At 72.4% G+C, this 109,808-nt stretch carries 113 protein-coding genes (1 of these 113 cut by a window edge); 58 read left to right on the forward strand and 55 right to left on the reverse strand.

Features of this window, described 5'->3' with window-relative positions; translation table 11 throughout:
* Together ACFQQL_RS01095 and ACFQQL_RS01100 are read right to left on the reverse strand one after the other, a co-directional pair.
* On the reverse strand, positions 1-1,070 hold the 5' portion of the coding sequence (locus tag ACFQQL_RS01095) for a PQQ-dependent sugar dehydrogenase (RefSeq protein WP_382390385.1). The gene continues 118 nt to the left of window position 1, outside the view; only the first 1,070 of its 1,188 coding nucleotides appear in the window; the start codon lies at positions 1,068-1,070; its stop codon lies off the left edge, out of view.
* Between the two features lie 3 nt (positions 1,071-1,073).
* On the reverse strand, positions 1,074-2,717 hold the full coding sequence (locus ACFQQL_RS01100) for an alpha-amylase family protein (protein WP_382390387.1): 1,644 nt from the start codon (positions 2,715-2,717) through the stop codon (positions 1,074-1,076).
* A gap of 169 nt (positions 2,718-2,886) precedes the next feature.
* Between ACFQQL_RS01100 and ACFQQL_RS01105 the strand changes: the two genes are divergently transcribed.
* From ACFQQL_RS01105 to ACFQQL_RS01125, 5 genes are all read left to right on the forward strand, one after another.
* Positions 2,887-3,876 (forward strand): glycosyltransferase family 9 protein, encoded by a 990-nt coding sequence (locus tag ACFQQL_RS01105; protein WP_382390389.1) that lies wholly within the window; start codon positions 2,887-2,889, stop codon positions 3,874-3,876.
* A gap of 51 nt (positions 3,877-3,927) precedes the next feature.
* Positions 3,928-4,086, forward strand: coding sequence for a hypothetical protein (locus tag ACFQQL_RS01110; protein ID WP_382390391.1), 159 nt, complete (start codon positions 3,928-3,930; stop codon positions 4,084-4,086).
* A gap of 4 nt (positions 4,087-4,090) precedes the next feature.
* Complete coding sequence (locus ACFQQL_RS01115; protein WP_382390393.1) at positions 4,091-5,338, forward strand: zinc-dependent alcohol dehydrogenase; 1,248 nt, start codon at positions 4,091-4,093, stop codon at positions 5,336-5,338.
* The gene (locus tag ACFQQL_RS01120) at positions 5,335-6,942 is read left to right on the forward strand and encodes an NAD-dependent epimerase/dehydratase family protein (RefSeq protein WP_382390395.1); all 1,608 of its coding nucleotides are present in this window, start codon (positions 5,335-5,337) and stop codon (positions 6,940-6,942) included. The genes ACFQQL_RS01115 and ACFQQL_RS01120 overlap by 4 nt, the downstream gene beginning before the upstream one ends.
* Positions 6,943-7,053: 111 nt before the next feature.
* Entirely contained in the window at positions 7,054-8,223 is a 1,170-nt protein-coding gene (locus ACFQQL_RS01125; protein WP_382390397.1) for a carboxylate-amine ligase, read from the forward strand.
* A 10-nt stretch (positions 8,224-8,233) separates the two neighbouring features.
* On the opposite strand, the gene ACFQQL_RS01130 is transcribed toward ACFQQL_RS01125, so the two are convergent.
* Positions 8,234-8,701, reverse strand: coding sequence for a helix-turn-helix domain-containing protein (locus tag ACFQQL_RS01130; RefSeq protein ID WP_382393743.1), 468 nt, complete (start codon positions 8,699-8,701; stop codon positions 8,234-8,236).
* Here ACFQQL_RS01130 and ACFQQL_RS01135 point away from each other — a divergent pair.
* A complete protein-coding gene (locus tag ACFQQL_RS01135) occupies positions 8,700-9,848 on the forward strand; it encodes a glycosyltransferase (protein WP_382390399.1) in 1,149 nt (382 codons plus the stop codon). The two genes, ACFQQL_RS01130 and ACFQQL_RS01135, sit on opposite strands and share 2 nt — an antisense overlap.
* Here the strand turns inward: ACFQQL_RS01135 and ACFQQL_RS01140 are convergent.
* Together ACFQQL_RS01140 and ACFQQL_RS01145 are read right to left on the reverse strand one after the other, a co-directional pair.
* Positions 9,833-10,600 (reverse strand): SDR family NAD(P)-dependent oxidoreductase, encoded by a 768-nt coding sequence (locus ACFQQL_RS01140; RefSeq protein WP_382390401.1) that lies wholly within the window; start codon positions 10,598-10,600, stop codon positions 9,833-9,835. The genes ACFQQL_RS01135 and ACFQQL_RS01140 overlap by 16 nt on opposite strands.
* Positions 10,601-10,643: 43 nt before the next feature.
* A complete protein-coding gene (locus ACFQQL_RS01145; RefSeq protein WP_382390403.1) occupies positions 10,644-12,065 on the reverse strand; it encodes an alpha-L-fucosidase in 1,422 nt (473 codons plus the stop codon).
* A gap of 81 nt (positions 12,066-12,146) precedes the next feature.
* On the opposite strand from ACFQQL_RS01145, the gene ACFQQL_RS01150 reads away from it, so the two are divergent.
* The 6 genes from ACFQQL_RS01150 to ACFQQL_RS01175 all read left to right on the forward strand — a co-directional run bounded on the left by ACFQQL_RS01150 (position 12,147) and on the right by ACFQQL_RS01175 (position 16,017).
* Positions 12,147-13,709, forward strand: a complete 1,563-nt coding sequence (locus tag ACFQQL_RS01150) for a patatin-like phospholipase family protein (protein WP_382390405.1) — start codon at positions 12,147-12,149, stop codon at positions 13,707-13,709.
* Between the two features lie 494 nt (positions 13,710-14,203).
* Positions 14,204-14,341: a hypothetical protein gene (locus ACFQQL_RS01155; protein WP_382390407.1), complete on the forward strand. Its 138-nt coding sequence runs from the start codon at positions 14,204-14,206 to the stop codon at positions 14,339-14,341.
* Between the two features lie 15 nt (positions 14,342-14,356).
* On the forward strand, positions 14,357-14,857 hold the full coding sequence (locus ACFQQL_RS01160) for a hypothetical protein (RefSeq protein WP_382390409.1): 501 nt from the start codon (positions 14,357-14,359) through the stop codon (positions 14,855-14,857).
* 52 nt (positions 14,858-14,909) lie between these two features.
* On the forward strand, positions 14,910-15,050 hold the full coding sequence (locus ACFQQL_RS01165; RefSeq protein ID WP_382390411.1) for a hypothetical protein: 141 nt from the start codon (positions 14,910-14,912) through the stop codon (positions 15,048-15,050).
* Positions 15,050-15,196: a hypothetical protein gene (locus ACFQQL_RS01170; protein WP_382390413.1), complete on the forward strand. Its 147-nt coding sequence runs from the start codon at positions 15,050-15,052 to the stop codon at positions 15,194-15,196. The genes ACFQQL_RS01165 and ACFQQL_RS01170 overlap by 1 nt, the downstream gene beginning before the upstream one ends.
* A complete protein-coding gene (locus ACFQQL_RS01175) occupies positions 15,196-16,017 on the forward strand; it encodes a DUF4097 family beta strand repeat-containing protein (RefSeq protein WP_382390415.1) in 822 nt (273 codons plus the stop codon). The genes ACFQQL_RS01170 and ACFQQL_RS01175 overlap by 1 nt, the downstream gene beginning before the upstream one ends.
* A gap of 4 nt (positions 16,018-16,021) precedes the next feature.
* On the opposite strand, the gene ACFQQL_RS01180 is transcribed toward ACFQQL_RS01175, so the two are convergent.
* The gene (locus ACFQQL_RS01180; protein ID WP_382390417.1) at positions 16,022-16,657 is read right to left on the reverse strand and encodes a CYTH domain-containing protein; all 636 of its coding nucleotides are present in this window, start codon (positions 16,655-16,657) and stop codon (positions 16,022-16,024) included.
* A 35-nt stretch (positions 16,658-16,692) separates the two neighbouring features.
* On the reverse strand, positions 16,693-17,568 hold the full coding sequence (locus ACFQQL_RS01185) for an aldo/keto reductase (RefSeq protein ID WP_382390419.1): 876 nt from the start codon (positions 17,566-17,568) through the stop codon (positions 16,693-16,695).
* Between the two features lie 120 nt (positions 17,569-17,688).
* Between ACFQQL_RS01185 and ACFQQL_RS01190 the strand changes: the two genes are divergently transcribed.
* Genes ACFQQL_RS01190 through ACFQQL_RS01205 form a run of 4 tightly spaced genes read left to right on the forward strand, consistent with a single transcriptional unit; the run spans position 17,689 to position 19,479 of the window.
* Positions 17,689-18,519: an LLM class F420-dependent oxidoreductase gene (locus ACFQQL_RS01190; RefSeq protein ID WP_382390421.1), complete on the forward strand. Its 831-nt coding sequence runs from the start codon at positions 17,689-17,691 to the stop codon at positions 18,517-18,519.
* Positions 18,520-18,570: 51 nt separating this feature from the next.
* Positions 18,571-18,768, forward strand: coding sequence for a nitroreductase family protein (locus tag ACFQQL_RS01195; RefSeq protein ID WP_382390423.1), 198 nt, complete (start codon positions 18,571-18,573; stop codon positions 18,766-18,768).
* A 55-nt stretch (positions 18,769-18,823) separates the two neighbouring features.
* Complete coding sequence (locus tag ACFQQL_RS01200; RefSeq protein ID WP_382390425.1) at positions 18,824-19,075, forward strand: type II toxin-antitoxin system Phd/YefM family antitoxin; 252 nt, start codon at positions 18,824-18,826, stop codon at positions 19,073-19,075.
* Entirely contained in the window at positions 18,979-19,479 is a 501-nt protein-coding gene (locus ACFQQL_RS01205) for a type II toxin-antitoxin system VapC family toxin (protein ID WP_382390427.1), read from the forward strand. Before ACFQQL_RS01200 ends, ACFQQL_RS01205 begins: the two co-directional genes overlap by 97 nt.
* Positions 19,480-19,565: 86 nt before the next feature.
* On the opposite strand, the gene ACFQQL_RS01210 is transcribed toward ACFQQL_RS01205, so the two are convergent.
* The 5 genes from ACFQQL_RS01210 to ACFQQL_RS01230 form a co-directional block, all read right to left on the reverse strand.
* Positions 19,566-19,934 (reverse strand): DUF952 domain-containing protein, encoded by a 369-nt coding sequence (locus ACFQQL_RS01210; protein WP_382390429.1) that lies wholly within the window; start codon positions 19,932-19,934, stop codon positions 19,566-19,568.
* Between the two features lie 69 nt (positions 19,935-20,003).
* The gene (locus ACFQQL_RS01215) at positions 20,004-21,371 is read right to left on the reverse strand and encodes an ABC transporter substrate-binding protein (protein WP_382390431.1); all 1,368 of its coding nucleotides are present in this window, start codon (positions 21,369-21,371) and stop codon (positions 20,004-20,006) included.
* Positions 21,372-21,379: 8 nt separating this feature from the next.
* The gene (locus tag ACFQQL_RS01220; protein WP_382393745.1) at positions 21,380-22,321 is read right to left on the reverse strand and encodes a carbohydrate ABC transporter permease; all 942 of its coding nucleotides are present in this window, start codon (positions 22,319-22,321) and stop codon (positions 21,380-21,382) included.
* A gap of 13 nt (positions 22,322-22,334) precedes the next feature.
* A complete protein-coding gene (locus ACFQQL_RS01225) occupies positions 22,335-23,255 on the reverse strand; it encodes a carbohydrate ABC transporter permease (protein WP_382390433.1) in 921 nt (306 codons plus the stop codon).
* Positions 23,256-23,280: 25 nt separating this feature from the next.
* Entirely contained in the window at positions 23,281-25,461 is a 2,181-nt protein-coding gene (locus ACFQQL_RS01230) for an alpha-galactosidase (RefSeq protein WP_382390435.1), read from the reverse strand.
* 101 nt (positions 25,462-25,562) lie between these two features.
* Between ACFQQL_RS01230 and ACFQQL_RS01235 the strand changes: the two genes are divergently transcribed.
* Both ACFQQL_RS01235 and ACFQQL_RS01240 read left to right on the forward strand, forming a co-directional pair.
* On the forward strand, positions 25,563-26,750 hold the full coding sequence (locus ACFQQL_RS01235; protein ID WP_382390437.1) for an ROK family protein: 1,188 nt from the start codon (positions 25,563-25,565) through the stop codon (positions 26,748-26,750).
* Between the two features lie 4 nt (positions 26,751-26,754).
* Positions 26,755-29,265: a family 78 glycoside hydrolase catalytic domain gene (locus tag ACFQQL_RS01240; RefSeq protein ID WP_382390439.1), complete on the forward strand. Its 2,511-nt coding sequence runs from the start codon at positions 26,755-26,757 to the stop codon at positions 29,263-29,265.
* 43 nt (positions 29,266-29,308) lie between these two features.
* Here ACFQQL_RS01240 and ACFQQL_RS01245 read toward each other — a convergent pair whose 3' ends face one another.
* From ACFQQL_RS01245 to ACFQQL_RS01255, 3 genes are read right to left on the reverse strand one after another with little or no spacing between them, the layout of a single operon-like run.
* The gene (locus ACFQQL_RS01245; protein WP_382390441.1) at positions 29,309-30,535 is read right to left on the reverse strand and encodes an MFS transporter; all 1,227 of its coding nucleotides are present in this window, start codon (positions 30,533-30,535) and stop codon (positions 29,309-29,311) included.
* 26 nt (positions 30,536-30,561) lie between these two features.
* Positions 30,562-31,680 (reverse strand): Gfo/Idh/MocA family protein, encoded by a 1,119-nt coding sequence (locus ACFQQL_RS01250; protein ID WP_382390443.1) that lies wholly within the window; start codon positions 31,678-31,680, stop codon positions 30,562-30,564.
* Positions 31,677-32,843, reverse strand: a complete 1,167-nt coding sequence (locus tag ACFQQL_RS01255; protein ID WP_382390445.1) for a Gfo/Idh/MocA family protein — start codon at positions 32,841-32,843, stop codon at positions 31,677-31,679. The genes ACFQQL_RS01250 and ACFQQL_RS01255 overlap by 4 nt, the downstream gene beginning before the upstream one ends.
* 114 nt (positions 32,844-32,957) lie before the next feature.
* Here ACFQQL_RS01255 and ACFQQL_RS01260 point away from each other — a divergent pair, with 114 nt between their 5' ends.
* The 3 genes from ACFQQL_RS01260 to ACFQQL_RS01270 all read left to right on the forward strand — a co-directional run bounded on the left by ACFQQL_RS01260 (position 32,958) and on the right by ACFQQL_RS01270 (position 37,210).
* Positions 32,958-33,362 (forward strand): nitroreductase family deazaflavin-dependent oxidoreductase, encoded by a 405-nt coding sequence (locus ACFQQL_RS01260; protein WP_382390447.1) that lies wholly within the window; start codon positions 32,958-32,960, stop codon positions 33,360-33,362.
* Positions 33,349-35,010: an FAD-binding dehydrogenase gene (locus tag ACFQQL_RS01265; protein WP_382390449.1), complete on the forward strand. Its 1,662-nt coding sequence runs from the start codon at positions 33,349-33,351 to the stop codon at positions 35,008-35,010. The genes ACFQQL_RS01260 and ACFQQL_RS01265 overlap by 14 nt, the downstream gene beginning before the upstream one ends.
* 133 nt (positions 35,011-35,143) lie before the next feature.
* Complete coding sequence (locus ACFQQL_RS01270; protein WP_382390451.1) at positions 35,144-37,210, forward strand: 5'-nucleotidase C-terminal domain-containing protein; 2,067 nt, start codon at positions 35,144-35,146, stop codon at positions 37,208-37,210.
* 3 nt (positions 37,211-37,213) lie between these two features.
* On the opposite strand, the gene ACFQQL_RS01275 is transcribed toward ACFQQL_RS01270, so the two are convergent.
* Positions 37,214-38,212: a transglutaminase-like domain-containing protein gene (locus ACFQQL_RS01275; protein WP_382390453.1), complete on the reverse strand. Its 999-nt coding sequence runs from the start codon at positions 38,210-38,212 to the stop codon at positions 37,214-37,216.
* Between the two features lie 60 nt (positions 38,213-38,272).
* Positions 38,273-38,551: a DUF6343 family protein gene (locus ACFQQL_RS01280; RefSeq protein WP_382390455.1), complete on the reverse strand. Its 279-nt coding sequence runs from the start codon at positions 38,549-38,551 to the stop codon at positions 38,273-38,275.
* Positions 38,552-38,806: 255 nt separating this feature from the next.
* On the opposite strand from ACFQQL_RS01280, the gene ACFQQL_RS01285 reads away from it, so the two are divergent.
* Complete coding sequence (locus tag ACFQQL_RS01285) at positions 38,807-39,640, forward strand: M23 family metallopeptidase (protein WP_382390457.1); 834 nt, start codon at positions 38,807-38,809, stop codon at positions 39,638-39,640.
* Between the two features lie 16 nt (positions 39,641-39,656).
* On the opposite strand, the gene ACFQQL_RS01290 is transcribed toward ACFQQL_RS01285, so the two are convergent.
* The 4 genes from ACFQQL_RS01290 to ACFQQL_RS01305 all read right to left on the reverse strand — a co-directional run bounded on the left by ACFQQL_RS01290 (position 39,657) and on the right by ACFQQL_RS01305 (position 42,460).
* On the reverse strand, positions 39,657-40,589 hold the full coding sequence (locus ACFQQL_RS01290; RefSeq protein ID WP_382390459.1) for a metallophosphoesterase: 933 nt from the start codon (positions 40,587-40,589) through the stop codon (positions 39,657-39,659).
* 72 nt (positions 40,590-40,661) lie between these two features.
* Entirely contained in the window at positions 40,662-41,120 is a 459-nt protein-coding gene (locus ACFQQL_RS01295; protein WP_382390461.1) for a SufE family protein, read from the reverse strand.
* A complete protein-coding gene (locus ACFQQL_RS01300) occupies positions 41,117-42,016 on the reverse strand; it encodes a sulfurtransferase (RefSeq protein ID WP_382390463.1) in 900 nt (299 codons plus the stop codon). Before ACFQQL_RS01300 ends, ACFQQL_RS01295 begins: the two co-directional genes overlap by 4 nt.
* Before the next feature lie 24 nt (positions 42,017-42,040).
* On the reverse strand, positions 42,041-42,460 hold the full coding sequence (locus ACFQQL_RS01305; RefSeq protein WP_382390465.1) for a hypothetical protein: 420 nt from the start codon (positions 42,458-42,460) through the stop codon (positions 42,041-42,043).
* A gap of 193 nt (positions 42,461-42,653) precedes the next feature.
* Between ACFQQL_RS01305 and ACFQQL_RS01310 the strand changes: the two genes are divergently transcribed.
* The 3 genes from ACFQQL_RS01310 to ACFQQL_RS01320 all read left to right on the forward strand — a co-directional run bounded on the left by ACFQQL_RS01310 (position 42,654) and on the right by ACFQQL_RS01320 (position 46,040).
* Entirely contained in the window at positions 42,654-43,040 is a 387-nt protein-coding gene (locus ACFQQL_RS01310) for a TFIIB-type zinc ribbon-containing protein (RefSeq protein ID WP_382390467.1), read from the forward strand.
* Between the two features lie 126 nt (positions 43,041-43,166).
* Entirely contained in the window at positions 43,167-45,530 is a 2,364-nt protein-coding gene (locus tag ACFQQL_RS01315) for a LamG-like jellyroll fold domain-containing protein (protein WP_382390469.1), read from the forward strand.
* A 117-nt stretch (positions 45,531-45,647) separates the two neighbouring features.
* Complete coding sequence (locus tag ACFQQL_RS01320; protein ID WP_382390471.1) at positions 45,648-46,040, forward strand: hypothetical protein; 393 nt, start codon at positions 45,648-45,650, stop codon at positions 46,038-46,040.
* A gap of 10 nt (positions 46,041-46,050) precedes the next feature.
* Here the strand turns inward: ACFQQL_RS01320 and ACFQQL_RS01325 are convergent, their stop codons facing one another.
* From ACFQQL_RS01325 to ACFQQL_RS01340, 4 genes are all read right to left on the reverse strand, one after another.
* Positions 46,051-48,126, reverse strand: a complete 2,076-nt coding sequence (locus ACFQQL_RS01325; RefSeq protein ID WP_382390473.1) for a xanthine dehydrogenase family protein molybdopterin-binding subunit — start codon at positions 48,124-48,126, stop codon at positions 46,051-46,053.
* Complete coding sequence (locus ACFQQL_RS01330) at positions 48,123-49,112, reverse strand: FAD binding domain-containing protein (RefSeq protein ID WP_382390475.1); 990 nt, start codon at positions 49,110-49,112, stop codon at positions 48,123-48,125. The genes ACFQQL_RS01325 and ACFQQL_RS01330 overlap by 4 nt, the downstream gene beginning before the upstream one ends.
* Positions 49,109-49,630 carry a 2Fe-2S iron-sulfur cluster-binding protein gene (locus tag ACFQQL_RS01335; RefSeq protein WP_382390477.1) on the reverse strand — a complete coding sequence of 174 codons (522 nt, stop codon included), beginning with the start codon at positions 49,628-49,630 and terminating at the stop codon, positions 49,109-49,111. Before ACFQQL_RS01335 ends, ACFQQL_RS01330 begins: the two co-directional genes overlap by 4 nt.
* A gap of 99 nt (positions 49,631-49,729) precedes the next feature.
* The gene (locus ACFQQL_RS01340) at positions 49,730-50,104 is read right to left on the reverse strand and encodes an ArsR/SmtB family transcription factor (protein WP_382390479.1); all 375 of its coding nucleotides are present in this window, start codon (positions 50,102-50,104) and stop codon (positions 49,730-49,732) included.
* Between the two features lie 96 nt (positions 50,105-50,200).
* Here ACFQQL_RS01340 and ACFQQL_RS01345 point away from each other — a divergent pair, with 96 nt between their 5' ends.
* Together ACFQQL_RS01345 and ACFQQL_RS01350 are read left to right on the forward strand one after the other, a co-directional pair.
* A complete protein-coding gene (locus ACFQQL_RS01345; RefSeq protein ID WP_382390481.1) occupies positions 50,201-51,610 on the forward strand; it encodes an FAD-dependent oxidoreductase in 1,410 nt (469 codons plus the stop codon).
* A gap of 232 nt (positions 51,611-51,842) precedes the next feature.
* Positions 51,843-52,772, forward strand: a complete 930-nt coding sequence (locus ACFQQL_RS01350) for a C40 family peptidase (RefSeq protein WP_382390483.1) — start codon at positions 51,843-51,845, stop codon at positions 52,770-52,772.
* An 18-nt stretch (positions 52,773-52,790) separates the two neighbouring features.
* On the opposite strand, the gene ACFQQL_RS01355 is transcribed toward ACFQQL_RS01350, so the two are convergent.
* Together ACFQQL_RS01355 and ACFQQL_RS01360 are read right to left on the reverse strand one after the other, a co-directional pair.
* A complete protein-coding gene (locus tag ACFQQL_RS01355) occupies positions 52,791-54,827 on the reverse strand; it encodes a HelD family protein (RefSeq protein WP_382390485.1) in 2,037 nt (678 codons plus the stop codon).
* Positions 54,828-54,948: 121 nt separating this feature from the next.
* Positions 54,949-56,217: an MFS transporter gene (locus ACFQQL_RS01360; protein WP_382390487.1), complete on the reverse strand. Its 1,269-nt coding sequence runs from the start codon at positions 56,215-56,217 to the stop codon at positions 54,949-54,951.
* A 99-nt stretch (positions 56,218-56,316) separates the two neighbouring features.
* On the opposite strand from ACFQQL_RS01360, the gene ACFQQL_RS01365 reads away from it, so the two are divergent.
* The 3 genes from ACFQQL_RS01365 to chrA are packed head-to-tail and all read left to right on the forward strand — an operon-like array spanning position 56,317 to position 58,616.
* The gene (locus ACFQQL_RS01365) at positions 56,317-56,997 is read left to right on the forward strand and encodes an arsenate reductase/protein-tyrosine-phosphatase family protein (RefSeq protein WP_382390489.1); all 681 of its coding nucleotides are present in this window, start codon (positions 56,317-56,319) and stop codon (positions 56,995-56,997) included.
* Between the two features lie 33 nt (positions 56,998-57,030).
* Entirely contained in the window at positions 57,031-57,414 is a 384-nt protein-coding gene (locus tag ACFQQL_RS01370) for an arsenate reductase ArsC (protein WP_382393747.1), read from the forward strand.
* A complete protein-coding gene (gene chrA / locus ACFQQL_RS01375; protein ID WP_382390491.1) occupies positions 57,414-58,616 on the forward strand; it encodes a chromate efflux transporter in 1,203 nt (400 codons plus the stop codon). The genes ACFQQL_RS01370 and chrA overlap by 1 nt, the downstream gene beginning before the upstream one ends.
* Before the next feature lie 15 nt (positions 58,617-58,631).
* Here the strand turns inward: chrA and ACFQQL_RS01380 are convergent, their stop codons facing one another.
* Positions 58,632-59,231 carry a TetR/AcrR family transcriptional regulator gene (locus ACFQQL_RS01380; RefSeq protein WP_382390493.1) on the reverse strand — a complete coding sequence of 200 codons (600 nt, stop codon included), beginning with the start codon at positions 59,229-59,231 and terminating at the stop codon, positions 58,632-58,634.
* Positions 59,232-59,268: 37 nt separating this feature from the next.
* Between ACFQQL_RS01380 and ACFQQL_RS01385 the strand changes: the two genes are divergently transcribed.
* Positions 59,269-60,531 (forward strand): MFS transporter, encoded by a 1,263-nt coding sequence (locus ACFQQL_RS01385; protein ID WP_382390495.1) that lies wholly within the window; start codon positions 59,269-59,271, stop codon positions 60,529-60,531.
* A 30-nt stretch (positions 60,532-60,561) separates the two neighbouring features.
* Here ACFQQL_RS01385 and ACFQQL_RS01390 read toward each other — a convergent pair whose 3' ends face one another.
* The 8 genes from ACFQQL_RS01390 to ACFQQL_RS01425 form a co-directional block, all read right to left on the reverse strand.
* Entirely contained in the window at positions 60,562-65,490 is a 4,929-nt protein-coding gene (locus tag ACFQQL_RS01390) for an NAD-glutamate dehydrogenase (protein WP_382390497.1), read from the reverse strand.
* A 180-nt stretch (positions 65,491-65,670) separates the two neighbouring features.
* On the reverse strand, positions 65,671-66,471 hold the full coding sequence (locus tag ACFQQL_RS01395) for an SRPBCC family protein (protein WP_382390499.1): 801 nt from the start codon (positions 66,469-66,471) through the stop codon (positions 65,671-65,673).
* Between the two features lie 4 nt (positions 66,472-66,475).
* Positions 66,476-67,330, reverse strand: a complete 855-nt coding sequence (locus ACFQQL_RS01400) for an FAD binding domain-containing protein (RefSeq protein ID WP_382390501.1) — start codon at positions 67,328-67,330, stop codon at positions 66,476-66,478.
* Positions 67,327-69,822, reverse strand: a complete 2,496-nt coding sequence (locus tag ACFQQL_RS01405) for a xanthine dehydrogenase family protein molybdopterin-binding subunit (protein WP_382390503.1) — start codon at positions 69,820-69,822, stop codon at positions 67,327-67,329. The genes ACFQQL_RS01400 and ACFQQL_RS01405 overlap by 4 nt, the downstream gene beginning before the upstream one ends.
* Complete coding sequence (locus ACFQQL_RS01410) at positions 69,819-70,295, reverse strand: (2Fe-2S)-binding protein (protein ID WP_382390505.1); 477 nt, start codon at positions 70,293-70,295, stop codon at positions 69,819-69,821. Before ACFQQL_RS01410 ends, ACFQQL_RS01405 begins: the two co-directional genes overlap by 4 nt.
* Positions 70,296-70,500: 205 nt before the next feature.
* The gene (locus tag ACFQQL_RS01415) at positions 70,501-71,664 is read right to left on the reverse strand and encodes an XdhC family protein (protein ID WP_382390507.1); all 1,164 of its coding nucleotides are present in this window, start codon (positions 71,662-71,664) and stop codon (positions 70,501-70,503) included.
* A 58-nt stretch (positions 71,665-71,722) separates the two neighbouring features.
* Positions 71,723-72,823, reverse strand: coding sequence for a vWA domain-containing protein (locus ACFQQL_RS01420; RefSeq protein WP_382390509.1), 1,101 nt, complete (start codon positions 72,821-72,823; stop codon positions 71,723-71,725).
* A 6-nt stretch (positions 72,824-72,829) separates the two neighbouring features.
* On the reverse strand, positions 72,830-73,726 hold the full coding sequence (locus ACFQQL_RS01425; protein ID WP_382390511.1) for an AAA family ATPase: 897 nt from the start codon (positions 73,724-73,726) through the stop codon (positions 72,830-72,832).
* A gap of 101 nt (positions 73,727-73,827) precedes the next feature.
* Between ACFQQL_RS01425 and ACFQQL_RS01430 the strand changes: the two genes are divergently transcribed.
* Together ACFQQL_RS01430 and ACFQQL_RS01435 are read left to right on the forward strand one after the other, a co-directional pair.
* Positions 73,828-74,076 (forward strand): hypothetical protein, encoded by a 249-nt coding sequence (locus tag ACFQQL_RS01430; protein ID WP_382390513.1) that lies wholly within the window; start codon positions 73,828-73,830, stop codon positions 74,074-74,076.
* Positions 74,077-74,140: 64 nt separating this feature from the next.
* A complete protein-coding gene (locus ACFQQL_RS01435) occupies positions 74,141-74,830 on the forward strand; it encodes a hypothetical protein (RefSeq protein ID WP_382390515.1) in 690 nt (229 codons plus the stop codon).
* Positions 74,831-74,933: 103 nt separating this feature from the next.
* On the opposite strand, the gene ACFQQL_RS01440 is transcribed toward ACFQQL_RS01435, so the two are convergent.
* The 3 genes from ACFQQL_RS01440 to ACFQQL_RS01450 all read right to left on the reverse strand — a co-directional run bounded on the left by ACFQQL_RS01440 (position 74,934) and on the right by ACFQQL_RS01450 (position 78,329).
* Positions 74,934-75,821, reverse strand: a complete 888-nt coding sequence (locus ACFQQL_RS01440) for an aminoglycoside phosphotransferase family protein (protein ID WP_382390517.1) — start codon at positions 75,819-75,821, stop codon at positions 74,934-74,936.
* Positions 75,822-75,885: 64 nt separating this feature from the next.
* Complete coding sequence (locus tag ACFQQL_RS01445) at positions 75,886-77,460, reverse strand: Na+/H+ antiporter NhaC family protein (RefSeq protein WP_382390519.1); 1,575 nt, start codon at positions 77,458-77,460, stop codon at positions 75,886-75,888.
* Between the two features lie 5 nt (positions 77,461-77,465).
* On the reverse strand, positions 77,466-78,329 hold the full coding sequence (locus ACFQQL_RS01450) for a fumarylacetoacetate hydrolase family protein (protein ID WP_382390521.1): 864 nt from the start codon (positions 78,327-78,329) through the stop codon (positions 77,466-77,468).
* Between the two features lie 147 nt (positions 78,330-78,476).
* Here ACFQQL_RS01450 and ACFQQL_RS01455 point away from each other — a divergent pair, with 147 nt between their 5' ends.
* Together ACFQQL_RS01455 and ACFQQL_RS01460 are read left to right on the forward strand one after the other, a co-directional pair.
* The gene (locus ACFQQL_RS01455; protein WP_382390523.1) at positions 78,477-79,166 is read left to right on the forward strand and encodes a GntR family transcriptional regulator; all 690 of its coding nucleotides are present in this window, start codon (positions 78,477-78,479) and stop codon (positions 79,164-79,166) included.
* A gap of 156 nt (positions 79,167-79,322) precedes the next feature.
* A complete protein-coding gene (locus ACFQQL_RS01460) occupies positions 79,323-80,576 on the forward strand; it encodes an MFS transporter (RefSeq protein ID WP_465254010.1) in 1,254 nt (417 codons plus the stop codon).
* Positions 80,577-80,589: 13 nt separating this feature from the next.
* Here ACFQQL_RS01460 and ACFQQL_RS01465 read toward each other — a convergent pair whose 3' ends face one another.
* Positions 80,590-81,621 (reverse strand): GNAT family N-acetyltransferase, encoded by a 1,032-nt coding sequence (locus ACFQQL_RS01465; protein ID WP_382390527.1) that lies wholly within the window; start codon positions 81,619-81,621, stop codon positions 80,590-80,592.
* Between the two features lie 79 nt (positions 81,622-81,700).
* Here ACFQQL_RS01465 and ACFQQL_RS01470 point away from each other — a divergent pair, with 79 nt between their 5' ends.
* Positions 81,701-82,306, forward strand: coding sequence for a GrpB family protein (locus ACFQQL_RS01470; RefSeq protein ID WP_382390529.1), 606 nt, complete (start codon positions 81,701-81,703; stop codon positions 82,304-82,306).
* 102 nt (positions 82,307-82,408) lie between these two features.
* Here the strand turns inward: ACFQQL_RS01470 and ACFQQL_RS01475 are convergent, their stop codons facing one another.
* Entirely contained in the window at positions 82,409-82,882 is a 474-nt protein-coding gene (locus ACFQQL_RS01475) for a GNAT family N-acetyltransferase (RefSeq protein WP_382390531.1), read from the reverse strand.
* Between the two features lie 80 nt (positions 82,883-82,962).
* On the opposite strand from ACFQQL_RS01475, the gene ACFQQL_RS01480 reads away from it, so the two are divergent.
* Positions 82,963-83,394, forward strand: a complete 432-nt coding sequence (locus ACFQQL_RS01480; RefSeq protein ID WP_382390533.1) for a PPOX class F420-dependent oxidoreductase — start codon at positions 82,963-82,965, stop codon at positions 83,392-83,394.
* A gap of 8 nt (positions 83,395-83,402) precedes the next feature.
* On the opposite strand, the gene ACFQQL_RS01485 is transcribed toward ACFQQL_RS01480, so the two are convergent.
* On the reverse strand, positions 83,403-83,780 hold the full coding sequence (locus ACFQQL_RS01485) for a VOC family protein (protein ID WP_382390535.1): 378 nt from the start codon (positions 83,778-83,780) through the stop codon (positions 83,403-83,405).
* 145 nt (positions 83,781-83,925) lie between these two features.
* Here ACFQQL_RS01485 and ACFQQL_RS01490 point away from each other — a divergent pair, with 145 nt between their 5' ends.
* The 4 genes from ACFQQL_RS01490 (at position 83,926) to ACFQQL_RS01505 (ending at position 87,497) form a co-directional block, all read left to right on the forward strand.
* A complete protein-coding gene (locus ACFQQL_RS01490) occupies positions 83,926-84,306 on the forward strand; it encodes a helix-turn-helix domain-containing protein (protein WP_382390537.1) in 381 nt (126 codons plus the stop codon).
* 658 nt (positions 84,307-84,964) lie between these two features.
* A complete protein-coding gene (locus tag ACFQQL_RS01495) occupies positions 84,965-85,906 on the forward strand; it encodes an ABC transporter ATP-binding protein (RefSeq protein ID WP_382390539.1) in 942 nt (313 codons plus the stop codon).
* Positions 85,903-86,700: an ABC transporter permease gene (locus ACFQQL_RS01500; RefSeq protein WP_382390541.1), complete on the forward strand. Its 798-nt coding sequence runs from the start codon at positions 85,903-85,905 to the stop codon at positions 86,698-86,700. The genes ACFQQL_RS01495 and ACFQQL_RS01500 overlap by 4 nt, the downstream gene beginning before the upstream one ends.
* Before the next feature lie 47 nt (positions 86,701-86,747).
* Complete coding sequence (locus ACFQQL_RS01505; RefSeq protein WP_382390543.1) at positions 86,748-87,497, forward strand: ABC transporter permease; 750 nt, start codon at positions 86,748-86,750, stop codon at positions 87,495-87,497.
* A 61-nt stretch (positions 87,498-87,558) separates the two neighbouring features.
* On the opposite strand, the gene ACFQQL_RS01510 is transcribed toward ACFQQL_RS01505, so the two are convergent.
* The 5 genes from ACFQQL_RS01510 to ACFQQL_RS01530 form a co-directional block, all read right to left on the reverse strand.
* Positions 87,559-87,948, reverse strand: a complete 390-nt coding sequence (locus ACFQQL_RS01510) for a VOC family protein (protein ID WP_382390545.1) — start codon at positions 87,946-87,948, stop codon at positions 87,559-87,561.
* A 24-nt stretch (positions 87,949-87,972) separates the two neighbouring features.
* Entirely contained in the window at positions 87,973-88,602 is a 630-nt protein-coding gene (locus tag ACFQQL_RS01515) for a ClpP family protease (RefSeq protein WP_382390547.1), read from the reverse strand.
* Positions 88,599-89,213, reverse strand: coding sequence for a ClpP family protease (locus tag ACFQQL_RS01520; RefSeq protein WP_382390549.1), 615 nt, complete (start codon positions 89,211-89,213; stop codon positions 88,599-88,601). Before ACFQQL_RS01520 ends, ACFQQL_RS01515 begins: the two co-directional genes overlap by 4 nt.
* Positions 89,214-89,345: 132 nt before the next feature.
* Positions 89,346-90,791, reverse strand: a complete 1,446-nt coding sequence (locus ACFQQL_RS01525) for an MDR family MFS transporter (protein WP_382390551.1) — start codon at positions 90,789-90,791, stop codon at positions 89,346-89,348.
* A 10-nt stretch (positions 90,792-90,801) separates the two neighbouring features.
* Positions 90,802-91,752 (reverse strand): ribose-phosphate diphosphokinase, encoded by a 951-nt coding sequence (locus tag ACFQQL_RS01530; RefSeq protein WP_382390553.1) that lies wholly within the window; start codon positions 91,750-91,752, stop codon positions 90,802-90,804.
* Between the two features lie 111 nt (positions 91,753-91,863).
* On the opposite strand from ACFQQL_RS01530, the gene ACFQQL_RS01535 reads away from it, so the two are divergent.
* The 5 genes from ACFQQL_RS01535 to ACFQQL_RS01555 all read left to right on the forward strand — a co-directional run bounded on the left by ACFQQL_RS01535 (position 91,864) and on the right by ACFQQL_RS01555 (position 95,292).
* The gene (locus ACFQQL_RS01535) at positions 91,864-92,256 is read left to right on the forward strand and encodes a YciI family protein (RefSeq protein WP_382390555.1); all 393 of its coding nucleotides are present in this window, start codon (positions 91,864-91,866) and stop codon (positions 92,254-92,256) included.
* Positions 92,223-93,509 carry an RNA polymerase sigma factor gene (locus ACFQQL_RS01540; protein WP_465253984.1) on the forward strand — a complete coding sequence of 429 codons (1,287 nt, stop codon included), beginning with the start codon at positions 92,223-92,225 and terminating at the stop codon, positions 93,507-93,509. The genes ACFQQL_RS01535 and ACFQQL_RS01540 overlap by 34 nt, the downstream gene beginning before the upstream one ends.
* Before the next feature lie 346 nt (positions 93,510-93,855).
* Positions 93,856-94,221, forward strand: a complete 366-nt coding sequence (locus ACFQQL_RS01545) for a hypothetical protein (RefSeq protein WP_382390559.1) — start codon at positions 93,856-93,858, stop codon at positions 94,219-94,221.
* A gap of 227 nt (positions 94,222-94,448) precedes the next feature.
* Positions 94,449-94,781 (forward strand): ArsR/SmtB family transcription factor, encoded by a 333-nt coding sequence (locus ACFQQL_RS01550; protein WP_382390561.1) that lies wholly within the window; start codon positions 94,449-94,451, stop codon positions 94,779-94,781.
* Between the two features lies 1 nt (position 94,782).
* Positions 94,783-95,292, forward strand: coding sequence for an SRPBCC family protein (locus ACFQQL_RS01555; protein ID WP_382390563.1), 510 nt, complete (start codon positions 94,783-94,785; stop codon positions 95,290-95,292).
* A gap of 79 nt (positions 95,293-95,371) precedes the next feature.
* On the opposite strand, the gene ACFQQL_RS01560 is transcribed toward ACFQQL_RS01555, so the two are convergent.
* Entirely contained in the window at positions 95,372-95,827 is a 456-nt protein-coding gene (locus ACFQQL_RS01560; RefSeq protein ID WP_382390565.1) for a MarR family winged helix-turn-helix transcriptional regulator, read from the reverse strand.
* A gap of 105 nt (positions 95,828-95,932) precedes the next feature.
* On the opposite strand from ACFQQL_RS01560, the gene ACFQQL_RS01565 reads away from it, so the two are divergent.
* Positions 95,933-97,297, forward strand: coding sequence for an FAD-binding oxidoreductase (locus ACFQQL_RS01565; RefSeq protein ID WP_382390567.1), 1,365 nt, complete (start codon positions 95,933-95,935; stop codon positions 97,295-97,297).
* Positions 97,298-97,364: 67 nt separating this feature from the next.
* On the opposite strand, the gene ACFQQL_RS01570 is transcribed toward ACFQQL_RS01565, so the two are convergent.
* Positions 97,365-97,862: a hypothetical protein gene (locus ACFQQL_RS01570; protein WP_382390569.1), complete on the reverse strand. Its 498-nt coding sequence runs from the start codon at positions 97,860-97,862 to the stop codon at positions 97,365-97,367.
* Positions 97,863-98,046: 184 nt separating this feature from the next.
* On the opposite strand from ACFQQL_RS01570, the gene ACFQQL_RS01575 reads away from it, so the two are divergent.
* The 4 genes from ACFQQL_RS01575 (at position 98,047) to ACFQQL_RS01590 (ending at position 100,617) form a co-directional block, all read left to right on the forward strand.
* Positions 98,047-98,703, forward strand: a complete 657-nt coding sequence (locus ACFQQL_RS01575) for a DUF998 domain-containing protein (RefSeq protein ID WP_382390571.1) — start codon at positions 98,047-98,049, stop codon at positions 98,701-98,703.
* A gap of 29 nt (positions 98,704-98,732) precedes the next feature.
* A complete protein-coding gene (locus tag ACFQQL_RS01580; protein ID WP_382390573.1) occupies positions 98,733-99,104 on the forward strand; it encodes a YciI family protein in 372 nt (123 codons plus the stop codon).
* A gap of 18 nt (positions 99,105-99,122) precedes the next feature.
* Entirely contained in the window at positions 99,123-100,343 is a 1,221-nt protein-coding gene (locus ACFQQL_RS01585) for an RNA polymerase sigma factor (RefSeq protein WP_382390575.1), read from the forward strand.
* 76 nt (positions 100,344-100,419) lie between these two features.
* The gene (locus ACFQQL_RS01590; RefSeq protein ID WP_382390577.1) at positions 100,420-100,617 is read left to right on the forward strand and encodes a hypothetical protein; all 198 of its coding nucleotides are present in this window, start codon (positions 100,420-100,422) and stop codon (positions 100,615-100,617) included.
* An 8-nt stretch (positions 100,618-100,625) separates the two neighbouring features.
* Here the strand turns inward: ACFQQL_RS01590 and ACFQQL_RS01595 are convergent, their stop codons facing one another.
* Complete coding sequence (locus ACFQQL_RS01595) at positions 100,626-101,204, reverse strand: helix-turn-helix transcriptional regulator (protein WP_382390579.1); 579 nt, start codon at positions 101,202-101,204, stop codon at positions 100,626-100,628.
* Between the two features lie 135 nt (positions 101,205-101,339).
* Here ACFQQL_RS01595 and ACFQQL_RS01600 point away from each other — a divergent pair, with 135 nt between their 5' ends.
* The gene (locus tag ACFQQL_RS01600) at positions 101,340-101,705 is read left to right on the forward strand and encodes a hypothetical protein (RefSeq protein WP_382390581.1); all 366 of its coding nucleotides are present in this window, start codon (positions 101,340-101,342) and stop codon (positions 101,703-101,705) included.
* Here the strand turns inward: ACFQQL_RS01600 and ACFQQL_RS01605 are convergent.
* A complete protein-coding gene (locus ACFQQL_RS01605) occupies positions 101,638-102,240 on the reverse strand; it encodes a TetR/AcrR family transcriptional regulator (protein WP_382390583.1) in 603 nt (200 codons plus the stop codon). The genes ACFQQL_RS01600 and ACFQQL_RS01605 overlap by 68 nt on opposite strands.
* A gap of 41 nt (positions 102,241-102,281) precedes the next feature.
* Here ACFQQL_RS01605 and ACFQQL_RS01610 point away from each other — a divergent pair, with 41 nt between their 5' ends.
* The 4 genes from ACFQQL_RS01610 (at position 102,282) to ACFQQL_RS01625 (ending at position 105,477) form a co-directional block, all read left to right on the forward strand.
* Positions 102,282-103,322 (forward strand): FAD-dependent monooxygenase, encoded by a 1,041-nt coding sequence (locus tag ACFQQL_RS01610; protein ID WP_382390585.1) that lies wholly within the window; start codon positions 102,282-102,284, stop codon positions 103,320-103,322.
* 4 nt (positions 103,323-103,326) lie between these two features.
* Entirely contained in the window at positions 103,327-103,881 is a 555-nt protein-coding gene (locus ACFQQL_RS01615; RefSeq protein WP_382390587.1) for an NUDIX domain-containing protein, read from the forward strand.
* Between the two features lie 49 nt (positions 103,882-103,930).
* On the forward strand, positions 103,931-104,845 hold the full coding sequence (locus ACFQQL_RS01620; protein ID WP_382390589.1) for a cation diffusion facilitator family transporter: 915 nt from the start codon (positions 103,931-103,933) through the stop codon (positions 104,843-104,845).
* Positions 104,846-104,940: 95 nt separating this feature from the next.
* Positions 104,941-105,477: a dihydrofolate reductase family protein gene (locus ACFQQL_RS01625; protein ID WP_382390591.1), complete on the forward strand. Its 537-nt coding sequence runs from the start codon at positions 104,941-104,943 to the stop codon at positions 105,475-105,477.
* A gap of 16 nt (positions 105,478-105,493) precedes the next feature.
* Here ACFQQL_RS01625 and ACFQQL_RS01630 read toward each other — a convergent pair whose 3' ends face one another.
* The gene (locus tag ACFQQL_RS01630) at positions 105,494-105,796 is read right to left on the reverse strand and encodes a DUF1540 domain-containing protein (RefSeq protein WP_382393749.1); all 303 of its coding nucleotides are present in this window, start codon (positions 105,794-105,796) and stop codon (positions 105,494-105,496) included.
* 314 nt (positions 105,797-106,110) lie between these two features.
* Between ACFQQL_RS01630 and ACFQQL_RS01635 the strand changes: the two genes are divergently transcribed.
* Entirely contained in the window at positions 106,111-106,464 is a 354-nt protein-coding gene (locus ACFQQL_RS01635) for an MmcQ/YjbR family DNA-binding protein (RefSeq protein ID WP_382390593.1), read from the forward strand.
* Between the two features lie 4 nt (positions 106,465-106,468).
* Here ACFQQL_RS01635 and ACFQQL_RS01640 read toward each other — a convergent pair whose 3' ends face one another.
* A complete protein-coding gene (locus ACFQQL_RS01640; protein WP_382390595.1) occupies positions 106,469-107,338 on the reverse strand; it encodes a bifunctional helix-turn-helix transcriptional regulator/GNAT family N-acetyltransferase in 870 nt (289 codons plus the stop codon).
* Positions 107,339-107,454: 116 nt separating this feature from the next.
* On the opposite strand from ACFQQL_RS01640, the gene ACFQQL_RS01645 reads away from it, so the two are divergent.
* Positions 107,455-108,069 (forward strand): hypothetical protein, encoded by a 615-nt coding sequence (locus tag ACFQQL_RS01645; protein WP_382390597.1) that lies wholly within the window; start codon positions 107,455-107,457, stop codon positions 108,067-108,069.
* 22 nt (positions 108,070-108,091) lie between these two features.
* On the opposite strand, the gene ACFQQL_RS01650 is transcribed toward ACFQQL_RS01645, so the two are convergent.
* Together ACFQQL_RS01650 and ACFQQL_RS01655 are read right to left on the reverse strand one after the other, a co-directional pair.
* Positions 108,092-108,700 carry a maleylpyruvate isomerase family mycothiol-dependent enzyme gene (locus ACFQQL_RS01650; protein ID WP_382390599.1) on the reverse strand — a complete coding sequence of 203 codons (609 nt, stop codon included), beginning with the start codon at positions 108,698-108,700 and terminating at the stop codon, positions 108,092-108,094.
* A gap of 99 nt (positions 108,701-108,799) precedes the next feature.
* The gene (locus tag ACFQQL_RS01655) at positions 108,800-109,756 is read right to left on the reverse strand and encodes an RNA polymerase subunit sigma-70 (protein ID WP_382390601.1); all 957 of its coding nucleotides are present in this window, start codon (positions 109,754-109,756) and stop codon (positions 108,800-108,802) included.
* Positions 109,757-109,808 lie beyond the last annotated feature (52 nt).

Raw genomic sequence — 109,808 nt, forward strand, 5'->3', positions numbered from 1 at the left:
AGCCGCCCGTACTCGCCCTGCAGCAGCCGCTGCGGCTCCCCGGCCTCGGCGCCGTCCAGCGGCACCCGCCACAGCGACTCGCCGCGCAGTGCCGCGACGTACACCTCGTCCTCCGTGACCGCGATGCCGCTCGGCGAGGCGACCGCCGGCTCCCAGACGCGCAGCGGGTCGGTGAAGCCGTCGCCCTCGCCCGCCCCGAAGACCCCCTCCACCTGCGGCCAGCCGTAGTTCGCGCCCGGCTCGATGCGGTTGAGCTCGTCCCAGCGGTTCTGGCCGAGCTCGCTGGCGAGCAGCGTGCCCGCGGCCGGGCCGGACGGCACCCACCCGATCCCCTGGACGTTGCGGTGCCCCAGGCTCCACACCGGCGAGCCCGCGGTCGGGTTGCCGGGAGCCGGGTCGCCGTCCCGCTCGATCCGCAGGATCTTGCCGCCGAGCGAGTCCGGGTCCTGGGCGCGGTCGCGCTCGTCGGCGTCTCCCGTGGTGACGTAGAGGTACCCGTCGGGGCCGAACGCGAGCCGGCCGCCGTTGTGGCGCAGCTCGCTGCTCGGGATCCCCTCGAGGACGACGCCGTCGGGCACCAGCGTCTCGCTGTCGAGCCGCATCCGCAGCACCCGGTTGTCCTGGGCGGTCGTCGCGTACACGAAGACGGCCGAGGGATCCTCCGGGTCGATTGCGATCCCCAGCAGGCCCCCTTCGCCGCCGTGCTGCACGCCCGGCACCGTCCCGACGTCGGTGACCCCACCGTCGGGCGCCACCCGTAGCACGCGGGCGGTGTCGCGCTCGGTGACGAGGGCGTCGCCGTCCGGCAGGAACGCCAGGCCCCACGGCGAGGTGAGCTCCTCGGCGAGGACGCCCGGCTCGGCGAGCGTCGGGGACACCGAGGGCTCGGGCGAGGACGTTCGCTCGGGCTCCGAGGCCGGCTCGGCGTCCGGTTCCGTCGACTCGGCGGTGGACGGCGGGCCGGAGGTCGGCGAGGAGGTTTCCTCCGCCGGCCCGTCGGGGCCGCACGCGACCAGCAGGCCGAGCGTCACCGCGGCCGCAGCGTGGAGCACCGGGCGGCGCGTGACCATGCCTCAGGATCTCACCCGGAGCCAGCGGTAGCCGTGGCCCGCCACCGGGAGCCGGTCCCCGTCCGCCGCCAGCTCGCGGCTGACCTCGTCGGCGAGCACCTCCTCACCCGGCAGTGCGGCGGACAGCTCGGCCACGGCCGGTTCCGCGGACAGGTTCGCGAGCAGGACGACGCCCGGACCGCCGTCGGCCCCGTGGTGCAGCGCGAGCACCGACGAGGCGCCCACGTCCAGCGGCCGGCAGGTCCGGCCAGTCGTCTCCGGAAGGCTGCGCCGGGCCTGCACCATCGCCCGGATGCGGTGCAGCAGCGAGGCCGGGTCGCGCTCCTGGTCGGCCACGTTCCGGCGGCGGTAGTCGAAGATGCCGGCGGTGACCAGCGGCGCCGCAAGGCCGTCGACAGACTCGGAGAACCCGGCGTTGCGGCCACCGGTCCACTGCATCGGCGTGCGCACCGCGGTGCGTTCGGGCCGGCTCAGGTCCTCGCCCTGGCCGACCTCGTCGCCGTAGCGCAGCACGGGCACACCGGGCAGGCTCAGCATCACGGCGTGCGCGAGCGCCTCCCACCGGTCGTCGCCGCCGAGCATCGGCGAGAGGCGCCGCCGGATGCCGCGACCGTAGAGCTGCATCTCCGGCTCGGGGGCGAAGGCGGCGAAGACCTCCGCACGCTCGGCGTCCGTGAGCCGTTCCAGGTCCAGCTCGTCGTGGTTGCGGAGCCAGTTCGCGTACCGCGCACCCGGCGGCGGGTCGGGCTGATGCTCCAGCGCGTCGACGATCGGTCCGGCCTCGCCGCGTGCGAGTGCCAGGAAGACATGGTTGTTGATCCAGAAGTTCAGGATGAGGTTGAGCCGGTGGTTGCCCCCGAAGTAGCCGACGTACTCCTCCGGCTGCTCGTCGACCTCACCCATGAGCACGATCTCGGGGTGGCGGGACTCGACGTGGTCGCGGAGCTCGTCGAGCCACCACAGACCGTGGTCGGTCGGGTCCGCGGCGCGGGTGCGCTCGATGATCGAGGGCACGGCGTCGACGCGGAACCCGTCCACGCCGTGGTCCAGCCACAGGTCGGCGACCTCGGCGATCTCCTCCCGGACCACGTCGCGGCTCAGGTCGAGGTCGGGCTCGTGGGAGTAGAAGAGGTGCCGGTAGTACCGGCCGGCGGCCTGGTCCCACGCCCAGACGCTGTCCTCGACGCCGGGGAAGATGGGCTCGACGTCGGTCTCCTCCGGGTGGTCGGCCCACACGTAGTAGTCGCGGTAGGGCGAGCCGGGGTCGCGGCGTGCCTGTCGGAACCAGCGGTGCTGGTCGGACGTGTGCTGGACGACGAGCTCGGTCATCACGTGCAGCCCCAGCTCGTGGGCGCGTGCGACGAGCCGGTCGAGGTCCTCCATCGTCCCGAAGAGCGGGTCGACCGTGCGGTGGTCGCTGACGTCGTAGCCGCCGTCGCGGTAGGGCGTTCCGTAGAACGGCAGGATCCACACGCACGTGGCGCCGAGGTCGCGGACGTGCTCCAGGCGTGCGGTCAGGCCGCGCAGGTCCCCGTGGCCGTCGCCGTCCGAGTCGGCGAAGAGGTTCGGGTCGACCTGGTAGATCACGGCGTCGGCGAACCACGGACGCTCGGCCGTCTGCGTGCGGGAGGTCGAGGTCGAGGTCATGGGCCCAGGCCACCACGGAACGGCGGGCGCGGCATCCCGACGCGTGCGGCCACGGTCACCGGCCCGCTCGACGTGCGGGATGCCCGGATGCGCCGCACAGTTGTGCCGAGGGGCCGTCCTACCGGATGCGGCTGCCGGACCAGGGCGCGGGTGTGGGGGTGGTGGTCGAGTGAGTCGCACCCTTGCGGTCCGCCTCGAGGACGAGGCCGACGTGCTGCTCACCGGCCCCGCGCTACGGGCGCTCGCCGCCACCACCGACATCCTCGACGTGCTCGTCTCCCCGGCCGGGCTGCCGGCCGCGGAGCTGCTCCCCGCGGTCAACGAGAAGCTCACGTTCGACCCTCCGTGGCGCGGTGCCGCCCCACCTCAGGTCGACCGGGTCGCGACCGACCTCCTCATCGGCGCGCTGGCCTGCCGCGGCTATGACCGGTGCGTGATCTTCACGTCCCCTGGCCACAGCCCGCTCCCCCTGGCGCTGCTGGCCCGGATCGCGGGTATCGGCCACCTCGTCGCCACGACGACGGACGAGCCCGGCACCCTCCTCGACGTCCGCCACGAGCGCCCGCCCGAGCTGCACGAGGCCGAGGTCGCCCTCGACCTCGCCTACACCGCCGGCGGGCGCCTCCCCACGGGCGACGACGGCCGCCTCGCGGTGCGCGGACCGCTGCCCGACGTCTCCCGCCGCGTCCCGGACGGTCCCTACGTCGTGCTCCACCCCGGAGCCTCCGCGCCGTCCCGGGCGCTGACCCCGGAGCACGCGGCCGCCGTCGTCGCCGCACTGCAGGAAGGCGGCCGCACCGTCGTCGTCACCGGGCGCGAGCACGAGGCGTCGCTGACCGCGGCCGCCGCGGGCGGCGAGGCGATCGACCTCACCGGGCGCACCAGCTTCGCCCAGCTCGCCGCGGTGCTGGCGCACGCCGAGTGCGTCGTCACCGGCAGCTCGGCGCCGGCACACCTCGCGGCTGCGGTGGACACCCCGGTCGTGTGCCTCGCCTCCCCCGTGGTGCCCGCTGCGCGGTGGGCACCCTTCGGCGTGGAGACCGTGCTCCTCGGTGACTGGCAGGGCCCGGCACCGGAGCATCCGCGCCTGTCCGGCGTCGCGCCGGAGAAGGTCGCCGAGGCGGTCGCCTCACTGGTGGCCGGCCGGGCCGGTGCGTGAGGTGCCCACACACCAGATGCGGGTCGGTGGTACCGGTGCGACCGTTGGGACATGAGCCAGAACTCCGGCAGCACGCCGTCCGAGAAGCCGTACGACCCGTCGCAGGACCCGGACGCCGACCCAGAACAGCTCGAGGCCTCCGAGGCCGAGCAGCAGCCCGATCAGGCCGAGGGCGAGGACACCCCCGCCGAGACCGGGAACGAGCGGTAGCGCCGTGCGCGCCGTGACCTGGCAGGGCCGGGAGAACGTCCGGGTCGAGGACGCCGCCGACCCCGAGATCGTCGAGCCGACGGACGCCGTCGTCCGCATCACCTCGACCGCCATCTGCGGGTCCGACCTGCACCTCTACGGCATCCTCGGCCCGTTCCTCGAACCGGGCGACATCCTCGGGCACGAGCCCATGGGCATCGTCGAGGAGGTCGGCTCCGAGGTCACCCACATCAAGCCCGGCGACCGCGTGGTGATCCCGTTCAACATCGCCTGCGGGTCCTGCTGGATGTGCGAGCAGGGCCTGCAGACCCAGTGCGAGACCACCCAGGTGCGGGACTACCACAAGGGCGCGGCGCTCTTCGGCTACACGAAGCTCTACGGGCAGGTGCCCGGCGGGCAGGCCGAGTACCTCCGGGTCCCGATGGCCCACTACGGGCCGGTCCGCGTCCCGGACGACGGGGAGCCCGACGAGCGATACCTCTACCTCTCCGACGTCGTGCCCACCGCCTGGCAGGCCGTCGAGTATGCGAACGTGCCCCCGGGTGGCTCCGTCGTCGTCCTCGGGCTGGGCCCCATCGGCCAGATCTCCGCCCGGATCGCCCGGCACCGCGGCTCCCGGATCGTCATCGGCGTCGACCTCGTGCCCGAACGACTGGCGATGGCGCGCCGCCACGGCATCGACACCCTCGACCTGCACGACGCCGACGACCTTCCGGGGGCCGTACGGGGCATGACCGGCGGACGGGGCCCGGACTCGGTGATCGACGCCGTCGGCATGGAGGCCCACGGCTCACCCCTGGCACACGGCATCCAGGCAAGCACGAACTGGCTGCCGGACGCCCTGGCCCGGCCACTGTTCACCTCCGCCGGCGTGGACCGGCTGGCCGCGCTGCACATGGCCATCGACCTCGTCCGCCGCGGCGGCACCGTGTCGCTGTCCGGCGTCTACGGCGGCATGGTCGACCCGATGCCGATGATGGAGCTGTTCGACAAGCAGGTGAATCTCCGCATGGGGCAGGCCAACGTCCGCCGCTGGACCGACGACGTCCTGCCGCTCGTGGCCGCCCCGGAGGACCCGCTCGGCGTGCTCGACCTCGCGACGCACCGGATGTCCCTCGAGGACGCCCCGGAGGCGTACCGGATGTTCCAGAAGAAGGACGACGGCGCCGTCAAGGTCGTCCTCGACCCCACCCTTCCCGCCGGGCACACCGCGCGCACGACGGCGGACGCAACGCGAGGAGCACGACCGTGAGGGTCGTCGTGGTCGGGGCCAGCGGCAACATCGGCACCGCGATCCTGCAGGCCCTGACCGACGCGCCGGAGATCGACTCCGTCGTCGGGGTCGCCCGGCGCCTGCCCGTCCGGGCGGCGGCGCCGTACGACGCAGCGGAGTGGGTGAGCCTCGACGTCGGGGCCGAGACCCGGGACGACGCGGCCGAGGAGGCACTCGTCGACGGGCTCGTGCGGGCGTTCGAGGGCGCGGACTGCGTCATCCACCTGGCGTGGCTCCTCCAGCCGAACCACGACCGAGAGCTGTTGCGGAGGACCAACGTGGACGGCACCGCACGGGTGGCGGCCGCGTGCGTGCGGGCCGGCGTGGGTCACCTGGTGTGCGCCTCCTCGTGGGCCGCCTACTCGCCCGTCGCGGACACGGCCGACCTCGCGCCGCGGGACGAGTCGTGGCCGACGGGCGGCGTGCCGTCCTCCCACTACTCCGTGGACAAGGCCGCGCAGGAGCGGGTCCTCGACGAGCTGGAGGCCGAGCACCCGGACCTCGTGGTGGCCCGGATGCGTACCGCGCTGGTCTTCACCGCGAGCGCCGGCGCCTCCATCGGCCGGTACTTCCTCGGCCCGTGGGTCCCGCGCGGGATCCTGCGGCCCGGCCTCCTGCCACTGCTGCCGGTCCCTGACGGCGTGCGTGCCCAGGTGGTCCACGCACAGGACGCCGCCGCGGCGTACCTCGCCGTGGTGCGGCACCGCGCGGGCGGCGGCTTCAACGTCACCACCGACGAGGTGCTGCTGGGCCGGGACCTCGCCCGCATCCTCGACCACGGCCGCACCCTCACCGTGCCCACCCGTGCGGTGCGTCCGCTGCTGCACTACGCGTGGCGGGCACGGGTCTCGGCGGCCGACGCGGGTTGGCTCGACATGGCCACCGCCCTGCCGGTGATGGACGCCGGCCGGATCCGGCGCGAGCTGGGGTGGGAGCCGCGGTTCGACGCCGCCACGGCGGTGCGTGAGCTGCTCGGCGGGATGGTCGAGCGACAGGGCGGCGCGTCCGTGCCGCTGCGGCCGCACGACACGGGGCACGAGGGAGCGCCGGGCCGACGTCCGGGATTGCAGGGCTCCGCCTCGCTCGGCCAGGGCGACGGCCCGGTCGACCGGGAGCTGCTGGGGATCTACCTCGATGACCACCTGACCGGGGCCACCGGTGGGGTGGAACGGATCGGGCGCATGGCGCGCTCCTACGCCGACACCTCGATCGGCCCTGAGCTCACGCTGCTCGCCGCGGAGATCGCCGCCGCGCGTGACCGGCTGCGTACCGTCATCGAGGAGCTGGGGCTGCCCACCAAGCCCCACCGGCAGGCGCTCGCGTGGGCCGCCGAGCGCGCCGGACGGCTGAAGCTGAACGGGCGCCTGCTCGGCGCGTCCCCCCTCACGGTGGTGCTCGAGCTGGAGCTGATGCGCTCCGCCGTCGCCGGGCAGCTCGCGCTGTGGCAGACGATGACGGAGCTCGCCGGGGAGCTGGGGCTGCCCCGCGAGGACCTTGCCGGCATGGCCGAGCGCAGCCGCGGCTTCCAGTCACGTCTCGAGGACCTGCATGCCCGGGTGCGGGGCGGCGCCCTGCGCACCTGACCGGCGACAGTCCTGCGGGCCGACCCGAGCCGACCGACCCGACCGACCCCGTCCGAGCCGACCGAGCCGACCGATCCCCGTCCGTCCCTGCGACCGACCGAAGGAGACCGCATGCCCGAGCCCGCTTCCCCCGCCTCCCCCGCAGAACCCCGCACGGTCGGCGTCGAGGAGGAGATGCTCCTCGTCGAGCGCGAGACCGGACGCGCGATGTCCCTCCAGGGTCAGGTCCTCGCCGAAGTCACGGAGCGCACCGCGCAGGCGGTCGAGGAGGGGGCGCCGGCCGGCGACGCGATCGGCGGTCTGCTCGAGGGGGAGCTCAACGAGGAGCAGATCGAGGTGGACTCCCAGCCGCACGCGGACCTGGAGACGCTCGGCGGCGAGCTGCTGGCGTGGCGCCGCCGCGCCGACCTTGCCGCCCGCCGGCTCGGGGCTCGGGTGGCCGCGATCGGCCTCTCGCCCGTGCCGGTGGACCCGCACACGGTCGACACCGAGCGGTACCGGCGGCTGAGCGAGCAGTACGGCATCACCGCGGACGAGCAGCTCACCTGCGGCTGCCACGTCCACGTGTCCGTGGCCGACAGGGCGGAGGCGGTCGCGGTCATCGACCGGATCCGCCCGTGGCTGCCGGTGCTGCTCGCCCTCAGCGCCAACTCACCGTTCTGGCAGGGGCGGGACAGCTCCTACGCCAGCTACCGCTCGCTCGTGCAGAACCGGTGGCCCTCTGCCGGACCCACCGAGGTCTTCGGGTCGGCCGAGACCTACGACCGGCTCGTGGCGGACATGGTGGGCACCGGCGTCATCCTCGATGCGGGCATGGTCTACTTCGACGCCCGCGCCTCGCACCGGTACCCGACGGTCGAGATCCGGGTGGCGGACGTGTGCCTCGACGTGCGCGACACGATCCTGCTCGCGGCACTGTGCCGGGCGCTGGTGGACCGGGCCGGGGCGGAGGCCGCCGCCGGTTCGGAGATCCCGGACGTCCCGGTCACGATGCTGCGCCTGGCGAGCTGGCAGGCGGCGCGAGCGGGGATGTCGGGCGACCTCGTGGACCCGCTGACGATGCGCCGGGCCGCTGCCTGGGACGTCGTCGAGCGGCTGGTGGACCACGTCCGGCCGGCCCTGCGGGCGAACGGCGACGACGGCCTCGTCCAGGAGGGGCTGGAGCGGATCCGGCTGCACGGGACCGGCGCGCACCGCCAGCGCGCGGTGCACGAACGCACCGGCACGCTGGAGGACGTGGTCGCGGACGCCGTGCGGCTCACCGCGGGCATGGCGGACTGAGCCCGGGCGCCTAGGAAGGCCGCGTGCCCAGCAGGGCGGCCATCGCCGCGCGGTAGTGCGGACACCTGATGAAGTCCTCGTGGTCGCACTCGAGCACGTGGGAGATCATCGTCAGGGCCCGCTCGGCCGCCGCGATCGTGCGGCGCAGCTCCCGCTGCTGGTCCCGGAGGACATCTCGCCGCTCCTGCGGATCGGTCGTGGTGAGCATCGCGGAGATCTGTTCGAGCCCCAGCCCGGCCTCCTTGGCTCGGAGGATCGTGGCGATCCGCTCGTACTCGACCGGACCGTAGCGGCGTTGGCCCGAACGGCGCGCCGGGTCCAGCAGGCCGACCGACTCCCAGTGCCGCAGGACGTGGGTGGCCAGCCCGAACCGGGCCGCCACCTCGCCGATCGAGACGGGCTCCGGACGGCTCGCCGCGGCGGCCTCGGACGGGGCGCTTGACTTCATGTCGACATTAAGGCCGAGCATCGGCAGCATGTCCACATCGATCCTCATGGTCGTTCGCGACGGCGGAGGCACCGCACCGGTCGAGCTGACCGTCGCGTCGAAGCTGCGGAACCACGGCCACCACGTCCGGCTCTTCGGTCCGCCCGAGGTATCCCGCTACGCCGCGGACCGCGGCTTCGACCTGGCCGTGCTCGATTGGCCACCGGGACTCACCGCGACCGGTCTCATGGCGCAGATGGTGGCCGCGGCCCCGTCGTGGGTGGAGCAGATCGGCCCCGCTCTGCCCGGGACCGACCTGGTGGTCGCGGACTGCGCGGCGTTCGGGGTGCTGGTTGCCGCCCGAGCCTGCGGTGTGAGGTCCGTCAGCCTGATGCCGACCGTCTACGTCGCCGATCTGCCGATGTTCGCCTCCAACGGCCCGGCGCTGGCAGCGGTCAACCGGCTGCGGACGTCGGCAGGGCTGCGTGCGGTGGGTTCGCTGACCGACCAGCTGCTCGACGCCGACCGGCTGCTGGTGCTGACCTCGCGGGCGTTCGAGGACCCCGACGTCTCTCCGCCGGACCACGTACGGTACGTCGGCCCGCAGCTGCCGACCGGCCACGACGCCACGCCGGGCTCGGCCGACGGCCTGACGGCCGCGGTCGGCGACGACAGGTGGCCACCCGGTGACGCACCCCTGGTGCTGGTCAGCCTGAGCACCGGGGAGCAGGACCAGCACGGGACCCTCCAGCGGATCGTCGACGCGGTCTCCGCCATGCCGGTCCGCGTCCTGGTCACGACCGGCCCGGTCGAGCCCGGCGAGCTGCGCTGCCCCGCGAACGTCGTCGCGGTCCGTTTCGTGCCGCACGACCAGGTCCTCCCGTACGCCGACCTGGTCCTCACGCACGCCGGTCACGGCACGGTCATGGCCGCCGTCACTGCGGGTGTCCCGCTCATGTGCATCCCGATGGGCCGCGACCAGCCGGCGGTCGCCGCCCGGGTCACCCGGCACGGGCTCGGGGTCTCGGTCGACCCGGACGCCGACGTCGCCGCGCTCCGGCTGGCGGCCGAGCGGGTGCTCGGCGACCCGGCGTTCCGGCACGCGGCCGTCGAGATCTCCGGGGCCCTCGAACCCCCGGACCTCGTGGTGCAGGAGATCGGGGCGCTCCTGGGCGACGGGGCTCAGTGGAAGTACTGACCGCCGTTGACGTCGATGACCGCCCCGGTGACGAACCCGGCGCCGTCGGAGGCGAGCCAGCGGGCCGCGTCCGCGACGTCGGCCGGGTCGCCGGCCCGGCCCAGGGGGATGGCGCCGACGGCGCGCTGCCGGGCCTCCGGCGCGGTGAACGTCTCGTGGAACGGCGTGGCCCCGATGAACCCCGGCGCGAGGGCGTTGACCGTGATCTGCCGCGGACCGAGCTCGGCGGCGAGGCCGCGGGTGAAGCCGAACATCCCCGCCTTCGCGGTGGCGTACGCGAGCGCACCGGGCCCGCCGCCGGTGTGGCCGGCGAGCGAGGCGACGTTGATGATGCGGCCGTGGCTGCCGGTGGGCAGGTGCGGCGCCGCGTGGTGGGTGAAGAGGTACATGGTGTCGAGGTTGACCTCGAGGATGGCGCGCCACGTGGCCAGGTCGAGCGCGTCGAGCGTGGCCCGGCGGACCATGCTCCCGACGTTGTTGACCAGGATGTCGATCCCGCCGCACGTCTCGACCGTCCGGTCGACGGCGTCGCGCACCTCCGGCTCGGACGCCGCCTCGACGCGCAGGGCGAGCGGCTCGGCGCCGGAGACCTCGGCGATCCGTGCCAGCCACGACTCCTCGGGGGTATGGGTGCGGTAGGTGATCGCGACCCGCGCGCCCGCCTCGGCGAGGGCCTCCGCGATCGCGGCCCCGATGCCGACGCCGCCGCCGGTCACCAGGGCCGTCCGTCCGGTCAGTGCTGCGCTGCTCATCCACCCATCATCCACGTCGGCGATGCACGCGCGGCCGGCCGGCTCAGGATGCGGCGAGCACCGCGACCCCGGCCAGGGTCGGGGCCAGCCGGGACCGAACGATCTCGATCCGCAACGCCGTCGCCGGGACGGGCTCGAAGCGCAGGATGCGCTGGTAGCCCACGGCGCCGGTGGCGGCGAGCGGCACCCAGCCTGCGCCGTCGTCCCGGAGGACGCGCACGTCCTCGATCCGCTGCCCGGAGGTGATCTGCTCCTTGAGCACCAGGCCGTCCAGGACTCGCCGTTCGTCCCACGCGAGCTCGACCCACGGCGTCGGGTCCGCGGGGTCGGGCTGCCAGTAGCCGGTGTCGTTCGCGAGGGTCAGCTGCTCGGCGGCGGTGCCGCGAGGGTTCGAGGAGAACCTCATCCGGACGCCCGGCACCGCCGCGCCGTACAGGTCCGTGATGCGCCGGCCCAGACCCGCGAGCGCCTCCCGGTCCGGCTCGGCGATCACGCCTTCCCGGGTGGGCGGGACGTTGAGCAGCAGCGTCGCGTTGCCGCCGACCGCGCGGAGGTAGATCTCGAACAGCTCGTCGGCGTCCCGGACCCTGCCGTCCTCCTCCGGATGGTGGAACCAGCCGGGCCGGACGGAGGTGTTGACCTCCGCGGGGTACCAGGCGAGGTCGCCGGTGCGGCCGACCAGCACCTCCCGGCTGCCGAGGTCCTGGTCGTCGGAGCGCACGGTGCGTGAGAACGCGCCGTCGTCGACCTGCTGGGAGCGTTCGGCGATGCGTTCGACGTCCTGCAGCGCCCGGGGCACCACGGACCACTCGTCCGGCCGGGTGTGACCCGCCTCGTTGCCGCACCACCGCACGTCCGGGCCGCAGACGCTGATGACCGCCTCGGGCTGCAGCGCGCGGATGGTGCGGTAGTAGCGGTCCCAGTCGTAGACCTGGCGCCGGCCGTCGGGTCCCTCGCCGTTCGCGCCGTCCAGCCAGACGGAGAAAATCTCGCCGTAGCCCGTGAGCAGCTCGACGAGCTGGCCGACGTAGACGTCGTCGTAGGCGACGCCGGAGCCGTAGCTGGGGGCCGCGCGGTCCCACGGCGAGAGGTAGACGCCGAACCGCAGGCCGTGCCGCGCGCACGCCTCCGCGACGTCCCGGACGACGTCGCCGCGCCCGTCCCGCCACGGGCTCGCCGCGACGGTGTGCGTGCTGTGGCGGGAGGGCCACAGGCAGAACCCGTCGTGGTGCTTGGCGGTGAGGATCACCGCGCGCATCCCGGCCGCCCGCAGGCTCGCGGCCCACTGGTCGGCGTCCAGCCCGGCCGGGTCGAACAGGGCGGGGTCCTCCGTCCCGGTCCCCCACTCCCGGCCGGTCATCGTGTTCATGCCGAGGTGCACGAACGCGTACAGCTCGAGCTGCTGCCACGCGTACTGGCGTCTGGACGGGCGGACGTTGGCGAGGTAGTCGACGTCGAGCGGCACACCTCGATCATTCACCGTCGCGGCCGGTCTGCGCGGTAGCCGCGGCCGACCGCCCGGGGCCTGGGCGGATAGGTTGGCGCCATGCGGGCACAGGAGGTGCTGGGATCGCTGCGCAACCGCCACCGGCGGCAGACCACCGGGCTCGTCCTCAGCGGCGGCGGGGCACGGTCGGACTTCCAGATCGGTGCACTGCGCTACCTGTACGACCGGGTCGGCATCACGCCGCAGGTGATCGTCGGGACCTCTGCCGGCTCGATCCTGGCGTCGGTGCTGGCCCAGTCGGAGGACCCGGACGAGCAGCGCAGGTCCCTGGCGACCCTGGAGCGGCTCTGGGGCGAGATGCGCACGAGCTCGGACATGTTCACCCCCTACGAGTGGTTCGACCGCCTGCGCCGCCGCGGACCCGAGTGGATGGCCGTGCTGCAGAAACGGCAGCAGCGGCAGAATCCGCTGGGACGGACGTTCGCACGGGCCGCGACCACCTCGACCGCCCCGCGGGCGCAGGGCACCACCCGCCCGGCCGGTCCACGTCCGGCCGCGGGCCCGTTCGCCCCGGGCGGCCCGCTCGACCCCGCCGTGGTGCGGGACCGGCTGCGCACCATGGCCGCCAACCGTCCGTGGCCGCCCGCCCGGGAGGACCACGGGGAGACCGGCGGCACCGTGGGCGTCGTCGAGTTCCTCGCCGCGCTTCGCGAGGTGGGCCGGGCCAGGCCGGACCTGGAGCTGATCCTGCGCGGGGCCGAGCGGGAGAAGGCGATGTACCGGCCGGGCCCGCTCGTCGAGCGGCTGGTCGAACCCGAGGTGTTCGACGCGGCGCGGGTCGCGTCCTCGGGCGTGACCCTGCGGATCGCCGTCGTGGCCCTGGAGTCCGGCGAGCTGCGGTACGTCACCGAGGACGGCCACCTGGTGGACCGGGCGAACCGGCCGCTGGGCGGTGCCGCGGTGGATCTCGTGGACGCGGTCCGCGCGTCCTGCGCCATTCCGGCCGTCTTCCGGCCGGTCCCGCTCGGCGAGGAGACGTACGTCGACGGCGGCGTGCGCGAGACCCTGCCCGCGGAGATCGCCACCGACCACCTCCGGGTCGACCGCTGCTACGCCGTCGTCGCCTCACCGCCGGGTGTGCCGTACGAGGACGGCTACGCCGAGAAGGACATGCTCTCCGTGGTACTGCGTGCCACGGCGGGGATCATGGCCGACGAGGGCCTGCGGGACGAGGTCGAGAAGGCGCGCCGGGACGGCGCCGTCGTCATCGCGCCCGAGCTGAACCTCCACGACCTGCTCACCGTCGACCCGGGGCTCACGGCGATCTCGATGGACTACGGCTACCTGCGGGCCGCGGAGGCCGTCCGCGGTGCGACGACGGCGCAGGCTCAGCTCACGCGCGACGTGATCCGGCTCCGGCGGCAGATCTGGCAGCTCGAGGAGAGCCTGCTCGCCGAGCTCGCCACGCCGGCCGAGCCGGGCGCGCCGGTCAGTTCGGCGCCGTCCCAGCCCGACCTCAGCGACCTGGCGGTGCTCAAGCGACGGCTGCGCGACCTGGTCGAGCACCTCCCCGCGGACCGGCGTCCACCGGAGGCGGGTCGCTGGTGGCTCACCTTCGAACGGCACGCCTTCGACGTGGCGGTCACGCCCGGCTGGACGTGAGGCCCGGCCACGGGAAAATGCGTTGCCCGGCTCGTGCCGACTCTGGTGAGATCTCTGCCATGGCCACGATCGATGACATGACCCGCACGGTGCCCACCTGCGGTCGTGCCGCCGTGGTCGGCCGGATCCTTCCGCGCACGACTGCCGCCATCTTCTAGGCAGTCCCGGGTCCGCGCCGGCGACGGCGCCGACCCGTCAGCACCCTCACCGGACACGCGCCCACGGGCGCGCCGCCCCACTGCCCGGACGCCCTCTGGCGCGTTGCCGCGGCCCGCCCTGCCCTGACGATCCGCCGCGCCGCGTCGTCCTGCCTGACGTCGCCTCAAGGAGACCGCCATGTGCCCGACCGTCGACACCTACACACCCCGGTACCTGGGAGCCCGGTTCGACGAGGACCTCCCGGTCACCCGCATCCGGACCGGCCACCAAGGACCGGTACCGCACCACCACCACGGACGTCCCGGCCCGCGCGCCGGGACGAGGAAGGAACTCCCATGAACCAGAGCATGATCGACCTGTTCGTGGCCCGCATGCTGACCCAGTCGCTGGACGAGCTGCTCGAGGACGCCCATACCAGGCGACTCCGGAAGCAGAAGCAGCGCCAGAATGGCGTTGACGTGACGTCACTCTGATGCCACACTGACGCCATGGATCTCGGACCGTACCTGTCGTCGCTGCAGCAGGCACTCGCCGCAACCACCCAGACCTCGTCCGCCGAGGTGCAGGAGGCGGCCGACCGGCTGGCACACAGCCTCGAGGCTGCGCTGCGACTCACGCTCATGGAGCTCGCGGCGGACGTGGCCGCAGAGGTCACGGTCCAGCTGGACGGGGACGTCGTGGAGGTCCGCCTCCGGGGTGGGAGCCCCGAGGTGGTCGTCCAGCGACGTCCCCGCCCGGCGGAGGTCCCCCTGCCCCCGCCGCCACCACCACCGCTCCTGCCCGAGGACGAGGGCGGCACCGCCCGCATCTCCCTGCGGCTCCCCGAGGGCCTCAAGGGCCAGGTGGACAAGTCGGCCGCCCGGGAGGGCGTGTCGGTGAACACCTGGTTGGTGCGGACCGTCCAGCACGCGGTCTCGGAGCCGTCCGAATCCGCCGGCACGACCACCGCACCGACCGGCGGCCGCCGGCTGAGCGGCTGGGCCCGCTGACCACCACGACCGCAGCACCCGCGAACCACCACACGAGAGAAGGGACACCGCCGTGAGCGATCTCGACGCCTTTGCGGCACGTGCCATGGGGACGTCGCTCGACGCCCTGCTCATGGACGAGCGCCGTACCTCCCGCGCGCGGCGGTTCCTCCGCCGGCGCACCCACGATCTGACCGAGAGGAGGAGCCGCTGATGGACCAGTGGCTGGAGCTCCACGAGCTCCGCACCCGGGACCTCATCCGCGAGGCCGAGGCCGTGCACCGCCGGCGCACCGCGCGGACGAGCCGGACCACCCCGTTCGCACCCGTCCGCCGGCGTGCCGCGTCCGACACGATCTGATGCGGTACGAGTTCCCCGCCCGCGGACCGGTACGGATCCACGCGACGATCCGCTCGAGCGACCTCGCCGTGACGGCCGCCGACGTCGAGACCATCGAGGTCGACGTCGGCGGCCCGCACGACGACGAGGCCGCGGTCCGGGTCGACCTCACCGGGGACGTCCTGCGCCTCGAGGTGCCGTCCGGGGGCCGCCGCCTCTTCGGCGGCCGCTCCCGCCTGCACCTCGCCGTCCGGGTGCCGGAGCGCTCCGCACTGGAGGTGACCACCGGCTCCGGCGATGTCACGACCACCGGGCCGCTCGCCCAGGTCGCGGGGCGGTCGGGCTCCGGAGATCTGGACGTCGCCCGCACCGACGACCTGGAGATCACGTCCGGGTCGGGTGACATCACCGTGGCATCACTCGGCACCGCTCACGTGACCACCGGCAGCGGTGACCTCGACCTGGGTCCGGCCGCCGGACTCGTTCGGGTCCGGACCGGCTCCGGGGACGTCGTCGCCGCGGAGGCCGACGAGCTCGAGGCCGTCACGGCGTCGGGCGACATCCTCATCAAGGAGCTGCGCGGACGCGCCACCGTCAAGACCGCGTCCGGGGACGTGCACGTGCGCCGCGGGAGCGGGGGCCACCTGGACGCCGTGACCGCCTCGGGCGACGTCGTCGTCCGCGTCGTCGAGGGCACCGCCGCCCTCCTGGACTGCTCGAGCGTCTCGGGAAGCGTCAGCTCCGCCCTCGAGCCCGCCGCCGAGCCCGGGCCGGGCGAGGGGTCGATCACCGTCCGCGCCCGCACCGTCAGCGGCAACGTCACCGTCCTGCGGACGGCCTAGCCGGTCAGTGCGGCGACGAGCCCAGCTCGTTGCGGCCGAACTCCTGCAGGAACCGCGGCCCCTGCACGGCGAGCTCCTGCTCGTACTCTCGGCCCCACCCTGCGTACGGCCGCACCGCGAGCGCGTCGTTGGTGAACCGCGGGTCCGTGGTGACCTCGGTGACGCAGAAGTCGGGGATCACCAGGTCCGTGACGGGGCCGCCCCGCTCGCACTCGGCGACGATGAGCGGGGCGTTCTCGCCGAGGAACTCGTCCACCACCCACCCGTCGGTGCCGAGCCAGACGGAGTAGCGGTGCTTGACCATCCGCTCTCCCCCGAGCCGCACCATCTGCCGGCCCACCGAGACGTCGAGCTCGCGCTCCGCCTCGTAGCGGGTGCCGCTGACCTCGGGTCCCTTGACGGTCAGCGCGCAGAACGTGAAGTCGACGCCCTCGAGCAGCGACTCGACGTCGTCGCCGCGAACCGTGGCCGGCGCGGTGCCCTCCGCCTGCAGCCGGACCCGTAGCGCGTAGCCCTCGGCGGCCAGGTAGTAGCTCTGGACGATGAGCACCGGGTCCGGCTCGCTCAGCACGACGTCGGGCAGCGAGCGGACGAAGAACTTCCGCTCGAACTCGAAGTCTCCGTAGCCGGTGTCGCTCATGGCCCGACCGTACCGCCGTCGTGCCCGCGGCCAGGTCAGGTGGTGGCGAAGTCCTCCGGGAAGCCGTTGAAGCGGTCCGGGTGGAAGCCGCGGCGTCCGTCCTCGCCACGGTCGAGCGCCTCGATCGCGGTCATGTCGTCCTCGGACAGCGTGATCCCCAGCGCTCCGAGGTTCGCCGCGATGCGCGCGGGCGTCACCGACTTCGGGATGACGACGGTCCCGAGCTGCAGGTGCCACCGCAGGACCACCTGGGCCGGCGTGGCGCCGAGCCGGTCGGCGATGCCGGTGATGACCGGGTCGTCGAGGCAGTCGCCCTGGGCGATCGGGCTGTACGCCTCGGTGACGATGCCGCGCTCGGCGTGGTACACCCGCAGCTCCGGCTGCTGGAAGTACGGGTGCAGCTCGATCTGGTTGATCGAGGGCACCACCTCGGTGGCGTCGAAGAGCTGCTCGAAGTGGTGCGGCAGGAAGTTCGAGACGCCGATCGAACGGATCCGTCCGGCGCGGAAGAGCTCCTCGAAGGCGCGCCAGGTGTTGACCGTCTCGCCGCGGGCGGGGCACGGCCAGTGCATGAGGTACAGGTCGAGCACGTCCAGCCCGAGCCGGCCCATGGAGGCGTCGAAGGCGGCGAGCGTGGTCTCGTAGCCCTGGTCCGGGTTGGCGAGCTTCGTGGTCACGAAGATCTCCTCGCGCGCCAGCCCGGAGGCTGCGACCGCGGCGCCGACGCCCTCCTCGTTCCCGTACCGGGTCGCGGTGTCGATGCTGCGGTAACCGGCGCGCAGGGCCTCGGCGACCACGCGCTCGGTCTCCTCCGGCGGCACCTGGAAGACGCCGAAGCCCAGCTGCGGGATCGTCACGTCGTCGTTCAGGGCGATCGCCGGGTTGGGTCCGGCGGGGGACGTCGTGCTCATGGCGTTCCTCTCGTCGCAGTCGATCGCCATCCTGTCCTCCCGCAGGCCTGGCACAACACGGGTGTCTACCAGGCGGGACGGCAGGGAATAGCGATGCACGCCGCGGCGGTTGCCGCCGGCATGACGGTTGAACTGGGTCGATACGGAGTCTGGGCACCGCACCGGGCGCTGACGCCCGAGCTCGCGCAGGAGGTCGAGCGGCTGGGCTACGGCGCCATCTGGCTCGGCGTCTCGCCGGGCGACCTGAGCGTGGTGGACACCCTGCTGGAGGCCACCGAGCGCATCACGGTCGCGACGGGGATCGTCAACATGTGGCAGACGTCGCCGCAGGACGCGGCCGCCGCCTATCACCGCATCGAGCGCGAGCACCCGGGCCGGTTCCTGCTCGGCGTCGGCATCGGGCACCCCGAGGCGACCGCGGAGTACCGCAGCCCGTACGCGACCATGGTCGACTACCTCGATCGTCTCGACGCGGCGCAGGTGCCGCTGGACCGCTGCGTCCTCGCCGCCCTCGGGCCGAGAGCGTTGGCACTCGCGGCCGAGCGGACCGCCGGCGCGCACCCGTACCTGGTGAGCGCCGCGCACACGCGGCAGGCCCGGGAGGTCCTCGGCCCGGACGCCCTGCTGGCGCCCGAGCACAAGATCGTGCTGGACACCGACGCCGCCGCGGCCCGCGCCGCCGCGCGCCCGACCGTGGCGAACCCGTATCTGAAGCTGCGGAACTACCGCGCCAACCTGCTGCGCCTGGGCTACACCGAGGAGGACATGGCCGGCGAGGGCAGCGACCGGCTCATCGACGCCCTGGTCGCGCACGGCGACGCCGAGACGGTCGCGGCCAGCCTGACCGCCCACCTGGACGCCGGCGCAGACCACGTGTGCATCCAGGTGCTGCCGCAGGGCACCGACCCGCGGCCGACGCTACGGGCGCTCGCCGACGCGCTCTCGCTCTGACGCGACGGAGGAGAGCCGACGGAGTTCCAGGACGTCGTCCGACGCCGCCAGATGGTCCGCGCCGACACTGACGAGCCAGTGGCGTCGGAGCAGGTGGAGCGCATGCTACGCAACGCGGTCCGCGCACCCAGCGCCGGGGTCTCGCAGGGGTGGTCGCTCCTCGTGCTCGACACCCCTGAGACGATGGAGCGCCTACTGGGCGGCGACCACGCCAGCCGACAAGGCGGGCCTCGAGGACGCACCCCATGACGAGCGCGCACCCCACCCGCTACGTTTGTCATGCAGCGTGACATTTGGGGGCACCATGAAGTCCATCAGCGCTCGCGACGTCACCCGCGAGTTCTCCCGCATCCGCCACGAGGTCGAGAACGGCGAGTCCTACGAGGTCACCCACCACGGCCGTGTGGTGATGACGCTCAACCCCCCGCGTCGGAAGCGCTGGTCCACGCTCGTCGCCGCGTGGGAGGGCCTCGAGCACGACGCGACGTTCGCCGACGACATCGAGAGCGCGCGCGAGCACCTCGACAGCGAGGTCACCGACCCGCGGCAGGGCTGACACCCGCGCCACGACGGCTGCTGCTCGACACCAACGTCCTGGTCGACCTCGAACGCCGCCTCCTCACGCCGACCGACGTCTCGGGTCCTGACGACGACGTCGCCGTGCCCGCGATCGTGCTGGCCGAGTACCGGACGGGCGTCGAACGCGCGCGCACGCCCGAGCAACGGCGCCGCCGGGAACGGGTCCTCGACGCGCTCCTCCTCGCAGTCACCGTCCTCGACTTCACGGAGACCACCGCGGAGCACTACGCCACACTCGCCGCCCACACGCTCGCCACGGGAAAGAAACGTGGGCAGAACGATCTCCAGATCGCCGCGCACGCCGCCGAGACGCAGCGGCTCGTCGTCACACGCGACTTCAGCGCCAAGTTCGACGACCTTCCCGGCGTCCGACCCGCCTGAACGCAGCAGGCGTCGACAGGCAGGCACGCGCCTGGCGAGCGTCCGTCGACCGCGTCGACCGGACTCCCGGTCGCACCGGGCCAAGCTCAGATCGGCTCGCCGACCGTCAAACGACCGCGATCGACGTGCGCAGGCAGCACCTGAGCCACTGCCGAGACAGGAATCGGACCGTACACGTGCGGGTACAGGGGCGACGACGGATCGCTCGGGTCTCCGGGTTCGTCCCGCACCGGCGTGCCACCAGTCTCGAGCGCCTCCCGGTCGAGCTCCAGGACGACGAAGTCGTCAACGACGTCGGCATAGACGGCGGCGACCACGTCACCCAGTTGCTCGGGATACGAGCAGTGCACAAACCCGACGTCGACGACGGAAGCTCCCCGCGTCGAACGCTCGTAGCGTCCCGTGGCCCGCGCGGCCTCCCAGTCAGCCTTCTCCGCAAGGTGCCACATCGCCATGGGCGAGACGGTAGCGGGCCGGCCAGCCCGGGTCTGGCCCTACCCAGCCCGCCGGACCCGGGCGTCGGCTCAGTCGTTCTCGTAGAGGGCGTTGAGCTGCTCGTTGACCTCGGTCAGCGTCTCCACGTCCCGCTGCCCGATGTAGATGCCGTCCATGACCGGCAACATCGTGGCGTCGACCGTCGAGGCGTGGTCCGCCAGCGGGTACAGCGCCGTGTGGCCGGCGTCGACGAGATCCGTGAACGGCGTGACGTCGATGCCCTGCTCACCGAACGCCTCGATCGCCGCCTCGGTGCCGGCGGGACGCGCCGGGAACACGACGGCGTAAGAGCCGACGATCTCCTGGCAGGTGTCCGACCCGAGGAACGCCACCCACTCGGCTGCGAGCTCCGGGTTGTCGGTCTCGGCGTTGATCGAGTCACCGAGGCCGTTGTACATGGACACCGGGTGCCCGACGGGACCGGAGGGCAGCGGCGCGATGCCCAGGTCGACGCCCTCGAGCGCCGCGAAGGACGTGATCAGCCACGAGCCGTTGGGCACCATCGCGGCCATGCCACTGCCCACCTGCCCGACCACGTCGCTGTTGGTGCCGACGACGTCGTACGGCGGCATGTACCCCTTCTCGGCCAGCCCGAAGTACCAGGCGAGCGTGTCCTGGACCTCCGGCTCGTCGAACTGGTACTCGGTGGCCCACAGGGTCTCGTCGGTGTGGTGCCAGCCGGTGGAGAAGGCGTACTGAGACCACTCGGTCTGGCCGACGTAGCTGCCGCTGCCACCGGTACCGATGCCGTAGGTGGCCACGTTCTCCGGGTCGAAACCCTCCTCGTCACCGCGCACCCCGTTCTCGTCCACGGTCAGGCGAGCGATGACGTCCTCGTAGGTGCCGCCGTCCTGTGGGTTCCAGGTGAGGTTCTGCATGTCCTCGTCGGTCAGGCCCGCCTCTTCGAGCTGGTTGCGGTCGTAGAACAGCGCCACGGTGTCGAAGTCCTTCGGCACCCCGTACCAGCCGCCGTCGGGCCCCTCCCACATCTCGGCCAGGCCCGGGTGGAACTCGTCGTGGTCGATCGACGCCGTCGCCTCGAGCGTGTTGAGGTCGAGCAGCGCCCCGCGGGTGACGTACTCCGGGTACCGCCCCACGTGGTCGGTGAAGACGTCCGGCCCGGCGCCCGCGACCAGCGCCGCGGTGAGCTTGTTCCAGTAGTCGTCGAAGTTGTACTGGCTGATCCGGACCTCGTTGCCGGTCTCCTCCTGGTAGGCGTCCGCGCAGGCCTGGTAGGCAGGGAGCTGGTTGGCGTCCCAGAGCCAGTAGTCGACCACGCCGTCGGTGGCGCCGGAGGCTCCCACGGTCGAGCAGGCGGCCAAGGTGGTGGCGGCGGCCGCGAGCCCGGTCACCGCGGCGATCTTCTTGCGCGCGTCGTTGATGCGTACGGCACTCACGGCTGACCTCACTTGATCCCGGTGAAGGCGATGGACGCGACGATCCGTCGCGCGAAGACGCTGAACAGCAGCAGCATCGGCAGTGCCGCGACGATGGTGGCCGCCATGAGGCCGACCCAGTCCGGACCGGTCTGCGGCGCCTGCGCCCGGAAGGTCCCGAGCGCCACGTTGAGCACCCGGGAGGAGTCGGTGTAGGAGACCATCAGCGGCCACATGTAGTCGTTCCACGCGTTGATGTACGTGAGGATCGAGATGGTGGCGATCGGGCCGGTGTTCATCGGCAGGATGACCGTGAAGAAGGCCCGGGCCTTGCTGACGCCGTCCAGGTAGGCCGCCTCCTCGATCTCCACCGGCACCGTCATGAAGAACTGGCGCAGGAAGAAGATCGCGAACGGCGTCATGAACATCGTCGGCAGCATGATGCCGAGCAGGGTGTCGATGAGCCCGAGCTCCTTGATGAGGAGGAAGTTCGGCAGGAACGTGAAGATCGCCGGCACCATCAGGGAGAGCAGGAAGATCGAGAAGACCAGGTTCCGGCCCCTCCAGTGCAACCGGGAGAAGGCGTAGGCCGCCATCCCGGAGAACAGCACCTGGCAGACCGTGATGCCGGTCGCCACGATCACCGAGTTGCGCAGGTAGAGCCAGAAGTTCAGCTGCGCCCCGGACCCGCCCTGCGCGATGGCCTCCTCGGTGGACTGCAGGCCGAAGACGCGCTCGAACCCGCCCCAGGAGAACCCGACCGGCAGGAAGGACGTGGGGTCGGTGTAGAGCGCGTCGTTGGAGGAGAAGGCCGTCCGCAGCATCCACACGAACGGGAAGAGCGTGATGACCGTGAACAGGATCAGCGCCGCCCATGCGACGACCCGGCCAGGGGTCGGTCGCTTCTTGGGGCGCGGTGCGGCGTCGGGGGTGACCTTGCCGCTCAGGTCCTCGGGCCGGGTCGCCTGCATCATCGCCATGTCGTCACCTCAGATCCGATTGGCCGGCGCGCGTGACCCGGTACTGGATCACGGTGACCACCAGCAGGATGACCAGGAGGGCCACGCTCAGCGCCGAGGCGTAGCCGAAGTTGAACTGCGCGAACGCGTTGTCATAGATGTACAGCTGCAGTACGCGGGTGGCGTCGACGGGCCCGCCGTTCGTGGTCACCGACACGGTGTCGAACACCTGGAACGAGCCGATGATCGACACGATGAGCACCATCCCGAGGATCGGGCGCAGCAGCGGCATCGTGATGGACCGGAACATCCGCCACTCGGACGCACCGTCGATCCGGGCGGCCTCGTACAGGTGGCCGGGGATGGTCTGCAGCCCGGCGAAGAGCAGCAGGGCCGTGTAGCCCATGTGGCGCCACACGTTGATGAGCGCGATCGTGATGATCCCCCACGACTCCGAGGTGAGGAACGGGATCCGGCCCAGGCCCAGCCACTCCAGGATCGTGGTGCCGATGCCGAGCTGGAAGTCCAGGATCCAGAGGAAGAGGATGCCGGCGACGACGTTGGAGATGAGGTACGGCGTCAGCACGACCGACCGCCAGAAGACGGACCGGGTGAGTCGCTGCAGCAGGACCGCGACGCCGAGCGCCACGACGGTCTGGATGCCGATGTTCACCACCACGTACTGCAGCGTGACCTTGATGGCGTTCCAGAACACCGGGTCGGCGAACATGCGCCGGTAGTTCTCCAACCCGACGAAGACCGGGTCGGAGAGGACGTCCCACTCCTGGAAGCTCAGCCAGACGCCCCGCACCAGGGGCACGACGTAGAAGACGATCAGCCCGATGCCGGCGGCGGCCACGAAGAGCAGCGCCGTGCGGGTGTCGTCCCGGGGTTTCTTCCGCGCCCGCTCGGCGGCGGGCGGCCGTGTCGCCGGCATCGTTGCCATCGACCTCTCCTTGTCGGTCAGGCTGTCACGCGGCGCGCACGTGCAGCAGCACCTGGTGCTCGGGGTTGAGGTGGGGGATCTGCAGGCCCGTCGTTCCGAGGGCGCGGCCGGGGAGCGTGACGCCGCTCTCCCACCACGCGACACTGCCGCCGCGGCGGGCTCGCGCATCGCCGTCGGGCAGGAGCGGTGCGACGACGTACCGGCGGTCGGGGTCCAGCCCCGGGAGGCGGACCGGCCCGGGGACCGTCAGCGGCGAGGTGCGCAGCGCGGCGACGGCGAAGATCGCCTCGGCGCCGTCCGTCCCGACGACGCCGTGCACCCAGAGCGCGTCGTCCGGGTGGTCGGCGTGCACGACCGTGCCGGTGTGCAGCAGCTCGCGGTGAGCCTTGTGCAGCTCGATCCAGCCGCGCAGCCGGTCCAGGTCCTCCGGGCTCGCCGTCGTGATGTCCCACTCGATCCCCATGTGCGAGAAGAACGAGGTCGAGGCCCGCAGGTCGAGGCCCGTCGTGCGCCGGGTCTGGTGCGAGACCGGTGAGGCCACGTGCGAGCCGACCATCTCCGGGGGCAGCAGCAGTGATGTGCCCTGCTCGATGAGCTGCCGCTCGAGCGGGTCGGTCATGTCCGAGGCCCAGACCCGCACGCACCGGGCCATCACGCCGAGGTCGATGCGGCCGCCGCCGGAGGAGCACGACTCGATCTCCAGGCCCGGCTGGGCGGCGATGAGCTCGTCCATGAGCCGGTAGGTCGCCAGCGTCTGCTCGTGCACCGCGGGCCGGCCGGTGCCCTGCGTGGCCGGCTCGATGAGGTCGCGGTTGTAGTCCCACTTGATGTAGTCGATGCGGTACTCGCGCAGGATCGCGAGCATCTGGTCCCGCACGTGGGCGTACGCCTCGGGGATGGTGAGGTTGAGGACCTGCTGCCGCCGCTGCTCGACGGGCCAGCGGTCAGGCCGCGCGGCCAGGATCCACTCCGGGTGCGCGCGGGCGAGGTCGGAGTCCGGGTTGACCATCTCCGGCTCGAACCACAGCCCGAACTGCATGCCGAGGCCGTGCACGTGGTCGATGAGCGGGGCGAGGCCGTCCGGCCACGCGTCGGGCGAGACCACCCAGTCACCGAGGCCCGAGGTGTCGTCGCGGCGGGAGCCGAACCAGCCGTCGTCCAGGACGTACCGTTCGACGCCGAGTGACGCGGCCACGTCGGCGAGGCGCTGCAGCCGGGACAGGTCGTGGTCGAAGTAGACGGCCTCCCAGACGTTGAGCTGCACCGGCCGCGGCGACGGCGGATGCTGCGGCCGGGCCCGGAGGTACCCGTGGAACCGGCCCGCCGCCTCGTCGAGGCCCTCGCCGTGCGTGAAGTAGACCCACGGTCCGGTGTACGTCTGGCCACCGTGGAGTGCGACCTCGCCGGCGAGGAGCAGCTCGCCGCCGGCGAGCAGACCGGTCCCGTGGCTGAGCCGCTCGGCGTAGACCCGGGTGTTGCCCGACCAGCCGACGTGCGCGGCGCGCACCTCGCCCTGCCGCCAGGAGAATTCGGCCCGGCCGGCCGCCATGACGAGCGCCGCGTCCAGGGCCCGGCCCTTGCGGTTCTCCCTCAGGTGGGTGCCGTGGGTGAAGGCGGACCGCTGCTGGGCCCGCTCGCGGCCCCACCGTCCGGTGAGGTCGAGCAGCTCGTCCGCCTCCGTCGGCACCGGCAGGTTGACCTCGAGGCCGTGCAGGTCGAAGACGCTGTCGCCGGTGTTGGTGACCGAGGCGCGGAGCCGCACGAGCCCCGAGACGAGCAGCTCGAGGACCAGCTCCAGGTCCAGGGCCGCGTCGGCGTCGGACGCGGCGACGGTGACCTGCTCGGCCACTGCGGGCTCCGCGGGGGTCTCGCGGCGGATGCCGTCGACGGTGAAGAGGGTGGAGAAGTCGTTGCCGCCGCGGTGGCCGGTCAGGCCGGGGGTGCCCATCCATCCCGAGGACTGCTCGGCGAGCAGCGCGAGCGGCACCTCGCCGTCGGTCCCGGCGGCGCGGGGCGGCTGCCGGAGCGCCAGCCGGAGCTGGTCGACGTCCTCGTCGGTGAGCTCGCCGAGGTCCGCACCCCAGTGCAGGACGCGTGGCAGGCGGTCGCCGGCGCAGTCGAGAAGCAGCGACGTCCCGCCACCACGCAGGTGCAGGTGGTCGGTGTCGCGGGTCGGCGTCGCGTCGGGCGTGGATGCCTGGGGCACCAAGTCCTCCTTCGTTGGCGGCGCGCTTAGTGTTGCCGCAACATCATCTAGGCGTCAACTATGGTCTGAGATACGCATGCATCGCGGCAGCAGGGGGCATCATGAGGGATTATTCGTTCGCCACGAAAAGAAAGGCGGGCACGGTGGCCGGACGCTCGTCCCCGTGGATGCCGCTCGAAGGATCGAGCCAGGCGGTCGCGCTGGAGGTGCTGCTGCACGGCCCGCTGTCCCGGTCGGAGCTGGCCCGCCGGGTGAACCTCTCGCACGCGAGCCTCTCGCGGCTCACCAAGCCGCTCCTGTCCTCCGGCCTGCTCGTCGAGGGGGCCGCGGCACCGTCACCGAACGGCCTGGGCCGGCCCAAGCAGCCGCTCGACGTCGTCGAGAACGCCCACCACTTCCTCGGCGTGAAGGTCACCGGGGACCGCGTACACGCCGCTCTGACGACGATGCGAGCACGAGTGGTCTCGCGCTACTCGGAGCCGCTGCCGGACCACGACGTCGCCACCGTCGTCGGACTGGTGCATGATCTCGTGGCCCGAGCACGCCGCGAGGTCGAGGACGTCGCAGGGCTGGGCATCAGCGTCGGCGGGCAGGTCCGTGACGGGTCCGTCGTCACGCACGCGACGTTCCTGCAGTGGCAGGACATCCCCCTGGCCGAGCACCTGGCGAAGGCCACCGGGCTGCCGGTGGTGGTGGAGAACGACGTGACGGCACTGACGGAGGCCGAGCGATGGTTCGGTGCCGGACGGCACACCGACACCTTCACCGTGGTCACCGTCGGCGCCGGCGTCGGGTACGGGCTCGTCGCGCACGGTCGGCTCGTGACGAGCGAGGACGCCGGGATCGGTCTCGTCGGCCACACGATGGTCGCGCCGGGCGGGCCACGCTGCGCGGCCGGGCACAGCGGATGCGCCGGAGCCGTCCTCAGCTCGGACGCGATCTGCGCCGCCGTCGCGACGGCGACAGGGCGATGGGTCGGGATCGAGGAGATACTGCGGCGGGCTGCCGCCGGCGAGGAGGTGCCCGGCCGCGCGGTGCGGGACGCGGCCCGAGCCCTCGGACGGCTGATCGGCACGGCCGCGTCCTTCTCCCTCTCCTCGACGGTCGTGCTCGGCGGCGAGACCGTCGGGCTGGCGCAGATCGCCCGGGACGCCGTCGACGCCGGGATCCGGGACGTGCGCCACGACGAGGCGCACCCGGTCACCCTGGAGATCCGCGGCGTCGGTTTCGAGGAGTGGGCCCGCGCGGCCGCGGTGGTGGCGGTGCAGGCGTTCGTCGCGGGAGAGTGAGCGGGTGGCGGTCCGGCTCGAGCACCTGACGGTCGAGCACGCGACCGAGCCGTGCGGGGTGGACGTCGTGCCCCGGTTCGGCTGGCACGTCCGCACGGACGAGCCGGGGGTGCGGCAGCGGTCCTGGCGCGTCGTGGTCGCCGGTCCGGGCGGCGAGGTGTGGGACAGCGGCGAGGTGCCCGACGACAGGTGCGCGGAGATCGCGTATGCCGGCCCGCCGCTGGAGGGACTGACCCGGTACCGATGGTCCGTCGTCGTGATGACGACGGACGGCGCCGCGAGCGGCGCGAGCGTCTTCGTCACCGGCGTCCTCGACGGCGACTGGCGCGGTGCGGAGTGGGTCGGCGGACCCGGCGGGCGACCGGCGCCGCTGCTGAGGCACGAGTTCGACCTGGACGTCGAGCCCGCCGAGGCGCTCCTCGTCGTGGCCGCGGGCGGCTACGCGCGCGTCGAGGTCGACGGGCGCCCGGCCGGGGCGCAGCACCTGAGCCCCGGGTTCACCGACTACGACGTGACCGTCCAGTACACCGTCGAGGACGTCACCCACCTGCTGGCACGGGGCCGCCACTCGATCGGGGCCGAGCTGGGGCGGGAGTTCTTCGGGATGCTGGGCCGGAACACGTGGGAGTGGGAGCGCGCCGCGTGGCACGACGAGCCGTGCCTGCGACTGCTCCTGCTGGTCCGCGACGCCGCCGGGCGTCGGCACGCCGTCGTCTCCGGCCCGTCGTGGCGCGCCACCGGCGGGCCGACCCGGTGGGACGACCTCTACGCCGGGGAGGACCACGACGCCCGGGCTGCTGCGGACGGCTGGTCGCTCCCGGGTTTCGACGACTCCGGGTGGTCGCCGGCGCGGCAGGTCCGTGGGCCTCGGGGCCGGCTGGTGCACCAGCGCCAGCAGCCGGTGGGCGTGGTCGAGGAGCTCGCGCCGGAACGGGTGCACGCGCTCGGACCCGGCGCCTGGACGCTGTCCTTCCCGCGCGTGGTGGCCGGCTGGGCAGCCGTCGAGGCCGATGAGGTCGCCCCCGGCCGGACGATCGAGCTGCGGTTCGGCGAGAAGCTCCGGGCGGACGGGTCCGTCGACAACGAGGACCACCAGGGTTTCCTCGACGGCCGGTTCCAGACGGACCGGGTGACGGGTGCCGGCGGGCCGCTGCGGTGGGAGCGGCGCTTCGGCTACCACGGCTTCCAGCACGTGGAGGTCCGGGCGGCGGCCCTGCCGCGGGTGACCGCGCGGGTGGCCCGGACCCTGGCGCCGCGCACCGGTGCGTTCGCGTGCGCGGACCCGCTGCTGAACCGGCTGCACGAGAACGCGGTGGCGACCCTCGAGAACAACCTGCACCACCTGCCGACCGACACCCCGATGTACGAGAAGAACGGGTGGACCGGGGACGGGCTGCTCGGCGCCGAGATGATGCTGCTGAACCTCGACGTGCACGAGCTGCTCGCGAAGTGGGCAGGCGACATCGCCGCGTCCCGCCACGGCGAGGGCGCGCCCGCGGTCATCGCGCCGTGCGGCGGGTGGACCCTGGACTGGTCACCCGCGCCGGTGTGGCACGCGGCGCTGCTGCTGGTGCCGTGGGAGGTCTATCGCCAGCGGGGCGACCGGCGGGTGCTGGAGGAGGTGTGGCCGGACGCGCGCGACTACCTCCGGTTCGAGGTGGCGCGGTGGCCCGACGAGGTCGCCGACTCCACGCTGACCGACTACCTCAGCCCCGAGACATCGGTCCGTGGCGGCAACGGGCCGGAGGACACGCGGATCGCCGCGACCGCGATGGTGGCCCGCATGTGCGAGGTGGCCGCCCGGATCGCCCGGGTCCTCGGCGACGACGATGCCGAGTGGGAGGCGGCCGCGTCCCGGTTCCGCTCGGCGTTCGTCACGGAGTTCTACGACGCCGACACGGCCGCCGTCCGCTCGACGGCGGACGAAGGGCTGGGCTACCGGCAGACCCCCGCGGTTCTCGCGCTCGCGTTCGACCTGCTGCCCGCGTCCGAGCGCCGGCGCGTGGCGGACCGGCTGGCGGCGGACGTGCGCGAGCGCGACCACCACCTGAGCACCGGCGCGCTGGGCACCAAGCACCTGCTCCCGGTGCTTACCCGGTTCGGCCATGCCGACGTCGCGTGGACGGTGGCCACCCGCACCACCTTCCCGTCCTGGGGCTTCTGGGTGGCGCAGGGCGCGACGACGATGTGGGAGCACTGGCGGCCGGAGTCACGTTCGCGCAACCACTACTTCATGGGGACGGTCGAGGACTGGCTGTACTCCGGCGTCGTCGGGCTGGAGCCGCTGTCGCCCGGGTGGCGGCGCGCTCGCGTGGCACCGGCCGTCACCGACCATCTGGCGTGGGCGTCCGGTCACGTGACGACGCCACAGGGGCGGCTGGCCGTGCACTGGCGTCACGAGGACGGGTCCCTGCGGATCGACGTCGACGTACCCGTCGGGACCGAGGCCGTCGTCGACCTCCCCGGCCTGACCCGCAGCCTCGCTCCCGGCCGCCACACCCTCTCCCGGCCGTGAGACCTCACGCTCTTGGCGGACCGGCACCTCGTGGCGACCGGCGTCAGTCGGCGCGCGCACCGCGCAACGGCGAGAACGCGATCACCGCGACCGCCGCCACGAAGACCCCGACGGCGATCCACAGGGTCTCCCGATAGCCCACCGCACCGGCCAGCACACCACCGGCCAGCGAGCCGACCACCGCCATGGTGCGGTTCGCCGAGCGCCTCGTCGCATTCACCCGTCCGAGCATGTGTCCCGGGGTGGCGGCCTGCCAGTAACCCATCTCGCTCGGCTCCTCGACGCCGAGCGAGAAGCCGTAGCAGGCCTGCGCGAGCCCGGCCAGCACGACGGCCGACACGCCGGCGTCGGGCACCACGGCGACCAACGACCAGGCCACCGGGGTCAGGACCCGGCCCAGCAGCATCGTGTTGCCCTCGCCGAGGAATCTCCCGACGCGTGTCGCCAGCAGCGCTCCGACGAATCCGCCGACCCCGGCGACCGCGAGCACCGTGCCGTAGGCGAGGCCGGAGAACCCGAGGTCCCGCAGCGCGAGGAGCGCGAAGACGGTCACCGCCATGCTGTTGCCGACGAACCACACGTGGGTCGAGACGGCGAGCGGTCCCAGGGTGGGGTGGCGGTACGTGAACCTCAGGCCCGCACCGATCTCGCGAAGCAGGTGCGGCCGGCCGGACCGGTGCGGACGTTCCTCCTCGACGTCGATCGACGCCACGCAGGCCGCCGCGACGAGCGAGGTGACGGCGTCGACCAGGATGGTGAACGGCGCGCCGATCCAGCTCACCAGGCCACCACCGATCGCCGGGCCGGTGGTCGTCGCGACCGTGCCGCTCTGCCCGATCCGCGCGTTCGCGGCCACCAGCGAGCGGCGCGGGACGATCGAGGGCAGGAACGACTGGTTCGCCGCCGCCCCGAACACCGCGTTCACCCCGACGACGAAGAGCACCACCGCGAGCACCCACAGCGTGAGGTGGCCGGTGAGCCAGAGGATCGGCACGGCCAGGAGGAGCGCTCCGCGCAGCGCGTAGGTCGCGGCGAGGACGCCCTTGCGCCGCCACCGGTCCACCAGCGCACCGGCGAGGAGCCCGACCAGGAGGTACGGCAGGAACTGCACCGCGCGGACCACGCCGGCCTGCGACTCGGACGCCTCGAAGACGTTCACCACGAGAACGTCGACGGCGACCACCGTGATGGTCGACCCGAACATGGCCGCGGCGTCGCCGCTCCAGTAGCGGGCGAAGGCGGGGATCCGCAGGACCTCGCCGTCGCTCATGGACCGAGGCTATGGGGTCGTCGGCTTCAGGTCGTCCCGCGGCCGCCGGGTGTGAGGTCGCGGGCCTCGTTCTGCGCGGTGATGGCGATCTCGATGGCCTTGAACGCGTGATCCTGGGTCATCGCGTTCTCGGTGCGCTCCAGGCAGTCGAGCACGAGCTGGCCGAAGTAGGGGTAGCCGACCTTGCCGGCGACCTCGAAGTGCGTCTCCTGCTCGCCGTTGGCCAGGAAGAGGTGTCCGGGACCGTCCTGGGTGCCGATGTTCATGTACTTGCGCTGCTCGATGAACCCTTCGGTGCCGAGGATGAACATGCGGCCGTCGCCCCAGGTCTGCAGCCCGTCCGGGGTGAACCAGTCGCACCGGAAGTACCCGGTGGCGCCGGTGTTGGTCACCAGGTTCGCGTCGCCGAAGTCGTCGAGCTCGGGGTGCTCGGGGTTGGCGTAGTTCGCGATCTGGCTCAAGGAGACCGTGGCGTCGGTGGCGCCGGTGTAGTGCAGGATCTGGTCGACGTTGTGGCTGCCGATGTCGCAGAGGATCCCGCCGTACTTCTCCTTCTGGAAGAACCACTCCGGCCGGCTGGGGGCGTTCAGGCGGTGCGGGCCGAACCCGACCACCTGCACGACCTTCCCGATGGCGCCCTGCTCGATGAGCTGGCCGGCGAACACGGCCGTCTCGACGTGGACGCGCTCGGAGTAGTACACGGCGTACTTGCGGCCGGTCCGGGCCACCGCATCCCGGGCGTCGGCGAGCTGCTCCAGGGTGGTCAGCGGCGCCTTGTCGGTGAAGTAGTCCTTGCCGGCCTCCATCGCCCGGATCCCCAGGGCGCAGCGCTCCGAGGTGACGGCCGCGCCCGCGACGAGCCGGACGTCCGGGTCCTCGAAGACCTCTGCCTCGGACCGTGCGGCACGCACGCCGGGGAACCGCTGGACGAAGGCCTCGACCTTGGCCGGGTCCGGGTCGTGGACCCACCTCAGCGTGGCGCCGGCGCCGATCAGCCCCTGGCACATGCCGTAGATGTGCCCGTGGTCCAGACCGATCGCGGCGAAGACGAACTCGCCCTCGCCCACCACCGGGTCGGGGATCGGCGCCGGTGCGTAGGTGCCGCCGTCCCCCGACGCCGTCGCGGATGCCGCCTGCTCGGTCATGAGTTCCCTTCCGTGGCGCCGGAGACGCTGATGGAGCCTGCCTGGTCGGTGACGGAGGCGGACTTGGCGAAGAACCGCGGCGCCCGCTCGGTGAGCGTGCCCGCCTGGTAGTAGGGAGAGTCGGCGGACAGCGGCAGGTCCACGGCCCGGCGCTCGATGCCGGCCTGGTAGATGGCCGTGATCAGCTCGATGGTGCGGCGTCCGTCGTGGCCGTCGATGGCGGGGCGGCGTCCGGTCTCCAGCGCGGTCAGGACGTCGTCGACCTGTCCCTGGTGCCCGGTGTGCGCGAGCGGCTCGACCCCCTGCGCGAGCGCCGTCAATCGTTCGACGAGCTCGCGGTTGCCGTCCGGTGCCGGGAAGCCGTTGGGCTGCGAGACCTCGGCCACCACGTCGCCGGCCAGACTGATGCTCGCTTCCCTGCCCTGCACGACCATCTGCTGGTTCTCACCGTGGTGGACCGCGGAGCTGGTCATCGTCGCCAAGGCGCGGTCGTAGGACAGGACCGCCACCGAGAGGTCCTCGACCTCGGCGTTCTCGTGCGCGGCGTTGGTCAGCACGGCAGTCACGGACTCCGGGGCGCCCAGCAGCCACAGCAGCAGGTCGATGTGGTGCACCGCATGGTTCAGCGTGCAGCCGCCGCCTTCCTGCTCCCAGGTGCCGCGCCACCACAGGTCGTAGTAGGGCAGCCCGCGCCACCAGGCGGAGTCGACCTGCACGTGCGAGACCGGCCCGGCGAGACCCGAGTCGACGGCGGACTTGAGCCGCGCGACGTCGTCGCGGTAGCGGTTCTGCGCCACGGAGGAGAACAGCTTCCCGGACGCCTCTTCGGCGCGCAGGATCGCGTCGCACCCGGCGAGCGAGGGCGCCATGGGCTTCTCGCACAGCACGTTCACCCCTGCCTCCAGGCAGTCCACGCTGATCTGCTCGTGCGTGCCGGGCGGGGTGCAGATGCTCACCAGGTCGAGGCCGCCGGCGGCGAGCATCTCGCCGTGCGAGGCGTACACCGCCGCGCCGTCGAGGCCGAACTCGCGCCGGACCGCCTCGGCCTTCTCCGGGACGATGTCGCACAGCGCGACCACCTCGCAGCGGTCGGCGAAGGCCTGGTAGGAGCGGACGTGGGACGGGGAGATGTTGCCGGTGCCGACGATGGCGACCCTGATCATGGTCCTCCTGCTCTCTGGTCTTCCCGAGGTCGACCCTATCGACAGCCGCGGCGTTGCCGGCCACCCGCGCGTCGGGCCCTGGTCAGGGCGGGCCCACGCTGCGAAGGTGACCGAGTGGGCGTGAAGCAGCGGTACCTCTGGCTCCTGAAGAACACCCTCAACCGCGCGACGACGCGTGCGGCCCGGTCCGGACGCGGGCCGTTCTGGCTTGTCCGGCACGTCGGGCGGAGGTCCGGGAGGACGTACGAGACGCCGCTCATCCTCGCCCGGGTGCCGGAGGGGTTCGTCGCCGAGCTCACCTACGGCCCGGAGGTGAGCTGGTACCGCAACATCGTGGCGGCCGGCCGGTGCGAGGTGATCCGCGGCGCGAACGTGTACCCGGTCGTCGCCGTCGAGGACTACCCGACGGCGGCCGGACGGGCCGCGTTCCCGCGGCCGGCCCAGGTGATGCTTCGGCTGCTCCGCCGTCACGAGTTCCGGCTGCTGCGCCTGGCAGGATCACCGCATGACCGCACATGACGCCGACGTCATCGTCGTCGGGCACGGGTTGGCCGGGCTCGTCGCCACCGCCGAGCTGGCCGATGCCGGGAAGCGGGTCATCGTCGTCGACCAGGAGGATCTGGCGAACCTCGGCGGGCAGGCATGGTGGTCCTTCGGCGGGCTCTTCCTCGTCGACTCGCCCGAGCAGCGGCGCCTCGGAGTCCGCGACTCGGTGGACCTCGCCTGGCAGGACTGGCAGGGCACGGCGGCCTTCGACCGCGAGCGCGAGGACGCACAGCCGCGCCGCTGGGCGGAGGCGTACGTCGAGTGGGCCGCCGGGGAGAAGCGCGCCTGGCTGCACTCGCTCGGCGTGCGGTTCTTCCCCGTGGTCGGCTGGGCCGAGCGGGGCGGGCACGGCGCCACCGGGCCGGGGAACTCGGTGCCGCGGTTCCACATCGTCTGGGGCACCGGCCCGGGGCTGCTGGAGCCGTTCGTCCGGCGGGTGCGCGCCGCGGTCGAGGACGGACGCGTCCGGCTCGCGATGCGCCACCGCGTCGAACGCCTCACGACGACGGACGGTGCCGTCGACGGCGTCGCCGGCTCGGTCCTCGCGCCCTCGGGGACGGCCCGCGGCGTCGCGTCCGCACGCGACGTCATCGGCGACTTCGCGCTGCGGGCAGGTGCCGTCGTCGTCGCCTCCGGCGGCATCGGCGGAAGCCACGAGCTGGTCCGCCAGTACTGGCCGGAGCGGCTGGGCAACCCGCCGGAGGAGATGCTCACCGGCGTCCCGGCGTACGTGGACGGCTCGATGCTGGGCGTCGCCGAGGCGGCCGGCGCGAGCCTGATCAACCGGGACCGGATGTGGCACTACACCGAGGGCATCGCGAACCACTCCCCCGTGTGGCCGGGCCACGGCATCCGGATCCTGCCGGGACCGTCGTCGCTCTGGCTCGATGCCGCCGGACGGCGCCTCCCCGCCCCGAACTACCCCGGCTTCGACACCCTCGGCACGCTGCGACACCTGCGCACGGAGCGGGTGAGCCACCAGAGTCATTCCTGGTTCGTGCTCACCCGGGCCATCGTGGAGAAGGAGTTCGCGCTGTCCGGCTCGGAGCAGAACCCGGACCTGACCGGGCGGGACGTCCGGCTCCTCGGTGAGCGGCTCAGGGCAGGCGCACCCGGGCCGGTGCAAACGTTCCTGGACCGCGGCGCGGACTTCGTGGTGGCCGACAACCTCGCCGAGCTCGTGGCCGGCATGAACGCCCTCGCCCCCGACGCACCGCTCGACCCGGGCCAGGTGGAGCACGAGGTGGTGGCGCGCGACCGGGAGATGGCGAACCCGTTCTCCAAGGACCCGCAGGTCACGGCTCTGCGTGGGGCCCGCAGCTACCTCGGCGACAAGCTCATCCGCGTCGCACCGCCGCACCGGCTCCTCGACCCGGCCGCCGGGCCGCTCATCGCCGTCCGGCTGCGCGTGCTCACCCGCAAGACGCTCGGCGGCCTCGAGACGGACCTCGCCGGCCGCGTGCTGCGCCCCGACGGCGCGCCGTTGCCCGGGCTCTTCGCCGCCGGGGAGGTCGCCGGGTTCGGCGGCGGCGGCATGCACGGGTATGCCTCGCTGGAGGGCACGTTCCTCGGCGGGTGCCTTTTCTCGGGCCTCCGGGCGGGACGCGGCGCCGCGCGCTGAGGGCCCCACGTGCAGCAGCGCGTTGTCCGCGCCACCTGAGCCGACCCCGAACGTTTCCGGACCTGTCACAGCTCTGACACACACCTCTTCTACAGTGCGCGTCATCGTCCGTGCCCGTTGACCCGAGGGAACCATGCGCCGTCGCCTGCTCTCCGCCCTGCTCGCTGCCGGTCTCACCGCCGCGCTCGCCCCGTCCGCGACGGCGGCCACCGCACCACCGGCAGACCCGGTGGAGCTGACGCTGCTGGCCACCACGGACACGCACGGTCACGTCTACAACTGGGACTACTTCGCCGGCGCGGAGTACGAGGGAGACGAAGCCCTCGGGCTGGCGCGGGTCTCGACCGTGGTGAACGAGGTCCGCGAGCGGGAGGGCGAGGAGTCCGTGGTCGTGGTCGACAACGGCGACGCGATCCAGGGCACGCCACTGACCTACTACTACGGCATGGGCGACGGCGCGCAGGGCGTCCTCGACGGGACGACGACCCACCCGATGGCTCAGGCGTTCAACCTCATCGGATACGACGCCCAGGCGGTCGGGAACCACGAGTACAACTACGGCCTCGAGATGCTCGAGACGTACGAGCAGGACCTGCAGATGCCGCTGCTGGCGGCGAACGTCGTGGACGTCGCCACCGGCGAGCCGTACCACGAGCCCTACACGCTCATCGACCGCGAGATCAACGGCGAGGAGGTCACCGTCGGCGTGCTGGGCCTGGTCACGCCCGGGGTGCGGATCTGGGACCGTCAGCACGTCGAGGGCGTGCTGGAGTTCCAGGACATGGTGACCGCCGCCCGGCAGTGGGTGCCCGAGGTCCAGGAGCAGGCCGACGTCGTCGTGGTCGTCGCGCACACCGGCCAGGGCACCGTCGCCGACTCCGCCTACGACCCGGCTGACCTCAACGAGGACGTCGCCGGGAACATCGCCCGCATGGTGCCTGGCATCGACGTGCTCGTCGCCGGGCACAGCCACCAGGACATGCCGGAGACGGTGGTGGAGAACGTCGAGGGTGAGCAGGTGCTCATCACCCAGCCGAGCTACTGGGCGGGCAGCGTCACCGAGACCACGCTGAGCCTGGTGGCCGACGGAGACGGCGGCTTCGACGTCGACTGGGCACAGGCGCCGCCCGCGGTGGTCAACCACTACGGCAGCGGTTCGGCGGACGACCCGGCCGTGCTGGAGGAGCTCGCGGACGAGCACGACACCACGGTCGAGTACGTCAACACGCCCGTCGCGGAGTCGGTCACGGAGCTGCGTGCGGAGACCTCCCGCTACGAGGACACGCCGATCATCGACTTCATCAACCACGTGCAGCAGACGACGGTCGAGCAGGCACTGGTCGGCACTGAGCACGAGGGCGTCCCGGTCATCTCCCAGGCGTCCCCGTTCTCCCGGACGGCCGTCTTCCCGGAGGGCGACGTCACGATCCGGGACATCGCCGGGCTGTACATCTACGAGAACACCCTCCGTGGCGTGGAGATCACCGGCGCCCAGCTGCGTGACTACCTCGAGTACTCGGCGCGGTACTTCGTCCAGACCGACGTCGGGGCCGAGTTCGATCCCGAGTCCGGCACCAACGCCGTGTACGACGACCGCCCGGAAGGCGTGCCCGACTACAACTACGACGCGATCTCGGGGCTGGAGTACGTCATCGACGTCTCCCGGCCGGTCGGGGAGCGCATCGTCGCGCTGTCCCACCCGGACGGCGGCGAGGTGGCCGACGACGACGTGTTCGTCATGGCGATCAACAACTACCGGCAGTCCGGCGGCGGGGCGTTCCCGCACGTGGCCGACGCCCCGGTGGTCTACGACGAGCTGCTGGAGATCCGCCAGCTCCTGGTCGACTGGGCGTCCGGCCGCGGCGTCATCGACCCGGCGGACTTCTTCGTCGAGAACTGGGCGCTCACGACGGAGCCCCTCGCCGAGGAGCCGACCGACGATCCGACCGAGGAGCCGACCGACGGCGCCACCGAGGAGCCGACCACGGACGATCCGACGGCGGAGCCCACCGGCGGCCCGACGGCGGACCCGACCGACGAAGCCGCCGCGGGACCCACGGACGACGCCACGGACCCGCCGCTCAGCGCCCTGCCCGAGACCGGTACGGGCTCCGTCGGCGGCGCGCTGGGGATCGCCGCCCTCGCGTTGCTCGCCGTCGGCGCGCTGATGCTGGCCGTCAAGCGGCGCGCGGGCCGCTGAGGGTCAGCGTTCCCACGCCGTCGTCCGGTCCCGCAGGTCCGTGACCCCGGCCCTGCCCGACGGCGAGAGGGTGACCACCCGCTCGCCCGGCCGCAGCCGAGGATCGGACCTGTAGCGCGCGGCCAGCTCCGCCACGGCGCCGACGTCGCCCGCGTCGGCCGCCACCAGCAGGGCGGCGAGCTCGTCCGCGAGAGCGTCGAAGGCCTCGGGCTCCATGTCGGCGCCGGGGACACCCGCGGCGACGGCGCGTGCCGTGACCTCACCGCCGGCCCAGATCAGCCGCGGCCCCCACAGGTCCCACAGCAGCAGCTCGTCGCGTTGCCGGTGGGCGAGCTCGAGCATCACGTAGTCGCGTACGAGGTCCTTGCCGATGAGCTCGGTCCCGCTGACGCCGTAGGTGGTCGGGTCGGCGTCTCCCGACCGGATGGCCCGCCACACCTCGGCGGCCGTCTCGAACGGGGCGCCCGGCCCGGTGGGCATGTCGTGGACGTCGAAGTCGAAGTCGGCCGGGTCGAGCTCCGGGTCGGACCGCACCCAGCGGCCGGAATCGGCGTCCCATCGTTCGACGACGACATGGTCGCCATGGAAGGCCGGCTCGAAGTAGCCGGCGAACCCGATCCGGGAGCGGGCGGGGATCGCGTGGGCACGGAGCACCGAGACCGCGAGCAGCGTGTGGTCGCGGCAGCACCCGGCGACCTGCCGCGGCAGGTCGCGCGGCATCTCCAGCGGTCCGGCCTGCCGCTCGGCGGCGGCGTCCAGGACGGCGGAGAGCCAGCGGCGGTCGATGTCGTGCTGCTGCTCGTCGGTCAGCGTGGGTGAGCCGGCCCGGTAGTGCACGACCGCCGAGCAGGCCGCCCGGTGCAGGCTCGCCGGGTCGGGTTCGACCGCGGCGACGGCAGCGCTGTGCGCGCCCGGGTCCGAGTAGGGCGACTGCGTGGCGTATTCGGCGAGGCCGGGTGGGCCGGCAACTGTGCCGGCTACGGTGCCGGCGGGCTTGTCCATGTCTTCATCGCACCGCACGGCGCGGCTCCGCGCAAGCAGTTTGCCGCACGCTGTCGCCGCTCAGCCGGGTTCGCCGCGGCGCTTGCGGCGGATGACCACCACGAGGTCGACCAGCGCGGTCACCGCCAGCAGCGCAGGCAGGACCACCAACGGCCACGGCGCGCCGATGCGCCAGGCCCACACCGCGAGCAGGATCCCCGCGACCAGGCCGACGTCCGCGAGGATCAGGCGGAGGCTGAGCGCGCTGCGTGCCCGCGGCGCGCCACCGATGCCCGACGTCGGGTCGTGGTGGTCCGGCAGCCCGCGGCGGTACCGCTCGCGCTCGTCCGAGCCGTCCATACGGGCACGCTAGTGAGCCGGCCGGGTGGGCGCACGGCGAGGCCGGCGCGCCGTCTCGCCGCTCTCGACGACGCCCGGCGCGGACCGCAGACCGCGTGGAATCGCCGTCGTCGCGGTCTGTGAATCCGTTCACGTCGTGGCCCACATCATGGAAATCCGCGGCTGCGCCTGCGTACTGTGCCGCGACGCTTCCTGCCCGGACCCCGCGAGCGACCCTCCCTCCTCGTGGCCGGGCTCGACCTGGAGGACAGGCCCATGGCCGGTAGCCGCGAGACGCAGGCGCCCCGACGACCGGGCGCCCCTGCGGCGACCCGTCGCGCCCTGCTCGCGAAGGCCGGGGTCCTCCTCTCCCTCGGCTTCATGACCGCCGGCACCGCGCTCATCAGCGCGGACGCCGAGGCGGAGGCGCCACGGGCCGAGGCGGAGGCGCCGCAGCCCGAGACCCGGATCCGGACGGAGCCGAGCGCGCTGGACGTCCTCGACGAGGCGGCGGCCACCGCCCGGACGCCGGAGACCCTCGCCGCCTCACCGCTGTCCAGCCGCCTCGCGGAGGTGCGCGCCGCCTCCCGGGCCAGCGCCCGGCAGGCACTGCCGGAGGAGTCGAGCGCGGGCGCCGACGGCACCGTCGCCGCCATGGTCGACGAGCCCGAGGTGATCATGCCCCTCGCCGCCGGCACGTACCGCAACACCTCCGGCTACGGCTACCGGCAGCACCCCCTCGGAGGCGGCTCCGGCATGCACACCGGCACCGACTACTCCGCGCCGATCGGCACGCCGATCCACGCCATCGCGGACGGCGTCGTCACCCACGCCGGCGAGGGCATCGAGGGCCGCTCCAGCATGCTCGTGATCATCGAGCACGAGATCGACGGCGCGCTCGTGGAGAGCTGGTACGTGCACATGTACCCCGAGGACGTCTACGTCCAGACGGGTCAGGCGGTCGACGCGGGCGACATCATCGCGGGGGTCGGCAACAACGGCTACTCCACGGGACCGCACCTGCACTTCGAGATCCACCAGAACGGCGAGACCGTCGACCCGCTCCCGTGGCTGGAGGCCATGGAGGCCGTGGACGTCGGCGAGCTCTGAGCACGTCCGGACCCTCTCAGGCCGGCTGGTCCAGGATGAGCGCCTCGACCGCGGCCTCGTCGAAGTAGAGGACCGGCTCACCGTCCTGCAGGTGGGTCACCACCTGCGGGGTCACCGTGAGGTTCGCACCCGGGCCGAGCTCGACCAGCGTCGCGGCGCTCCCGCGGACCGCACGCTCGGTGCCGTAGCGCACCAGCGTCTCGGTCCGGTTGGTCACGCCCGGCGTGACGACGACCGGGATGCCGGACAGCACGCCGGTCATCGCGTGGTGGTAGTGCCCGGCGAGCATGACCCGCACGTCCGTGCCGGTCACGGCCTCGACCAGGGCCTCGGGACGGCGCAGCCGGATCGCCTCGTGCAACCGGGTGGCCGGGTGCAGCGGCGGGTGGTGGAGCACGATCACGGTGCCGCGCGGGGCGGGCTCCGCCAGGACCTCACGCAGCCAGGCGAGCGAGGCGGGTGCGAGCTCCCCGCGCCCGGCGCCGGGCACCGAGGTGTCGAGGGTGACCACGCGCAGGCCGTCGTGGATCGAGACGCCGTCCACCGGTGCATCCGTGCGGGGGCCGTGGCGCACCTCCTCGGCGTCACCGTGGATGTCCGAGAAGCTGGCGAGGTGCCCGTCGCCCAGGACCGCACGGAAGGGAGCGCGCCGGTCGTGGTTGCCGACCGCGAAGATCGCCGGTGCGCCGACGCCGTGCGCCCAGGAGCCGATCACCGAACGCGCCAGCTCGTAGGACTCCGGGGTGCCGTCCTCGGACACGTCGCCCGAGACCACGACGACGTCCGGCGGCTCCAGCTCGGAGCAGGCTGCCAGCACCCGCTCGGTCGCGGCGAGGGTGTCGACGCCGTTGTGCCGCCCCTCGGCCAGGAAGTGGGTGTCGGACAGGTGCAGGATGCGGACGACGTCGGCCACCTCGCCGGTCGGTCCCGCCACGGTCTCGGATGTCACACCGTCGTATCTACCAGATGCGTGTGACGCCCCCGTGAACCAGCACTGCCGGAGCCACGCGGTGTGCCCGGCTCAGCCGGCGGACTTCTCCCGCACCTGCCGCTGGATCCGGCCGAGCATCCCGGCCATGCCCCGCAGCCGCAGCGGGCTGACCGCGCGGGAGAGACCCAGCTGCTCGGAGACGTCGGCGGGCACCGTCAGCACGTCCGCCGCGCTCAGCCCGTCCAGCCCTTCGTGGAGGATGCCGGCGAACCCGCGGGTGGTGGGCGCCTCCTCAGGCGCGGAGAAGAACAGGCGGACCTGGGCGTCGTCGCCGCTGCCCTCGACCTCGGCGATCACGAAGATCGGCGACTGGCACTCCGGCACCGGCTCCAGCAGCTCCGGGTGGTCGGCGTACCGCTCGGGCAGCGCCGGCAGGCTCCGGCTGAAGTCGAGCAGCATCTGCAGCCGCTCCGGCTCGGGCACCGCGTTGAAGTCCTCGACGATCGCGGCGAAGCCGTCCGGCAGGGCCGTCGTCGCGTCGGCGGTCATCGGCCGCGGACCTCCCCCGGCTCCTCCCCGACGGCGATCGGCACGCGCACCGCATTGCCCCACTCGGTCCACGAGCCGTCGTAGTTCTTGACGTCCGCGAAGCCCAGCAGGTGCTGCAGCACGAACCAGGTGTGGCTCGAGCGCTCACCGATGCGGCAGTAGGCGATGACCGGCTCGGACGGCCGCAGCCCCTGCTCCCGGAGGTAGATCGCCTCCAGCGCCTCCCGGTCCTTGAACGTGCCGTCCTCGTTCGCGGCCTTCGCCCACGGGACGGAGCGCGCACCGGGGATGTGCCCGCCGCGCAGGCTCGCCTCCTGCGGGTAGTCCGGCATGTGGGTGCGTTCGCCGGTGTACTCCTGCGGCGAGCGGACGTCGACGAGCTGGCCGCCGAGGAAGGCGAGGACCTCGTCCTTGTACGCCCGCACGTGGGTGTCGTCCCGCTCCACCACCGGGTAGTCGGCCCCCGCGGGTGCCGGCACGTCGGTGGTCATCTCCCGGCCCTCGGCCTGCCAGGCGGCCCGGCCGCCGTCGAGGAGCCGCACGTCGGGGTGCCCGAACAAGGTGAAGACCCACATCGCGTAGGCCGCCCACCAGTTGTTCTTGTCGCCGTAGATGACCACGGTGGACTCGCGCGTGATGCCCTTCGCGGACATGAGCCGCGCGAAGCCCTCACCGTCGACGTAGTCGCGGGAGACCGGGTCGTTGAGCTCGGTGTGCCAGTCCACCTTCACCGCACCCGGGATGTGTCCGGTCTCATAGAGCAGCACGTCCTCGTCGGACTCGACGACGGCGAGACCCGGCTCTCCGAGGTGCTCGGCCAGCCACATGGTGCTGACCAGCCGCTCCGGGTGGGCGTATGCGGCGAACTTGGGGTTGTCGTCCTGCGGCAGTGCCATGACGCCTCCGAGGGTCGTGGGTGGTCAGGCGCCGAGCTGGTCGGCCAGGTTCTGGACCTCGTCGGCAAGCGCCTCGAGGGTGTCGCGCGCCGGGCCGTCGACGGCGTCGGTCGCGGCGGAGAGCTGGTCCCGAGCGTCCGCCAGGGCCGTGCGGGCGCGCTGCACCTCCGCGTCCGCGGCGTCGGACGTGGCGGCCTCGCGGGCGGCCGCGATCGCGTCGGTGGCGGTGCCGATGGCGCGTTGGGCGAGCGCCCGCGCCTCGGGGGACTCACCGGAGAGCTGGTCGCGGGCGTCCTCGACGGCGGAGTTCGCCTCGTCGACGGCCTGGCCCAGCTGCTCACCCACGTCTCCGGCTGAGCAGCCGGCGAGCAGCAGGGCGGCGGACGCGGCCGCGACGGCGAACCGGCCGGCGCGGGTCGGGCGGGTGTCGTTCGTACGACGCACGGGAACCTCCTCGGGTCTCGTCATCACCATTGTGGGGCACCGGGCGGAACCGATGCGCGCAGCCGTGCGACGGGTCACATCCTGGGAGGCGGCGCGGCGGGTCCACCGGGGCGCCGCGTTACCGTTGAGGCGATCGGGCCGGAACCTCCACGCCGTACCGTGCGTTCCACCCACAGCCCACGAAGGAGCCCCGATGCAGTGCCCCAACGACCAGACCGCCCTCGTGATGTCCGAGCGCAAGGGGATCGAGGTCGACTACTGCCCCACGTGCCGAGGCGTGTGGCTCGACCGCGGCGAGCTGGACAAGATCATCGACCGCAGCCTCGACGAGTACGGGCCGGCCCAGGCACCGCCGCCGGACCCGGCCGCGCAGCAGCCGCCGCCCGCGGCACCGCGCCGGCCCGCCCCGGAACCGATGGCCCCGCCGTCGGTCTACCCGCCGGAGACCGCCTACCCGCCCCGCCGGCGCTTCGGATTCGGGTCCGCCGACTCCCCCGACGAGTACGGCTACTACGGCGACCCGCGGTACCGCCGTCGGCGCCGCAAGGAGTCGTTCCTGGGCGACCTCTTCGACTTCTGACCTCGCGGGCGTCCCGCAGAGCGGAAACCGCTCTCGTCCCGCTCTACATCGATATACCCTGTGGCGCGTCGCTGTTGTGCCACGAGACCCCTCCCTCGTTCGACGACGAATCGAAGGAGTCCGTGCATGTCCCGCGCCCGCACGATCGGGGTCTTCGCCGCCGCAGCGGTCGCGGTAGGCGGTCTGAGCGCCCCGTCCGCGACCGCCGCGCCGTCGCGCGCTGCCGCCCCGCCGGAGTTCGCCGACGCCTCGGTCCACGACCCGTCCCTGGTGACCTCTGGCGACGAGCTGTGGGTCTTCGGCTCCCACCTCGCCGCGGCACGCACCGAGGACCTCATGCGCTGGGAGCTCATGGCGGACCTGGTCACGCCGGACAACCCGCTGTTCGAGGACGTGACGACCGAGCTCGCCGAGACGTTCGAGTGGGCGGAGGCGGACACGCTGTGGGCGGCGGACGTGGCCCGGCTCGAGGACGGCCGCTACTACATGTACTACAACGCCTGCCGTGGCGACTCGCCCCGCTCGGCGATGGGCGTCGCGGTGGCCGACGACGTGGACGGCCCCTACGAGGACCTCGGGATCATCCTGCGCTCGGGCCACCGGGAGGGTGAGGGTCCGAGCGACGACGGCACCCCGTACGACGCCCGGGTGCATCCCAACGTCGTGGACCCCGACACGTTCTTCGACGCCGACGGGAACCTCTGGATGGTCTACGGCTCCTACTCGGGCGGCGTCTTCATCCTCGAGATGGACGAGGAGACCGGCCTGCCCGAGCCCGGCCAGGGCTACGGCACGCGGCTGACCGGCGGCAACCACGCCCGCATCGAAGGCCCCACCATCCAGTACGACCCCGGCACCGGCTACTACTACCTGTACCTGTCCTTCGGCGGTCTCGCCGTGGACGGCGGCTACAACATGCGCGTCGCGCGGGCGACCCATCCGGCGGGTCCGTACTACGACGCCGAGGGCAACGACATGCGCGAGGTCCGTGCCGACCCCGACGAGCCGATCTTCGACGACGCCTCCATCGAGCCGTTCGGCACCAAGCTCATGGGCAACCACCTCTTCCAGCGCGAGGTGGGCGACCCGGGAACCGGCCCGGGTGTCGGCTACGTCTCGCCGGGCCACAACACGACCTACCGGGACCCGGACACGGGCCGCACGTTCCTCATCTTCCACACCCGGTTCCCGGGTCAGGGAGACCGGCACGAGATCCGTGTGCACGAGACGTACCTCAACGACCGCGGGTGGCCCGTGGTCGCGCCGTACCGGTACGCGGGCGCGGCGCACGAGCGGATCCAGCGTCGCGACCTCGCGGGCGACTACCGCTTCATCAACCACGGGAAGGCGATCTCTGCCGACGTCACCCGCGCGCAGACCGTGACGCTGACGCAGAACGGCGCCGTCAGCGGCGCGGTGGAGGGCCGGTGGCAACGGATGGGCGACAACCGCGCCCGCCTCACCCTCGGGGACCAGACGTACGACGGGGTGTTCTCCCGGGAGTGGAACCCGACCTCCTCGAACTGGGTGGTCACCTTCAGCGTGCTCTCCGAGGCCGGCGTGTCCCTGTGGGGCAGCCAGGTCGAGCCGATGACCGACGACGCGGTGGTCCAGGCCGTCGTCGAGGACCTCACCCTCGGCGACACCGACGCCGTCGTCGCGGACCTCGACCTGCCCACCCGCGGCACCCACGACGCGAGCATCAGCTGGACCTCCAGCGCACCGGATGTCATCAGCCCGAGCGGCGAGGTCACGCGCCCGCCCGCCGGAGCGGACGACGCCGTCGTGATCCTCACCGCCGAGGTCACCAAGGGGACCGTCACGGTGCCGGTCACGTTCACCGTCACCGTGCTCGCCGAGCCCGAGCCCGGCCTGGTGGCGCACTACCCGTTCGACGGCGACCTGGCGGAGGCCGCGGAGCGGCTGAGTCCCGGCACGGTCACCGGTGAGCGGATCGACGGCGACGGGGGCGCCCTCGAGTTCGCGAGCGGCGTCCATGGCGACGCCGTGCTGCTCGACGGCACGAGCGGCGTCCGGCTCCCCGACGGGCTGATCTCCTCCGGCGCGTACTCCGTAGCCCTGTGGGTCAGGCCGGACGCGCTCACGCCATACACGACGACCTTCTTCGGGGCCCGGGACCAGAACTCGTGGGTGAGCCTGCTGCCGGTGGGGCACGACGGCGTCGGCGGGAACACCATGGTGTGGTCGGGCGTCGACCCGTACTACGACGGCGACACCGGACTGCAGCTGCCGTCCGGCGAGTGGTCGCACCTGGCGCTGACGGTCGCCGACGGCGAGGTCCGGGTGTATGTCGACGGCGAGGTGGTGCACGAGGGAACCGGCTTCCCGGACGTCTTCACGACGGCGGAGGGCACCTTCGGCCTCGGGGTGAACTGGTGGGACACGCCGTTCGAGGGCGCCGTGGACGAGCTGCAGGTGCACTCCGGCGCGCTCACGGCCGAGGAGGTCGCCGCGCTGGCGGCCCGGTGACGCTCAGGAGACGGGCGCGTCGCCGGACCGGCGCCGGTCGAGGCAGGAGACGTCACGCTCGGGAGGTGCGCGCAAATCGCCGTGACTGGGGTCCATCAGGCACGTAGCGTCGGCGCCGTGCGTGACTGGATCGAGCACCGACGAGAGGACGGCGAGCGCCTCGGGTGGATCAGGCCCGAGGGCGAGGACTTCGTCGTCATCGACCTGCTCGGCCGCGAGGACCCGACCCCTCGGGACTGGCTCGACGCGGAGGAGACCCTCGAGGAGCGCGGGCTGCGGTGGCTGGCCGAGCCGTGGGAGCTCGAGCTCCCCCCTGACGACGGGCACGACGGCGCCGTCCGTGACGTCCGCATCACCAGCGTGAGCACCGACGCCGTGACCGTCCAGACGGAGGACTACGGCGACATCAACGTCGAGGTCACGATCTACCGGCTGCCGTTCCCGGCCCCCGCCACGCTGCGGCCCCGCACGGCACGGGCCGAGCTCCCCTCCTCGCCGCAGTGGGGCTGACCGGCGGGGCTCAGGCGCCGAGCAGGCGAGCCGGCGTCACGGGCAGGTCCCGGACTCGCCTCCCGGTGGCGTGGTGGACGGCGTTGACCACCGCGGCGGCCACGCCGACGATGCCGATCTCGCCGGCGCCGCGGGACCCCATGGGGGTGGCCCGGTCGTCGACCTCGTCCAGCCAGCGCGCGTCCATGTCCTCGACGTCGGCGTTGACCGGCACGTGGTAGGTGGCGAGATCCTGGGTGACGACGTGCCCGAAGCGCGGGTCGCGCACGCTGTGCTCGTGCAGCGCCATCGACAGGCCCATGGTCATGCCGCCGAGGAACTGGGAGCGGACGGTGCGTGGGTTGACGACGCGACCGATGGAGAACACGCTGCGCATCCGGGGCACGCGGACCTGGCCCGTCTCGGGCTGGACCCACGCCTCGACGAAGTGCGCGCCGAAGGAGTGCGCGGTGTGACCCTCCAACGTGTCCCGGTCCGCCGCCGGGGCGGTGACCTCGGTGCCTGGTGCGGGGTCCGGTCCGTGCTGGTCGCGGAAGGTCCGGGCCGCGGAGACGATCGCCGCACCCCAGGAGCTCGTGCCGGAGGAGCCGCCGGCGACGCTCGCCGGCGGGAGCGCCGAGTCACCGATCTCCATGGCGATCTGCTCGACGGGCACCTCGAGGGCGTCCGCGGAGATGAGCGCGAGGGTGGTCCAGGCGCCGGTCCCGATGTCGGCCGCACCGACCCGGACGGTGTACCGGCCTTCGCCGTCGTAGCGGACCGAGGCCTTGGTGCCCGGCATGAGGTTGTGCGGGTACATCGCGCTCGCGACGCCGGTGCCGACCATCCACTCGCCGTTCCGCCGGGTGCCCGGTGCCGGGTCCCGCCCCTCCCAGCCGAACCAGTCCGCGCCCTCGCGGAGGCACTCCACGAGGCGCCTGGAGGTCCAGGCGTTGCCGGTGTCCGGGTCACGCGGCGGGTCGTTGCGCACCCGTAGCTCGACCGGGTCCACGCCGGTCGCGGCGGCCAGCTCGTCCATGGCCACCTCGAGCGCGAACATGCCGGGGGCCTCGCCCGGCGCCCGCATCCAGAAGGGCACCGGCACGTCGAGCGGCACCACCCGGTGGCTGGTGTGCCGCACGGACGCGCCGTACATCGTGCGTGACGTGCTCGCCGCCTGCTCGAGGTACTCGCCGATCCGGGCGGACGAGGAGACCGAGTCGTGCGCGACAGCGGTCAGCGTGCCGTCGGACCGGGCGGCGAGCCGCACCCGCTGCGCGGTCGCGGGCCGGTGGCCGACGAACACGAACGACTGCTGCCGCGTCACCGGGAACTTCACCGCCCGGCCAGGCAGGACCCGGGCGGCGAGGGCTGCGAGCACGTCGTGCGCGTGCGGGGCGCCCTTCGCGCCGAACCCGCCGCCCACGTAGGGCGCTATGACGCGGATCTGCTCCGGCTCGAGGCCCAGCACCGGGGCGAGGCTCTTGCGGACCACGTGCGTCCCCTGCGTCGAGCTGTGCAGGGTCAGCAGCGGACCGTCCGGGTCCCACACGGCAACGGTGGCGTGCGGCTCCATCGGGTTGTTGTGCTCCTCGGGCGTGGAGTACCGCTGGTCCACCACCACCTCGGCTGCGGCGAGGGCGGCGTCCAGGTCACCGGCGGCGGCGTCGGCGTCCTCCGGGGCGTAACGCTCGGGGTGGTCCGGGCGGAACTCGGCGTCGTGCTCCTTCTCGTCGTACTCGACGCGGACCAGCGACGCGGCCTCGCGGGCGACCTCCGGGCTGGTCGCGATCACGGCGCCGACGATCTGGTTGCGGAAGTCGACCTCGGGCGACTGCAGCACCGTGAGGTCCCGGTTCGTGGTGTCGGCGAGCCTGGGGGCGTTCCACGGGGTGAGGACCGCGAGGACCCCGTCGAGGGCCTCGGCGTCCTGCGTGTGCATGGCGGTGATGGTGCCGCGGGCCACCGTGGCGAGCACCGGGTACAGGTGCGCGGGCCGGTCCGTGGACTGCTCGTACGCGTAGCGCGCGGTGCCCGACACCTTGACCGGGCCGTCGAGCCGGGCGGTGGAGGTGCCGACCGCGCGGGCGGTGAAGGTCTCCGTCACGCGGCCCCCTCGGTCAGCTCGCGAAGCGTCGCGACCAGCGCCCCGCGGGCCATCGGCACCTTGAACTCGTTCCCGGCCACCGGCGTGGCCTGCTCGAGCTCGGCGTCGGCGGCGGCCACGAACGTCTCCTCGGTGGGCGGTGCGCCGAGCAGGATCTGCTCGGCCCGCCGGGCCCGCCACGGCTTGTGGGCGACGCCGCCGAGAGCGACCCGCGCGCCGTCGATCCGGCCGTCGCGAACCACCACCTCGGCGGCGACCGAGACGAGCGCGAACGCGAACGAGCTGCGTTCGCGGACCTTGCGGTACGTGGACCGTGCGCCCATCGGCGGTGCGGGGATGCGGACGGCGGTGATGAGCTGGTCGCGCCGCAGGACGGTGTCCTGCTCGGGGTGGTCCCCGGGCAGGCGGTGCAGGTCGGTGACGGGCACGGTGCTCTCGCCCTCCGGTCCGAGCAGCCGGACGTCCGCGTCGAGGGCGGCGAGCGCCACGGCCATGTCGGAGGGATGCACGGCGATGCAGGCCTCCGAGGCGCCGAGGATCGCGTGCTGCTGGGTGTGACCGCCGACGGCGGAGCAGCCGGTGCCGGGCTCGCGCTTGTTGCACGGGGTGGTGACGTCCTGGAAGTAGACGCACCGGGTGCGCTGGAGCAGGTTGCCGCCGGTGGTGGCGAGGTTGCGCAGCTGGGGGGAGGCGCCCGTCAGGAGCGCGCGGGACAGCATCGGGTAGCGCCGGCGGACGGTCGGGTGTGCGGCGAGGTCGGCGTTGCGGACGTTGGTGCCCACCACGAGCCCGCCGTCGTCCTGCTCCTCGACGGTGTCCAGCGGGAGGCGCGAGACGTCGACGAGCAGGTCCGGCTCGCGTACGCCCAGCTTGAGGTGGTCCACGAGGTTCGTGCCGCCGGCGAGGAAGGTGGCGCCGGGGTTCTGCGCGACGGTGGCGACGGCGGTCGCGGCGTCGGCGGCGTGCACGTGGCGCAGCGGTCTCACGGGCGCCCCTCCGACCCGGCGGCCTGCCGCACGGCCGCGACGATGTTCACGTACGCCCCGCACCGGCACAGGTTTCCGCTGAGGCGCTCGCGGATCTCGGCATCGGTGAGCTCGGGTGCGTCCGTCAGGTCCTCGGTGACGACGCTCGGCGCGCCGGCGCGGATCTCCTCGAGCATCCCGACCGCGGAGCAGATCTGGCCGGGGGTGCAGTACCCGCACTGGAAGGCGTCCGTGTCGACGAAGGCCTGCTGCATCGGGTGCAGGCCGCGCTCCGGGTCGCCCAGGCCGTGCGCGGTGACGATCTCCGCGCCGTCCTGGGCGACAGCGAGGGAGAGGCAGGTGGTGACGCGGCGACCGTCCTGCAGCACGGTGCACGAGCCGCACTGGCCGTGGTCGCAGCCCTTCTTCGGAGCGGTGACGTCGAGGTGGTCACGGAGCGCGTCCAGCAGCGTCGTGCGGTGGTCGACGGTCAGCGTGCGAGGCTCGCCGTCGACCGTCAGGGTGATCTCGGACTCCATGCGGCCCCCGTCCCGGCTCCGCCGGGCCCGGTCCGCCCGGCACGTCGTCTCACACCCTAGGGACGCTCCGCCGTCGCCGCGCGTCGAGAGCCGTGGGCGCTACCGGGCCCGGTTCGCGACCAGCACGGATCCCAGCTCCTCCAGCGCCGGGCCCACCACCGCGTAGTACGCCCAGCGGCCGCGCTTCTCGCGGGTCAGCAGACCGGCGTCCACGAGGATCTTCAGGTGGTGGGAGACGGTCGGCTGGGAGAGGTCGAGCGGCTCGGTGAGGTCGCAGACGCAGGCCTCGGCGCCCTCGTGCGCGGCGATGAGTGAGAGCAGGCGCAGCCGTGCCGGATCCGCGACGGCTTTGAACACCGCGGCCAGCCGGTCGGCCTCCGCGTCGTCGAGCGGCTTGCGGAACAGCGGGATGCAGCACGGTGACGGCGTCGCGGCCTCGCTGCCGTCGAGCACGGCGGCCGGTGTCGGTGTCATGGCACCGAGTATGGCGCATCGATTGACAATCGTCGATCAGTGGGCCACTGTGCTTGTATCGACGTTCATCGATACACCGCTCTTCCAGGAGGCCTCGTGGCACCGCACGACCACCCACTCGACCAGCTCCCCGTCATCGTCATCGGTGCAGGGCCCGTCGGGCTCGCCGCTGCCGCGCACCTGCTGGAACGCGGCCTGGAGCCGCTCGTGCTGGAGGCCGGCGACCGGGTGGGTGCCGCCGTCCGGGAATGGGCGCACATCCGGCTGTTCTCCCCGTGGCAGATCAACCTGGACCCAGCCGCACGGCGGCTGCTCGAGCCGACGGGATGGAGGGCACCCGCGCCCACCCGGCTTCCCACGGGCGGGCAGATCCTCGCCGAGTACCTCGAGCCGCTCGCCGCGACGCCGCAGCTGCGGGACCGGATCGTCACCGACGCCCGGGTGGTCGCGGTCAGCCGCGCGGGCCTGGACAAGACCCACTCCCGGGGACGGGAGGACCGCCCGTTCCTGGTGCGCACCACGGTCGACGGACGGGTGGTGGACCACCACGCCCGCGCGGTCATCGACGCCTCCGGGACCTGGACGCGCCCCAACCCGCTCGGGGTCGCGGGGCTACCTGCGACCGGCGAGGACGACCCGGCACTCGCGCCGCACCTGCTCGGACCGCTGCCGGACGTCCTCGGCTGTGACCGCGCCCGGGTCGCCGGCCGGCACGTGCTCGTCGTGGGCGCCGGGCACAGCGCCACGAACACCCTGCTGAACCTGGTCGACCTCGCGCGGACCGAGCCCGGCACCCGCATCACCTGGGCGATCCGGAGCGCCTCACCGGCCCGGACCTACGGCGGGGGCGACGCCGACGGCCTGCCGGCCCGCGGCGCCCTCGGTTCCCGGCTGCGGCAGGCCGTGGAGAACGGCGACGTCGAGCTGCTCACCTCGGTGACGGTCCACGCCCTCGAGCCGGACGACGGCGGAGGTCTCGCCGTCGTGCTGGACGGTCCCGACGGGCTGCACACCCTGGCCGTCGACACCGTGGCGGGCGCGACCGGCTTCCGACCCGATCTGGGGATGCTCCGCGAGCTCCGCCTCGACCTCGATCCCGGCGTCGAGGCACCGAGCAGGCTGGCGCCCCTCATCGATCCCGAGCACCACTCCTGCGGGACTGTGCCGGCACACGGTGCGGACGTCCTCGCCCATCCCGAGCCCGGCTTCTTCGTGGTCGGGATGAAGTCCTACGGGCGCGCGCCCACCTTCCTGCTGGCCACCGGGTACGAGCAGGTCCGCTCGATCGCGGCGCATCTCGCGGGTGACGCGGACGCGGCCCGGCAGGTGGAGCTCGAGCTGCCGGAGACGGGTGTGTGCTCGACGGCGGCACCCGACCTCGACGCCGACGGGGAGCCCGTCGTCGCCGGTTCCGACGGCGGGTGCTGCGGACCCGCAGCGCCCGAACCGGTGCGTCTCGGCATCCCGACAGGTCTGCAGCACGGCCGCTCGGGCGAACCGCTGTGACCCTTCGGCGCGATCGCGCCGATATCACGACCCACTTCCATCACGGCTGACCCGTGCCGCGCGTCTGCCACTTGTGACTCATTCGTAACATCCGTTACGGTCGACGGGCTTCCCGGGCCCTCCAGGGAAGTGCGCAGTCGGATGTCGCGCCCTGCCACCGACAGCGCTCTTCGAGGGGAGATCGGCAGGGGCGAGGACGCCTGGTGCTCCTCGTCGGCACAAGGAGAAGTCCATGCTCGTCCGACAGTCCGCACGCCCGCGTCACCGCACCGAGTCCGTCCCGGCGTACTTCCGCCTCACCTCGTCCGAGGCGGCCGTGCTGCGGCGCGGCACCCTCGCCGTCGCCACGACCGGCGTCGCGATCACGATCGCGGCGCCCACCGCCTCGGCCGACACGACGCACACCGTCGCCTCGGGCGACACCGTCTCCGAGCTCGCCTCGCAGTACGACGTGAGCACGTCCTCCATCCTCGAGGCGAACGAGCTCGACTCGTCCGCGATCATCTACGTCGGCGATCAGCTGACGATCCCGAGCGGCGAGGAGGACGGCGGCAGCTCCGGCTCCGGCGACTCCGACGCGACTCCGACCGGGTCCGGGGACTCCGGCAGCACCACCACCCACACCGTCGCCTCCGGGGACACCGTCTCGGCGCTCGCCTCCGAGTACGGCACGACGGTCGACGCGATCGTCGAGCGGAACGGCCTCGACTCCTCGGCGCTCATCTTCGTCGGGCAGCAGCTCGCGATCCCGGCCGGTTCCGGCGCTGCGCCCTCCACCGGGGGCTCTGCCCCGTCCGAGGAGCCGGCCGGCGGGGACAGCGTCGACGCCACGCGCGCCTCCGTGCTGGAGATCGCCCGCCAGCACATCGGGACGCCGTACGTCTACGGCGGCGAGTCCCCGGGCGGCTTCGACTGCTCGGGCTTCACGCAGTACGTGTACGCGCAGGTCGGCGTCGAGCTGCCGCGGACCACGGACGACCAGGCCTACGCCGGGACCGAGGTCTCGGAGAGCGAGGCCCTGCCCGGCGACCTCGTCTGGTACCCGGGGCACGTGGGCATCTACACCGGCGACGGCAACTACGTCGCCGCGTGGGACTACGAGAACCCGCTCTCGGAGCGCGAGATCTGGCACTCGGACCCGACGTTCATCCGGGTGCTCTGACCGCGGAGCCGGCGGCGCTCACGCCCTGGTCGGACTCGGCAGGTCCGCGCCGGTCATCTCGGTCGGCAGTGGCTTGGCGTGGACGACCGTCAGCCGGGACACCGCGCGGGTGAGCGCCACGTACAGGTGGCGCAGCCCGGCGCCGGGCACCTCCGCGCCGTCGGCGAAGGCGGCCACGACCTCGGCGGGCTCGACGAGCACGACGTGGTCGAACTCCAGGCCCTTCGCGAGACCCGACGGCACCAGCTCGACACGCTCGTTCGCGGGTACGACGGACCGGACGGCCCCGAGGACGCCCGCGGGGGCGATGACGCCGACGAGCCCCTCCGCCGCGAGCGCCTCCTCGACGGCGTCGGCGGCCGCCGTGACGACGTCGTCGCACCGCACGACGTCCACGGAGCCCTCCGACCGGAGGGACCGTGCGGGGGCCACAGCCACCCCCAGGTGCGGCAGCACGCGGTTCGCCACGTCGATGATCGCGCCGGGGACGCGGTAGCCGATCGTCAAGTCCGTGTGCTCCGCCTCCTCGTGACCGAGGTGGCGCATCTGGCTCCCCCAGTCCTCGGCGGCCCACGGCGTGGTGCCCTGTGCCAGGTCACCGAGGACCGTGAGCGACCCCGCGGCGCTGCGCCGCGCGATCGCGCGGCACTGCATCGGCGAGAGATCCTGCGCCTCATCGACCACGATGTGGCCGTACGTCTTGTCCGGCTCGAGGGACGTCAGGTGCCCCTGCACCTCGTCGAGCAGGAGCACATCGGCGGGTGAGGCCTTGGCCCCCGTCCTGATGCTCCGCAGCAGCTCGGACTCGTCGCCGGAGAGCACCCCGCGGCAGACCTCGCGCCGGAACGCCGCGTCCGTGGCCAGCCTGCGCAGCACCTGGTTGGCGGTCAGCCGCGGCCACGCGGCGTCGAAGAACAGCTTGACCACCGGATGACGCTTCATCGCGGTCACCCACCGGCCGTCCGCGGGCTGCCGGATGCGGGTCTCACGCTGGCGGGCCAGGCGGTCCAGGACGGCCCGCTGCAGTGACTTCCGGCCGTCCTCCCAGGTGCGGGTCCCGGCTCGGGCCCGGTCGACGGCGTGGGTGATGTCCTCGACGTCGAGTGTCCAGCGGATCCCTTCGTAGGGTGCCACGAGCGGCTCGTCGATGTGTCCGAGGTGACTCCAGACAGCCCGCTCGCAGACCTGGACCATGCGCGCGTCATGCTTGATGAGGGCGGCCTCCGGGGCATCTCGGCCGGGCGCGTCGGCGGCGCCCGTGAGGCGGTCGACCGTCACCTGCCAGACGGCCATCTCGCCGAGCGTGGGCAGGACGTCGGCGATGTACCTGAGGAAGTTCTCGTTCGGCCCCACCACGAGCATCCCGCTGCGCTCGAGCCGCTGCGTGTAGGTGTAGAGCAACCACGCGGCGCGATGGAGCCCCACCGCCGTCTTCCCGGTCCCCGGTGCTCCCTGGACGCAGACCGTGGTGTCCAGGTCGCGTCGGATCAGCTCGTCCTGCTCGGGTTGGATCGTGGCCACGATGTCCCGCATCGGTCCGGTGCGCGGCCGTTCGATCTCGGCGGCGAGGAGCTCCGAGCCGCTTTCCTCGCCGGCCGAGAGGTCCTCGTCCTCGAACCCGGTCAGCACCGAGCCCTGGAACCCGAAGCGTCGCCGCCGGGTGACCTCCAGCGGTGCATGCACCGATGCGCGGTAGAACCGCCCGGCCAGTGGCGCGCGCCAGTCCACCACGAGAGGGCGCGACCGGTCGCGCTCGTCGGCGACGTGGATCCGGCCGAGGTGGTAGTCCGATCCGGAGGTGAACCAGAGCCGGCCGAAGAACATCGGCACGTCCCGGTCGGCGAGCTGCTCGAGGCGCTCGACACCGCGTCGTGCCATCGAGTAGCCGAGGTGATGGTCCGGTCCGACGTCGCCCTTGCCGCGGTTCTTCGTTCCCTCGTTGTAGTCGGCCTCGAACATCCCGAGCCGCTGGACGGTCGCCCGGCGCATGTCGCCGAGCACGTCCCGGACGCGGTCGTGGTGACGGCTCTCGGCCTGCAGCTCGAGCTCGGACACGGCAAGGCTCCCGTGGATCGAGTGGCTTAGACGTGCACGGTGCGGGGCCCTGGTCACCCGTTCCTCGCCGGCACCGGCAAGAGCGAGAACCTACCGCGCTGCCGGTCATGTGGCCAGGCCTTTATCCGGAGCGACCGGCGGGCAGCCCGAGTCCGCGCCGCCCGGGCCGCTGTGGCGGCACGCTGGCGGCGAGCAGGACCACGGCGAGGACGGCGAGGCCGGCGAGCACGTAGTACATGGCGGTGTAGCTGCCGAGCACGTCCGCCAGGCCGGCACCGACCCAGGGGGCCAGCGCGCTGGCCGCCAGCATCGGCGCGCCGAGCACCCCCGAGATGCGGCCGTAGGCGCGCGGACCCCACCGGTCCGTGACCGCGGTCGCCTGCAGCAGCGTCGCGATCCCCCGGCCGACGCCGCTGAGCACGGAGACGGTGAGGAACCACGCGGCGTGGCCCGGCACGACGGCGAACGCGAGCGTCGTGACGGCGATGAGACCGAACACGGCGAGGGTGCGGGCACGCACGCCGGTGCCACGCGCGAGGCGGGCGTAGAAGAGACGGCCCACGACCTGTCCGACGCCGCCGATCCCGAGCGTCCACGCCGCGAGCGAGGAGGAGACGCCGCGCTCGCCGAGGAGCGGGACGATATTGATGAGCGCGGCGAACATCGCCAGCGCGCCGCAGGTCATCCCGGTCACGAGGAAGAAGAACGGGCGGCCGCGCACGATCGCGCGGGCGTAGGTCGCGTCGCCACCGTCGGCCGCGTGCTCCCGGCGCCCGTCCGACGGCCACGGACGTCGCAGCAGGACAGCGTGCAGGGGGATCGTGACCACCGCCAGCACGACCGCGAGCACGAGGTAGACCTCCCGCCACGTCATCAGACCGGCAAGCGCCTCCGTCAGCGGCGCGAAGACGGTGCTGGCCAGGCCGGCGACGAGGGTCACCGCGGTCAGCGCGGTGAGGCGCCGCGGCCCGTACCACCGGGTGAGCGCCGCGAACGCCGGCGGGTACAGCACACCGGACATGGCGATGCCGGAGAGCAGCCAGCCGAGCACGAACACCGGCAGGGTCGGCGCGGTCGCGACGAGGACGACCGAGCCGGTGGCCAGCACGGACCCGACCGTCATGAGGGCGTGCGGTCCGCGCCGGTCCAGCAGCCGACCGACCGGCACCCCGAGCAGGGCGCAGACCACCAGGGCCGCGGAGAAGGCCGCCGTGATCGACGCCGTGGTCCAGCCCGTGTCCGCGCTGATCCGCGGCGCCAGCACCGGGAAGGCGTAGTACAGCACGCCCCAGCTGCAGATCTCGGTGACGCACAGCCCCGTCAGGACCGCACCGAGCCGCGGCCGCCCGCCGCTGGGATCGTGGCCGGACGAGGTCCGTGCGCCCGTCACGGCGCGCCGCGCCGGCAGGCGGCATCGATCAGAGCCACCGAGCCAGGCTACCCGCGTGAAGCTTGACGCCTGCCCCATCCACGGCGGATGGTTATCTCAATGACTATTGAGGCATCTGTCCAGAAGCGTGCGGCCCTGCACGCGGCGCTGGCCGGCCCGGGCCGGCTCCGGGTCGTGGACGCCCTCGCCCTCGGCGACGCCTCCCCCGGCGAGCTCGCCGAGGCGCTCGGGATGACCTCGAACCTGCTCGCCCACCATCTCAAGATCCTGCAGCGCAACGGGCTCGTCAGGCGCGGCCGGTCCGAGGGCGACGGTCGCCGGTCCTACCTCCGGCTCGTGCCCGAGGTGCTCGACCTGCTCTCCGGGCCGATCGTCCGTACCGCGCCGCGGGTGCTGTTCGTCTGCACCGGCAACTCCGCCCGCTCCCAGCTCGCCGCGGCACTGTGGCGCACCGCCAGCGCCGTCCCCGCCACCTCCGCCGGTACCCGCCCGGCACCGGCCACCGCACCCGGCGCCGTCGCCGTCGCCGAGCGGCACGGGCTGGACCTGGGCCGCACGCGGCCCCGGCACGTGGCCGACGTGCACGCCCAGGGTGATCTCGTGGTGACCGTGTGCGACCGCGCGCACGAGGAGCTGGACCTGCCCATCGATGTCCACTGGTCCGTGGCCAACCCCGGCCACGACGCCACGGCGGCCGTCTTCGACGCCACCTTCACCGAGATCGAGCAGCGGGTGAACAACCTCGCGCCCCGCGTCACCCTGCCCGCCAACCGCACCTGAGGAGACCGCGTGAGCACCGACCGTCCGAGCGTCATGTTCGTCTGCGTCCACAACGCCGGCCGCTCGCAGATGGCCGCCGGCTACATGACGGCCCTCTCCGAGGGCCGCGTCGAGGTCCGTTCCGCCGGGTCGATGCCGGCCGAGCGGATCAACCCCGTCGCCGTGGAGGCCATGGCGGAGGAGGGGATCGACATCGTCGCCGAGCGGCCCAAGGTGCTGACCGCCGAGGACGTCCGCGCCTCCGACGTCGTCATCACCATGGGCTGCGGCGATGCCTGCCCCTTCTTCCCCGGCGTGCGGTACGAGGACTGGGAGCTCGAGGACCCGGCCGGGAAGGACCTGGACGTCGTCCGCCGCGTCCGTGACGAGATCCGTGGCCGGGTCGAGGCCCTGCTCGCCGAGCTGCTGCCCGCCTGATGCCGGGCACGGAACCCGGCGCCCGCGGCAGCGTGCGGGAGGTCTTCACCGCCTTCCTCGGGCTCGGCCTGACCTCCTTCGGCGGGCCCGTCGCCCACCTCGGCTACTTCCGGTCGGCGTTCGTCGAGCGGCGGCGGTGGCTCACCGAGCGGTCCTACGCCGACCTCGTGGCGCTGTGCCAGTTCCTGCCCGGGCCGGCGTCCAGCCAGGTCGGCATGGCGATCGGCCTGCACCGGGCCGGGATCGGCGGGCTGCTGGCCGCCTGGACCGCCTTCACGCTGCCGTCGGCCGTCCTGCTCGTCGCCTTCGCCCTCGGCGTGCAGGCCCTCGGCGCGGCACCGGACTCGGGCTGGCTGCAGGGCCTCAAGGCGGCCGCCGTCGCGGTCGTCGCACACGCCGTGCTCGGCATGGCGCGGTCACTCGCGCCGGACAGGGAGCGGGCCACCATCGCCGTGGCCGGCATGGCGCTCGCCCTGCTGCTGCCGTCCGCTGTCGGGCAGGTGCTCGTCATCCTCGCCGCGGGAGTCGCAGGCCTGCTCTGGCTGCGGCCGGAGCCCACCGGGCACGACGGCGACCGCCTCGCCGTCCCGGTAGGTCGCCGCACCGCCCTCGCGTGCCTGGGACTCTTCGCGGTGCTGCTCGCCGCCCTGCCCGCGCTGGCGGCCGCCACGAACGACGGCGCGGTCCGCCTGATCGACGGGTTCTACCGGGCCGGCTCGCTGGTCTTCGGCGGCGGGCACGTCGTGCTGCCGCTCCTGCGCGCCGAGACCGTCCCCACCGGGCTGGTCGCGGACCAGACCTTCCTCGCCGGCTACGGGGCGGCCCAGGCGGTGCCCGGCCCGCTGTTCACCTTCGCCGCCTATCTCGGCGCCGTCGCTCAGTCCCCGCCGAACGGGCTCGCCGGCGCCGGCATGGCCCTGGTGGCCGTGTTCCTGCCGTCGGTGCTGCTGATCCTCGGTGCGCTCCCCTTCTGGGAACGGCTCCGCCGGGCCCCGCGCGCGCAGCGCTCGCTCATGGGCGTCAACGCGGGCGTGGTCGGCCTGCTGGCCGCCGCGCTGTACGACCCGGTGTTCACCGAGGGGGTGACCTCCGCCGTCGCGCTGGCGATCGCGGCCGGCGCCTTCGTCGCGCTGTCCGCGTGGAAGGTGCCGGCGTGGGCCGTCGTCGTGGTGGCCGCGCTCGCGGGCTGGGTGGTGCTCTGACGAACGCGTCGCCGGTCAGGCCGCGGCCGCGCCCTCCACGAGCCGCACCAGGTCCGCCACGTTCCGGTCGAGCTCGGCCCGCCACCGGTCCGGGTCGGCGTCGGCCGCCGGCGACCCGCCGTCCGGGAGGACCAGGCGACCGGAGACCAGGTCCGGGTCCGTGGTCCAGAACCCGCCACTGCTCGCGGTCACCGCGAAACCGAGCAGCGCGGTGCTGAGCATGCGCTCGAGGCGTGGCAGGTCACGGGCCGGCACGCCGGCGTCGGTGAGGATCCCGTACATGGTGGTCATGACCGCGATCGCCTCGTCCGCGACGTAGGACCGGCGCAGGGCCATCGGGAAGACGCTCGGGTGCGCGACGGCCGCGTCCAGGAGCCCGTGCGCGACGGTCCGCAGGCGCTCCGGCCACGGCATCCCGTGTTCCGGCAGCGGCACACCGGCCAGCACCCGGCCGACCACCGCATCGAGCAGGGCCTGCCGGTTCGGCACGTGCCGGTAGACGGCCATCGCCGAGGTCCCGATGCGCCTGCCCAGGACGCGCATCGACAGGCCCTCGACGCCCACCTCCTCGCAGATCGCCATCGCGGCGTCGACGATCTCGTCCCGACTCGTCACGTTTACACTGTATGCGTTTACGCCGTAAACTGACCGCGTGCCATCCGCTCCCCCGGCCCGCCGGGCCCCGCTGGTGGTCCTGATCGTGGCGAACGTCGTCTCGACAGTCGGTGGCGCGATGAGCCTGGTCGCGCTGCCGTGGTTCGTCTTCGAGATCACCGGCAACACGACCATGACGGGGCTGGCGGCCACCTGCGAGTTCCTCGCCGTCGCGGCCGCCTCGCTCGTCGCCGGTGCGTTCGTCAGGCGTCTGGGTCCGCGGGCCACCCGGGTCCTGTCGGACGTCTTCGCCGGCGTCGCCGTGCTGGCGGTCCCCGTGCTGCACGCGACGACCGGGATCGACTACCCCGTCCTCCTCGTCCTCGTGGCCGTCAACGGGTTCCTGCGCACGCCCGCCGTCGCGGCCAGCTTCGTGCTCCTCGCCCGCACCGCGGACCTCGCCCGGACCACGACGGACGCCGTCAGCGGTCCCTACCTCGCCTCGCTCCACCTCGCCAACGTCATCGGCGCCCCACTGGCAGGCGCCGTCATCAGCCTGGTGGGCGCGCCCTGGGCCCTCGTCGTCGACGCGGCGACGTTCATCGCCTCGGGGCTGGCCGTCCAGGTCTTCCTCCCGTCGGTCCGTGACGAGAACCGTGACCGTGGCCCGTCCCTGCGGACCGCCACCGCATACCTGCGCGGCGACCGGCTGCTCGTGCACCTGGTGGCGGTCTCGTTCGTCCTGTCGGTCGCCCTGGCGGGGTGGGGCAGCGTCCTGGCGCCCGTGTACGGCCAGCGGGTGCTGGAGAGTCCGGGGCTGCTCGCGGTGATCCTGACCGCCAACGGCATCGGCTCGATCCTCGGGTCGAGCATCGCCGGCCTGGTGGGCCGGCGCGTGCGGCGGAGCATCCTCATGCCCGGCTCCGCGGCACTCGCGTTCGTCCCGGCGTTCGTGCTGCTGGCGCTGCGCGCCCCGGTGCCCGCCGTCGTCGCCGCCATGCTGGTGGCCGGCCTGGGCGCGGGACTGTTCTCGGCCACCTTCGTGACGATCGAGTACGAGCGGATCCCGACGGCCGAGCAGGCGCACGTGTTCGGGATGGTCGGCGGCATCGGCACCGCCGGCGTGGCGATCGGGCCGCTCCTGGCGGGCGTCGCGCTCGAGGTCGTGACCTTCCCGGCGGTGGCCGCCGCGATCGCCGTCGTCGGAGTCCTGGTCGCGGCGCACCTGACCCGGCTCACCGGGCTCAGGGAACCGGGCCTCGACCCCTCCGAGCGTGCGGGCCTCAAGTCTCGGACCGGTGCCCGGCGCCCGGCTCCGTGACCACGCGCCGTCGGCGCGGACGGCCGCCTGTCACCGCACGCCGGCACGCAGGGCGCGCAGCGCCACCGACAGCGGCGCGAGGTCCACGGCGTCCAGCCGCGAGACGCCCTCGACCGCGCCCCGCACCCGGTCGGTGAACGCCGGACGGTCGGCGCCCCAGGCCGCGAGCCGGGCGTCCGCGTCGAGCGCGTCGTCGGTCTCCTCGAGCACCGACGCGGTGAGGTCTGCGAGGACGGCGTACAGGTCGTCACGCAGCGCGGCCCGGGCCAGGGCGTCCCACCGTTCCTCGCGCGGCAGCGCCTCCAGCCGGGTGAGCAGCACGTCGACGCCGAAGTACTCCTCGGCGGCCGCGCGGACGTTCGCCACGGCGTCCAGCGGCTTCCCGCTGCGCTCGGCCAGCGCGACGACGTCGAGGACCACGTAGTGCTCGACCAGCGTGGCCGCATGCAGCGCGAGGTCCTCCGAGACGCCGGCCTCGACGAGCTCGTCGCGGCGGGCCTCGGACCCGGTGCGGGCGTCACCCCGCAGCAGGCTCGGGACCTCTGGGACGAGCGTCGCGACCGCGGGTCCGAGCCGGAGGATCTCCTCGGCCACGTCGATGCCGTCCGGGTGGCGCTGGACCAGCCACCGCACCGCACGGTCAAGCAGGCGGCGGAACTCGAGGTAGAGCTTCGCCTGGGTGTCGGTGCCGACGACGTTGTCGAACGCCTCCACCCGCCGCACGAAGTCCGCGATCCCGAAGATCTCGCGTGCGACGACGAACGCCCGCGCCACCTGGGCCGGCTCCGCGCCGGTCTCCTCCATGGCGCGGTAGACGAAGGTCGTGCCGCCACGGTTGACGACCGAGTTGGCCACCCGGGTGGCGATGATCTCCCGGCGGAGCCGGTGCGTGGTCATCGCGGCGGCGAACCGTTCCTGCAGGACCTCCGGGAAGTAGCCCTGCAGCTCGCTGGTGAACCACGGCTCGTCAGGCAGGTCCGAGGCCAGCAGCTCGTCCTTGAGGGAGAGCTTCGCGTACGCGGCGAGCACGGAGAACTCCGGCGAGGTCAGACCGCCGCCGCTCTCCGCTCGCCGCGCCAGCTCCGCGTCCCCGGGGAGGAACTCCAGGTCGCGGTCCAGGTCACCGCGCTCCTCGAGCCAGTGCATGAGGCGGTTGTGGGCGCCGAGCATCGCGTGCGTGACGGTGCGGGCGTTGCCGAGCAGCACCGACTGCTCGTAGTTCTGGCGCAGCACCCGCTCCGCCACCTCGTCGGTCAGCGAGGCGAGCAGCTCGTCCCGGTCCTGCGCCTCGAGGTCTCCGGAGGCGATGGCCGAGGCGAGCAGGATCTTGAGGTTGACCTCGTGGTCGGAGGAGTCGACGCCGGCGGAGTTGTCGATGGCGTCGGTGTTGAGATGGACACCGTGCCATGCCGCCTCGATGCGGCCGAGCTGGCTCAGGCCGAGGTTGCCGCCCTCCCCCACCACGCGGCACCGCAGGTCCGCGCCGTTCACCCGGACGGCGTCGTTGGCGCGGTCGCCGATCGCCTCGTGCGACTCGGTGGTGGCCTTGACATAGGTCCCGATGCCGCCGTTCCAGAGCAGGTCGACCGGCGCGGTCAGGATCGCCCGGATCAGCTCGGTGGGCGTGAGGCGGGTGACGTCGTCGGGGAGCCCGAGCCGGGCGCGGACCTGGTCGCTGACCGGGATGGCCTTCGCGGTGCGCGGATAGATCCCGCCGCCCTCGGAGATCAGGTCGCGGTCGTAGTCCTCCCACGTGGAGCGGGGCAGCGCGAACATGCGCCGGCGCTCGGCGAAGGAGGTGGCCGGGTCGGGATCGGGGTCCAGGAAGACGTGCCGGTGGTCGAAGGCGGCGACCAGCCGGATGTGCTCGGAGAGCAGCATGCCGTTGCCGAAGACGTCGCCTGACATGTCGCCGACGCCGACGACGGTGAAGTCCTCGGACTGGGTGTCCAGGTCCAGCTCGCGGAAGTGGCGCTTCACGGCCTCCCACGCGCCGCGCGCGGTGATGCCCATCTTCTTGTGGTCGTAGCCGGCCGAGCCGCCGGAGGCGAAGGCGTCGTCGAGCCAGAAGCCGTAGTCGCGCGCCACGGCGTTGGCGACGTCGGAGAACGCGGCGGTCCCCTTGTCCGCGGCGACCACGAGGTACGGGTCGTCGCCGTCGTGGCGCACCACCCGTGCCGGCGGCACGACGGCGCCGGACGTACCGTCCGCACCGACGTCGACCGTGTCGGTGACGTCCAGGAGGGAGGAGATGAAGAGGCGGTAGGCCTGCGTGCCCGCGGCCAGCCAGCCGTCGCGGCCCGCGGGCCCGGTCGGGTCCGGCAGCCGTTTGCCGACGAAGCCGCCCTTGGCGCCGGCCGGCACGATGACCGCGTTCTTGACGGCCTGGGCCTTGACCAGCCCGAGGATCTCGGTGCGGAAGTCCTCGCGGCGGTCGGACCAGCGCAGCCCCCCGCGGGCCACCGGACCGTACCGCAGGTGCACCCCCTCGACCTCGGGCCCGTACACCCAGATCTCCGCCCATGGGCGCGGCTCGGGAAGCATCGCCAGGCGGCGCGGGTCGAGCTTGAGCGCGACGGTCGGGCGGTGCTCGGCGTCCCTGTCCTCGTCGATCGGCCCGGGCGGCAGGAAGTACGAGGTCCGCACGGTGGCCTGGACGACGGCGACGAACGCCCGGATGATGCGGTCCTGGTCCAGCGAGGCGACATCGTCGAGCCCGGCGAGGATCTGCGCGGCGATGGCCTCCTCGGCCGCGGACCGGTCCTGGCCGGTGGCGAACGCGGCATCGGGGTCGAAGCGGGTCTCGAAGAGCTCGACGAGCAGCCGGGCGAGCGACGGGTTGTCCTGCAGCGCGGTCTCGACGTACTCGCGGGAGAACACCGAGCCGGTCTGCCGCAGATAGGCGGCCACGGCGCGGATGATGACGACCTGCCGCCAGGTGAGCCCGGCGAGCAGCACGAGCGCGTTGAAGCCGTCCGCCTCGGCGCGCCCGTCCCAGACGGCATGGAAGGCCGACTCGAGCCGCCCCCGGATCTCGTCGGGATCCCCGGCCCACGCCTCGGCGTGCGGCGCCCGCAGGCCGAAGTCGTACAGGTATACCCGCTCGCCGGCGTCGGCGGAGAGGGTGTGCGGTCGTTCGTCGACCACCTCGAGCCCGAGGCCGGAGAAGATCGGCAGCACCGTGGAGAGCGGCACCTCGCCCCGCCGGTAGAGCTTGAAGCGGCGCTCCTCGGGATCCGGCCGGCGTCCGACGACACGTCCGGGCGTGTACAGGTGCACGCGCACCTGCGAGGTCTGCCGGTCGGGCAGCGCCTCGAGCGCGAGCAGGTCCTCGACGGCCTCGGAGATCGTGAAGTCCTCCTTGTAGCCGGCCGGGAAGCCGAACCGCGTGGCCAGGGCGGCACCGGCGTCACCGAGCGTCTTGCCCGCGGCCTCGGCCAGGTCCTCCTCCCAGGTCCGTGCGGCGGCGACCACGCGCTGCTCGAGCTCGGCGAGGTCGACGTCGGGCACGGCGTGGCCGTGCGGCACCCGGACGACCACGTGGAGCTGGGCCACCGAGGACTCGGTGACCATCTCGTTGGCCTGGACGGACTCGCCGTCGAGCGCCTCGCGCAGCAGGGACTCGATACGGCGCCGCACCTGGGGCGAGTACCGGTCCCGGGCGATGTAGACCAGGCAGGAGGTGAACCGCTGGTAGTCGTCCTTGCGGAGGAACAGCCGTGTCCGCGGCCGGACCTCCAGGTGCACGACGGCGTTCGCGACCTCGGTGACATGCTCGACGTCGGCCTGGAAGAGCTCGCTGCGCGGGAACGCCTTGAGGACGGCGAGCAGGTCCTTCCCCAGATGGCTCTGGGGGCTGTACGAGGTGCGCTGGAAGACCTGGGCGACCTTGGCCGCGACGTAGGGCACCTCGGTGACGGGCGCGGAGTACGCCGTCGGGGTGAACAGGCCGAGGAATCGCCGCTCGCCGCTCACCCGGCCCTCGTCGTCGAAGGTCTTGACGCCGATGTAGTCCATGTGGCGTGACCGGTGCACGGTGGAGACCGAGTTCGCCTTGGTGACGATGAGGAGCCGCGGCTCCGCGGCCTTGCGGGCCACGGCCGGCGGCAGGGCGCTGGTGGAGGCTGCGCCGTCGTCCCGGAGGATGCCGAGGCCCGACCCGGCCACGGACTCCAGGCTCGCCTGGTCCGGCGTGGCGCCGCGCAGCAGGCGGTACTCGCGGTAGCCGAGAAAGACGAAGCGGCCGCCGACGAGCCAGTCCAGCAGCTGGTGCGCCTGGCGGATCTCGTCGGTGTCGACGCCGGAAGGCGGGTCCTGCAGGAGGAGGGCGGAGATGTCGCGGGCGCAGGCCTCCATGGTCGGCCAGTCCTCGACGGCGGCGCGGACGTCGGCCAGCACCCGGCGCAGCGCGGCCAGCAACCGGTCCAGCTCGTCCTGCGGCATGGCGTCAACCTGGACGTGGATCCACGACTCGCGTACGAGGTCACCGCGGGCATGCCCGCCCACGACGCCGGCGGTCGCTGCCCCGCGAACGATCTCGACGAGCTCGCCACTGCCGTCGCGCCGGACCGCGGGCTGGGGGTGGACGAGCAGCCGGACGGTACGGCCCTGCCGGGCGAGCTCCGCGGTCACCGAGTCGACCAGGAACGGCATGTCGTCGGTGACGACCTCCACCACGGTCCGGCCGGTGGACCAGCCGTGGTCCTGCGCGGTCGGGGTGAAGGCGTCGACGACGGCCTCGCCGGGGGCACGCACCTGTGCCGCGCTGCGGTGCGCGAGGGCGGCGCCGAGGAGGTCGGCGGGCTGCTGCGCGAGGAGGTCCTCGGTGAGGACGTCGTGGTAGTAGCCCTCGAGGAGCTCCTCGGCCTGGTCCGGCGGCGGTGCCCCGGGCAGCGACTCGGCCGTCTCGGCCGCCTTCCGGATCACCTCGGTGCGAGCGGCCTCGAGGGTGACGGACATGCTCTCAGGACACCTCCGGCGTGCGAGTGGCACGAGCGTATCTGCCGGGGACGCACTTGACACCCATCCACGTCTGCCCGGCGCGCGGCCGACACGCGGACCGCCGCCCGGTGCGGCAACGATCGCCCACCGCTGTTGGCATGCCTGCAGCGGTGGGCGACCGTTGCCGCGGTGGACCTGTCAGCCGCGACGGCCGAGGAGCCAGCCGATGAGCAGCCCGAGCAGCCCGACGGCGGCCAGCCCGCCGTACCGCTGCAGGAGCACCGGCCCGACGACGTTGCCCAGGTCGATAGCCTCGTCCCGCGGGGCGGGCGGGTGCGCTCTGGATGGCGAGGACGGCGGCCGGGGAGGCGCCGGCGGCGGCTTCGGCGGCTCGGCCGGCGGGGACGGCTGCTGAGTGTCCGCGGCCGGCTTCTGGTTGTCCGCGGCCGGCTGCGCGGCGCCGGCCGCGGCGGGCTTGGCCTCGGACGAGGGCGCATCGCTCACTGCCCCCGCGGCCGCCGCGCCGCCAGCCTCCGCCTCGCTGTCGGACGGTTCGTCACCGCTGAGCTGCTGCTCGATGCAGTCGATGAACTGGCCGAGCAGCTTGTCCGACACGTCCTGCATGACGCCCCGTCCGAACTGCGCCGGCTTGCCGGTGACCTGCAGGTCCGTGGTCACGTCGGCACGAGTGCCGTCGCCCTCGGCGGTGAGGCTCATGGTCACGGTCGCCGACGCCGTGCCGTTGCCGCGCCGGTCCTTGCCCTTGGCCTCGATCTTCGCGCGGTGAGCTGCGTCGTCGCGCTCGACGAAGGTGCCGGAGCCGGAGTACAGCATGGCGATCGGGCCGAGCTTGACCTTGACCGTTCCGGAGAACTCGGTGTCGGTGGCCTCCTTGACGGTGGCGCCCGGGAAGCAGCTGCCGACCCGGTTCAGGTCGGTCAGCAGCTCCCAGGTCTGCTCGGGCGGGGCGGGGACGGTGAAGGAGTGCGTCAGCTCCACGCGATCACGCCCCCGCCGCGCTCAGCACGGCCCGCCGGGTGAGCACCCCGGCGAGGTGACGCCGGTAGTCGGCGTCTCCGTTGAGATCCGATGGGGGCGAGGTGCCCTCCCCGGCACGGGCGCAGATGTCGGCGATCGCCTCCGCCGTCGCCGGCTGACCCGCGAGCGCCTGCTCCACGGCGGGCACGCGGAGCGGCGTCGAGCCCATGTTGGTCAGGCCGATCTTGGCCTCGGTGATGGTCCCTCCCTCGGCACGGACGACCGCGGCCACCGCCACGATCGCCCACTGGTGGGAGACGCGCACGAACTTCTCGTACGCCCCGCCCCATCCGGTGTGCTTGGGCACCTCGATGGCGGTGAGGATCTCGCCGTCCTGGACCGCGGTGGTGAACAGGTCGACGAAGAACTCGCTCGCCGGGACCCGCCGCTCGCCGCCCGGCCCGACCACGACCAGGGTGGCGTCGAGCGCGAGGGCGACGGCGCCGGTGTCGCCCGCGGGGTCGGCGTGCGCGAGCGAGCCGCCGATCGTGCCGCGGTGGCGAACCTGCTCGTCCGCGACGTCGGCCAGCGCCTTCGGCAGGACGGCCGCGTGCTCGGCGACGAGCGGGTCCTTCAACAGTTCGTAGTACGGCGTCATCGCGCCGATGCGCAGGTGGTCCCCGGTGTCGGTGACACCGGTCAGCTCGGCGAGCTTCCCGAGGTCGACGAGGATCTCCGGGGCGTTCAGGCGCATCCGGAGCACCGGCAGCAGGGACTGGCCGCCGGCCAGGACCTTGGCCTCGTCGCCGTGCTCGGCGAGCAGGCCCAGGGCCTCCTCGAGCGACGTGGGGGCCGCGTAGTCGAACGGTGCGGGGATCACAGTTGTCCTCCTTGCCCGGTCTGCGGGTCGTCCTGGTTGGGCTCGCCCGGCTCGAAGTGCGGGGCGGCGGCGGCCTCGGTCTGGGCGCGTCCACCGGCGGTGCCCGCCTGGACCGCCTTCCAGACCCGTTCGGGCGTGCACGGCATCTGGATGTCCCGGACGCCGAGGTGCCGCACGGCGTCGACGATCGCGCCGACCACCGCCGGCGTCGAGGCGATGCAGCCCGCCTCGCCCACGCCCTTGGCGCCGAGGCTGTTCGACGTCGCAGGTGAGACGGTGTTGTCGGTGACGAACGAGATGGTGTCCGCCGTCGTCGGGAGGGTGTAGTCGACGAACGAGCCGGCCACGAGCGTGCCGTTCTCGTCGTAGACCGCGTCCTCCCACAGGGCCTGTGCGATGCCCTGGACGATGCCGCCGTGCATCTGGCCCTCGACGATGAGCGGGTTCACGATCGTGCCGACGTCGTCGACGGAGACGTACTTGCGCATCCTCGTCTGCCCGGTCTCGGTGTCCACCTCCATCGCGCACAGGTGCGTGCCGTGCGGGAAGGAGAAGTTGACCGGGTCGAAGGTGGCCTCGGCGTCGAGGCTGGCCTCCATGCCGTCGGGCAGGTTGTGCGCCGCGAACACCGCGGTGGCGAGGTCGGTGAGGCCGATCGCGCTGTCGGTGCCGCGAACGGTGAACTTGCCCCCGGCGAACTCGAGGTCGTCGACGTTGGCCTCGAGCAGGTGCGCGGCCAGCGGCCTGGCCTTCTCGACGACCTTCTCCGCGGCGTTGACCAGCGCCTGACCACCGACCGTGAGGGACCGCGAGCCGTAGGTGTCGAGCCCCTTGGGTGAGACCTGCGTGTCACCGTGCAGCACCTCGACGTCGTCGAAGGGCACGCCGAGCCGGTCCGCGACGATCTGGCTCCAGGCGGTCTCGTGCCCCTGGCCGTGCGCCGAGGAGCCGGTGACGACCTCCACCTTGCCGGTGGGCAGCATGCGCACGGACGCGTGCTCCCAGCCGCCGGCGCCGTAGTTGAGCGAGCCGAGCACCCGGGAGGGGGCGAGCCCGCACATCTCGGTGAACGTGGAGATCCCGATGCCGAGCTGGACCGGGTCGCCGGCCCGGCGACGCTCCTCCTGCTCGCGGCGCAGCTCGTCGTAGCCGAAGAGCTCCTTCGCGCGGGCGGTGGCGGCCTCGTAGTTGCCCGAGTCGTACTCCAGGCCGGCCACCGTGGTGAAGGGGAACTCCTCGTGCTTGATCCAGTTCTTCTCGCGGATCTCCAGGGGGTCCACGCCCACCTCGGCGGCAAGCTCGTCCATGAGCCGCTCGATCGCGTAGGTTGCCTCCGGCCTGCCGGCGCCCCGGTAGGCGTCCGTCCAGGTCTTGTTCGTCAGCACCGTCTGGCAGTTGAACTGGTACGCCGGGAACTTGTAGATCGCGTTGAACATGAACGCGCCGAGCACCGGGACGCCGCCGCCGACCAGCGCGACGTAGGCCCCCAGGTCGGCCAGCAGCTCGACCTTGAGCCCGGTCACGGTGCCGTCGGCGTTCGCGGCGAGGGTCAGCTTCTGCCACTGGTCACGCCCGTGGTGCGCCGCGAGCAGCGACTCCGAGCGTGTCTCGGTGTACTTCACCGGCCGGCCCAGCCGGCGCGCGACGGCGAAGGCGATCATCTCCTCCGGCGTCTGCTGCAGCTTGCCGCCGAACCCGCCGCCCACGTCCGGGGCGATGACCCGGATCTTGGACTCCGGCACGCCGGTGGTGGCCGCGAGGGCGAAGCGGAGGATGTGCGGGATCTGGGTCGCGGACCAGACGGTGATCTGCTCACCGGTGGGGTCCACGACCACCGACCGGGGCTCCATGAAGGCCGGGATGAGCCGCTGCTGGCGGTACTCCCGCTCGATCACGATGCCGTCGGCACGCGCCTTGTCGATCGCCTCGTCGACGTTGCCGCCCGTCCCGGCCTCGGCGCTGTCGAACTTCCAGAAGGCGCTCCGATTGGTGCCGAGGTCCGGGTGCGCGAGCACCACGTCGTCGGCTGCTTCCTTGAGGTCGAGGGCGGCCGGCAGCTCCTCGTAGTCGACGTCGACGAGCTCGGCGGCGTCGCGGGCCTCGGCGGCGGTCCGGGCGGCGACGACGGCGACGACCTCGCCGGCGAACGCGACCCGGTCGCGGGGCATCGGCGGATGCTCCGGGGCGACCTGGTCCTCGGTGATCGCCCAGGCGTTGATGCATGCGCCCTGCGAGTCGGCCAGGTCGGCGCCGGTCAGCACGGCGACCACACCGCTGCTGCGGGTGGCCTCGTCGGTGTCGATGCCGGTGATCTTCGCGTGGGGGAAGGGGCTGCGCACCATCGCGAGGTGCAGCAGGCCGGTGAGCTGGATGTTGTCGGTCCAGCGGGTGCGGCCGGTGATCAGCCGCAGGTCCTCCTTGCGGTACCGGGCCTTCCCGACCTCGGTCTCCGGACCTGCTGTGGGTGCCGGAGCGTCATCCGTGACGGTCATGCCTTTGCTCCCTCGGTCTGCCCGGCCGCCTGCTGCACGGCCTTGACGATGTTGTGGTAGCCGGTGCAGCGGCAGAGGTTGCCCTCCATGCCCACCCGGATGTCCTCCTCGGTGAGGCCGTCGTTGTGGGCGATGAGGTCCTCGGCCTGCATGATCATGCCGGGCGTGCAGAACCCGCACTGCAGGGCGTGACACTCGTGGAACGCCTGCTGGACGGGGGTGAGCTGGCCGTCCTTGGCCAGCCCTTCGATGGTGGTGACCTCGCGCCCGTCGGCCTGTACGGCCAGGACGTTGCAGGACTTCACGCTGCGACCGTCGAGGTGGACCGTGCACGCGCCGCAGTTCGAGGTGTCGCATCCGACGACGGTCCCGGTCTTGCCGAGCGTCTCGCGGAGGTAGTGGACCAGCAGCGTCCTGGGTTCGACGTCGTCGGTGTAGCTCGTGCCGTCGACCGTCACGGTGATCCGGGTCATCGCTCCTCCTGGGGTGGACGTCGCTGTCACCTGTGATCTTTGTGCTCGAGGTCATGGTTCGGCAAGAGGAACTGACAGATCGTAACGAAAAGTTCTGGTCCGGAATCCGGTACTGGCACCCTGGCCCACCCACTGCTGCAACCGTCGCCCGACGCTGCTGGCATGCCTGCAGCACCGGGCGAGCGTTGCAGCGGTGAGCGGCGGCTCAACGCAGGTCGGCCGGCGCGGGCTCGGGGCGGTGGTGATGGATCGGGCCGGACGTCTCCGCCAACCGCTCCCCCGCGCCACCCCAGCGCAGCGCGATGATCTCCGCGGCGATGCTCACCGCCGTCTCCTCCGGCGTGCGGGCTCCCAGGTCGAGACCGATCGGGCTCGACAGCGCAGCCAGTGCCTCCTCTGCGACGCCGGCCTCGCGCAGCCGGTCCAGCCGGTCCTCGTGCGTCCGGCGGGAGCCCATGGCGCCGACGTAGGCGACCGGCGGGCCCTCGAGCGCCAGCTGCAGGACCGGGACGTCGAACTTCGGGTCGTGGGTGAGCACGCAGATGACGGTGCGCTCGTCGATCCGGCCGGCGTCGATCTCCTCGCGGAGGTACTCGTGCGGCCAACGGACCACGACCTCGTCGGCGCCGGGGAACCGTGTCTTGGTGGCGAACACCGGCCGGGCGTCGCACACCGTGACCCGGTAGTCGAGGAACGCGCCCATCCGGGCGACCGCGGCCGCGAAGTCGATCGCGCCGAAGACGAGCATCCGGGGCTTCGGCGCGTGCGAGGAGACGAATACCCGCATGCCTTCGCCGCGGCGCTCGCCGTCGGGGCCGTACTCGAGCGTCGCGGTGCGGCCGGCGGCGAGCAGCCCACGGGCGTCGTCGGCGACGGCGTCGTCCGCCCGGCTGCTGCCGAGCGTGCCCACCACCCCCTCGCCCTCGGCGTCCTCGGGCCGCACCACGAGACGGCGGCCCACGTGCTCGCGGTCGGGATGGGCGACCACGGTGGCGACGGCGACCGGGCGGCCCTCGCGGACGTCGGCGACGATGTCGCCGAGCCCCGGGAAGTCCTCGGGCGAGACCCGCTCGACGAAGACGTCGAGGATGCCGCCGCAGGTCAGCCCGACGGCGAAGGCGTCGTCGTCGGAGATGCCGTACCGCTCGAGGCGCGGGGCGCCGTCCTCCAGCACCTCCTGACCGAGCTCGTACACGGCGCCTTCCACACAGCCCCCGGAGACGGAGCCGACGGCCTGCCCGCCGGGACCCACGAGCATCGCCGCGCCGGGCTGCCGCGGCGCGGAACGGAAGGTGGCCACGACCGTTCCCATGGCCACCGGCTCGCCGCGCTCCCACCAGCCGGCGAGCTCGTCGATCACGTCGCGCATCGCGGACCTCCTCGCATCTGTGGGCGGTGACGGCGCCGTCGCCCGGTCATGGCAACCATCATGCCTCCGCAACGAGCGCCAGGAGGTCCTCGAAGGTGGCCATCGAGTGGCCGGCGACGAAGTCGTCCACGTACGGCAGCGCGACGGCGATGCCCTGCTGGAGTGGCTGGTACCCGGCCTTGCCGCGATGCGGGTTGACCCACACCACGCGATGGGCGAGCGCCCGCAGCCGCCGCATCTGCTCCCCGAGCAGCTCCGGCCCGTGCCGCTCCCAGCCGTCACTGAGCACCACGACCACCGCCCGCCGCGCCATGCCGCGTCGCCCCCATCGATCCAGGAACGCCGCGAGCGTCTCGCCGAGCCGGGTCCCGCCGGACCAGTCGGGCACGGTGGCCCCGGCCGCCAGCAGCGCCCGGTCCGGGTCCCGCAGGCGCAGCGCGCGGGTCACGTGCGTGAGCCGCGTGCCGAGGGTGAAGACCTCCGTGGTGCGCGGCGCGGCCTGGACCATGCGGTGCGCCAGGCGCAGCAGCGCGTCGCTGTAGGCGCTCATCGAGCCGGACACGTCGACGAGCACGACCACCTGGCGCGGGCGCGTGGCCCGCCTCCGGTACCGCACCGGTCCCGGTTCACCCAGCCGGCGCAGCTGTGCCCGGAGTGTGGCCCGGCCGTCGACCTCGCCGGTGTGCGCAGGGGTGCGCCGGCGGGCCGGGCGGGTGGGCGGTCTGGGCCGGAGCGTGCCGAACAGCCGTCGCAGCTCGGCGCGCTCGGCAGGGGCGAGCGCTCCGACGTCGCGGTGGCGCAGCACCTCGGTGGCGGACGCGGCGGCGCGGACGACCTCGCCCGACCCCTCCCCCGCACTCCCGTCGCCGTCGGTCAGGGCGGCCTGGACCGTGCTCGGCCGGGCCACCGACGGCTTCGACACGGCGTGCATGGGCTCGCCGCCGAACCAGCTCGTGAAGACCTGGTCGTACGGCTCGGCGTCGGCGGGTGAGGCGGTCAGGGTCCCGCGGCCGGCCCAGTAGACCCGGGCTCGGTCCTCCAGCCCGACGGCGGAGACCGCCTGCAGGAAGGCGCGCTCACGGTCCGCGGTCACCGGCAGACCGGCGGCGCGCAGGGCACGGGCGAAGCCGACCAGCGACTCCTGCGCGGACCAGGGCACCGGACCTCACCTCGCGAGCATGCGGTCCAGCACCTCACGGACCCGCTCGGTGTCCTCGCGGTACTTCACGGCGGTGCCGAGCGTGCGGGCGGCGAGCTCGGGATCCAGCTCACTGGCCTGCAGGGCGTGGAGGGCGCGTGCCCAGTCGAGGGTCTCGGAGACGCCCGGGGTCTTGACCAGCTCGCCCTCGGTCCGCAGCGCCTGCGTGAGCCGCACGACCTGCTCGGCGAGCGCGGCGTCGACGTCGGGCAGGCGGGACCGGACGATGGCGAGCTCGCGCTCCAGCCCGGGGTGGTCGATCCAGTGGTACAGACAGCGCCGCTTGAGCGCGTCGTGCAGCTCGCGCGTGCGGTTCGAGGTGAGCACCACGAAGGGTGGGTTCTCCGCGGAGAGGGTGCCGACCTCGGGGATGGTGACCTGCCAGGTGGAGAGCACCTCGAGCAGGAAGGCCTCGAACTCGTCGTCGGCACGGTCGATCTCGTCCACGAGCAGCACGCACGGGCTCTCCCGGAGGGCACGCAGCACCGGCCGGGCGAGCAGGAAACGCTCGTCGAACAGCTCGGCCTCCAGGGCGGCGGGGTCGGCGTCGCCGTGGCGGGCGGCCAGCGCCTCGACGGTGCGCAGATGCAGGATCTGCCGTGGGAAGTCCCAGTCGTACAGGGCCTGGGTGGCGTCAATGCCCTCGTAGCACTGGAGCCGGATCAGGGGGGTGCCGGCGAGCTCGGCGAGCGCCTCCGCCAGGGCCGTCTTCCCGGTTCCCGGCTCGCCCTCGAGCAGCAGCGGGCGGCGCAGCCGGTGCGCGAGCCAGGTGACGGTCGACAGTCCGGGCTCGGCCAGGTAGCCCGTGCTGGCGAGGGCCTCGGCGAGCGCGTCGGGGGAGCTGAACGCCTCACCGGATGTCATGACGGCGAGCGTACCCAGCCGCGACCGGGTCCGCGGGACGGAGGTCGCGGCGCGATAGGCGGTCTCGTACGCATGTTCGAGGCTTGGTCTACCATCCTGGCATGGCCATCGAGCAGGTGCCCCTCCGGGACCAGGCGTACAGCCTGAGCCCTGCCCAGTACGGGTCACCGGTGCACCAGCCGGACGAGCCGCTGCCGGTCACCGCCTGGATCCAGACCCGCACCGGTCACTACCAGGTCGACGGCGTCGCCGTGGCCTGGACACCGAAGGCGGCGCGCATCAGGTACGCCGACGACCACGGCCGCGAGGGCTACGCCTGGGTGTGGGCGAACGCGGTCCGGCGGCGGTGACGTGAGCCGCCGAATCGTGCCGAAGCGCCCGCAGGCGCCGAGTCTCGGTCGCTAGTCTCGGGGGGTGGAGGACTTCTGGGATTTCGCCGGCTCCTTCTGGTGGCTGGTCTTCCCGCTCGGCGCCATCGTCGGGGGCTGGATCAAGGGCGTGCAGGCATGGGACGAGCGGCGCCGACGGGACAAGATCGAGCTCTACAAGCTCAAGAACGCCGAACGCCTCGCGGCGCAGCAGGCCGAGGAGGCGCGCACCAGCGAGATCGAGCGGACCCTCGCCGACCACGAGGAGACCAACCGCCGCTGGCTGGACTACGAGCTCGACGTCGGCAAGCTCATCGACTTCCCGATCATGACGGACATGCGCGAGCAGGTCACCGTCGACTTCCATCGCGCCAAGCGTGAGGCGGACGCGCTGCGGCCGGAGGATCCGGAGGAGCTGCGGGATGCGAAGTTTCTCGCGCGATACCGGGAGGCGGTCCGGGAGTTCCAGCTGGCGTTCGACATCGCCGAGCGGGAGGCAAAGCGACGCCGCACGTCGGACTTCAGCGCCTCGGAGCGGCAGACCTTGGAGCGGGCTCGGCGGTTGCTCGCGATGGCGGAGGACGACGGCGCCGCCCATGCGGAGCGGCAGACCGCGTACCGTCGTGCGCTGCGTGAGCTCGAGGGGCTCGTCGTGCTTCCGGAGGCGGCGACCGACGCGCTCGAGCAGCGGATCGCCGGAGCGCTGGAGCGCAAGCCCGACTCCTCCGTGGGGTAGCTGGGCAGTCGTTCCGGCGTTGTCGAGAGGATCGCTCAGGTTCAACCTGAGTGATCCCCTCCGCTATCGCCCCCAGACCGGGCGGGTGCACACGACGTCCACCTCAGGTCTCGCCCGCGACCTCGGCGAGCGCCTCGCCCAGCGCGTGCCAGGTCTGCCGCACGATGCCCGGGTTGGTGTCCCAGTAGTACGGCAGCGCGATGAGCGTCTGCGCCAGCACCCAGCCGCGACCACGCAGCCGGGCGGACTCGTCGGAACCGAGCTCGGCGAGGAAGCGGTCCCGACCGGCCCCGGCGAAGAGGTTCCACGCGGGCTGGAGGTCGCACGCCGGGTCGCCCACGTTCAGCGCGCCCCAGTCGATGACGGCATCCAGCACGCCGTCGACCACGAGGAGGTTCCCGGCGAGCAGGTCGCCGTGCAGCCACACGCCCGGCCCGTGGTACGGGTCGGCGTCGAGCGAGAGCTGCCAGGCCCGCAGCGCCAGCCGGGCGTCGATCCGGTCGCCGAGCTCGGCAATGGCGCGCCGGACGCCGTCGTCCAGCTCGGCGAGGGGCGCCCCACGGGCGCGAGCGGGCCGGGGGTGCGCGTCCGCGGTGTCGACGGCGCGGAGCGCCGTCACGAACCCGGCCAGATCGACGGCGGCACACTCCCCCAGCGGCCACGTCGCCTGCTGGCCCGGGAGCCAGTCACAGACCGACCACGGGTACGGGTAGCCGGCACCGGGCCGGCCGATCGCCAGTTGCGTCGGGAGTCGCAGCGGCAGCTCCCGTGCGAGCCGCGGCAGCCAGACCCGCTCACGCTCGGCCTGCGCGGCCGCCCACTCCCGACGGGGCAGCCGCACGGCGAGCTCGGTGCCCACACGGTAGATGTCGTGGTCGGTGCCGTAGTGGTTCACCTGCTCGACCGACAGCCCGGACCACTGCGGGAACTGCTCGGCGAGCAGGGTGCGGACCAGGTCCGGGCCGGTCGCGGCGTCGTCGGTCTGCGTCACGAGGAGCGATCGTCGCAGGTCTCCGCGCCGCCGTCGCCGGCATTCCGCGGGACTGAGCCACCGGTCAGACAGGCGCCGGCCTCGCGGTCGCCCGCTCGGGTAGGCGCGGCAGCCGGGCCCGCAGGAACGCGATCGCCAGCGCCAGCGCGGCGAGAGCCGCGAGCAGCCCGACGGCGGTGCTCTGGGTGACGCCGAGGACGACGAACCCGACGAGCGAGGACGCCGAGCAGACCAGCGCGTACGGCAGCTGGGTGTTGACGTGCTCGATCACCTGGATGCCCGACCCGATCGAGGACAGGATCGTGGTGTCGGACAGCGGGGAGGTGTGGTCGCCGAAGATCGCACCCGCCAGCACCGCCCCGAACGCCGGGATGAGCATCGACAGGTCGACGTTCGCCACGATCTCCGCCGCGATCGGCAGGATCAGCCCGAAAGTCCCGAAGGTGCTGCCCATCGAGAACGCCACGAAGGACGCGAGCAGGAACAGGATCGCCGGCAGCAGGGAGAACGCGAGGTCGCCGGTGATGAAGCCCGCGACGTACTCGCCGATCCCGAGCTCGGAGATGATCTCCGCCGTCACCCACGCCAGGAAGACCACCACCACGGCCATCCACATGGACCCTGCGCCGACGAGCGCCGCGCGTCCCACGTCCCGCGCCGGCGTGCGGCGCGCGAGGAGCATCGCGCCGGCCACGATGCACGAGACCAGACCGCTCCAGAAGAGCGCCAGGATGACGTCGGTGTTGGCGAGCACCTGCATGACGGTGATCGGGCCGTCGGTCCCGGCGATCCCGATCCACGCCGCGAACACGATCGTCAGCACCACCAGGATGGCTACCGGGACCAGCAGGTCACGGGGGCGGCCGTCGTCACGCTGCTCGAGCTTGCGGCTCGCCTCGCCGGGCACCTTGCCGCGGCTGGCGTCCCACAGCTCACCGGTCTCGACGGCGCGGGTCTCGTGGCGGCGCATCGGGCCGAGGTTCAGGCCGAGGGCGGCGACCGCGACGGCGAAGAGCAGTGCCGTGATCGCGTAGAAGTTCGTCGGCACGCTCTGCAGGTAGGCCTCGTACCCGGTGAGCTCGGTGATGTCGTTGTCCGCGAAGATCCCCGACATCGTTGCCGCGATGAACGCCGCCCAGCCCGAGATCGGCACCAGGATGATGACCGGCGCGGCGGTGGAGTCGATGAGGTAGGACAGCTTGGCGCGGGAGACCCGGTGCCGGTCCGTCACCGATCGGCTGATGTTGCCACCGACGAGAGCCGAGAAGGCGTCGTCGAAGAACAGCACCACGCCGACGACCACCGGGACGAGCGTGGCTCTCGCGCGCGTGCGCACGTGGCGGCTCATCCACTCCGCGAACGCCCCCGTCCCGCCGGCCAGGTAGATGAACGCCGTGAGCACGCCGAGGAGGAACACGAAGACCGAGATGTACATCTCCTCGGCGATCGCCCCCTCGGCGATGACGAGGCCGCTCACGACCTCGCCGATCAGCCGGCCGGCGCCGAGGACGTCCCACCCGGCCGCCATGAGGGACCCGAGCACGATGCCGACGGCGAGTGCGGGGATGATCCGCTTGGTGGTGATGGCCAGGCCGATCGTCACCAGCGGAGGGAGCAGGGAGAGGATCGACGGTTCCATCGGGCTCAGCCCTCCACGAGGGTGGTGGACAGCCGGCCCAGGCCGCCGACCTCGCACTCCACGAGATCGCCCGGCCTGAGCCAGATCCTCTCGGCGGTGCCGAGGATGACGCCCTCCGGCGTGCCGGTGTAGATGAGGTCGCCCGGCTGCAACGTCATGGCCTGGGAAAGGTCAGAGACCAGGGTCGCGACGTCGAACACCATGTCGGAGGTGTTGGCGTCCTGCCGGATGGCGCCGTTGACCCAGGTCCGTAGCTCGAGCTGCTGCGGATCGGGCACCTCGTCCGCGGTGACCAGGTAGGGGCCGAGCGGCGCGAAGCCGTCGAGGATCTTGCCGTACATCCACTGGCTGGTCCGGGTCTGCAGCTCGCGCGCCGAGAGGTCGTTGCCGGTCGCGTAGCCGAAGACGTGGTCCAGCGCCTCCGACGGCGAGACCTCTCTGGCCGGGCGACCGATGACGGCGACCAGCTCGACCTCGTAGTCCACCTGCGTCGTCGCCGCCGGGATGGCGACGGCCTGCCCGTGGCCCGCGAGGCTGTTGCGGTACTTGGCGAAGTAGATCGGGTTCTCCGGTACCGGCAGACCGGCCTCGGCGGAGTGCTTCCGGTAGTTCGCGCCGACGCAGACGATCTTCTCCGGGTCCGGCACGGCCGGCGCGAGCCTCAGCCCGTCGACCGAGGTCGCCGGCGGGCCGGTCTCGAGGAGGGCGCGCACGGCGTCGAGGGCGTCCGGGCCACCCGCCGCGAGCGCCGTCGCGGAGACGGGGAGACCGTCGGCACCGCCGGCCGCGGTCAGGTCGACGATCCCTCCGTCCGTCTCGACCCCGAGGTGTGTGGTGCCGTCGCCGGCGTGGAAGGACAGGAATCTCATGGCTCACCCGCTCTGTCGTCATTGATCAGTGCCAGCCGTCAACGACGTATTATGCACAATGCATCGGATGTGCGACATGGGTACCGGCCTGGTCGGACGCGGCATGATGCAGTCGTGCGTGGTGGCCGGGCTGAGGGAGGGGGCGGCGTGTCCGAGCTGAGACTGGACGTCCTGTCCGAGAGCAGCCGGATGCCCCGCACCGCCCAGCAGCTCACGTACGAGGCCTTGCGGAACGCGATCCTGCGCGGGGACCTGCCGCCCGGGACCCGGCTGACCCAGAGCGAGGTGGCCGCCCGCCTGTCGGTGAGCACCACTCCGGTGCGCGAGGCGCTCCGGAGGCTGGCGAGCGAGGACCTGGTCCGCATCGACGCCCACCGTGGCGCGATCGTGCGCGCGGTGGACAAGGCGGAGCTGCGCGAGATCTACGAGATCCGGCTGCTGCTCGAGCCACTCGCGATGCGGAAGGCGACGCCCAACATCACCGAGGAGGCGCTCGACCGCGCGGAGGCGTACTGGGAGCGCATGAACACGGTGAGCGACCCCGGGCAGTGGGCACAGGACAACCGGGCGTTCCACGCGATCTTCGCGGAGGCGGCAGTCTCCCCGAAGCTGGTCCAGATCCTCGGCACCCTGCGGGACACCTCGGCCACCTACATCCGGTGGCTGGTGGTGGCGGACCCGGACCTGCCGGCGCGCGCAAACCGCGAGCACCGCGACCTCCTGGACGCGGTCCGTGCGCGGGACGCCGAACGGGCGGCCCAGGTGGAGGAGGCGCACCTGCGGAACACGTTCGAGGCCATGATCAACGACTTTCCGGGCCCCGGGCAGAGCCACTGACCGCCACGGGCTTGCCCCGGCGGCGGCGCCGGTGTTGAATCGGCCGGACCTTTGCGTGAATCGATTCATGGTCGGCAGGGCGCCGGCCGGAGGACCACAGTGACCACGACGACGAACGGCCGCCTCTCGGGGTACAAGGCCACCATCGCAGTGGCGATGTCCAACTACATCGAGGCCGGCTCCATCATCGCGCTGGCGACGAGCCTCTCCCTCTGGCAGGAGTACTTCGGCCTCACCGACCTCGCCGTCGGGCTGGTCGCGGCGCTCAGCGCGAACGCGTTCGGCGCGGCGATCGGCGCGATGATCGGCGGCCCGCTCGGCGACCGCTACGGCCGGAAGTTCATCTACACCTACGACCTGGTGCTCTACATGGTCGGCACCGCGCTGGTGATCTTCGCGGCCGCGCACTGGATGCTCCTGCTCGGCGTGGTCCTCACCGGCATCGCCGTCGGCGCGGGCGTGCCCGTGGCGTGGACCTACATCGCCGAGGAGGCCCCTGCAGGTCGGCGCGCCTCGCACGTGGGCACGGCGCAGCTCGCCTGGTCGCTCGGCCCGGCGCTCGTCTTCGCGCTGGCGACGGCGCTGGTCCCGCTGGGGCTGCTGGGCAGCCGGCTGGTCTTCGCGCACCTGTTCGTCATCGCCTTCATCACCTGGTGGGTCCGCCGGGGCCTGGCCGAGTCCGAGATCTGGAAGAACGCGAAGGCCAAGCAGGAGGCGCAGCGGCAGACCGGGCTACGCCGCCGCGGCCTCAAGGAGCTGCTCTCGCACCCCGCCAACGTCCGAGCCCTGTTGTTCCTGTTCGGCGTGTACGCCCTGTGGAACACGGTCGCGGGCCAGATGGGCATCTTCATGCCGCGCGTGTACGCGACCGCCGGCGTGGAGAGCGCCGTCGAGCAGAACCTGCTGCAGGTGCTGCTGTGGACCCTGACCGTCGCGGCGACCTACCTGGGGTTCATGCGATACGGGGACCGCATCGACCGACGGGCGCTGTACGCGGTCGGTGCCGCCCTCGGCATCGTCGCGTGGGTGCTGCTGGTGTTCGTCGACGCGACCACGCCGCTGCTCATCCTCTTCGCGAGCCTGTGGGGCATCTCGGCGGGTATCGGCGCCCAGGCCTTCTACGCGCTGTGGACCGCCGAGCTCTTCGCGACGCCCTACCGGGCCAGCGCCCAGGGCGTGCTGTTCTTCGCGGCGCGCATCGCCGTCGGACTGCTCAGCTACTGGTTCCCGACGCTGCTGGCGACGCACGGCGTGCCGTTCGTGGGCACGATCATGCTGGCGATGCTCGGCGTGGCCCTGCTGGTCGGCACGATCTGGGCGCCGAACACCCGGGGCAAGACCCTGCAGGAGATCGAGCTCGAACGGTACGGCAAGGTCATCGACGAGCCCGCCGGGTCCGGCACGCGCTGACTCCGGCCCTCGGTCACACCTCGCGCACGAGTGCGACGCTGCGGTGGGTGGCCGTGTACCCGAGCCGCTCGTAGAGGCCGAGGGCGCCGGTGGGGCTCTCGGAGTCCACGTCCAGCACGCCGCCCTCCAGGCCGGCGGCGGTGATCGCGCGCAGCTGAGCGGTCAGCACGGCGGGGGCGAGCCGCCTGCCGCGGTGCTCACGCACCACGCCGACCAGCGCCACGTACCCGTGCGTGAAGCCCTTGGCGGCGAAGGTCCCCTCGTCGACCGTGGTGAGGGCGAATGCCGCGACGCGCGGACCGTCGTCGGTGTCCTCGACGACGACGCGGGACAGGTCACCGCGGAACGTCCCGCTGCCGACGAACTTCGCCCACTTCTCCGGCACGGTGGGCTGGCTGCCCCAGTGGTCCCGGAAGGAGTCGTTCCGGGCGAGGCGGGTCGCCTCGGACAGCTCCGCCGTGAACGGCTCGATGCGCAGGCCGTCGGGCAGGGCGATCTCCGGCAGCGGCGGGGCCGACTCCGGGCGCCAGTCCATCTCGGTGAAGTACCGCGCGGGGGCGAGACCGAAGCGCGCAAAGAGCGCGACGACGTCGTCCTGGTGGTCCTCGGCGTAGGTCACGATCCAGCCGGGAAGGTCCACGTCCGCACGGGCGAGGTGCTGCAGGGCGCGGTCGTGCTGCCAGGCGGCAAGCTGCCGGCCGAGACCGCGACCGCGCCACCCGGGGTGGACGGCGCCGAAGACGTACGCCTGGAGCCGCGTGTCCGCACCCGGGCCGAGGGTGGCGGTGCCCACCGCGACCACCTCGCCGGACGGTGCGACGGCGATCATCGTGTCCCGAGTGGGGTCGATGTAGGAGACCTCGAAGTCCGCGGCCACGTCCTCCCGCGGCATCACCCACCACGGATGGTCGACGGCGCCCGCCGCGAGGAACAGGGCGTGGATGCGATCGATATCGTCCGCTGTCGCCGGCCGCCACGTGACCTCGGGATGCTGCGGGGTGTGCGGGGTCTCGGGCGCGTCGACGCGTTGGCTGAGGAGCGGCATGGGAGGAAGCCTGGCACGTCGGAGGTGTCCGGGCAGCGGATTTCCGCGACAGCAGGTTCGACGCCACTATCCTCCCGGTGTGCTCACCGCGGCAGACATCGTGCGGTTCGACGACGCACCACCACCTCCCGGCGCGAGCGCCTTCGTGGCCGGGGCGCCGGAGGCGGAGAGCATCGCGATCGTGCCCGCGGATCCGGGCTGGGCGGAGGACTTCGAGCACCTGGCCCGGTTGATCCGCGAGGCACTCGGCGAGCGGGCCCTCGGCATCGAGCACGTCGGCTCGACCTCGGTGCCCGGCCTACCGGCGAAGCCGATCGTGGACATCGACCTGACGGTCGCCGACTCCGCCGACGAGGCGGCCTGGCTGCCACCGCTCGAGGCCGCCGGGTTCGTCCTGACGATCCGCGAGCCGTGGTGGTACGAGCACCGCTGCCTGCGCTTCGGCGCCCCCAGGTGCAACCTGCACGTCTTCTCGCCGGACTGCCCCGAGGCGGCCCGGCACAAGATCTTCCGCGACTGGCTCCGCGCGAACGCCGAGGACCGCGCGCTGTACCGCGACGCCAAGGTCGCCGCGGCCGAGGCCGCGAACGCCGAGGGCGAGCACGTCATGCAGTACAACGCCCGCAAGCAGCAGGTGATCCGCGACATCTACACCCGCGCCTTCGCGGCGGCCGGGCTCGTGTGACCGATCGACAGGTCCGAGCACCAGGGCGACGGCGCCCCGGGTCGGTGGTGTGGGTGCCGGTGGCGGAGCGCTGCGCTCCCGCCGACGACGCGCGGACGGCGTTCAGTCCAGCGGCAGGTGCATCACGTGCAGCCCGACCAGCCCGTGCGTCTGCGAGTCGAACGCCTCGGGCACGGTGCCGATGATGCGGAAGCCGAGGGACTGCCACAGCTGCACGGCGGCGGTGTTGGTCTCGACGACGGCGTTGAACTGGATCGCCCGATAGCCGTGTTCCCGGTGCCACGCGATGACGTACTCCCCCAGCTCTCGGCCCACGCCACGCCCGCGTGCCGCCGACGAGACCATGAACGACGCCGTGCCGACGTGGCTCCCACGCCCCGGCCGGTTCGGTCCCATGAGGGCGCTGCCGAGGATCTGTCCCCCGGACTCGTAGACCACGGTCTGCCCGGGCGACTTCGCCGTCCAGAGCTGCTCGGCCTCTGCCGAGCTGAGGTCGGCCGGGTAGGCGTAGGTCTCGCCGTCGCGGACGATCTCCTCGAAGAACGACCAGACCTGCTGCCAGTCCTGGCCTGTCATCCGCCTGATGATGCCAGCGCTCGTCACGCTTCAGACCTTACGAGAGGAATGGCCTGCGGCCTCCCCCGGTTGGCGAGAGTATGGCCGACGCACCGTTCGATCCCCGTGCCCTGCTCGCCGAAGCTCGCCTCGGCATCCTCGCCACCATCAAGTCCGACGGGCTCCCGCAGCTCTCGCCGGTCACGCCGTCGTGGGACCGCGACACCGAGACCGTCTACGTCTCGATCACCGAGGGCCGCGCCAAGACCGCGAACCTGCGGCGCGACCCGCGAGCGGCGCTGGAGGTCACCAGTGCCGACGGCTGGTCCTGGGCCACGGCCGAGGGCACGGTGACGCTGACCGGCCCGGGCACGGACCCGCACGGCCCGGAGGTCGAGGCACTGGTCGACTACTACCGCAGGGCCGCCGGCGAGCATCCGGACTGGGACGAGTACCGGTCCGTGATGGTCTCCGACCGCCGGGTGCTCATGGCCTTGCACGTGCAGCACGTGTACGGGGCGCGGATCCGCTGAGCGACCCGTCAGGCGAGGACCTCCACCCGGTTGCCGAAGGCGTCTCGGCAGTGGAACCGCTGGTAGCCCTCGAACGTGTGCCGCTCCGCCCAGCTGACCTCGAAGCCGAGGTCATCCAGACGCGCACCGAGCGCCTCGAGCTCGTCCACGGAGCCGAGGACGACGGCGGGATGAGCCTTCTTCGCGGGCACGAATGGATCGTCGACGCCGAGATGGATCTCGGCCGCGACCCGATCGCCGTCGTAGGAGCGGAACCAGCAGCCGCCGCGCCCGGCCAGCGCGGCCGGCTTGTCGACCTCCGTCATCCCAAGGCCGTCACGGTAGAAGCGCCGCGCCTCGTCCTCGCCGCCGGCGGGCATGGAGACCTGGACGTGATGCAGTCGCACGGTGACGCCTCCTGACGCGGGGACATGTCTCGACGTCAAGATAGCTCGTCGGCGCCGGGTCCCGGCGTGGCCGGCGCACCCGGGCCGCCTCTGCTGTCAGCAGAACTCCTGTCCCGCGACGGGACGGCTGTGGTGAGGTTGCGTCATGGGCGAGCTCACGCGGATCGGTGACATCCGGCGTCGCACGGCCGCGGCCGCGCGGGAGCCGCTGTGGCGGAACCTCCTCGGCGAGCAGCTGCGGGAGCGGCGCCTCGACCAGGGCCGGACGCTGACTGAGACCGCGGACGCCGCCGGGATGTCGCCTCAGTACCTCTCGGAGATCGAGCGCGGCCGCAAGGAGCCGTCGAGCGAGATGATCGCCGCGATCGCCCGGGCCCTCGGGACGAGCCTGCTCGACCTCACCTGGCAGGTGGCCGACGAGCTGCGCCGCTCGCAGGTCGTCGCCCTCCGAACGGCGCAGGCGCCCGCCGCCCCGCAGCGGGCCACCCGGGCCGAGGGTACGGTCCGGCTCGCGCTGGCCGCCTGACCACTCTCGCGCCGGGCCACGAGCGTCCGGTCCGCGCGGCGGAGCGGTGTCGGCCGCCCTTCACTCCGACGACGACGGCCGTCATCCGTTTCGACGCGTGCCGTCGAGAGCCCCTTGGTGGATCGCACCACCACGCACGAGAAGTGGGTGTGGGCGCCGCCAGAGTTCGAGCACGTGCGGCTCGACGATCTCCATGTGACAGCCGGCGCCACCGGTCACCCTCAGACCGGTCGAACGCCGCACGTGTGGAGGCGATCGCTCAGGAACAGCCTGAGAGATCTCCTCCGCTCTGCACGTTAGGTCCGCTCAGCACACCAGGTTCAGTACATCCAGCGCAGCCCCGCGTCCGCCATGGCCACGGAGCCGTAAGAGCCGTCAGCCGGCCACGCCCACCACCGCCGGGCGAGCGTCCGGCGATCTAGCACCACCTGTACGGCGTGGCACGTGCGGCCCGGTTTGTCGTGGCGGCCACGAGATCCGCGCTGTTACGGTCCGCAGCGTGGCGACTCCCGCTCCTACCTAGGTCCTCGGACCTCAGTCCGGATCCAGGAGCCCCTCGGTCAGAGCCGAGGCACGCGCTCCGCCGATCGGCCGTGTCCGAGTTTCTCGTTCACGGCCCGTCAGCAGGCCGTGCCACCGACCTTGACCTTGGAGAGTCATGCCTGCGATCGCTGCGACTGGACTCAGCAAGTCCTACCGCTTTCACCGTTCTCGCGCCGGCCTCGGCGGCGCCCTGATCGACCTCGTCCACCGCCAGCACGGCGACCGGCTGGCGGTCAACGACCTCGACCTCACCATCGATGACGGTGAGTTCGTCGGTCTGCTCGGCCGCAACGGTGCCGGCAAGACCACGACCTTGAAGATGTTCTCGGGGCTGCTGCGCCCCACAGGCGGGGACCTGAGGGTTCTCGGGTACGAGCCGAGCAAGAGGCGGTTCGCGTTCCTGCGCGAGATCGCGATCGTGCTGGGCAGCAAGTCGATGCTCTGGTGGGACGTCTCCACGCGCGCGAGCCTCGACCTGCACAAGGCGATCTACGACCTGTCCCCGTCGGAGTTCACCGACAGTGTCGACCAGCTCGTCGACCTTCTCGAGCTGTCCGACGTGATCGACGTGCCGGTACGTCAGCTGTCCCTCGGACAGCGGATGAAGTGCGAGCTCGCGGTCGCCCTGGTGCATCGTCCGCGGCTCTTGTTCCTGGACGAGCCGACGATCGGGCTGGACGTGGTGTCGAAGGCCGCCGTCCGCCAGTTCCTGCGCACCGTCAACACCGAGCTCGCGACGGACTCCGGGACCGGCGTCACCGTCGTGCTGACCAGTCACGACATGGACGACGTCGCTGAGCTCTGCCGACGGCTGATCCTGATCGACCACGGGCGCGTGCAGTTCGACGGCACACCTGCGGAGCTGATCAGGCAGACGAGGCCGCACAAGCGGATCACCCTGAGCTACGCCGGCGAGCTGGGTCAGGTCGAGATGGACGTCGACCGGTCCGAGACCACACGAGTGCTCGCCGAGGCCACGGCACGCGGAGAGCTCCTCGACGTCGAGGTGCGCGACGCCGATCTGGACGACGTGATGCGGGCGGTGATGCAAGCGTGAGGCACGTTCGCACCTTCGGCACGCTGGTGTCGTTGAACCTCTCCGTGTCCCTGACGTATCGCGGCGAGGTGTTCCTGTGGCAGGTCGGCAACATGCTGATCCCGTTGATCTCGCTGTTCGTCTGGCAGGCGGCGATCGTCTCGGGAGCCCAGCTGCCGACGTCTGCCCGGTATCTGACGGCGTACTTCGTGCTGGTCTCGGTGGCGGAGATGCTGACGGCGTCCTGGACGGCGTTCTACCTGGCGGAGGAGATCCGCGACGGAGGGCTCAACCGCTATCTGTGCCGGCCGACGTCGACACACCTCAACGCGCTCGCCAACAACGTCGGCGAGAAGGTCATCAAGCTGGTGCTCCTCGTGCCGCTCGTCGCCGTGCTCGCCTTCGCGCTCGGTGACGCGTTCGAGATGCCGACCGGTCTCGGACGGTGGCTGCTGGCGTTCGCGTCGTTGATCATCGCCGCACTCATGCGATGGCTGCTCGACGTCACGGTCGGCTCGCTCGCGTTCTGGTTCGCCGACGTGAACGGGTTCCTGCGGGCGAAGGAGGTGATCGTCCCGGTCCTGTCCGGAGTCGTGGTACCGCTCGCGCTGCTGCCCGACGTCTTGCGTGACGTCAGCCTGGTGCAGCCCTTTCGCTACCTGGTGTCGTTCCCGCTCGAAGTGCTGCTCGGTGACGTACCGGGCGGACTGGCCGCCGGCTTCGGGCTGCAGGTCGGCTGGATGCTCGTGTTCGCGGTCGCTGCTGTGCTGGTCTGGCGGCTGGGGCTGCGCACCTACTCCGGGACCGGTGCCTGATGCGTGCGTTACGACACGGATTCAACGTAGCTCGGGCCGTGCTGACGATGGCGCTGATCCGCGAGGCGCAGTTCCGGGCTCAGGTCTGGACCACCGTCGTCGTCGGCCTCCTGGAGATGGTCGCCCAGGTGGTCCCGGTCCTGGTGATCTTCGACCACACGGACAGCGTGAACGGCTGGGACGTCGGGCTCGTCATGGCTGTTGCGGGCGTCTCGGAAGTGATGGCATCCCTGCTGGCGACGTTCGTGTCGCCGAACCAGGCCCGCATGACGTCGTACATCCGGGAGGGCGACCTCGATCTCATCCTCATCCGACCGGTTGCCACGCAGGCGTTCGCGTCCTTGCGATGGGTCCAGCCGGCGGAGCTGTGGGGTGCTGCCTCGGGGCTCGCCCTGGCAGCTGTCGGACTGACGGTCTCCGATCTGGCCATCCGGCCGGAGCTGCTCACCCTGGCGGTTCTCGGCTTCGTGCTCGGCTTCGTCGCGGTCTCCCTGGTGTGGCTGAATCTCGGCTATCTCGCGTTCTGGTTCACGTCGGTCGACGCGCTGGGCGAGCTCCTCGGGGCCCTGCTCACCGCCGGCAAGTACCCGCTTGCCTTCTTTCCGCGGACCGTCCGGATTCTCCTGCTCTCGGTGATCCCGCTGGGGCTGGCGACGACGGTCCCGGTCGAGCTGCTCACCGGCGACATCGAGCTCCGGCTGCTGGGCTACGGTGCGGGCCTGGTCGTCGTCCTCGCCGTCATCACGCGGCTGCACTGGCTCGCCGGCATCCGGCGGTACAGCAGCGCGAGCTCGTGACGCACGCTGTGCGACCTGTGGCGTCACCCGGGCGCACCTCGTTCACGGCAGCGCGCCCCACTCACGCGGCCGGGAAGAGACAGAACTCGTTGCCCTCCGGGTCGGCGAGCACGGTCCAGCCGTCCTGCTCGTCGACGACGCTCGCCCCGAGCCTCGTCAGCCGAGCAAGCTCGGCGTGCCGGTCCCTGGCAGTCACATCGAGGTGCACCCGGTTCTTCACCGACTTGGGCTCCGGCACGCGCTGGAACCACACCCGGGGGAGTCCACCGTCGATCCGCTCCACCAGGACCGTAGGGTCGTCGGCGACGTCGTGGATACCCAGGCCCGCGAGCCGCTCGAGCTCCGCGTCGTCGTAGGGCGCGACCTGGTAGTCGTCGAGTGCATCGGCCCAGAACCGGGCGAGGGCACTCGGCCGGTGGCAGTCGACGACGACGTCTCTCAGCTGTGCCATGTGTCGATGGTGCCGTAAGAGCCGTCAGCCGGCGGCGCCCACCGCCGCCGGCCTCCCGGCGAGCGTCCGGCGGTCGAGCACCTCGTCCACCAGCCCGTACTCCAGCGCGGCCTGGGCCGTGAACACCCGGTCGCGGTCCGTGTCGCGGCGCAGCGTCTCCACCGACTGGCCGGTGTGCCGCGCGAGGACTGTCTCGATCTCGGACCGGATCCGCACCAGTTCGTCCGCGTGCAGGATGAGGTCCGGGATGGTGCCACGCCCGCCCTGCACGGCCGGCTGGTGCAGGACGATGCGCGTGTGCGGCAGCACGGCGCGCTGTCCGGGAGCACCCCCCGCGAGGAGCACCGCGCCGGCCGCGAAGGCCTGCCCGACGCACGTCGTCGCCACGGGCGCGTTGATGTACTGCATGGTGTCGTAGATCGCGAGCATCGCGGACGGGTCGCCGCCCTCGCAGTTGATGTAGAGGCTGATCGGGCTCTCCGGTGAGGCCGACTCCAGGTGCAGCAGCTGCGCGATGACGGTGTTGGCCACGCCGGAGTCGATGCCCGTGCCGAGGTAGATGATCCGCTCGGCGAGCAGCTGGGAGTAGACGTCCATGATCCGCTCGCCGCGCGGGTGCTGGGCGATGACGTTCGGGATGGTGTAGCTGCTCATGAGGTGGCCCCCAGACCGATCGGGTGCCGGCGCTTGGGCGCCATCACGTCGTCGAACCCGCCGACGAGCCGGTCGATGAAGCCGTACTCGAGCGCCTCCTCGGCCGTGTACCACCGGTCGTGCCGCGAGTCCTCGAAGACCCGCTCCAGCGGCTGACCGGTGTCCTCCGCGATGAGGCCGAGCACCGTGTCGCGGGTGTGCCGCAGGTCCTCCGCCTGCACCTCGACCTCGACCGCGGAACCGCCGATCCCGGCGGAACCCTGGTGCATGAGGATGCGTGAGTGCGGCAGCGCGACCCTCTTGCCTCTCGTCCCGGCGGACAGCAGGAACTGCCCCGCGCTGCAGGCGAGCCCGAGCGCCAGGGTCGCGACGTCGTTCGGGACGAGTCGCATGACGTCGCGGATCGCCAGCATGGCGGGGACCGAACCACCCGGTGAGTGGATCCACAGGGCGATGTCGGTCTTGGCGTCGTCGGAGGCGAGGGTGAGCAGCTGGGTCATCAGCTGCGCACCGTTGTCGTCGTCGAGGGTGCCGTCGAGGACGAGCACCCGCCGGACCAGGAGCTCCTCGCGCATCCGGTCGGTGAACTGGGGTCTGGGCTCTTCTGCCATGCCTCGAGCCTGCGCCACGACGGCGGCGCACGGCGCCCGTTGCTGCCGACGGCAGATCTGCTCCGAGCAGCGACACGGGCCGTGCCCCCCGGCGACCCGCACCCCTTGCGGCACGTCGCTCGGGTGACGCCGTCAGCGTGAGGAGTCCGGCCGGCCGTCCCGCGGCATGAGGACGACGGCGAGCAGCAACACGACGGCGGTCGCGACCGAGCACCAGAACACCAGGTGGATGGCGTGGGCGAGGCCGGGTCCCGACGGCGTCCCGTCCGCGCCGACCGTGGTGTTGGCGTTGACCACCGCGCCGAACACGGCGACGCCCACCGCCGAACCGAGCGACCGCGCGAACATGTTGGTCCCGGTCACGGCACCTCGGGTGGACCAGTCGGCGCTGTTCTGGGCCGCGATGAGCGTCGGCACCGCGGTCAGACCCATGCCGGCGCCGATGAGGAACGTGATCGGCGCGATGTGCCAGACGTGGCTGCCCTCGCCGAGGATCAGGGCCAGCGCCGAGCCGCCGAGGACCAGCGACCCGCCGAGCAGCCCCGTCGAGCGGAACCCGACGCGCAGGTAGACCCGCCCGGAGAGCGAGGCGGTGAGCGGCCAGCCGATCGTCATGGCCGCGAGCGCGAACCCGGCGACGAGCGGCGAGGCGCCGAGCACCCCCTGCGCGTAGATCGGCACGTACGTGGTGAGGCCGAGCACGATGACGCCGACCATGAGCGAGACGACCGTCGTGGTGCTCACGACCCGGCGGCGCAGGATCCGCAGGTCGAAGATCGGGTGCGGAACCCGCCGGCCCCACATCGCGAAGGCGGCCAGCAGCACGACGGCGCCGCCGAAGACACCCAGCGTCGTCGCCGACGCCCAGCCCCAGGTCCCGCCCTCGAGCAGTCCACCGACCATGAGCGTGCTGCCGGCGGTGAGCAGCACGGCACCCACGTAGTCGATCGGCTCACGCTCGCCCTCACGCGGCTTCTCGCGGAAGTGGCGCACCAGCATGAAGACGGCCACGGCACCGAGCGGGAGGTTGACCCAGAAGATCCACCGCCAGCTGAGGAACTGCGAGAACGCGCCGCCGAGCGTCGGCCCGACGACGGCGGAGATCGCCCAGACGCTCGCGAGGTAACCCTGGGTCTTGGCTCGTTCGGCGAGGGTGTAGATGTCGCTGACGATCGTCATCGACATCGGCAGCATCGCTCCGGCCCCGAGGCCCTGGATCACCCGGGCGCCGATGAGCGCCGGCATCGACCAGGCGACCGCGCACAGCACCGAGCCGAGCAGGAAGATCGTGACGCCGGCCAGCATCATGCGCTTGCGGCCGAGGACGTCGGCGAGGCGTCCGTAGACCGGCACGGTCACGGCCTGCGCAAGGGTGTAGACCGAGAACAGCCACGGCACCTGCTCGAACGCGTCCAGCTCGTGCGCGATGGTGGTCGAGGCGGTGGCGAGGATGGTCGCGTCGAGCGCCACGAGCGAGGTGCACAGCATGAGGGCGCCGAGGATCGGGCCCCGCTCGGAGCGCAGCCCCACGTCCTGGCGGCTGACCGGCGTCGCGGGCCGTTGCTCCGGCCCCGTCATCCGGGGCGTCTCATACGTGCGTCGGGTCGAACAGCGCGCTGACCGACTCCCCGGTGTGGATGCGGCGGACCGCCTCGGCGAAGGCCCCGGCCACGCTGATGACGGTCAGCTTGTCGTGCACCTGCGCCTCCGCCGACGGGATCGTGTTCGTGGTGACGATCTCCGCGACGGAGGAGTCCGCGGCGATCCGCTGGAGCGAGTCGCCGCCGAAGATGCCGTGGGTGCATGCGATGCGGACGGTGCGGGCCCGCTGCTCACGCAGCAGCTCGAGGAGGGCGATGATCGTGGTGCCGCCGGCGATCTCGTCGTCGAGCACGATGATGTCGCGGTCGGTGACGTCGCCGATCAGCGAGGTGATCTCCACCCGGTCGCCGTCGAGACGCTCCTTCGCGGCGGCGGCCACCGGCACCCCGAGCATCTTGGCGAAGGCGCTGGCCGGCTTGGCGTTGCCGAGGTCCGGGGAGACGACGGTGGTCCGGTACAGGTCGCCGGGCTCGAAGTGACCGGCCAGCTCGCGTAGCGCGTTGAGCTGGTCGGTGGGCACCCGGAAGAACGCGTGGACCTGCGGCGCGTGCAACGTCATGGTGAGCACGCGGTTCACCCCGGCCGTCTCCAGCAGGTCGGCGACCAGGCGGCCGCCGACGGAGATCCGCGGCGCGTCCTTCTTGTCCGACCTCGCGTACGCGAAGTGGGGCATCACCGCGGTGATCCGCTGCGCCGAGGCGCCCTTCGCGGCGTCGATCATCAGCAGGAGCTCCATCAGGTTCTCCTGCGTGGGCGTGATGATCGGCTGCACCAGGTAGACGTCTCGCTCGCGGCAGTTCTCCAGGAGCTGCACCTGGAGGCAGTCGTTGGCGAACCGCTGCAGGTTGACGGGGCTCAGCGGGACGCCGAGGTCGTCGCACATCTCCTGCGCGAAGCGTTGCCCGCTCGTCCCGGCGAAGACCCGCACATCGGCCACGCAGCGAAGTCTATTTCAGGAACGTGGCGAGTTCGGCGACGCCCGGTCGTCATGGGGGTACCGGGCCACCGCCGTGGTGGCCAGACTGAACCCGACGAAGGAGACGAACCCATGCGTTACGCACTGCTGCTGCACAACGTCGAGCCCGGCCCCGGCGAGATCCCTGAGGAGGGGCTGGAGGAGATGGAGCGGCTCTTCCAGGAGTACGCCGACGCCCTCGACAGGGCCGGCGTGCTGATCGCCGCGGAGGTCCTGCAGTTCTCGCCGGCGACCACCACCGTCACGCGCCGCACCGGCGAGGTGCAGATCCAGGACGGCCCGTTCGCCGAGACGAAGGAGGCGCTCGCCGGCATCTTCGTGATCGACGTCGCCGACGGCGATGCCGCCATCGCCTGGGCGGAGAAGTGCCCGGGCGCCACCTACGGATCCGTCGAGGTCCGGCCGGCCGCGACGTCCTACGTCGACGGCGCATGGACCGCACCGAGCCCCGTCGAGCGGGCGTGACGGAGCCCGCGTTCGCCGCGGCGGCCGTGGCCGCCAGGGACGGCTACGGCCGCCTCCTGGCGCTGCTCGCGGCCGCCGACGGCGACCTGGCCGCCGCCGAGGACGCCCTCGGCGACGCCCTGGAACGGGCACTGCTCACCTGGCCCGAGCGCGGCGTCCCGGCGAACCCCGAGGCCTGGCTGCTGACCGTTGCCCGCAACCGGCAGCGCGACCGGTGGAAGTCCGCCGAGGCGCGCCACACCGAGGCGCTCGACGTCGCCGGTCTGGAGCGCACCCGGGCCGTGGCGGTCCTGGACGACGTCGACCCCGACGCCGTGCCGGACAAGCGCCTCGAGCTGATGCTCGTCTGCGCGCACCCCGCCATCAGTCGTGCGGTCCGCACCCCGCTCATGCTCAACACGGTCCTCGGCTTCACCGCGGCGCAGATCGCGGGTGCGTTCAGCGTGCCGACCGCGACCATGGCCACCCGGCTCGTGCGGGCCAAGCGCCGGATCAAGGAGGTCCGGCTGCCGTTCCGGATCCCGGACCGCTCGCACCTGCCCGACCGGATGACCGCCCTGCTCGAGGCGGTCTACGGCGCCTACGCCATCGAGTGGTCGACCGCCTCGTCCGACCCGCGGCCGCTGCCGCCCGAGGCGCTGCAGCTCGCCGAGATCCTCGCCGCGCTCGTGCCGGAGGATCCGGAGGTCCGTGGTCTCGCAGCGCTGGTCCTGCTCTCCGCGGCACGCGCTCCCGCCCGCCGGGACGACGGCGGAGGTTTCGTCCCGCTGGATCGGCAGGACCCGCGGCGCTGGGACGCGACACTCATCGAGCGCGCGCACGCCCACCTGCGGGCCGCGCACGCGCGCGGCTCGGTCGGCCGGTTCCAGCTCGAGGCCGCCATCCAGGCGGTGCACTGCGCCCGGCGGCCCGGGGACCGGACCGACTGGGCGGCCCTGAAGCCGCTGCACGAGGGCCTGCACCGGCTGGCGCCGAGTCAGGGCAGCGCCGTGGCGCTGGCGGCGGTGGTCGGTGAGACCGACGGCCCGGCCGCCGGCCTGGCGCTCCTGGACGAAGCCGCCGAGGAGACGCGGCGCTTCCAGCCGGCCTGGGCGACCCGCGCGCACCTGCTCGCCCGGCTCGGCCGGCGCGAGGACGCCGTCGCCGCCTACGAGAAGGCGATCACCCTCACCCACGACGTCGCCGAGAGGGACTTCCTCCTCGCCCGCCGCTCCGCCGTGGCCGAGTCGCCTGCTGCCCGGCGCAAGCCGTGAGGCTCGTGCGGAGCCTCATCTGCGTCATGAAAGCTCCGACAGTGATCGCTCGCCTCGTGGCGGGTAAGGGTCCTTCTTTGCCGACCGATTTCATCCGCAGTCATGTGCGCTGTTCGAAGGTCGCGCCACGCCCGCCGCTGAAAGAATCCGCGATGTGAAACACGACCCACGCGGTGCGCTGCGTCCTCGGTCTGACCGTGAAGGCCGAGTAGCCATGCTGCGTCTGAGTCGTCGCCTCCCTGGTCCTCGTGCCCTGGTCTTGGTCTGTCTGCTCGTGTTCTCGCTCGCCTCCTGCAGTGACTCGGAGGAGGGGCCAGGAGGGCCGACCACCAGCGCGGACGACGGTGTGCCAACCGTCATCGACAAGGAAAGCTCCGAAGGTGCCGTTCTCTTCGCCTTGGCGGACGAAGCCGCTGGGGGAGCCGACTCTGCACTCTCCGGGGAGTTGGTGGTTGGGGAGGATGACTGCCTCGGAGTCCAGTCACCCGAATACGGAGGCTTCGTCTCGGTGGTCTTCCCGTGGCAGTCCGACTGGCACAGTGGCGATAGCGATGCCGTGACACTCGGGCCGGACTCGCAATTTGCCGTCGGTGACGTCGTGAGCCTGGGCGGCGGCCTCGAGTCACGCCTGCTCGACCCGATTCGTGAGAGATGCCCAGCTGCAACCGAGGTGTTTCTAGCCGATCGCCTCAGCGAGCGAACCTCGTCCTGAGACAGGGGATTCGGGCGACGAGCGAGGCTCAGTGTGCCGATCGGCGCCACGCGGCCCCGGCGCTGATGGCATAAGGCCCGAATTCGCCGGCCGGTGCGAGTCCGCAACCCTCCATCCGGAGCATCTGGCTAGCGGGCGGTTAGGTGATGTGCCACCGACGCCGATCCAGGTTTCTCGGGCGACACGATGGACCTTGACGTATACCGATATGGGTATACATTGCTTCCATGGCACGCGCAGCGACGACGACGGACGCGTTCAACGCGGTCGCCGAGCCGCGCCGTCGCGAGATCCTCGACGCGCTCATCGATCGCGAACGACCGGTCGGCGATCTCGTCGAGCTGCTCGACCTGAGCCAGCCGCAGGTCTCCAAGCACCTGCGGGTCCTGCGCGAGGTAGGACTGGTGGACGTCCGCGACGACGGCCGGCACCGGCTGTACCGGACGAACGGCAAGCCGCTGCGCGAGATCCACCGCTGGGTCAGCCGGTACGAGCGCCTCTGGACCGAGCGGTTCGAGGCGATCGACGACATTCTCGACGAGCTCAAGGAGAACGATTGACATGCGCACGACGACCACGGGCACCGCCGTCATCACGACACCCAGCGACACCGAGATCCTCATCACGCGCGAGTTCAACGCGCCGCGCCACCTGGTCTACCGCGTCTTCACCGAGCCCGAGTACGTCTGGCGCTGGTGGGCCGGCGGCCAGGGCACCGTCACCAGCGTCGAGATGGACTTCCGCGTCGGCGGCAGGTGGCGGTACGTGCTCGAGGCCGGTGCGGGCTTCGAAGTCGCCTTCCACGGCGTCTACCGCGAGATCGTCCCCGACGAGAGATTCGTGTGCACCGAGGTCTTCGAGGGCGATTCCGAGCCGGACGAGAGCAACGCGTCGGTGACCACCTACACGTTCACCGAGTCCGGCGGCCGCACCACGCTCCAGCTCCTCGACCAGCTCCCCGACAAGGCCTCCCGCGACGCGGTCCTCGAGTCCGGCATGGAGGCCGGTGCGCAGGGCCAGTACGACACGATCGAGCAGATCGCCGTCGAGCTGGCGGAAGCGCCCCGGTGATCCGGGCCGCCCGGGAATCCGGGCGGCAATTCGGAGGTGCCGGACCCCGGCCCGGTGAGACGCTGGAGCGGTGGCCGCACTACCCGAGCGGAGCGATCGGCCGGCCGTCGTCCAGGGCGGCCGAGATCCTGCTCAGCGCGCCCCGGAAGGTCTCCACATCCTCGCTCGAGCCGAGCGCGCGCCGCAGCCTGCGGTCGAAGCCCATCGCCTTGTCCCGCAGCTCACCGAAGAGGGCGAGACCGTCCGGGGTGATCTCGATCTCCTGCACCCGCCGGTTCTGCGGGGAACGGTGCCGTGCGACGAGGCCACGCTCCTCCATGACCCGCAGGTGGTGGGTCAGTGTCGCCTCGCGGATGCCCACAGCCGCCGCGAGCTCACGCTGCGTCGCGTACGGACCCTCCTGGATGGCCAGCAGGATGTGCCAGATCTGGCGGCTTCCGCCGTGCGCGAGGAGCAGCTCGTCGAACTCGCGCGTCACCTGCTGCATGGTCTGCCACAGCGCCACGGCGACGGGCTTGGGACCTCGGTGCCTCATGGGCTCCGAGCGTACGACAATCGTTCGACCATAAAACCTTCGACATCGAAGCCTTAGGTGTCTATCGTTCCCGGTGTCTCGCCACGACAGCGGAGGTGCAGCGCGATGACGACCCTCGATCACCTGGACACCCTCCTCGGTGAGCGGTTGCTCCGCCCGGGGACCGACAGCTTCACGACGGCGACGCGGCTCGAGTTCGCCGGCCTGGACGACGATCGGCGGGTTCCCTCCGCCGTCGCGCAGGTCACCGGGCCGGACGACGTCGCCGCCGCACTGCGAGCGGCGCGGGAGTCCGGCGCGCCGGTCGCGGTCCGCACCGGCGGCCACAGCTACGCCCGACATCCCGCCCTCGCGGGCGCCGTGGTGATCGACACCCGACGCATGGACGGGGTGGAGATCGACGCCGAACGCCGGCTCGGGTGGGCGCAGGGCGGCGTGCTGGCCCGCGCCTACACCGACGCCGCCTTCGCGCACGGGCTCGCGACCGGCTTCGGCGACACCCCCACCGTCGGCGTCGCCGGGCTCACCCTCGGCGGCGGAATCGGCTTCCTCAGCCGCCGCGACGGCCTGACGATCGACAACCTCCTCTCGGCCGAGGTGGTGCTCGCGGACGGCTCCGTGGTGACCGCGGACGCCGACCAGCATCCCGACCTCTTCTGGGCCCTACGGGGCGGTGGCGGGAACTTCGGCGTCGTCACCAAGCTCGGGCTGCGGCTGACCCCGACCACCATGGTGACGGGCGGGATGTTGGTCTTCGACCCCACGCCCGCCCTCGTGGCGGGCCTGCTCACCGCGCTCCTGGCGGCGCCCGACGAGCTCTCCGCCATGGTCAACGTCATGCGGACCCCGCCGATGCCGTTCCTGCCGGCCGAGATGCACGGGCGGCCCGGCCTGCTGGTGCTGCCATGCTGGTCCGGACCGGCGGAGGACGCGGAGCGCGCGTTCGCGCCGATCCGCGCCCTCGGCGAGCCGGTGGTCGACACCGTCGGCGAGCAGCCCTACCCGGCCCTGCTCGAGGGGCCACCGGGAAGCGACCAGCCCGTCTTCCCGGATGTGCGCACAGGGTTCGTCGACGCCGTCGACGAGGAGTGGGCGGCAGCCGCCATCGACGTGGTGGCCACGGCACCCACCCCGATGGCCGTGGTGAACCTGCGCGTCATGGGCGGTGCGATCGCCCGGGTATCGACCGACGCGACGGCCTTCGCGCACCGCGACCGCGGCATCATGGCATCGGTCGGCGCAATGTTCTTCGACCCCACCCTCGCCCCGGCCGCACAGGAATGGACGGCGAGCGCCGCGCGCAGGCTGACGACCGGTACGGCCGGGTACGTGAACTTCATGACCGGCGCCGCGGCGTCGGACGTGGAGGCCGCCTACCCGGGCGAGACGCTGGAGCGCCTGCGCGAGGTCAAGCGGACCTACGACCCGGAGAACGTCTTCCGCGCCGTGCACAACGTCCACCCCGCCTGACCGCACCGGTGAGCGGGAGGACCTGGCGACCAGATCCTCCCGCACCATCGGGTCGGGGACCCGCGGGTCACTCCCCGCCGACCCTGGTCATGGTGGACGGGTAGCCACCCCCACCCGGGTAGACCCACTCGCCGTCGACGACGTCGCCGTCCGCGTCGAAGGTCCCCTTGAAGTGGGCGGGATGCCCCTTCTCCAGGGCCCAGATCCACAGCGTGTCCCCGTCGATCTCGTAGACGTAGTCGAGGGTGTTGCCCTGCGAGTCGTAGAACCGCGAGTGCACGTGCTCGCTGGGGGCCTCGCCGAAGGGGCGCAGGTTCCCGATCACCTCGAAGCCGGTGATGGGCTGGCCGAACTGCTCGAGCTCGACGCGCTGGATCAGAAAGTAGCCACCCTCCATCCATTCGTACGTGACGGAGCCAGGGGCGCCGCCGGTGACCTCCCAAGTCCCGACGAGCCGGTCGAGCGCCCGCAGGGCCTCGCTCGGCTCGGGGGCGGCAGGGTAGGCCTCCTCCACCTCGGGTGCGACGTCGGTGGGCTCCTGCTGGTTCTGGGTCTGCTCGCTCATCGATCTGTCCTCTCTGTGTGGGTGGGCCGATCGGCCGCACACAGAGATCTCGAAGCCGTCCGACCGATCTCGACATGACGGCACAAGGAAAGGTCCGAGGAATTCTCGCGGGGCTCCCGACGGCAGATGTCGAGAACTGCCGCGCGGCTCCGAGGTAGCGGCACCACCTACCGAGGAGGAGATCATGTCCAGCACCACCATGAACCGCATCGGCACCGCGGCCCTCACCGCGGCGCCCCGTACCGACCGCCGGCTCCTCGCCGGCGCCATCGCCGGCCCGTTCTTCGCCGTCTCCACCGTGACGCAGATGGTGGCCCGGGAGGGTTTCGACCTGACCCGCCACCCAGTGAGCCAGCTCGCCACGGGCTCGCTCGGATGGGTCCAGATAGCCACCTTCGCGCTCACCGGGTTGGCCTTCCTGGCCCTGGCAACCGGCATGCGCCGCAGGCTCACCGGGTTCGGGCGCCGCGTCATCACCTTCGGCGTAGGCGTTCTCGGCGTCGGCTACGTCGTGGCCGGGGTCTTCCCTGTGGACCCGCAGAACGGCTTCCCCGCAGGCGCTCCAGAAGGCTCGGTCGCAGACGTCTCGTGGCACGCCGCCATCCACCTGACCGCCGCCGTCGTGGCGTACCTCGGCCTGGCCGTCGCGTGCATCGCCGCGGCGGTCCGTGCCGTCCGGAGCCGTGCGTTCGTTGCCGCAGCACTCCATGGCCTGGTCGCCGTGGCGCTGCTGCTTCCCACCGCACCGCAGTTCGCCTACGTCCAGCTGGCATTGACCAGCCTCGTAGCCTTCTCGTGGATCACGGCGAATGCCCTTGTGCTGCGCCGTCGCACCGCGTGACCGGTTCCGGCGGCACGAAGGAGAAGACGATGAAGTACTTGCTGCTCAGCTATACGCCGGCCAGTGACTGGGACGCAGAGACGGCCGATGAGCCCACACCCGACGCCCTCGAGGCCTTCGCGGCCTACCAGAAGTTCCAGGAGGAGCTCGAGGCGTCCGGGGAGTTCGTGACCAGCGAGGGACTCGGCCATCCTGCGGTGAGCGTCACGGTGCGGAAGTCGGAGGGCGGCGTGGTCGCCACCGACGGGCCGTACGCGGAGCTCAAGGAGGTCCTCGCGAGCTTTGCCGTCATCGACGTCGCGAGCCAGGACCGCGCCGTCGAGATCGTCAGCCGGATGGTGGAGGTGCTCGGCGAGCCGATGGAGATCCGCCCGATCATGGGCGAGAACTTCGCCGGCTGAACCCCGAGCACCGCACCGGTGGACGTCCACCTCGAGGACCTGCTGCGTCGCGAGGCGCCGCAGGTCCTCGGGGCGCTCGTGCGCCGGTTCGGCCGGTTCGACGTGGCCGAGGACGCCGTGCAGGAAGCGCTTCTTGCGGCCAGCCGGCAGTGGCCGGAGGACGGCGTGCCGGACAACCCCAGGACCTGGCTGATCCGCGTCGGCTACCGGAGGATGGTGGACCTGCTGCGCTCGGAGCAGGCGCGGCACCGCCGCGAGATCGAGGTCGGCGTCGCCGAGGTCCTCCGGCCGGCCACGCCGGCAGCCCAGTCCGACGACAGCCTCACGCTGCTGATGCTGTGCTGCCACCCCGCGCTCAGCGAGGTCTCGCGCGTCGCGCTCACCCTCCGTGCCGTCGGAGGTCTCACGACTGCGGAGATCGCCCACGCCTACGGCGTCACCGAGACGACCATGGGCACCCGGATCTCGCGGGCCAAGCAGACCCTGCAGCGCGCGGGTGCCCGCTTCACGCCGCCGGACGACGACGAGCGCACCGAACGGCTGTCCGCGGTCCGCGCGGTGCTGTACCTCATCTACAACGAGGGCTACACCGCGAGCGCCGGCGAGACCCTCGGCCGGCTCGACCTCGCCGACGAGGCCATCAGACTGACCCGGCTCCTGCACCGTTCGTCCCCGGACCCGGAGTCCACCGGACTGCTCGCCCTCGCGCTGCTGACCGATTCGCGGCGGGACGCCCGGACGGGTGCCGACCAGCAGCTGGTCCCGCTGTCCGAGCAGGACCGCTCAGTTTGGGACCGGGGTCGGATCGCCGAGGGGACGGCGCTGATCGACAGCGTCTGGGGCCGGTCCGAACCGGGTCCGTACCAGGTCCAGGCGGCCATCGCGTCGGTGCACGCGCAGGCCAGGACGCCCGAGGAGACCGACTGGGCCCAGATCGCGGCCCTCTACCTGGTCCTGGAGCAGCAGACTCCCACCGGGCTTGTCCGGCTGGGCCGTGTGGTCGCCGTCGCGCACGCGTACGGCGCCGTCGACGCACTGCCCGTCCTCGACGAGCTGGACCAACGGCACCGCCTGACCAAGGACCCGTTGACGAAGCAGCGCACGCACGCGGTGCGGGCTCACCTCCTGGAGATGGTGGGCGACACCCGCGGCGCCGCGCAGAGCTATCGCACCGCCGCCGACCTGACCGGGAACGCGGTGGAGCGGGCCTACCTGATGCGGCGGGCCTCCCGGCTGTGACCGGGCGGCGAGATCCAAGCCGGCCGACGCACCGCCCGAGCTGCGGGCCGCGCCACCCCGTGCCACAGTCGGGAGCATGGCACGTTCGCCGAAGAAGACCGGCCTCGCTGTCGGGGCTGTGCTCGCACAGCTCGTCGCCGGTCCATTGACCCTCCGGGACATCTCCCGCCGTCGTGACCGGCAGATCCGAGGCCCACGCCTGCTGTGGCAGATCTGGGCGGGCACCAACCTCCTCGGCGTTGCCGCGTACTGGACGGTGGGCCGCAAGGACTGACCGGACGCTCAGAAGGTGCCGGGCGTCCGACCGAGCATCGCCGTGCTGGTCCGCGTCAGGTGCGCCTGGTCCGCGAACCCGGACTCGGCGCCCGCGCGGGCGATCGGAGACCGCGGCAGCAGCGCGATCGCTTCGCGTAGCCGGTGCCACCGCATGATCGCGCCGAACGTGGTGCCTGCGTGCTCGCGGAGCATGCGGCGGACGTGCTGCGGGCTCACGCCGAGCCGTGCCGCGAGGTCCCCGATCGTCGTCGTGCTGGTCATCCGGCGAAGGGCGGCACCGACCGGATGCTGGTCGGGGCCGAGGACGTCGGCCAGGCCGGCGGGGATCCGGGCCGCCCGGTGGTGGCCACCCGCCTCGGCGTCGAGCTCCTCGAGCAGCCATTCGCCTCGTCGCCGACCCAGGTCGAGCACGCGGTCGGTCCGCTCGAGTGCGGCCTGCCCCGGGTCCACGAAGAGGGCGCTGTAGGCCCCGTGGGCGGTGGCGGAGTTCGGCAGGCCTGGCGGTACCAGGAGCGACCAGCCCGCATGGATGCCACTCGGTGACGCGACCTCAACCGGCGCGTCACGACCGACGACGACCTTCACCGCCGGCATGCGATGTACCCGCACCCGGTGCGAAGCGTGCTCGGTGAAGACGGTGCGGCCGCCAGGCGCACGGCGGAGGTCCGGGCGCTCATCCTGTTCAAGACGCGGGGCCGGGCCGTGGCGCACCGTGCTCACATGCATGAGATCGCCTCCGTCGTCCTGGCCATCTTCCTCCTCGTCGCCGGCGTGGTCCACGGTGTCGCGCCGGCGCGGGTGCAGTCGCTGGTCCCGGAGTGGTGGCCGGCCAAGCGCGCCACGGTCTATCTCTCGGGCCTGGCCGAGCTGGTCCTCGGTGTCGGGCTGCTCGTCGCCTCCACGCGCGCCACGGCCGGACTGCTCGCGGCCGTCCTGTTCGTCGCCTACGCCGGCGTGCACGCGGATGACGCCCGGCACGCGCGCACCGCGACCACCCGGTTCGGCTCACCGCTCGGCGTCACGGGACGGGTGTTGGCGAACCTGGGGTACGCGGCGTGGGCGGGCTACGTCGCCGTGGGCGGCTGACCGGTCGCATCGATGAGGCCAGCCAGGCCGCGATCCGGTCCTCCGCGGGCAGGAGGTCTCCGCCGTAGGTGACCGCCCGTAGCAGCAGCCCGTCGAGGGCGGACAGAATCATCTCCGCGTTCCCGGGGTCGGCACCCACCGCCGCCATGCGCTCCCGCAGCTCCGCGGTGAGCAGCCGGTGCCCGGCGAGGGTCGTGTCCGGCACGACCAGCTGGAGGTGGTAGCGCGCCCGGACCACCTCGGCGGTCCAGGGCTCGACGGCGGCGCGCACGAAACGCGCCAGGGTGCCGGCGAGCGCCTGGACGTCGGCCGGCTCCCCACCGGCCCATGACCGTTCCCAGAGCTCGCGGTCGAGCTCCAGCATGCGCTCGACGATGCCGGCAAGGAGCTGGGCGCGACGGCCGAAGAGGTTCGCCGTGCTGCCGGCCGGCAGGCCCGCCTCGCGGTCCGTCGCCCGGTGGGTCAGGCCGCGGGGACCCTCGCGCCCGAGCACCCGGACGGCGGCGTCGAGGACGGTCTGGCGGCGGGACGTCATTCCGCCAGACTGGCAGACAACATCTGTTGTACGCTGGCGACATGACGGAGATCCACGTGGTCGGCGCCGGCGTCGCGGGGCTCACGGTGGCCGGGATGCTGCCCCGCACCTGGGACGTCCACCTGCACGAGGCCGCCTGGCAGGGCCGCGCCGTGCCGACGGTCTTCGGGATGTGGCCCGCAGCCATGCGGGTGGTCGAGCGGCTCGGCCTGGCTGAGGCCGTCCACGCGCGGGCCACACACCTCGAGGATGCTCGCGTCCATGACCGCACCGGCCGCGTCCTCGCCGCGGTCGGTGGTCAGGACGTGTGGCTGATCTCCCGGCCGGACCTCATCGACCTGCTCCGCCGACGGCTGCCCGAGCACGTCACCGTGCACCACGGGCGCGTCGAGGGCCCGGACCAGCTCGGCGGCGACCTCGTCGTCGGCGCCGACGGTGTGCACAGCGTGGTCCGGCGCGAGTGGTGGGGCCGCGCGGCGGCACCACGCACCCTCGGCGTGACGGCGGTCCGCGGGGTGATCGACGAGCCGACGACCCACACGTCGCTCGGCGAGTACTGGGGTTCGGGCGTCATGTTCGGCATGACGCCGCGCGCGACCGGTGGCACCAACTGGTTCGCGACCGTCCCGCGCCGGCGCTTCTCGGGTGCGGCCGAGGCGCTGGAGCACCTCCGCCGTCGTCTCGCCTCCTTCGCGGACGTGCCGCAGCAGGTGCTCGCGGCCGCGATCCCGGAGCAGACCCTCGTGAACGACCTGTGGGCCTCACGATGGCCGGGTCGCCTCCTCCGTGACCGAACTGTGCTCGTCGGCGACGCGGCGCACGCCATGTCCCCGAGCCTCGGGCGCGGCGCGTGCGAGTCGCTCCTCGATGCCTACGTGCTGGGCGAGGCGTTGCGGACCCTTCCGCGCCGTGCCGCGCTCCGGCGCTACGAACGGAGCCGGCTGCTCCCGCCGCAGGCGGTCCGCGTCGCCTCGACCGCGGCCCTGCGCGTCGCGACGGCACGCCGCGAACGGGTGCGCAACGCGCTCGTCTCCGCACTGCCGACACCACGACCGCCAGGAGCCGCAGACCTGGTTGGATGACCGCATGGCCTCTTGGCAGACCGGCGCGAGTCGCGTCGTCTACGAGAACCCGTGGCTGACCGTCCGGGAGGACGAGGTGATCCGCCCCGACGGCTCGCCGGGCCGCTACGGCGTCGTGCGGCTGAACAACCCGGCGGTCTTCGTCGTGCCGGTGACTGACGCCGGCGAGGTGCTCCTGATCCGTCAGCACCGCTACCCGATCGGGCGCGAGTCGCTGGAGGTCCCGGCCGGCGGCACGGACGGCGAGGAGCCGATCGTCGCCGCGCGCCGAGAGCTGGTGGAGGAGACGGGGCACGTCGCCGAGGTGTGGCAGGAGCTCGGGCCGACCTACTCGCTCAACGGCGTGAGCGACGCCCCGGGCACCATCTTCCTCGCGCGCGGCCTCTCGCCCGATCCGTCAGGCCGGCACGCGACCACGACGGCGGAGGAGGGCATCACCGAGGTACGCGCGGTCCCGTGGGCCGAGGTGATCGACCTCGTCCGCAGCGGTGAGATCCACGACGGCGAGACCATGGCGGCCCTGCTGCACGCCGCCATCGCCCTCGGCCGGCTGGCCTGACACCCGGATCTCTGGACCGGTCGGGTCCGCGCGGCGAGGATGACTCGTGATGACGCACGACCACGGGCCACCCGGAGCACCCGACCACCGCACGCCGCTGGCGATCGCCTTCGGCGTCAGCGTGGTGGTCGTGCTCGCCCAGGCGGTCGGGGCGTGGATCACTGGCAGCCTGGCGCTGCTGGTGGACACGGCGCACGTGCTGACGGACTCCGCGGGACTGCTCATGGCGCTCGTCGCCGCGTCGCTGACCCGCCGGCCACCGACCACGCGCCGCACGTGGGGCTACCGCCGCGCCGAGGTCCTCGCCGCGCTCGCCCAGTCGACGCTCCTGCTCGTCGTCGGCGCGTACGTCCTTCTCGAGGCCGTGCGCCGGCTGTGGGAGCCACCCGAGGTGCCGTCCAGCCTCATGGTGGTCTTCGGCGTCGTGGGGCTCGCCGGCAACGTCGTGGCGATGGCCGTCCTCGCACGACGGCGGGACGCGAACCTCAACCTCCGGGCCGCCTTCCTCGAGGTGCTCAACGATGCACTCGGCTCCGTCGCCGTGGTCATCGCCGCCGTCGTCATCGCGACGACGGGGTGGCAGCGCGCCGACGCGGTCGCCGCCCTGGTCATCGGGGCGCTGATCCTGCCGCGAGCCATTCGCCTGCTGCGTCAGGCCACGTCCGTGCTGCTCGAGACGGCTCCGCCAGGACTGAACCTCGACGACGTACGCGCCCACCTGCTCGAGGTGCCGCACGTGCGGGACGTGCACGACCTGCACGCCTCACTGATCGCCACGGGTCTACCGGTCATCACGGCCCACGTGGTCGTCGACGACGACTGCTTCCGCGACGGGCACGCCGCCCGGATCCTCGACGAGCTCCAGGAGTGCGTCGCCACGCACTTCGAGGTCGCCGTCGAGCACTCGACGTTCCAGATCGAGCCGGTCAGGCACCAACGCCACGAGCACCCCACCCATGCCTGAGCCGGATGCCGTGTCGAAGACCGCGTGGCTCGTTCGACGAGGGAGCGAGAGGTCGCGGGACACGGCCTGAGGACGACAACGACTGGGAGACAGGGATGCGCAACCTCATCGTCAGCGAGTTCATCACCCTCGACGGCATCATCGAGAACCCCGAGTGGACCTACACCGAGGTCAAGCCGCTGCCGGAGATGTTCTCCCTCAAGGAGCGCGAGCAGCAGGAGGCCGGCTGCCTGCTCCTGGGGCGGGTCTCCTACGACGAGTTCGCGCCGGTGTGGCCGTCGATGGAGGAGTTCGCGGAGTACAACGCCATGCCCAAGTACGTCGTCTCCTCGAGCCTGGAGGACCCGGAGTGGCACAACACCTCGGTGCTGCGCTCGCTCGAGGAGGTCCGGGAGCTCAAGGAGTCTGACGACGACGGCACGATCCTCGTGCACGCCTCGGCAACCCTCGCGCAGGGCCTGCTCGCCGCGGGCCTCGTCGACCGGTACCACCTGCTGGTGTTCCCGATCCTGCTGGGCGGCGGCAAGCGCCTCTTCGCCGCCGAGGACGGCGCCCCGGCGAAACTCGCCCTCGCCGAGCACGAGACCTACGCCAACGGCGTCCAGATGCAGGTCTGGGACGTGGTGCGCTGAGGAGGACCCGGCGTCCTCAGGCCGATCGCGGCTGGTACGTCAGGCAGTCGGCCTGGTCCTTGCCGGCACCGACGCGCACGGACGGCGCGGTGCACTCGAGGTTCTCGTTGTGCACGCAGTCCTGGCGCTGGCAGGCGCCGACGTGCGAGACGACCTTGTCGAGTCCGCCCTTGACGTTGAGCGGGATGAAGGTCTCGCAGGTGGCGTCCTCGGAACCACCGATGGTCACGGCGGCGGCGTGGCACTCGGAGTGGTCGTTGTAGGAGCAGCCGACCACCGAGCACTCGGTGACGGCAGGAAGGTCGGCGAGCGTGGTCATCATGCCCTCCCGTTCCTCGTTCTTCGGGCGGTGGTTCCGCCCGAGGATTCGATCGTAGAACCATTGAACTCATTTCGCCAGGCATTCTTATGGATTTGTGGGCGGCGATTCTCACGCATTACGTGAGGCACTTGTTTTCGAAATGATGGAGTGTCGAATTTCGGCTCACGGCACCTGGGGCCGCCGCGCCGTCGTGCAGATAGCAGCCGAATGTCGGCTGAACGTTCGCGCGCGTCGGCACGTCGGATCACCGAGATGCGGATCCTCTTCGATCGGCTCCCGTTCGAGCAGGCGAGCGAGGCAGAATGATGGCCGTGACCACCGACGGCGACCGGTCCCGTCGCTCCCGCGGCATCCGAGCGTTGGACGCGCTCTCCGAGCGCTTTCGCGCGCTGCCCGGAGTCGACGGCGCCACGATGTTCGGCAGCCCGGCACTGAAGGTCCACGGCAAGGTGTTCGGCTTCGTCGGCACCGAGGGCGAGCTCATCGTCAAGGTGCCCGCGGACAGGGCGACGGCGCTGGTGGACCAAGGTGTCGCGGAACGCACTCGCATCGGCCGGAACGCCGCCCGCGAGTGGGTCGGGATCTCGCTCGAACACGCAGAGCTGTGGTCCGGCCTGCTCGAGGAATCTCGCCGCTACGTCGCCGACGGGAGCGACCCGGGGTAAGGGATCAGGTCAGCTCCTTGGCGAAGAACAGCTCCGCGTAGGGGTTGTCGTTGTACCGCTCGATCCGGCGGTACCCGGCCCGCTCGTACATGGCGATCGCCTCGGCGAGCGTGGCGTTGGTGTCGAGCACCACGTGCGCGTAGCCCTGTCCGGCGGCCAGGCCCTCGAGGTGACGGAGCATCCGCGACCCGAGGCCGGCGCCGCGCCACTCCGGGTCCACCCACATCCGCTTGATCTCCGCCGTCGCGGTGCCTGCCTGCGGGGCGGGCCGTATGCCGCCGTAAGCGACCGGTTCGCCGTCGCTCGTGGCGACGACGTAGGTGGCGTCGGGCTCGGGGGCCGTCTCTGGATCGAAGCCGGTGGGGAAGCGCGCGGCCAGCTCGTCGTAGTAGCGCGACGTGGCGCGGCGAGCGATCGTGTCCGTGGCGGCCACCTCGCGCAGGTGCACGGTCGCGGCGCGGACCAGGAGGTCCGCGGTGGCGAGCGCCTCGTCGAGGCGCTGCTGCTGCCGCGGGGTGAGCACCTCGAGGATCCGCGCCGCCCGCTCCTCGGACCGCAGGTCCAGCTCGGCCCAGGCCGTGCGACCGGCGTCGGTGAGATGGACGACTCGACGACGACGGTCGGCCGGGTCGGGCGTCACCCGGACCAGCCCCTCGCGCTCCAGGCGACGCAGCATCCGGGAGACGTGGCCGGAGTCGAGGTCGAGCCGCTCGCGCAGCTCGGCCACCGTGGCGCCCGCCGAGGCCGACCCGATCTCGAACAGCAGCCGCGAGACGCCGAGCGGCCGGCCGGTGCCCAGGAAGGAGTCCTCCAGGACGCCGATGCGCTGGGTGTAGGTGCGGTTGAAGTGCCGCAGGACCGCGGAGCTCGCCATATCTCTGACCTTAGTCAGGTATTGCTCTCGCCGCCAGGCCCGCCAATGCCGCCAGGCCCGTCAACACTGCGCGCAACACTGTGCACAAGCCCGTGCGGCTGTGGTCTGGTGGTGGCATGACGGGATGGCAGCAGGAGCGCGAGCAGGTCGTGGACCGCGCCCTGACGTGGACGTCGACCGTCCCGCAGCTCGACGGTCTGGTGCAGGTCGGCTCGGGAGTCACGGGCTTCCGGGACGAGTGGTCGGACGTCGACTTGGTCGCCGTCGCGCGCCCAGGCACGCACGATGCGGTCCTCGCGCAGGCCCGCAGCTTCCTCGGCGCGCTCGACGCGCTGGCGGTCACCGCGTGGTGGCACCGGCCGGGCGTCGTCGTGCTCTGCGCGCTCCTGCCCTCCGGCCTCGAGGTCGACCTCGGCGTCTGGACCCGGGATGTGCTGTTCGCGTCCGGGCCGCGGTGGCGCGTGCTCGCCGCCCCGACGCCGGCCGCGCGCGCCCGGCTGGAGCACGCCTTGACGCACAACCCCGCCCTGCCGCGCCCGCACGAGGCGACGGCGGAGGGAACGGACCCGACGTGGCAGTACGTGCTCGCCGAGGCCGTCCGGGCCCGTCGTGGCGGCCGAGCCGTCGACGTCGCGGCCGTCGAGGCGACGCTGGCCGATTCGCCCTACCCGCCGCAGGTGCAAGACCTCCTCCTCCGGCTCGCCCGGGAGGTGGGGGCGCCCACTGGCTAGTCGACGGCAGCGCGTCAGGACGTCAGACCGTCCGCTTGCGGCCAGGCATCGGTCGCCGGCCGGTGAGGACGAGCAGGACGTCCTTCGCCGGCATCGTGACCTCGTCCGGGCCGTCGCCGACCCTCACCTCAGCGTCGGTCGCGATCAGGCGCGTACCGCGCAGATCGACACCGAAGTAGTCGAAGTCGCGTCCGCCGGAGCCGTCGAGCACGAGGGCGATCCGCTCGGGCGGGACGGGCGGCAGGCAGAGCGGCTCGGTGATGTCCAGGCCGTGGATGACGTCATGGCTGAGCGCTCCGGCCTGTCCGCCGCCCGGAGGTTGCCAGGGGTGACGGATGTTCTCCCGGAGCACCTCGAGTAACTGGGCGTCGGTGAGCTTCGCGGTGTCCGCCTTCGCGGCTCGGTCCGCATACCTGTGGAACCTGAACCAGGACCGGAGGAGCCCGGCGAAGAACGCCGGACCGGAGATCCGGTAGGCCATCGTGATGTGGGCGACGACCTCGCGGACCCGCCATCCCTCGCACAACGACGGGGTCGCCCATTGCTCAGGGGTCAGTCCGGCCAGCAGGCCGACGAGGCGCTCGCGCTCGGCGAAGGTGGCGGCCTGCAGTGTCGCGGTGTCGGTGGTCATGTGCGGTCCTCCCGTACTCGTGTGCGCGTGCTTGTCACTCCTGGTACGAGCACAGGTACGGAAACTCATCGGCGGGCCTCGCAAGACCCGGGGGTCGGCTCAGGGTCTGGCGGGAAGCCCGAACTCGGCAAACCGGTCGGCCGTGCCGAGGAAGGTGACCGTGTGCGCCACCAGACCGTCGCGCAGCTCGAGAAGGACGAGCGCGAAGGGGCCCAGGACGCCGTCGTCGTCCGGCCGGTACTGGCCCAGGCCCGGGGAGCCGTTGATCGCCGTCGGGAGAAGTCGGTCATGTGCGCACGCATCGCTGGCGTCGAGGGCCGCCGCGATCTGCTTCCGGCCGTCGAGCCGGAAGGCGAACGGCGGCATGGAGCTGATCGCATCCTCGCGGAGCAGCGCGGTCAGGCCGGCGATGTCGTGGGCCTCGAACGCCTCGACGTACCGGCGCAGGAGCTCCTGCTGGCTCGCGTCCTTCGGGTCGACGACGTCGGCCGGGTCCGGTCGCACGGCTTCGAGCGTCGTCCTGGCCCGCTGCAGCGCGCTGGTCACGGCGGGGACGCTCGTGCCGAGGATCTCGGCGGTCTCCGCGGCACTGAACGCGAGGACGTCCCGGAGCACCAGGACGGCCCGCTGGCGTGGCGGGAGATGCTGCAGGGCGGCCACGAAGGCGAGCCGTACCGTCTCACGCCGGAGGACGACGTCACCCGGATCGGCCGCACCGAGCAGCCGGGAGTCGGGCATCGGCTCGACGAACCTCTCCGGCGGCAGTGGCGGCCCGATGTCGCCGCCGGACGTGGGTGGTGCGTCGACGAGCAGTGCTCGCCGGCGGGCCCCACGCAGCATGTCCAGGCAGATGTTCGTGGCGATGGCGTGCACCCAGGTGCTGAGCCGGCCACGCGCGGGGTCGTACCTGTCGAGGCTGCGATGGGCCCGCAGCAGCGTCTCCTGCACGGCGTCGTCGGTGTCGGCGGCGGCGCCGAGCATCCGGTAGCAGTAGCCCGTGAGCCGGCCCCGGAGTGCCTCGAGGTCCTCGACGGGTACGGCGGCGGACACGTTCACGGCAGCCACAGTCACAGAGCATCGGCTCGACGACAAGGCTCTGGGCGTGAGG

The organism is Georgenia alba, from assembly GCF_042665525.1.
Lineage (GTDB): Bacteria > Actinomycetota > Actinomycetes > Actinomycetales > Actinomycetaceae > Allobogoriella > Allobogoriella alba.

Excerpts from the sequence above, each read along its gene's own strand:
- ACFQQL_RS01265 (WP_382390449.1), top strand. The coding sequence starts at position 33,349 with ATGACCGCACATGACGCCGACGTCATCGTCGTCGGGCACGGGTTGGCC.
- ACFQQL_RS01255 (WP_382390445.1), bottom strand. The coding sequence starts at position 32,843 with ATGATCAGGGTCGCCATCGTCGGCACCGGCAACATCTCCCCGTCCCAC.
- ACFQQL_RS01110 (WP_382390391.1), top strand. The coding sequence starts at position 3,928 with ATGAGCCAGAACTCCGGCAGCACGCCGTCCGAGAAGCCGTACGACCCG.
- ACFQQL_RS01200 (WP_382390425.1), top strand. The coding sequence starts at position 18,824 with ATGAAGTCCATCAGCGCTCGCGACGTCACCCGCGAGTTCTCCCGCATC.
- chrA (WP_382390491.1), top strand. The coding sequence starts at position 57,414 with ATGCCGGGCACGGAACCCGGCGCCCGCGGCAGCGTGCGGGAGGTCTTC.
- ACFQQL_RS01285 (WP_382390457.1), top strand. The coding sequence starts at position 38,807 with ATGGCCGGTAGCCGCGAGACGCAGGCGCCCCGACGACCGGGCGCCCCT.
- ACFQQL_RS01535 (WP_382390555.1), top strand. The coding sequence starts at position 91,864 with ATGCGTTACGCACTGCTGCTGCACAACGTCGAGCCCGGCCCCGGCGAG.
- ACFQQL_RS01445 (WP_382390519.1), bottom strand. The coding sequence starts at position 77,460 with ATGGAACCGTCGATCCTCTCCCTGCTCCCTCCGCTGGTGACGATCGGC.
- ACFQQL_RS01505 (WP_382390543.1), top strand. The coding sequence starts at position 86,748 with ATGGCGCTGATCCGCGAGGCGCAGTTCCGGGCTCAGGTCTGGACCACC.
- ACFQQL_RS01270 (WP_382390451.1), top strand. The coding sequence starts at position 35,144 with ATGCGCCGTCGCCTGCTCTCCGCCCTGCTCGCTGCCGGTCTCACCGCC.
- ACFQQL_RS01570 (WP_382390569.1), bottom strand. The coding sequence starts at position 97,862 with ATGAGCGAGCAGACCCAGAACCAGCAGGAGCCCACCGACGTCGCACCC.
- ACFQQL_RS01615 (WP_382390587.1), top strand. The coding sequence starts at position 103,327 with ATGGCCTCTTGGCAGACCGGCGCGAGTCGCGTCGTCTACGAGAACCCG.
- ACFQQL_RS01550 (WP_382390561.1), top strand. The coding sequence starts at position 94,449 with ATGGCACGCGCAGCGACGACGACGGACGCGTTCAACGCGGTCGCCGAG.
- ACFQQL_RS01465 (WP_382390527.1), bottom strand. The coding sequence starts at position 81,621 with ATGCCGCTCCTCAGCCAACGCGTCGACGCGCCCGAGACCCCGCACACC.
- ACFQQL_RS01410 (WP_382390505.1), bottom strand. The coding sequence starts at position 70,295 with ATGACCCGGATCACCGTGACGGTCGACGGCACGAGCTACACCGACGAC.
- ACFQQL_RS01310 (WP_382390467.1), top strand. The coding sequence starts at position 42,654 with ATGCAGTGCCCCAACGACCAGACCGCCCTCGTGATGTCCGAGCGCAAG.
- ACFQQL_RS01405 (WP_382390503.1), bottom strand. The coding sequence starts at position 69,822 with ATGACCGTCACGGATGACGCTCCGGCACCCACAGCAGGTCCGGAGACC.
- ACFQQL_RS01620 (WP_382390589.1), top strand. The coding sequence starts at position 103,931 with ATGACGCACGACCACGGGCCACCCGGAGCACCCGACCACCGCACGCCG.
- ACFQQL_RS01335 (WP_382390477.1), bottom strand. The coding sequence starts at position 49,630 with ATGGAGTCCGAGATCACCCTGACGGTCGACGGCGAGCCTCGCACGCTG.
- ACFQQL_RS01625 (WP_382390591.1), top strand. The coding sequence starts at position 104,941 with ATGCGCAACCTCATCGTCAGCGAGTTCATCACCCTCGACGGCATCATC.
- ACFQQL_RS01560 (WP_382390565.1), bottom strand. The coding sequence starts at position 95,827 with ATGAGGCACCGAGGTCCCAAGCCCGTCGCCGTGGCGCTGTGGCAGACC.
- ACFQQL_RS01150 (WP_382390405.1), top strand. The coding sequence starts at position 12,147 with ATGCGGGCACAGGAGGTGCTGGGATCGCTGCGCAACCGCCACCGGCGG.
- ACFQQL_RS01495 (WP_382390539.1), top strand. The coding sequence starts at position 84,965 with ATGCCTGCGATCGCTGCGACTGGACTCAGCAAGTCCTACCGCTTTCAC.
- ACFQQL_RS01220 (WP_382393745.1), bottom strand. The coding sequence starts at position 22,321 with ATGCAGGCGACCCGGCCCGAGGACCTGAGCGGCAAGGTCACCCCCGAC.
- ACFQQL_RS01275 (WP_382390453.1), bottom strand. The coding sequence starts at position 38,212 with ATGGACAAGCCCGCCGGCACCGTAGCCGGCACAGTTGCCGGCCCACCC.
- ACFQQL_RS01180 (WP_382390417.1), bottom strand. The coding sequence starts at position 16,657 with ATGAGCGACACCGGCTACGGAGACTTCGAGTTCGAGCGGAAGTTCTTC.
- ACFQQL_RS01160 (WP_382390409.1), top strand. The coding sequence starts at position 14,357 with ATGGATCTCGGACCGTACCTGTCGTCGCTGCAGCAGGCACTCGCCGCA.
- ACFQQL_RS01350 (WP_382390483.1), top strand. The coding sequence starts at position 51,843 with ATGCTCGTCCGACAGTCCGCACGCCCGCGTCACCGCACCGAGTCCGTC.
- ACFQQL_RS01155 (WP_382390407.1), top strand. The coding sequence starts at position 14,204 with ATGAACCAGAGCATGATCGACCTGTTCGTGGCCCGCATGCTGACCCAG.
- ACFQQL_RS01580 (WP_382390573.1), top strand. The coding sequence starts at position 98,733 with ATGAAGTACTTGCTGCTCAGCTATACGCCGGCCAGTGACTGGGACGCA.
- ACFQQL_RS01235 (WP_382390437.1), top strand. The coding sequence starts at position 25,563 with ATGAGGGATTATTCGTTCGCCACGAAAAGAAAGGCGGGCACGGTGGCC.
- ACFQQL_RS01430 (WP_382390513.1), top strand. The coding sequence starts at position 73,828 with ATGGCCATCGAGCAGGTGCCCCTCCGGGACCAGGCGTACAGCCTGAGC.
- ACFQQL_RS01480 (WP_382390533.1), top strand. The coding sequence starts at position 82,963 with ATGGCCGACGCACCGTTCGATCCCCGTGCCCTGCTCGCCGAAGCTCGC.
- ACFQQL_RS01100 (WP_382390387.1), bottom strand. The coding sequence starts at position 2,717 with ATGACCTCGACCTCGACCTCCCGCACGCAGACGGCCGAGCGTCCGTGG.
- ACFQQL_RS01190 (WP_382390421.1), top strand. The coding sequence starts at position 17,689 with ATGACGGTTGAACTGGGTCGATACGGAGTCTGGGCACCGCACCGGGCG.
- ACFQQL_RS01540 (WP_465253984.1), top strand. The coding sequence starts at position 92,223 with ATGGACCGCACCGAGCCCCGTCGAGCGGGCGTGACGGAGCCCGCGTTC.
- ACFQQL_RS01515 (WP_382390547.1), bottom strand. The coding sequence starts at position 88,602 with ATGAGCAGCTACACCATCCCGAACGTCATCGCCCAGCACCCGCGCGGC.
- ACFQQL_RS01140 (WP_382390401.1), bottom strand. The coding sequence starts at position 10,600 with ATGAGCAGCGCAGCACTGACCGGACGGACGGCCCTGGTGACCGGCGGC.
- ACFQQL_RS01645 (WP_382390597.1), top strand. The coding sequence starts at position 107,455 with ATGACGGGATGGCAGCAGGAGCGCGAGCAGGTCGTGGACCGCGCCCTG.
- ACFQQL_RS01125 (WP_382390397.1), top strand. The coding sequence starts at position 7,054 with ATGCCCGAGCCCGCTTCCCCCGCCTCCCCCGCAGAACCCCGCACGGTC.
- ACFQQL_RS01195 (WP_382390423.1), top strand. The coding sequence starts at position 18,571 with ATGGTCCGCGCCGACACTGACGAGCCAGTGGCGTCGGAGCAGGTGGAG.
- ACFQQL_RS01415 (WP_382390507.1), bottom strand. The coding sequence starts at position 71,664 with ATGCGCGACGTGATCGACGAGCTCGCCGGCTGGTGGGAGCGCGGCGAG.
- ACFQQL_RS01370 (WP_382393747.1), top strand. The coding sequence starts at position 57,031 with ATGTTCGTCTGCGTCCACAACGCCGGCCGCTCGCAGATGGCCGCCGGC.
- ACFQQL_RS01225 (WP_382390433.1), bottom strand. The coding sequence starts at position 23,255 with ATGGCAACGATGCCGGCGACACGGCCGCCCGCCGCCGAGCGGGCGCGG.
- ACFQQL_RS01135 (WP_382390399.1), top strand. The coding sequence starts at position 8,700 with ATGTCCACATCGATCCTCATGGTCGTTCGCGACGGCGGAGGCACCGCA.
- ACFQQL_RS01390 (WP_382390497.1), bottom strand. The coding sequence starts at position 65,490 with ATGTCCGTCACCCTCGAGGCCGCTCGCACCGAGGTGATCCGGAAGGCG.
- ACFQQL_RS01600 (WP_382390581.1), top strand. The coding sequence starts at position 101,340 with ATGCATGAGATCGCCTCCGTCGTCCTGGCCATCTTCCTCCTCGTCGCC.
- ACFQQL_RS01610 (WP_382390585.1), top strand. The coding sequence starts at position 102,282 with ATGACGGAGATCCACGTGGTCGGCGCCGGCGTCGCGGGGCTCACGGTG.
- ACFQQL_RS01510 (WP_382390545.1), bottom strand. The coding sequence starts at position 87,948 with ATGGCACAGCTGAGAGACGTCGTCGTCGACTGCCACCGGCCGAGTGCC.
- ACFQQL_RS01525 (WP_382390551.1), bottom strand. The coding sequence starts at position 90,791 with ATGACGGGGCCGGAGCAACGGCCCGCGACGCCGGTCAGCCGCCAGGAC.
- ACFQQL_RS01170 (WP_382390413.1), top strand. The coding sequence starts at position 15,050 with ATGGACCAGTGGCTGGAGCTCCACGAGCTCCGCACCCGGGACCTCATC.
- ACFQQL_RS01630 (WP_382393749.1), bottom strand. The coding sequence starts at position 105,796 with ATGACCACGCTCGCCGACCTTCCTGCCGTCACCGAGTGCTCGGTGGTC.
- ACFQQL_RS01185 (WP_382390419.1), bottom strand. The coding sequence starts at position 17,568 with ATGAGCACGACGTCCCCCGCCGGACCCAACCCGGCGATCGCCCTGAAC.
- ACFQQL_RS01605 (WP_382390583.1), bottom strand. The coding sequence starts at position 102,240 with ATGACGTCCCGCCGCCAGACCGTCCTCGACGCCGCCGTCCGGGTGCTC.
- ACFQQL_RS01475 (WP_382390531.1), bottom strand. The coding sequence starts at position 82,882 with ATGACAGGCCAGGACTGGCAGCAGGTCTGGTCGTTCTTCGAGGAGATC.
- ACFQQL_RS01555 (WP_382390563.1), top strand. The coding sequence starts at position 94,783 with ATGCGCACGACGACCACGGGCACCGCCGTCATCACGACACCCAGCGAC.
- ACFQQL_RS01245 (WP_382390441.1), bottom strand. The coding sequence starts at position 30,535 with ATGAGCGACGGCGAGGTCCTGCGGATCCCCGCCTTCGCCCGCTACTGG.
- ACFQQL_RS01300 (WP_382390463.1), bottom strand. The coding sequence starts at position 42,016 with ATGGCACTGCCGCAGGACGACAACCCCAAGTTCGCCGCATACGCCCAC.
- ACFQQL_RS01250 (WP_382390443.1), bottom strand. The coding sequence starts at position 31,680 with ATGACCGAGCAGGCGGCATCCGCGACGGCGTCGGGGGACGGCGGCACC.
- ACFQQL_RS01280 (WP_382390455.1), bottom strand. The coding sequence starts at position 38,551 with ATGGACGGCTCGGACGAGCGCGAGCGGTACCGCCGCGGGCTGCCGGAC.
- ACFQQL_RS01295 (WP_382390461.1), bottom strand. The coding sequence starts at position 41,120 with ATGACCGCCGACGCGACGACGGCCCTGCCGGACGGCTTCGCCGCGATC.
- ACFQQL_RS01130 (WP_382393743.1), bottom strand. The coding sequence starts at position 8,701 with ATGCTGCCGATGCTCGGCCTTAATGTCGACATGAAGTCAAGCGCCCCG.
- ACFQQL_RS01315 (WP_382390469.1), top strand. The coding sequence starts at position 43,167 with ATGTCCCGCGCCCGCACGATCGGGGTCTTCGCCGCCGCAGCGGTCGCG.
- ACFQQL_RS01340 (WP_382390479.1), bottom strand. The coding sequence starts at position 50,104 with ATGACACCGACACCGGCCGCCGTGCTCGACGGCAGCGAGGCCGCGACG.
- ACFQQL_RS01460 (WP_465254010.1), top strand. The coding sequence starts at position 79,323 with ATGTCCAACTACATCGAGGCCGGCTCCATCATCGCGCTGGCGACGAGC.
- ACFQQL_RS01565 (WP_382390567.1), top strand. The coding sequence starts at position 95,933 with ATGACGACCCTCGATCACCTGGACACCCTCCTCGGTGAGCGGTTGCTC.
- ACFQQL_RS01650 (WP_382390599.1), bottom strand. The coding sequence starts at position 108,700 with ATGACCACCGACACCGCGACACTGCAGGCCGCCACCTTCGCCGAGCGC.
- ACFQQL_RS01210 (WP_382390429.1), bottom strand. The coding sequence starts at position 19,934 with ATGGCGATGTGGCACCTTGCGGAGAAGGCTGACTGGGAGGCCGCGCGG.
- ACFQQL_RS01365 (WP_382390489.1), top strand. The coding sequence starts at position 56,317 with ATGACTATTGAGGCATCTGTCCAGAAGCGTGCGGCCCTGCACGCGGCG.
- ACFQQL_RS01490 (WP_382390537.1), top strand. The coding sequence starts at position 83,926 with ATGGGCGAGCTCACGCGGATCGGTGACATCCGGCGTCGCACGGCCGCG.
- ACFQQL_RS01520 (WP_382390549.1), bottom strand. The coding sequence starts at position 89,213 with ATGGCAGAAGAGCCCAGACCCCAGTTCACCGACCGGATGCGCGAGGAG.
- ACFQQL_RS01590 (WP_382390577.1), top strand. The coding sequence starts at position 100,420 with ATGGCACGTTCGCCGAAGAAGACCGGCCTCGCTGTCGGGGCTGTGCTC.
- ACFQQL_RS01450 (WP_382390521.1), bottom strand. The coding sequence starts at position 78,329 with ATGAGATTCCTGTCCTTCCACGCCGGCGACGGCACCACACACCTCGGG.
- ACFQQL_RS01640 (WP_382390595.1), bottom strand. The coding sequence starts at position 107,338 with ATGGCGAGCTCCGCGGTCCTGCGGCACTTCAACCGCACCTACACCCAG.
- ACFQQL_RS01175 (WP_382390415.1), top strand. The coding sequence starts at position 15,196 with ATGCGGTACGAGTTCCCCGCCCGCGGACCGGTACGGATCCACGCGACG.
- ACFQQL_RS01575 (WP_382390571.1), top strand. The coding sequence starts at position 98,047 with ATGTCCAGCACCACCATGAACCGCATCGGCACCGCGGCCCTCACCGCG.
- ACFQQL_RS01425 (WP_382390511.1), bottom strand. The coding sequence starts at position 73,726 with ATGACATCCGGTGAGGCGTTCAGCTCCCCCGACGCGCTCGCCGAGGCC.